This window comes from Lysobacter niastensis, from assembly GCF_031457115.1.
GTDB classification, from domain to species: domain Bacteria; phylum Pseudomonadota; class Gammaproteobacteria; order Xanthomonadales; family Xanthomonadaceae; genus Lysobacter_J; species Lysobacter_J niastensis_A.
This window is the reverse complement of record NZ_JAVDVY010000004.1, coordinates 111,899-199,059: the sequence shown is the minus strand read 5'-3', so window position 1 is coordinate 199,059 and position 87,161 is coordinate 111,899. Positions and strand designations below refer to the sequence as shown.

Sequence of the window (87,161 nt, the reverse complement as noted above, 5' to 3'; positions counted from 1 at the left end):
GCGACCGGCAGCAAGGAAGCCGTCAATGGCGGCCAGCTGTCGGCCACCAACGACCGCGTGGCCACGGCCGAGGGCAACATCACGACGCTGCAGGGTGACGTGACGACGCTCGACGGTCGCGTGACCACGGCCGAGGGCGACATCACCAATCTCGACCAGCGCGTGACGACCAACGAAGGCGACATCAGCACGCTCAACACCAACGTCACCAACATCGACAACCGCGTGACCACTGCCGAGGGCGACATCACCAACCTCGACCAGCGCGTCACCACCAACGAAGGCGACATCAGCACCCTCAAGACCGACGTCACCAACATCGACGGCCGTGTGACGACCGTGGAAGGCAGCGTCACCAACCTCACCACGCAGCTCAACAACGGCGAGGTGGGCCTGGTGAAGTACGACGACGCCAACGGCATCGTCAGCGTGGCCGCCGACAAGGCCGGCACGACCGTCGACTTCCGCAACAACGCGGGCGTCTCGCGTCGCCTGAAGGGCGTGGCCGCAGGTGCGGATGACGAGGACGCGGTGAACGTGTCGCAACTCAAGACCGTCGTCGACGGCCTGGGTGGCGGTGCGTCGATCGATCCGACCACGGGTGTCGTCACCGGTCCGACCTACTACGTGACCAACACCGACGGTTCCAAGTCGGAGGTGCACAACGTGGGCGATGCCGTCACCAACATCGACGGCCGCACCTACAGCAACACCCAGCAGATCACCACCATCAACAACCAGCTGGCCAACGGCGAGATCGGCCTGGTCCGGCAGGATGCGACCACGAAGGTGGTGACGGTGGCGCAGGACAAGGGCGGCACGGAGATGAACATCGCCGGCACCGACGGCGAGCGCAAGCTCACCGGCGTGGCCGACGGCACGGTCGCGGCGGACAGCAAGGACGCCGTCAACGGCGGTCAGCTGCACGCGGTGAGCACCTCGGTGGCGCAGGCCCTGGGTGGCGGTTCGACGGTGGACGCCAACGGCAACGTGACGGCGCCGCAGTACACCGTGACGGATGCCAATGGCAACACCTCGAAGGTCACCGGCGTGGAAGGCGCGATCACCAACCTCGACGGTCGCGTCTACCAGAACACCCAGGCCATCGCCAACAACACCACGCAGATCACCAACCTGAACACGCAGATCAACAGCGGCGAGGTGGGCATGGTGAAGCAGGGGGGCAAGGGCGAGCAGCTGACGGTGGGCAAGGACACCGACGGTACGGCGGTGAACTTCGCCGGCACGGCGGGCGACCGCACGCTGAGCGGCGTGGCCGCGGCGAAGGCCGACAACGATGCAGTGAACCTGGGCCAGCTGAAGGCCGCCGGCGTGGTCGGCGCCAACGGCGAGTCCAAGAGCGTGGTCACCTACGACAACGCGTCCAAGACCAGCATCACGATGGGCGACACGGTCACCGGTCCCGTGACGATCCACAACGTTGCCGCGGGCACCACCGACACCGACGCGGTCAATGTAGCGCAGCTCAACGAGCGTCTGCAGAGCAGCAGTTCGGAGACGCTGGGCCAGGCCAATGCCTACACCGACAAGCGCCTGGACGATGTGTGGGGCGGCATGGGCAAGATCGTCGACGAGCTGGGCCGCCAGGACCGCCGCATCAACGACGTGGGTGCGATGTCGATGGCCGAGGCGCAGATGACCTCGAACGCGGCCGCGGCCAGCGTAGGCCACCCCGACGGCGCGTGGGGCGTGGGCATGGGCTTCATGGGCGGCCGCGCTGCCCTGTCGGCCGGCTATGCCAAGCCGGTTGGCAAGAAGAGCCGCATCAGCCTGGGCGCTTCGTTCAACGGCCAGGAGCAGTCGGTGGGCATCGGCTTCGGCCAGGCGCTGTAAGCGGCCCCTGGTAGCGGTACCGGCCGCAAGGCCGACGCAGGGCCGGGTCACGCATCGCGTGGCCCGGCCTTCGCCGTTCTTGCGGCCGTCATATCGGTGTGAACGTGTCATTCCATCGATGCGCGCATCCGGGCTGCGTGGCCTGGCGGTATCCTGTCGCTCCCCCAAGCGGGACATCCCGATGCGAGCACCACCGTTCCAGCTGTTGCAGATCGACCATGTCGTGCTGCGCGTGCGCGACATCGCTGCGATGGAAGCGTTCTATTGCGACGTACTCGGCTGCAACGTCGAGCGCCGGCAGGAACAGATCGGTCTGGTGCAGCTGCGTGCCGGCAATTCGCTGATCGACCTGGTCGACGTCGCGGGCAAGATCGGCCGCATGGGTGGAGCCGCGCCGGCGGCCGAAGGTCGCAACATGGATCATCTGTGCCTGCGGGCCGATCCGTTCGACCGCGACGCGATCGTCGCGCACCTGCAGGCCCACGGCGTGCGCATCAGCGAGTTCGGCGTGCGCTATGGCGCCGAAGGTGAAGGGCCGTCGCAGTACCTGTTCGACCTGGAGGGCAACATGGTCGAACTGAAGGGGCCGCCCGACGAGGTGCCCATCGACACTGCCTCTTCGACGGGCGGTACCTGATTGATCGCCTTGTACTGCGGCGTCGTTCCATCGTTTTTCCGGCTCGTCATTCCCGCGGAGGCGGGAATCCAAGCTGGTGGCCCGGAGCGATGGATTCCCGACTTCGGGAAGGCCCTCTGAAGAATGACGTTCCCAAGGATTCTGGATTGCCCACCTGATGAATGACGCCTCCGCCAAATCCATGCTGTCCATCTCCGTGCGCACGCTGGCCGTGCTGCTGGGCGGACTGGCGATGTTCGGGCCGTTCTCGATCGACACGATCTTCCCGGCGTTCCCGGCGATCGGCGCGCAGTTCGGCGCCGACAAGGTGGCCATGCAGCAGACCATCAGCGTCTACCTGGTCGCCTACGCTGCGATGAGCATCGTGCACGGCCCGCTGTCGGATGCGATCGGGCGGCGCCGGGTCATTCTCGGCGGCCTGGTGGTGTTCGCCATCGCCTCGGCGGGTTGCGCCCTGTCCAAGGACCTCACCACGCTGCTTGCATTCCGCGCGCTGCAGGGCCTGTCGTCCGGTGTCGGCCTGATCGTCGGTCGCGCCGTGATCCGCGACGTGCTGCATGGCCATGACGCCCAGCGCCTGATGAGCCAGGTGTCGATGATCTTCGGCGTCGCGCCGGCGGTGGCGCCGGTGATCGGCGGATGGATCCTGGGCTGGAGCCATTGGCCGGCGATCTTCTGGTTCCTGGTGGTGTTCGCCGTGGTGCTGCTGGTGGCCACCTGGCGCACGCTGCCGGAGACGCACCTGCCCGAGGCGCGCCTGCCGATGGTGCCGCGTCGCCTGCTGCGCGATTACGTCGCCATCGTGATGAACCCGCGTTTCCAGCGCCTGGCCGCCGCGAGTGCGTTCAACTTCGCGGCGCTGTGGATGTATATCGCGTCGGCGCCTGCCTTCGTGCTGGACATCCTCAAGCTCAGCGAACGCGAGTTCGGCTGGTTCTTCGTGCCGATGATCAGCGGCATGGTGCTGGGCGCGTTCGTTTCCGGGCGCACTGCTGGCAAGGTCAGCGGCGAAAGGCTGGTGGCGATCGGGTTCGCCTGCTCGGCGGTGGCCATGGCGCTCAACCTGGGCTACAACCTGTGGACCGATGCGCCGCAGTTGCCGTGGGCCGTGCTGCCGATGATGCTCAATGCGTTCGGCATCGCCCTGGTGTTCCCGATCGTGACGCTGGCGATCCTGGACATGTACCCGCGCCAGCGCGGCTCGGCCTCGTCGCTGCAGGCCTTCACCAGCCTGGTGCTCAATGCGCTGATAGCCGGCGTGCTGTCGCCGTGGATCAGCGATCACGCGCTGTGGCTGGTCGGCGCGGCGATCGTGTTCCTGGTGATCGCCTGGGGCTTCTGGCGCTGGGAGGCGCGCGTGTCGCGCACCGCCTGCGCCGGCGAGGCGGAAGCCAAGTTGCCGGGTGAAACGCTGTAGGCGGGCCTGGGCCCGCCTGCACTTGATGTTGAGCGTGATGGCGGGCCAAAGCCCGCCTTACGTCACTCGCCGGCTTCGCGATAAACCTTGCGCAGCATTTCGTGGAAGTGGTGCACGGCGTTCTCGCGCAGCGGGTTGAGGCGGCCGGGTTGGTACGAGCCCGAGGCCATGCCGCGCTGCACGTCCTCGCAGATGGTGAGGTCCTCGAACTGCACCTCGTCGCTGAAGTTCAGGTCGGCCAGGCGGCGCGTGGCGGCCTCGTCCGACTCGTCCATCGAGTAGTAGAAATCGAACTCGACGCGGCACTTGTCCGCACCCTTGGCAATCACGCGATTGGTCTGCAGCCGGCCGGGCACGATGTTGAGCATCGTGTTGGGCCACATCCAGTAGTACAGCGCGTCGCCGCTGCCGTAGAGGTCGTCGCCGCTTTCCAGGGGGCTCCACTGCAGCGAGTACCAGTCGTGGGTCTCGGTGACGTAGTTGCGATAGTCGAGCAGGCGGTTCAACCCCGGGTGCACGTGGGGGACGTGGTAGCCCTCGAGGTAGTTGTCGATGTAGATCTTCCAGTTGCAGTTGATGTCGTAGCCCACGCGCCGGTGGTGGCCGTAGCGTTCGAGATGGCGATTGGCGCCCAGGCGCTCGTCGATGCCGGAGACGAAGGCATCGAAGTCGATCGCGTTGGCTTCGTCGACGGCGGCGAACACCAGTCCCTGCCACACGCGCACGGCCAGTTGCGGCAGCTTGACGTCGCCGACGTTGAAGTCCGGGGCGGTGCCCATTTCCGGCGCCGAACGCAGCGTGCCTTCCAGCGTGTAGGTCCAGCCGTGGTAGCGGCAGCGCAGCGACTTGGCGGCCAGGCCGTCGCAGCTGGCCAGCGGACCGGCGCGATGGCGACAGACGTTATGGAACACGCGGATCTCACCGTCGGCGCCACGCACCGCGATCACCGGCAGGCCGGAAAAATCGCCGACGACGTGGTCGCCGGGATTCTGCAGCTGGCAGACATGGGCGAGGATCTGCCAGCCGCGATCGAAAATCGCGCGGCGGTCGAGCGCGACCGTCGCAGGGTCGACGTAGTACCGCGCCGGCAACGAAGTGGCGTGGTCCAGCGGCTGGGGGGCGAGCAGGGCGATGTCGATGTTGGTGCGGTTCATGGGCCGAAGTATGACTCGTCCGGGATCGGGTGGAAGCACTGTCGATCCGCCCTTGGCCCCCTCCGGGAGAAGGGCTCAAGCACGCGAGACTCGCGTGCGCGCCGCCCTACGGCTGCTTCGACGCCGCCTGCTGCGCAGCGACACGAGCCGCCACGTCGGCCAGCATCGCATCAAGGCGCGTACGGTCAAAAGGCTGCCCCTTGAGAACCACGGTGTCGATGCGGCGCGTGGCGGCGATGTCCCGCAGCGGATCGGCATCCAGCAGGACCAGGTCGGCGGCCTTGCCGGCTTCCAGCGTGCCATAAGTGTCGTCATGGCCCAGGAAGCGGGCGCCGTTGATCGTGGCGGCCTGCAACGCCTGCAGCGGGGTCAGCCCGTAGCGCACCAGCAGCCCGAGTTCCTGGTGCAGGCCGATGCCGGGATAGTTGTACGAATTGAGGAAGCCCGCATCGGTGCCGGCAAGGATGGTCACGCCGGATTGCTGCAGCAGCGGCAGCAGCGAGGCGCTTTTCTCGAAGCGCTCGTGCCTGCGGCGGATCGCTTCGGCATCGTCCTTGGCCGCCCGCTCCACGCGCCAGGTATAGGTCGCCTGCAAACCAGGCCCGATGTACTTGAGGTAGGCGTCGTCGCGATGATCGTCCTGGTCGAGGTAGGCGACGACCTGGCTGCCATTGAGCGTTGGCGTGATGGCGGTGCCGCGTTGCGCCAGCCGGGCGTAGGCGGACTTCGCCCGGCCCACGTCGAATGTCGCCTCCCACTGCGTCCACGCGTCGCGGCTGCTGATCTCGCCGCGGCCGATGGCTTCTCCAAGCGATTTCTCCTGAGGGGAGCCGGCCTTGAAGGCGTAGTCGATGTGCTCGATCGAATCCAGGCCGGCACTGCTGACCTCGTCGAGCGTCAGCGGATACGGCACGTGCGCCGAGGTCTTCAGGCCACGCTTGCCGGCGGCCTGCACCGCCGCCAGGAACAGCTCGGGCGACAGCGTGTTGTCGGTGATCTTGACGAAGTCGACCTTCCATCCCTGCAACTGGTCGAGCGCGCCCTCGAGCTCTTGCCTTGAGCCGATTTCAAGATCGCCGGGCCAGATCGACTTGGGGCCTTCGATCTTCGGACCGGAAGTAAAGATGGTCGGCCCAAGCAGTTCACCCGACGCGGTCTTGGCGCGCCACTCGAAGACGCTCGGGCTGAGGTCGCCAGCGGCATCGCGCACGGCGGTGATGCCGTGCGCCAGATACAGAGGCAGCAGGTTGCGGTTCTCCTCGATCAGCGCCTCGCCTCCACCGAAGTGGACGTGCATGTCCCACAGCCCGGGAATGGCGTATTTGCCCTTCGCGTCGACTGTCCTGGTTGCCTCGTACTGCCGCGCCTTGCGCGCGTCGACGATGGTCACGATGCGTCCATCGCGCACGACGATGGTGCGATGCGGCCGAAGCTCGCCGCTCACGACATCCACCACCGTGGCGTCGCGTACCAGCAGGTCGACATGCTCGGCGGCTTGCGCCTGAGCGCTGCACAGCAGTGCGAGCAGGGTGATGGGCAGCAGTGTCTTGTTCATCTGGCGGGACTCGTCCGGTGTGCCGATGACGATACGGTCTGCACGCGGCAACAGCCAATCCGGTGAATGGGCCGCCACCTTTGGCAAAACGGCCGAGGGCTGAATGGACCTGCGCAGACCGCACGGGTTTCACCGCGCTGCGACAGTTTGCATCAGACAGTTGTGGCCGTGCTTGTGCGCGACGACACATCATGCCTGCCAAGGGAACATCAGCCACAAAGACCACCAGCAAGACCGCCCGCAAGGCGGCCGTCACGACGGCCTCGACCCGCGGGACTGGCACCCGGCTGACCAGCGCCGACCGCGTCGTATATCCCGACTCCGGCATCACCAAGGGCGAGATCGCCGCCTACTACGAGGGTGTCGCGTCATGGCTGCTGCCGGAGCTGGTCAAGCGCCCGCTGTCCCTGCTGCGCTGCCCTGAAGGCACGGACGGTACGTGCTTCTTCCAGAAGCATCACGCGCAATCGCTGGGCAAGGGCGTGCACGCCATCGAACTGCGCGAAGTCGAGGGCAGCGACCAGTACCTGTACGTTCGCGACATCCGCGGCGTGCTTGACCTGGTACAGATGAACACGATCGAGTTCCATCCCTGGGGCGTCCGCATCGACGATACCGAGCATCCGGATCGCATCGTCTTCGATCTCGACCCGGGCGATGACGTCGCCTGGAGCGAGGTGAAGGCGGCGGCCAAGGACGTCCGTGACCGCCTGGCCAGCATCGGCCTTGGGAGTTGGGTGCGGCTCTCCGGCGGCAAGGGCGTGCACGTGGTGGTGCCGATCAGGCGCGGCCCGGGCTGGGACGAGGTCAAGGATTTTTGTGGCGCATTCGCCGATGTCATGGCCGAGCATGCACCGCATCGCTATATCGCCAAGGCGAACAAGCAGGCGCGCACGGGGCGCATCTTCATCGACTGGCTGCGCAATGCGCGCGGTGCCACCAGCGTGACCAACTGGTCGTTGCGCGCGCGCGTCGGAGCGCCGGTAGTGATGCCGCTGAGCTGGGCGGAACTGGGGCGTACGCGCGGCGCCGCCGACTATGACCTGCGCAAGGCGCTGCGCCGCGCACGCACGCTGGCGAGCGACCCTTGGGAGGGCTTCCATAAGGCAGGCCAGCGCCTGCCGCGCACCTGATGACGCGACTGCTGGTGAATGGAAAAGGGCCGGCTTGCGCCGGCCCTTTCGTGTTGCGTGAGGCGATGATCAGCCCCTGGGGTTTCAGCCCTTCTTCGGCGCTTCCGGCTTGGCCGGCGCGACCGCGGTCGTGCCCGGGCTCTGCCAGCCGCAGGCCTTGCCTTCGTTCTGCTGCTTCAGCCAGTCCTGCAGCGGGGCGAAGTACTCCAGCACCGCCGAGGCGTCCATCTTCTCGCCGCCGGTCAGCTCCTTGAGCGTCTTCTGCCACGGCTGGCTGGCGCCCTTGTCCAGCATCGCCTGGAACTTCGCGCCGGCTTCCTTGTTGCCGTAGAAGCTGCACTCGTACAGCGGGCCCTTGTAGCCGGCGGCATCGCACAGCGACTTGTAGAACTGGAACTGCAGCACGTGCGAGAGGAAGTAGCGCGTGTACGGCGTGTTGCCAGGCACGTGGTACTTGGCGCCGGCGTCGAAGAACTCCTCGCCGCGCGCGCTGACCGGCGCCACGCCCTGGTACTTGGCCTTCAGGTCCCACCACGCCTTGTTGTAGTCGCCCGGCTTGATCGAGCCGTCGAACACGCCCCAGCGCCAGCGGTCGATCATCAGGCCGAACGGCAGGAACGCCACCTTGGCCAGCGCCATGCGCATCTGCGCGTTGATCAACGCTTCCTGGCTCTGCTGCTGCTCGCCGACCAGGCCGATCGACTGCAGGTACTTGGGCGTCATCGCCAGCACGATCGTGTCGCCGATGGCCTCGTGGAAGCCGTCGTGCGCGCCGTTCTGGAACAGCGGCGGCTGCTTGTTGTAGGCCAGGTCGTAATAGATGTGGCCCAGCTCGTGGTAGATCGTGGTGAAGTCTTCCTCGTTCGGCTTGATGCACATCTTGGTGCGCACGTCGCCGGCCATGTTCATGTCCCACGCGCTGGCGTGGCAGACCACGTCGCGGTCGCGCGGCTTGATGAACTGGGTCTTGGTCCAGTAGCTCTCCGGCAGCTTCTGCATGCCCAGCGAGCTGTAGAAGTCCTGGGCGCGCTCGGTCATCTGCTTGGCGACGGCGAGTTGCGCGTCGTGCTCGATCTGCGCCATCTGCGAGGTCGAACGCTCGCCAGGATGCTTGGCCAGTTCGGCGTCGAGGTCCTGCTGGTATTGCGCCTGCAGCGCGCTGGTGATGTCGAGGTTGCCGGCGCCCTGATACGGCTGCAGCATGTCCCACAGGTTGCCCCAGTCCTGCTGCCACATGTTGCCCATCAGGTGCGCGGGCAGCATGTTGCCGGCGACGTGGCCCTTGTCGGGGCCGTACTTGGCGTCGAGCTTGGTGCGCGCGTAGCAGTGCAACTGCTCGTACAGCGGCTTGACCTGGCCCCACAGGCGGTCGGTCTCGGCGGCGATCTCGGCCGGCGTCATGTCGTAGCCCGAACGCCACATCTCGCCGGTATCGGCGAAGCCCATCTCGCGCGAGCCTTCGTTGACCAGTTCGACGAAACGCGTGTAGTCCTTGCGCATCGGCTGGGCGATGGTGTGCCAGCCCTGCCATGCGTCGAGCTGGGCGTCGTAGTCGCGGTTGCTGCGCAGCACGTCTTCGAGGTCGCCGAGCTGGCGGCACTTCTTGGCGTCGCCATCACCCGTGCAGTAGCTGCCCGAACCGTACATGCCTTCCATGCCGGTGGCGATTTTGGTCAGTTCGGCGAGCTTGGCCGGATCCTTCGGCGCCGGCATCGCGGTCGCCAGCTTGAGCAGCTGGATCGCGCGCGCGGTCTGCGGCGACATCTGCTGGCCTTCGTACTTGCCGGCCTGCTCGATCCAGGAATTGAGCTGGGCCAGGTAGCGCTCGTTGCTCTTGGCGGCGATCAACTGACTGTCGTCGTTGATGTAGGTCGACGACAGCCACTGCGCGGCGGTCATCTCCGGGAACATCTTGCGGTATTCGTCGTTGACGCGAGCGATGAACTGGTCGGCGGTTTCGCCTTCCGGTGCCGCGGTCTCGGCGGTGCCGGAGGCCGGGGTGGGCTCCTTCTTGCAGGCCGAGAGCGAGAGCAGACTCGCGGCGACCGCCAGCGAGAGCAGGAGGTGACGGTGGTTCACAGGGACTTCCTCAGCGGGCGCCGGGGCCGGCGCGTTGAGTGCGCAGGCTATTAGGGCCGGGCGGGGCTGGCAAGTTCCGGACCAATCCCTGCAAAGTCCCGCGGCGCGCCGCCGCCGGGCAGCGCGTCGCACTCAGGCAGACTGGCTCACTTGAGGTACCGGATGGTGCCCCGCAGGGCCGCGCGGGATCCATCGCAGCGGTACTCGAAGTCGGCATGCAGGCCCACGACGTTGCCGGCCGGGTCCGTGTTCAGGTCGCGCACGCGCAGCGTGCCGATGGACTCGTTGCATCCCTGGAAGCCCAGACCGCGCAACACCAGCAGGCCCGCATGCGGGCCGGTGGCGAAATTGCGCGTCGTGTAGGTCTTGCCCGCTTCCAACACCTGGCCCTCCGGTGGCGCGAGCGAGATCGCCCAGTGGTCCTTGATGACCGAGGCGGTGTAATCGAGTCCGGCCGTGGTGCCGGTCAGCGAGAACACGCTGGTGTCGCCGAAGTGCCGTTGCGAGATACGACCCAGCGCGAAACGCGCATCGCTATCCAGCACCAGCGACAGCGGTTCCGCATCCAGCCGCAACAGGCCGGTCAGCGGTGGCGCATCGGGTGAATCCGCGTGCTGCCTGAAAGTAAGTTCGATGGAAGCCACTTTGCCAGCGCCGTCGTACGCGATCTGCCTGATCTCGAAGCTGCCCCAGATCGAATCCACGTCCGGTCTGCAGATCGGGTTGTCTTCGGTCACCTGCATCGAGGGCACGCGACCGGTTCGCAACTGGAACGGGCAACCGGCGTTGACGTAGCGGCCGGGCTGCAAGGTGCCACCCGGCGGCGCTTCGAAGCGCATGAACCAGTTGGCGCCGGAGACGAAGGCCGGGCCCAGTTTTTTCAGGCTCTGCGCGTTGACGTCGATGTTGACGGCATTGCTGTCGCCATCGATCGTGAATCCGGCGTTTTCACCGGTCAATGTGACGGTCTGTCCCGTCGCGTGATCGCGGACGGTCAACAGTCGTTCCGCCGATGCGTCATCGATGCCGGCCATCAGGCCGACGGCTGTGAAGAGTGTGCATGCGCCGATACGCACTTCCATGGTGCCTCCTGAATGGGCTTTGCTGTGAAACCAGGTAGTCCCCGGTAATCACAGGAAACGCACGCGTTCGTCGGTGGCGGCCAGCGTAAGTTGCGCTTACCGATGCGCTGAATGATTCAGCAGCTCACGGCAGCACGATGGCGCGTTGGTGCTGATCGGCAAGACCGCGCGCATGCAGCCATTGCCACGCGCTGTCGGCATCGTGCTCGAAGTAGTTGTGCGCGGAGCCCAACCGGAAGGTGTAGCCCCATGTGTCCATGTCGGCGAGCACGCGCTCGCGGCCGACGCCGGGCAGGGCATCGCCGAGCAGGGCTTGCAGCACGCAAACAGCGTCTTCTTCCTCCACCGAATCGGTGGCGTCGGTGTGCACCGCGGCGCGACGATCGGGAGGCAGCACGATCAGATGCGAGGCTTCGTGCAGCAGCGAGTGCAGCGGCGTATCTCCGCGCGCGTAGACGGTGCTTCCGATCAGGCCGGCCTCGCACTCGCCCCAGTAGCTGCCGGGAATCGGCTGTCCGTCGTCGACGCGCTGAAGCAGCAGTCCATAGCGGGCGAGCAGGGCGTCGACGTCGTCGAACGGGACGTCGGCAAGAGTCAACATGGTCATGAAGTCTTTCCGTCGTCATTCCAGCGCAAGCTGGAATCCATCTTGATCTTGCTGTTGCTTGCGACGAGTAACAGCAATGGACCAGTGCAACGGCAAAATGGACTCCAGCTTGCGCTGGAATGACGGGCTTTCGGATCAGGCCTGGGCGGGCGACTCGGGCAGCGCGACCGAAATGTCGAGCACCTTGTTGTCGCCTTCGCCGAGCAGGTCGACCTTGACCGCTTCGGCGTCCACGTTGATGTACTTGCGGATCACTTCCAGCAGTTCGCGCTGCAGCATCGGCAGGTAGTCGGGGCCGGAGCCGCCGCCGCGGCCGGCGCGCTCGTGCGCGACGATGATCCGCAGGCGGTCCTTGGCGATGGAAGCGGTTTGCTTCTTCTGTAACAGGAAATCGAACAGGCCCATCCTCAACCTCCGAAGATCTTGCTGAAGAAGCCCTTCTTCTCCACCGTGGTGAATCGCATGACGCGGGTGTCGCCAAGCAGGCGCGCCACCGCGTCGTCGTAGGCCTGTGCCGCGTCGGATTCGGTATCCAGGATCACCGGCTCGCCCTTGTTGGACGCGTTGAGCACGTCGCCGGACTCCGGGATCACGCCGACCGACTTGAGGCCGAGGATCTCCTCGACGTCGCCGATGCTGAGCATTTCCCCGGTTTCCACACGCTTGGGGCTGTAGCGGGTCAGCAGCAGGTGTTCCTTGACGCGCTCGCCGTTCTCGGCGCGGCGGGTCTTGGACGCGAGCAGGCCGAGGATGCGGTCGGAGTCGCGCACCGAGGAGACCTCGGGATTGACCACGACTACCGCCTGGTCGGCGAAGTACATCGCCAGGAACGCGCCTTTCTCGATGCCAGCCGGCGAGTCGCAGACGATGTAATCGAAGCCGTCGGCAGCCAGGTCGTCGAGCACCTTCTGCACGCCTTCCTTGGTCAGCGCGTCCTTGTCGCGCGTCTGCGAGGCGGCCAGCACGTGCAGGTTTTCAAAGCGCTTGTCCTTGATCAGCGCCTGCTTGAGTGCTGCTTCGCCGTTGACGACATTGACGAAGTCGTACACGACGCGACGCTCGCATCCCATGATCAGGTCGAGGTTGCGCAGGCCAACGTCGAAGTCGATGACGGCAACCTTGTGGCCACGACGAGCGAGGCCGCAGGCGAGACTGGCGCTGGTCGTGGTCTTGCCGACGCCGCCCTTGCCCGAGGTGACTACGATGATTTCCGCCAAGTTCAAATCCTCCGAAAGGTAATGCCGGGCGGCCTCAGGTCAGCGCCGCGATTTTCAGTTGTTCGTCTTCAAGCCAGACCTGCACGGCCTTGCCGCGCAGATCCTTGGGAATGTCTTCCAGCACTTTGTAGTGCCCGGCGATCGCCACGAGTTCCGCATGGAACTCGCGGCAGAAGATCCGGGCCTGTTCGTTGCCCTGGGCGCCCGCAAGCGCACGTCCCCGCAATGCACCGTAAATGTGCACAGAGCCATCTGCAATCACTTCCGCACCGGCGCCGACCGTTGTGAGTACGGTCAGGTCGCGATTGTCGGCGTAGACCTGCTGGCCCGAGCGTACCGGTGTGGCCTGGATCAGGCCGGGCGATGGGGCAGATGCGGCCGGCGTCGGGGCGGCGACGACCTGGGCGGCTGCCGGTTCACGACGGGGCTGCGGCGCAGGCTCCGGTTCGGGCATCGCACCGTCCGCGCGCTCGTAGGAAGCGCGGAACTTGGCCAGCAGCGGCAGGCCCAGCGCTTCGGACAGGCGTTCGGTCTCGCTGGTGCCGTAGGCGAGCGCGACCGGCAATACGCCGGCCTCGCGCAGTCCTTCGATCAGGGCTCGCGCGGTGTCGGCGTCGGGCGTGCGGGCCAGGCCGCCGAAATCGACCACGACTGCGGCGCGGGCGAACAGCTTGGGCGCGCGTTGCACGCGACTGCGCATTTCCTCGATCAGTCGGGGGACGTCGAGGGTGCGAATGCGCAGATTGGCGATGCCGACCTGGCCGATCTTGAGTTCGCCGGCCTGTTCGTAATCCACCGCCACGCTCACGGGCACGTCCCGGTCGGGCGGTGCATCACGGCGGCCTGGTTCGTGCGCGGCTGGGTGATCCACGGCACGTCGGGCAATGCCTGGCCGTAGGTCTCGCGCACCCACGGATAGCTGCACAGCTGCTTCATCAGCATCGCGGCGCGAAGGCCGGTCTCGTCCATCATGTGCTGACCCACCTCGCGGAAGCCGAAGCTGCCGTGGAACAGCAGCACCGGATCGTTGGTGCCCTCGAGGAAGACTTCGCAGGCCAGTTGCGGATAACGCAGCTCGGCATAGCTTTGCGCGTCGGCGTAGAACGCGCGACCGACGCCACCGCCGCGACGACGACTGGCGACGACGATGCGGTCGATGTAGAAGAAATCCGGATAGCGCTCGCGGAACCAGCGGAAGTTGCTGCTGTCGTGATCCGCGCGCGCACCCATGCCGATCAGGAAGCCGGCGAGCGTGCCGTCGCGTTCGGCGACACGGAAGTATTCCGCGGTGTCGAAGAAGTGACGCAGTCTGGCCGCATCGAGCGGCAGGATCGCAGGTCCGGCGGCATTGTTCAGGGCTAGGACGGAATCCAGCTCGTGCTCTCGCACGTCGCGGACGACGATCGACATTCCAGGACTCCAAAGTTCAGTGGCCGCAGAAACGGTCGGCCCTAAAATGATTATTGCATGGCCGTCCGGCGGCGGCGACCGCCCGCCCGTGCCTTAGGCATGACTTTCGGATGGCTCGGCAGACCCTTGATACCGCTAGCATGCTGACATGTTGGCCCGACTCAACCATTCGCGACTGCTGCGCTACGCCGGCCTGTTCACCTGGGCCGCGGTAGGGCTGTGGCTGCTGAACATCTGGTTCGACCCGACCATCCTCCAGCCCGAGTCCGGCGGCCCGCCGTTCCTGCTGGTCATGCGCTGGCTGGCGGCCTACCTGGCGTTCGGGGTGGTGTATTGGTGGATCACCCACCAGCTCGGCCAGCGCCAGCCGGGGCTGGTGGACCACATCCTGCTGCTGCTGCTGACCACCTGCGCCATCGGGGTGGGGTATTTCTCCGGCACCGGCCTGAGCAGCATCCTGCTGATGGTCGTCGCCGGCCTGCTGCCCTGGCTGATGCCGGTCCGCTTCGGCTTGGCCTGGCTGGTGGGCGGCAACATCGCCACCATCCCGGTCTTCGTGATGGCGCTGGACTTCCCGCCGACGCTGGCGGTTCTGCAGGCGATGGCCTACATGGGGTTCTCCAGCCTGGTGTTCGTGACCGCCCTGGTCGCCCGGCAGCAGGCCGAGGCCCGGGAAGAGCAGCGCCGCCTGAATGCGGAGCTGAGGGCCACCCGGGCCCTGCTGGGCGAGAGCGTGCGGGTCAACGAGCGCACGCGCATCTCGCGCGAGCTGCACGACCTGCTGGGTCACCACCTGACCGCGCTGAGCCTGAACCTGGAGGTGGCCGGCCACCTGTCCGAGGGGCGGGCCAAGGAGCACGTGCAGCAGGCGCACACGCTGGCGCGCCTGCTGCTGACCGACGTGCGCGAGGTGGTCAGCCAGTTGCGCGAGGACGGTGCGATCGACTTGTCGACGGCACTGCTGCCGTTGGCGGAGAACGTACCCTCGCTGGACATCCACATGGACATCGAGGCGCCTCTGACCGTCGACGACCCGGAGCGCGCCCACGTGATGCTGCGCTGCACCCAGGAAATCATCACCAACGCGGTGCGCCACGCCGGCGCGCAGAACCTGTGGATCTGCGCCCGCCGCGAGAAGGAATGCATCACGATGAGCGCGCGCGACGACGGCCGCGGCGCCGACAATTTCGTCAGCGGCAACGGCCTGCGCGGCATGCGCGAGCGTCTGATGCAGCATGGCGGCAACCTGAAAATCGAAACCCGGCCGGAGGAGGGGTTCTGCCTCTACCTCACGTTGCCGGCCTCGGCGGCCGCGGCCGCCGCCTGTGAAGGAGTGATCGCATGATCCGTGTGTTGTTAGTGGACGATCAGACCCTGGTTCGGCAGGGCGTGCGCTCGCTGCTGGCCTTGGCCGAGGGTATCGAGGTCGTTGCCGAGGCCGGGGACGGCCGCCAGGCGGTGGAGATCATTCCGCAGATCAAGCCGGACGTGGTCCTGATGGACATGCGCATGCCGGTCATGTCGGGGCTGGAGGCCCTGCAGGCACTGGCCAGGACCAACAACCTGCCGCCGACCATCATCCTGACCACCTTCGACGACGACCAACTCGTGCTGGCCGGGCTCAAGGCAGGCGCCAAGGGCTACCTGCTGAAGGACGTGTCGCTGGAGCAACTGGTGGGCGCCATCCAGACCGTGTCCGAAGGCGGCTCGCTGGTGCAGCCGGCGGTGACCCAGCGGTTGCTGTCCGGGCTTGAGCACATGCGCAACGAATTCGTCAGCCTGGATCGTCCGGACCCGCTGACCGAGCGCGAAACCGAGATCCTGCGGCTGATGGCTGGCGGCTTTTCCAACAAGGAAATCGCCAACTCGCTGGGCGTGGCCGAGGGCACGATCAAGAACCACGTGTCCAACATCCTGTCCAAGCTCGGCGTGCGCGACCGCACGCGGGCTGTCCTCAAGGCGTTCGAGCTGCAGTTGGTCTGACCGACAGGATGCCCGGCCCGGCGCAGTGCGCCGGGCGTTCGCGGGCGCGCGAGCCGGTGGCTCGCAAGCGGCGCCCGCTCACCCTGTCCAAGCTCGGCGTGCGCGACCGCACCCGGGCTGTACTCAAGGTTCGAGCTGCAGTTGGTCTGACCGACAGGATGCCCGGCCCGGTGCAGTGCCGCGCGCCGGGCGTTTGCGGGCGCGAGCCGGTTGAAGCGCCTTTGTGCCGGACTTGGCTGCTTGCCCTCACCCGGCCCTCTCCCGCAAGCGGGAATGGGAAAAAGACCGGCCCTTCGACGTCCCCTGACCCACCCTGATCGGTTTCGGTGAACAGACGGCTACGCTCCGCAAAGCTTCCTTGCTACGATTGCCGGTCTGCGCCCCGGCCCGAGCCGGATCACGGCCCTGGAGAACCCTGAATGACCCGTCTGATCGAAATTTTGATTTCCCTGGCGATCGTCGCCGCGCTGTTCCTGATTGTGGGCGTGCTGCTGCCTGACAACCGCCACCTGTCGCATTCGGTTGAGACCAACCGCAAGCTGACGATCGTGTACGACACCTTGAACAGCCTGCGCCGCTTCCCGGACTGGAACCCGCTGGTGCTCAAGGACCCGAAGATGCAGCTGAAGCTGTCGGGCCCGGAAGCCGGCGTGGGCGCACGCCTGGACTACGATTCGCAGGAGCGTGGCCTGCGTCAGGGTAGCTGGGAGATCACCAAGACCGAGCCGGGCAAGCGCGTGGAATATGCGCTGACCGACATCGAGCCGGGCAAGAACAAGCGCACGGCGTTCATCCTGAAGCCGACCGGCCGCATGGGCCGTAACGTCGAGATCACCCAGACCTACGACGTCGACTACGGCTGGAACCTGATTGGCCGCTACGCCGGCATGTACGTCAGCAGCAGCGTCGGCGAGGACATCAAGATGGGCCTGTCCCGTCTGTCCAACATGCTCGCCACCGTGCCGAACTACGACTACGCCGAGATGAGCAAGGACGATCCGTCGCTGGCGCCGAAGACCGTCGAGCGTCCGGCCGAGAACCTGCTGATCGTGACTGCTGCCGTCGAGCGCAACAACGAGAAAGTTCAGCAGACGATGAACAACAACATGCAGTGGATCAACAAGGTCATGGCCGCCAACGGCCTGGAAGCCGCGGGTCCGGTGCGCATCGTCACCAACGAGTTCGGTTCGGAAACCTATTCGTTCGACGTGACCCAGCCGGTCCGCAAGATCGGTGCGACGGGTCCGGCGACGAAGCTGGATATCAAGCTGGAAGGCCCGGTCACGGCCGAGTTCAAGGAGCCTGCCAAGGTGGCGATGGTGCCGTTCCGCGGCCACATGGCTAACCTGTCGAAGATCCGCGACGCCCTGCGCGCCTGGTCGTTGACCCGCGGCTACGAGACCATCGAGCGTCCGTACGAGTCGTGGAACAACGGCATCGACAAGGGCTTCACCGAGGAAGGCGAGTACGACGTGTACTGGGTTCTGAAGTAACCCACCGTCCATCGCTGTTGAAATACGAACGCGCCGCGGACTCCGCGGCGCGTTTTTTTTGATCGCGCTGCATGCGCAGGCGCCTGCTAAGGTGTCGCCGGTCCGCTACTTCGGTGCCAACGCATGGTCCAGGTTTCATCCGCTTTCGTTGTTCGCCTTCTCGCTGCCGCCGGCGCCGTGCTGGCCGCCGCGGCCGTCGCATTGTTCGCCTACGCCGCGCACGCCGCGTCGGGGCCTGAGCAGGGGCGCCTGCTGCACGCCGCGCTGTTCGGATTCGGCCATGGCATTGCCTTGACTGCTCTCGCGCCTCAGGCATCGCGCCGGTTGGGACGCGTTGCCCTGATGCTGATGCTGGCCGGTGTGCTGCTGTTTTCGGGCAGCCTGGTTGCAGCAGTATTCCTCGGCACCTCGACAGGACTGGCGCCGAGCGGCGGTAGCCTGATGATCCTGGCCTGGCTGCTGTATGCGACCGATGCCCTGAGGCGCTGACCATGCCGCGCCACGCCCGCGGATTCGATACCGAGGCCGCGCATGCGCATCTGGCCAGGCGCGACCGCAAGCTCGCCGCGTGGATGAAGAAGATCGGGCCGATCGCGGCCGATCCGCGCTGGCGCAGATCTTTCGATCCGGTCGATGCGCTGGCGCGGGCCATCCTCTACCAGCAGCTCAGCGGAAAGGCCGCGGCTACGATCGTTGCGCGGGTCCAGGCGGCGATCGACAGCGACCGGTTCCATTGCGACACGCTCGGACGCTGCGACGACGCCACGATCCGCGCCTGCGGCGTGTCCGGCAACAAACTGCTGGCCCTACGCGACCTGGCGCTGCGCGAATCGCGTGGCGAGATTCCCGACCTGCGCCGCATGAGCACGATGGACAACGACGCGATCATCGCCGCGCTGGTGCCGGTGCGCGGCATCGGCCGCTGGACGGTGGAGATGATGCTGATGTTCCGCCTGGGCCGGCCGGACGTGCTGCCCGTGGACGACCTGGGTATACGCAAGGGCGCGCAGATCGTCGACAAGCTCGAGGCGATGCCCACGCCCAAGGAACTGGCCGCCAGCGGCGAGCGCTGGGGGCCATACCGCACCTACGCCAGCATGTATCTGTGGCGAGTTTCGGACTTTGCCGTAAAGGCCAAGGAGCCGACGAAGCGTTCACAGGACTGATCCGACGATGTCGGGGTACCGGGCCTGCCGGCCTGGACCGACTTCAGGAGGCCCCCCATGGCAGTGCTCGAATCCCGCTGGATCAAGAACCTCAAGGCCGTTGTCTGGCTGCTGGTGCTGGTGGCCGGCGCCGCCATCGCGACCCCATCGAACAAATGGCGTATCCAGGTCAGCAGCGATGCCGACAGCGATGGCGTCGTGGTGTTTCGCATCGCGCCGGTTGACGGCGAGGCCGTCGACGTCAGCGTCGCCATTCCGAAGGGTGCCGGCGAGAACCGCGTCGCCAGCCTCATTCGCGACCAGTTGCGCGCGAAGCTCGGTGACAGCTACCGAGTCGAGGTCGACGATGGCGAGGACGTGCTGATCAAGAAACACCTCGGCGACAAGAACTTCGATCTGACCATCGCCCAGCAGACGGCCAAGGGCGTGCGCATTACGCTGGACAAGGAATAGGTCCTCTGTTTCAGCGTGGCGGCTTCATTGATCGAGGCCCGAGTACACCAGGCGTCAGCCTGTCCGGTAGCACCAGTGCCACGGTTCGTAGACGATGCCGTGAGGGTTGTCGCGCGGATAGCTCATGACGAAGCCGAAGCCTTCGGCCTGCTCACGCAGCCAGGCGAAGGCGCTGGTGTGCTCGAACGACTCCTCGGCCGGTGGTTCGTCGGGCGCGCCGATGTCGATGGCGAGCCCGGAGTGGTGCTCGCTGTAACCCGGCGCGGCATTGACCGTGAGGATCTCCTCCACGCTTAGTCCGCGCGCCAGTTTTCGCTCCAAGATGCCGAGCTGGTAATCGTGGCTGCGATAGCCCGAGATCGCTTCCAGCACGACGTCGTCGCGCAGCGCGGCCTCCCGCATGTGCGACCAGCCGCGGGCAGCGTCGACGTGCAGCCATAGCGGGCGGCGATAGCGGTCGAATCCGGCCAGGGCGAGCCAGTCGGGTTCGGGGACGAGCGGCAGTCCGGTGCGCTCACCGTATGCGCCATCCAGGCCGAGCGCGTGCAAGCGTTCTTCCAGACGGTCCAGCGGCAATTCGGCGACGTGCTCGATGCCCGAACGGGTGTGCGGGTGCAGCGACTCGAGGGCGTCCAGCGCCTGGTCCAATCCAGGTTCGCGCCGCAGGTGGGTCACCAGGGCCAGCAGCCCTTCGGGCAGGTCGACCGCCAGGAAACGACCGTCGCGCTTGCGCCGCAACACGTAGCGGGCGCGTGCGATTGCGCGGGCATCGAAGTTGCTGCGCGCACGCAGTAGTCCGCCGGGCCAGAGCTCGATCTCCGGCGTATTGATCAGGATTCTGGGCTGGCCGCGCATGGGCGCAGGTTAGCGGGCTACGCCGGGCGCTGCCACATGGCGCGCCCGGCGAGCGTGTTCAGCCGATGCCATCGGGATTCCCGCACTGGGAGCGGCTTCAGGCCGGCCTCTTCAACACCGCGCGCAGATGGTCGAACGGCGTGATCGGCACTACCGATACGAGCTCCCAGCCTTCGGCGCCGAGCATGTTCAGCGTTTCGGTGAGGCGTTCGGTGACCGATGGGCCGAGCATGCTCGGGGTGATCTCCACTACGTGATAGGTCCAGTGTTGGCTCATGACGGGTCCTCGTCTGAATCGGGAATCTTGTCGGGTACCGGCAGGCGTCCAGCCTTGCGCAGTGCATCGCGAAGCACATATTCGATCTGCGCGTTGAGGCTGCGTAGTTCGTCGTCGGCCCACTGTTGCGCCGCGGCCAGCACGTGCGCATTGATGCGCAGCGGATAGGCCTTCTTCTCGCTCATGGGCGGCGATTCCGCTTTCGGCCGAGGCTGAAGATCAGCACCAGTCCCAGGCCGTTGACCGCCAGCACCATCGCGACGATGACCACGAGCCGGCGGGTTTCGTTGTCGCCGGCCCAGAGCAGCCCCGCAGCGCCGGCCAGGATGGCGACGCCGACGAGCAGCATCAGCCGTGCCAGCGCAGGCGTGTCGTCGCGGACGTTGTCCTGACGACCCGCGCGTCCGCTGCGGCCGATCATCGCTGCGGCAATGAAGGCCGGCAGGCTGCTGATGGCCAGGACCAGGGGCACGACATAGGCATTCATCGACATCGTGCTCATCGACACCGCGTCAGTACAGCGTGCCAGCGTTGACGATCGGCTGCGTGGCGCGCTCGCCGCAGAGCACCACCAGCAGGTTGCTGACCATGTGCGCCTTGCGCTCCTCGTCGAGGTTGACCACGCCGTTCTTCTGCAACTCGGCCAGCGCCATCTCGACCATGCCGACCGCGCCCGCGACGATCCGCGTGCGTGCGGCGATGATCGCGTTGGCCTGCTGCCGCTGCAACATCGCCTGGGCGATTTCCGGCGCGTAGGCGAGGTGGCTGATGCGCGCATCGCGCACCTGCACGCCGGCATCGGCCAGGCGCTCGGCCAGCTCCTGCTGCAGGTGCTGGCTTATCTCGGCGGCGTGGCTGCGCAGGGCGAGCTGGCCTTCCTCGTGCTGGTCGTAGGGGTAGCTGGTGGCCATCGCGCGCAGCGCCGATTCGGATTGGATATGGACGAAACTTTCGTAGTCGTCGACGTTGTACACCGCCTCGGCGCTGTCGACGACCTGCCAGACGATGACCGCGGCGATCTCGATCGGGCTGCCGTCGAGCTCGTTGACCTTGAGCTTGCCGCTTTCGAAGTTGCGCACGCGCTGGCTGACCTTGCGCTTGGCGAAGAAGGGGTTGTTCCAGCGCAGGCCGTTGTCCTTGACGGTGCCGACGTACTTGCCGAACAGGCTCAGCACTGCGGCCTGGTTGGGTTCGACCATGTACAGGCCGGCCAGGCAGAACGAGGCCAGTACCGCGACGACGGCGCCGCCGATCAGCATCACCGGCGAGTCGCTGCCGGCCGAGGCGACTATCAGGCGGATCGCGAACCCGATCGCGGCCAGCAGGACCAGCAGCATCGGAATGCCGGGCAGGGAGCGGATGGGGTTTTCCTTCATGGCGCGACCTCCTTGGTTGTGATATCAAAAAGATATCATGTCATGGAGGTGCGCAACATCACCGGTCAAGGGCGGATGCGATACATCGGGGCGGGGACGAACTCGCCCGTGACATAGAGGCTGCCCCCGTCGGCCGCCCATCCCAGCGCCTCGGCCTGGGGCAGCCAGGGCAGCAGCCGGACCTTGGGCGGGCGCGAGACGGCACCTGCCCACGACTGGCGCGCGCCGCGCGGGTACAGCAGCAGGTAGCGATAGGTCATCACCGCCAACGTGCGGCCGTCCGGCGACACGTCGGCGGCCGTGACCTGTCCTTGTTGCCGGGCGCGCTGCGGGTTGCGCTCGAGGGTCTCGGCGTCCGGCTGCGGAATGCCGGCGAGGTGTCCTACTCGCCGGGCGGTCAACAGCGACGTGCCGGCCTGCCGCAGCGGCAGCGTGAACAGTTCCGGCGGCTGGCGCTTTTTCGAGATCAGCAGGACCTGGCCGCGCGCCGCATCCACCGCGACCGCTTCGCAGTCGCGGGCGCCGTCGGGCCAGCGGAACGCGATCGACCAGGCCGGCCGGATCCGCGCGTTCTCCAGCCGGGCGGGTTCCTCGACGACGTGCAGTTGCAGGGTCCGACGCAGGCCGCCGTTGTCGCCGGTATCGGCAATCAGCAGGTAATGGCGGCCGTCGAGATCGAACGCGGCGATGTCTTCCCAGTCGGTCTTGGTGACGCCTTCCAGTCGGAAGGTCGCAAGCCGGTCGCCGTCGGTATCGACCGCGAACAGGCGTTCGGGGTTGCCGCCGTCGTCGTGCATCCACAGCACGTCGCGATGGCGACGCGAGGCGGCCAGGCCGCTGATCTCGCCCATCTGCGGATCGAACAGCATGCCCGCCAGTTCGACGTCGCGTTGCGGGACGGGTTCCTCGCGACGGCAACCGCCCAGCGCGATGACGCCCATCAGCATGGCCATCATGGCGGCGCGGGGCAGGGCGGTCCGAGGCGAGGGCATCGCGAAAGCATCGCACGCGTGCCGGCTCCGTCCATAGTCCCGGGACGGCGTGATCCGTTCCGTGAGCCGCCCAGTGAACCGTTCAAAGCGCGGAAGGCCCTAAACTAGCCGTTCCCCACCCGGTACGGATTGCGCATGGTCACGCTCGGAACGCCCTTGTCCCCGCACGCCTTTCGCGTGCTGCTGCTCGGCTCGGGCGAGCTCGGCAAGGAGGTGGCCATCGAACTGCAGCGCTTCGGCGTGGAAGTGATCGCCGCCGACCGCTACGCCGATGCGCCAGCGATGCAGGTCGCCCACCGCAGCCATGTGCTGGACATGCTCGATGGCAACGCCGTGCGCGCGCTGATCGCGCTCGAACGGCCGAACCTGATCGTTCCGGAGATCGAGGCGATCCACACGCAGACGCTGGTCGAGCTGGAGCGCGAGTTCGCCGAGCGCGGCACCAACACCCGGGTGATCCCGACCGCACGCGCGGCGCGCCTGACGATGGATCGCGAGGGCATCCGCCGCCTGGCCGCGGAGACACTCGGCCTGCCGACCTCGCCCTACCGCTTCGTCGACACGCTCGAGGACTATCGCGCGGCGGTCGCCGAGATCGGCGTGCCGTGCGTGGTCAAGCCGGTGATGTCGTCTTCGGGCAAGGGCCAGAGCCTGGTGCGCAGCGCCGACGACATCGACCCGGCCTGGGACTACGCGCAGACCGGCGGCCGCGCCGGCGCCGGCCGTGTGATCGTGGAAGGGTTCATCGACTTCGATTACGAGATCACGCTGCTGACCGTGCGGCATGTCGGCGGCACCACCTTCTGCCCGCCGATCGGTCACCTGCAGCGCGACGGCGACTACCGCGAAAGCTGGCAGCCTCAGCCGATGTCGACGCGCGCGCTGGCACGCGCGCAGGGCATCGCCCGCAGCATCACCGATGACCTGGGTGGCTGGGGCGTGTTCGGCGTGGAGCTGTTCGTGAAAGGCGACGAGGTGTGGTTCAGCGAGGTCTCGCCGCGCCCGCACGACACCGGCCTGGTGACGCTGGCGTCGCAGGACCTGAGCGAGTTCGCCCTGCATGCGCGCGCGATCCTGGGCCTGCCGATTCCGTCGATCCGCGAATACGGTCCGTCCGCATCGTGCGCGGTACTGGCGCACGGCAACGGCGTACCGGTGTTCACCGGGGTCAATGCCGCGTTGGCGCAGGCCGACACGCAGTTGCGACTGTTCGGCAAGCCGCGCGTGGAAGGCCATCGCCGTGTCGCGGTCACGCTGGCCCTGGGCGACAGCATCGACCAGGCGCGCGAGCGTGCGCGCAAGGCCGCCTCCGAGTTGCACATCGAACTGCGCTGATCGAGTTTGAAAGAAGCACCACGAGGATGCGATGAACGACAGCAATGGCTACGCCGTGTTTTTCTTCCCGCAGGCGCTGGAGATACTTGGTACCGCGATCAGGCCTTACCTGCAGGATGGTCCGGCGGGCGTGCATGTGCTCTGCCATGAGATCGACACCGGTGGTGCGCTGATCGAGATGACGATCGAAGGTCGCAGCGCCGAAGGCAAAGTCGTATCGCTGGAGTTGATGGTGCCGACCAGCATGGTGCGCATGGTCGTGTCGTTGCACAGCGACGGCACCACGTTCGGGTTCAGCCCGCGCGATGGACAGCCGGTCACGGCGTTGCCCACGGTCGGTCCCACCGCGATGCCGGCCCAGGCCGAGCCGCAGGCGGTGCCGGCGGCAGCGTCCGTACCGGGCGCGCCGGATGAAAAGCTGACGCGGACTCCGCCGAAGCCTTGAGGGGCTTTTACCGAAATTGGTTGTTCTCACGACGGCGGGAACGGCGTTGGATTTTTCGAAGCCTGACGGAATCCCCGCCTGCGCGGGATGATCGATCCGAAGCATGAATTCCCGGCGGCGCTGGCTGAGGGATCTTCGCCTTCAGCGCGCCTGGCTGCCCAAATCCACCCAGACCAGATGGTGGTCGCTGCCATCGGCTATGGCGGCCTCCGGTTGGCTGGCGGACGGCCAGAACACGCCGCTGCCTTCGATGTCGAAGCCCACCGACGGCAGCACGTAATCCAGTCGCATCGTACCGGCCTTGGGGCCGAAGTCGCCGGTGGCGTGCTCCGGAGCGCCACGGTGCACGATCCCCGACTGCGCGTACTTGTGCGCCACTTCGGCCGCGCCTTCGCTTTGCGGCATCGCGTATCGCGCCACGCGCGGATGCTCGAGCAGTTCGATGATCGCCTCGTGCGCGCCATCGCCGTCGACCGGGTCGTTGTTCAGGTCGCCCGCGATGACGAAACGCGCGTCCGCGGCGAGGCCGCCGCAATGTCCGCGGTCGTCGCACAGCCAGGGCTTGTCCCCGGGGGTGAGGTATTCGCGCCACAGCCGCAATTCGTCGGCGTTGCGTGCACCGTTGCGATCCTCGGGGCCGTCGAAGACTGGCGGCGTCGGATGCGAGGCCAGCAGATGGACCGTGCCGCCCGGCGTGCGGACCGGCACGTCCCAGTGCGATTTCGACGACAGCCGCAGTTGTGACCAGATCGCCGGTGCATACCAGGGCTGGCCGCTGGCGGGATCGCGCGGCTGGCGTGCATCGGGCATCGCGCTCCACTTCAGCAACTGGAACGTGCGCACCTGCGCCGCATCGATCGGATAACGCGACAACACCAGCATGCCGTACTGGCCGGGATGCAGGCCGAAGCCCCAGGCGTCGTTGCCGCCGTTGCGGGACATGCTGGGGCCGCCCACCTCGCCGTTGCGGTCCAGGTCCAGTCCGCTGGGCACGCCAGTGTTCACCGGGGCGAGATAGCGGTAGGCGTAGCGCAACGGTTCGCCGCCGCCGGGCTGGGCGACCTCCAGGTAGCGGCGCTGGAACAGTTCGGCCGCACGCTGGCCTTCGTCGTAGTCGAATTCGTTGAGCAGCACCAGATCGGGACGCGCGCGCTGCAGAACTGCCGCAATCTTGCGCGCGTTGTCGTCGCCGTTTTCCAGGCGCCGGATCAGGCCGCCCGTTGCCTCGTCGTAGAGCGAGGTGTTGTAGGTCGCCACCCGCAGCGTCGACTGGTCGCGCATCTGCTCAGCCCAGGCGTCCGGATCGCCCTTGACGTTCACCTTCACGCAGCCGGCAAGCGTGGCGGCGAGCAGGGCGCAGACGGCGAGGGCGGAACGCAGTGGCAGGGGCATGCAGGATCTCCGGCGCGATGGTCGGTTGCGGATGGTCGGGGTTGAGTGGGGCGGCGCTCAGGCCGTCAGGTCGTGCCAGCCGCGGCCGTCGAAGGCTTCGAGCGGATGGAAGCGGCGCTTGTAGTCCATCTTCGGATGCCCGGCGATCCAGTAGCCCAGATACAGATGCGAGCGGTGTTCGCGTCGTGCCCATTCGATCTGCCGCAGGATGGCCAGGGTGCCGAGTCCGCGCGAGCCGGCCTCGGGTTCGTAGAAGGTATATACCGCCGACAACGCCGCCTGCGTGACATCGGTGACCGCGACCGCCAGCAGCCGGCCATTCTCCCTGAATTCCAGGAAGCGGCCTTCGCTCCAGCTGCCAATCAGGAACTGGTCGAACTCGGTCGCGCCATGGTCGTCCATGCCGCCGCCGGCATGGCGCGCGGCGAGGTAGCGGCGATACAGCGCGAGTTGCTCTTCGGTGCGTTGAGCCGCGCAGACCCGCATCTCGACCCGGCGGTTGCGGGCCAGGCAACGGCGCTGGCTGCGGTCGGGCCTGAAGCGGCCGACCGGGATGCGCACGGCGACGCAGGCGCGGCAGCCGTTGCAGTGCGGCCGGTAGACGATGTCGCCGGAGCGTCGGAAGCCCCAGCCCAGCGCATGCGGATACCAGTCGACCAGCCGCGGGTCGCGCGGGTCCAGCACCAGGTCGCGCGCGGCGCGGTCCGGCCAATACCCGCAGGCGTGTTCTCCCGTGTGGAACAGGCGCAGATCGTCGTCGTCTTGTCGTGGGCTACGGTCGGTCGACATGGCTCGGTGCGGTGACGGCAGAGCCGCGCCACCAGGGGGGGGATGAAAGGAACAACGTCAAGCGCCGCGCGAACAGGCGACGGTGCACGCGCCGGCATCCCTGTCGGTCAGGGACGCGACCCGCTCCGCATGGGACTGCCCTGACTGTCCATGCCGCCAGCATAGCGCCGCCGCACGCCCGTGCGCCGGCTGAATGTGGACGACTTCATGTCAACCCGCGGCGGCGGCAGGCGTTGATCACGACACTGGCGCCGGCTCGGCGCCGTCTGCCGGAGTCCTGACATGAACCACCGCAAGCTCTTCCGCCCGTTGCTGCTCGCTGCGGCCGTCGCGGCCATCGCCGGTGCCGCCGTCGCGGCACCGCAGGCGCAGCCCTCGGATGCGCAGCCGCAGGAACACTCGCGCCACGCCAGAATCGACGTGAACGGCGATGGCGTCATCGATCGGACGGAAGCCGCCGCGAACCCGCGCCTGGCCGCGAAGTTCGACGAGCTCGACAAGAACCGCGACGGCAAGATCGACGCGTCCGAGCGTCCCGACAAGGGGCGGCACGGCCGGGGGGGCCATGGCATCCAGCCGCTGATCGAAGCAGACAAGGACCAGGACGGCCGCATCAGCCGCACCGAGGCCGGGCAGGTGCTGTGGCTGGAGAAGATCTTCGCCGAGGTCGACGGCAACCGTGACGGATACGTGGTGCGCAGCGAGCTGCGCAGCTACCACGAGAAGTTGCGGCCGCAACGCGAAGCCGAACGCGCCAAGCGCTTCGACGAGCATTTCGCGCAGGCCGATCTCAACCACGACGGCAAGCTCAGCCGGCTCGAGGTCAGCGAGAAGATGCCGCAGCTCAGCGAGTCGTTCGCTTTCATGGACGAAGACCGCGACGGGTTCCTGACCCGCGACGACCTGCGTCATTCGCGCCATTGAACCTTTGCCGCCACGCGCGGTCCAAAGCTTCGAATTCCCCCTGGACCCGTGTCGCTGTCTCCGCGCACGGGTCTTTTTTTACTCAGGTCGCCACGTGCTTGATCACCCGGGTGACCTGCCAGGTGCCATTGATGCGCTTGACCTCCAGCGTCTTGTAGCGCGCGAACATGCGGTGGTGGTAGGCGCTGTATTCGATCTGACCGGCGTCGGGCGCGGAAGGGCGGAACGCATTGACGTCCAGCATCATCGCCGGCTGGCCGGTGGGCATGTGGAAGCTGCCGGTGTCGCTGTCGGCCACGCGCCTGCATTGCGAGGCTGGCACCAGCGTTCGGCCGGGCACCTTCAACGCATGGATCATCGACGCCGGCGCGTCCTTGCCGTCGACCGCCAGGCACAGCACGGGCACGTTGGCTTCGGCCAGTTGCGAGGCGAACACCGCCTGCGCGATGGGAGCCAGGGTCGGTGCGACCGAGCCGTCGAACGCCCCCGTCGCCAATGCCGGCGGAGCCGGCGCTGGTGCCGGCTTGTCGCTGATGGTGCGCACCATCGTCATCGCCAGCACGATCACGATGCCGACGAGCAGTCCCATCTTGATGCGGAACATGCGCTTCTGCTGCGGAGTCTTGCTGCGCGTCTGCTCCTCCGTGCGGAACACCGGCAGCGTGTAGGCGCTTTCGCCGCGCGTGGTGTCGATCAGCCCGTTCTCGCGCAGCAACTCGCGTGCCTTGAGCTGGTCTTCGGACCTGATCACCCACACCGCGGGGCGCTTCTGGCTGTCGTCGCTGTAACGGAAGTTGCCGCGCAGCGCGCCTTTGTAAGTGCGGCCGTCGGTAATGCGAACTTCGATGCCGGCGTCGGTGAGCATCTGGGCGACGGCTTCGACGTTTTCCAGGCGGGGACTGCTGAAAATCTGGCGCATGGTTCCGGACAGGTCGTGGGGCGCGCGGCCGCGATCGGCCCGCGCGCTGGTGTGGATATTTTATGCCGTGGGGCTGAAGGCGACCTGGGGGCCGCGTTTCAGGCCTTCGCCGGCACGAGCTTGGCGGCTTCGGCGTTGCCGACCACGCGGATCAGGCCTTCCTGTGCCGTGCTGGCCACCAGACGGCCCTCGCGGTCGAAGATCTGGCCGCGTGCGAGCCCACGGGCATCCTGCGCGCTGGGGCTGTCGATCGAGTACAGCAGCCACTCGTCGGCGCGGAACGGACGATGGAACCACAGCGCGTGGTCGAGCGAGGCCATCTGCACGTTCGGCTGGTAGTAGCTGATGCCGTGCGGGAATGTTGCGGTGCCGAGCAGATGGAAGTCCGAGGCGTAGGCGAGCAGGGCGCGATGCAGTTCCGGCGCATCGCCGACACGCTCGCTCAGGCGGAACCAGACCTGCTGGTAGGGCGGGCGCTTGGGCGGGTTGAGTTCGTCGCGCGGATAGACGTGGCGGAACTCGAACGGCCCCTTGCGCGACAGCCAGCGCTGGATCTTGGTCGGCAGCGTCGCCATCACGTGCTCGGGCACCGGCGGCGCGGGCTCGATGTCCTCCGGCTTGGGGACCTCGGGCATCGACAACTGGTGCTCGCCGCCGCCCTCATCCTGCTGGAACGAGGCGGCCATGAAGAAGATCACCTGGCCATGCTGGATGGCGCTGATCCGGCGCACCGAGAAACTGCCGCCGTCGCGGGTGCGATCGATCTGGTAGACGATCGGCGCGGTGATGTCGCCGGCACGCAGGAAATAGGCATGCAGCGAATGCGCGCTGCGCGGCGCCTCCATCGTCGCCTGCGCGGCCGACAACGCCTGGCCGAGCACCTGACCACCGAACACGTACTTGGTGCCGATGTCGCGGCTCTGGCCGCGGAACAGGTTGTCTTCGAGGCGTTCGAGCGAGAGCAGCTCGACCAGCTCGGAAACGACAGGCTCGGAAGCGTGTGAGGTCATGCGGGGGAGCCAGGGAACGCGGTGCGCAAGTATAACCGCCGGGTGTCGAGAGCCTGCGGCGCGCGCTTCAGGGCACGCGGTGCAGCGTGATCGCGTCCAGTACCTGTTGCCACGGGAAGCGCGGACCCGGGTCGCGCTTGCGCGGGACCAGCACGTCCGGGTCGTCGGTGGCCGGCACCGTCGTGGTATCGAGGTCCTCGTGCCCGGCGATCTGGCGCAGCGACGGGACTTCGAGCGAAAGCCACCGCAGCAGCGCCACCAGGGCGTCGACCTGCGCGTCGGTGTAGGGCTGGTCCATCGCCTGGTGGTGCGCCGCCAGCCAATCGGGATAACGACCGCGGTTGACCAGTTCGACGCCGATGGCGCGGGCGTTGTGGCCGCGCACGTGATGGGCGATGCGGTCGATGGACGCGTACTGGTGCACGCTGCCGTCGCGGTCGATGTAGAAGTGGCCGCAATTGCCCGTCTGCGAGCCTTCGTAGAGCACTTCCTCGCCGAACCGCCGCGCCATCGCCAGGTCCGGAAGCTCGGTGCAATGGATCACGACCAGGTCGATCTGCGCCCGTTCGCGCAGGTCCAGCCGGACCTCGTAGGGCAGGGGTTCGTAGGCGATCGGCAGATCAGGCCGGTCAGGCGAAGGCAGGTCGGGCGACATGGGGCCGGATGCTACCATTCGCCTCCGCAGCCGCGAATCGACCGCGAATGCCCCGGCCGACGCAGGTTTCCGGCCCCTTCCGGATCGCGCTTGCCATCCTTAGCCTGTCCGGTACGCCAGGAGCCCGTCATGACACTGCCTCCCGCCGACTCCGAACTCGGCAAGCTGATGGCCACGCTTCCGCGTGCCGGCCGCGTCGAGTGGATCGGCCTGCGGCCGCAGCGCGACGTGCCGATGGACGAGGTCGATCACGCGATCGCCGAAACCGGCGCGGGATTGGTGGGCGACCGCTACTGCGGTGGCAGCGGCAAGCGTGGCATCACGCTGATCCAGGCCGAACACCTGCCGGCGATCGCGGCGTTGTCGGGTCACGCCGCCGTGGCGCCGGCAACCCTGCGCCGAAACGTGGTGGTGTCCGGGCTGCCGCTGGTGGCACTGAAGGGGCGTCGCTTCCGCATCGGCGAGGTGTTGCTGGAAGGCACCGACGAATGCGATCCGTGCTCGCGCATGGAGGCGGCGCTCGGCCCCGGCGGTTTCAACGCGATGCGCGGCCATGGTGGCCTGTGCGCGCGCATCGTCGAAGGCGGCACGATCCACCGCGGCGACACGGTCGTCGCGCTGGCGGATACGACAACGGAATCCTGAGTACAGATGAGCATCAAGGGACATTGCATCCTTTCCCACGGCTTCGAGAGCGGCCCGGACGCCACCAAGGTCACCGCGCTGGCCGACGTCGCGAAGCGGCTGGGCTGGAGCCACGAGCGGCCCGACTACACCGATCTGGACGCCCGGCGCGACGTCAGCGAGCTGGGCGATGTGCCCGCGCGCCTGCAGCGCCTGCTCGAACTGGCGCGGGCGGCGGCCGCGCGTGGCCCGGTGGTGCTGGCCGGCTCCAGCCTGGGCGCGTACATCTCCGGGCTGGTGTCGTTGCAGGTGCCGACCAAGGGGCTGTTCCTGATGGCGCCGCCGGTGCGCATGGGCGCGGCACCGGTTCTGGACGCGGCGCGCGTGCCGACCTCGATCATCCATGGCTGGAGCGACGAACTGATCCCGGCTTCGGAAGTGGTGGATTGGGCGCGGCCGCGCGGCTCGCGACTGCTGCTGGTGGATGACGGCCATCGCCTGTCCGACAACGTCGAGGCCAGCGCGGAAGCCTTTGCCGCGCTGCTGGTGGCGATCTGACATGAAATTCTTCGCCAGTTGCGGCAAGGGCCTGGAATACCTGCTCGCCGACGAGTTGGTCGCGCTGGGCTGCGCGCGGGCTACCGCCGCCATCGCCGGCGCCAACGTCGAAGGTTCGTTGGCCGACGCGCAGCGCGCCGTGATGTGGTCGCGATTGGCCAGCCGCGTGCTGTGGCCGATCGCCGAGTTCGACTGCGCCGACGAGCACGCGCTGTACGCCGGTGTCGCCGCCGTGCCCTGGCCCGAGCACCTGTCGCCGGGCGACACGCTGGCCGTCGATGCACACGTGTCGGGCGATGCGATCACCCATGCCCGTTATGCCGCGCAGCGCGTCAAGGATGCGGTCGTCGACGTCATGCGGGCCAAAACCGGCGGTCGTCCGGATGTCGATGTCGAGGCGCCGGACCTGCGCCTGAACCTGGTCGTGCGCAAGGGTCGCGCGATCCTGTCGATCGATCTTGGCGGCGGGCCGTTGCATCGTCGCGGCTGGCGGCAGAAGCAGGGCGAGGCGCCGCTGAAGGAAAACCTGGCCGCGGCCGTATTGATGCGCGGGCAGTGGCCGAAACTGTACGCCGAAGGCGGTGCGCTGCTCGACCCGATGTGCGGCAGCGGCACGTTGCTGATCGAAGGCGCGCTGATGGCGGCCGATGTCGCGCCCGGCCTGATGCGTCACGGTTCCGGAACGCCCACGCGCTGGCGTGGATTCGATGCGGCGGCCTGGACTTTGCTGGTCGATGAGGCCCGCTCGCGCGAAGCGGCGGGCATGAACTCGCTGCGTCCGGCGTTCTTCGGTCGCGACCTCGATCCGCATGCGATCCGCGCCGCCAGCGACAACGCCGCGCTGGCCGGATTGACCGGGCTGATCGACTGGCAGGTCGCCGACGTCCGCGCGCTTGGCGCGTTGGCCGATGATGCATCGCGTGGCCTGGTGGTCTGCAACCCGCCCTACGACGCGCGCCTGGCGGCCGACCCTGCGCTGTATCGCGCGCTCGGCGATGCACTCAAGCGCGTGGCTCCTGATTGGCGTGCCAGCGTGTTATGCGGTGATGCCGAGCTGGCCTTCGCCACCGGCCTGCGTGCCGGCAAGAAGTACCAGCTGTTCAACGGCGCAATCGAGTGCACCCTGATCGTCTGCGATCCGGTCGCGCCGCCGCAACGCGAGCGCAGCGAAGGCGAGACGCTGTCGGAAGGCGCGCAGATGGTCGCCAACCGGCTGCGCAAGAACCTGCGCAAGCTCAAGAACTGGCGCGAGCGCGAGGACATCAGCTGTTTCCGCGCCTACGACGCCGACCTCCCCGAGTACGCCGCGGCCATCGACGTCTACACGACCGATGAAGCTGCTCCTCGTACTTTCCTGCACGTGCAGGAATACGCCGCCCCGGCGGAGATCCCGGAAGCCGTGCAGCGCCGTCGCCTGAACGAACTGCTGGCCGCGGTGCGCGAGGTGTTCGCCGTCCCGCGAGAGAACGTCGCTCTGAAGACGCGGAAGCGCGGCAAGGGCGGCAGCAAATATGCCGATGTAAGAGCAGGCCACTTCGATACACGCGGTGAACTGCTGACCGTGCGCGAGGGCGATGCGCGCCTGCGCGTGAACCTGTTCGACTACCTCGACACCGGCCTGTTCCTGGACCATCGGCCGATGCGCCTGCGCATCGCCGACGAGGCCGAAGACACCCGCTTCCTCAATCTGTTCGGCTACACCGGCGCGGCCACCGTGCATGCGGCGGTCGGCGGCGCGCGCCTGACCACCACGGTCGATCTGTCCGCGACCTACCTGGAGTGGTGCGCCGACAACCTGCGCGAGAACAATGCCGGCGGCACCCGCCACCGGCTGGTGCAGGCCGATGCGCTGAGCTGGCTCGAGGCCGACACGCAGTACTACGACCTGATCTTCTGCGACCCGCCGACGTTCTCCAACTCCAAGCGCGCCGAGGACTTCGACGTGCAGGCCGAACACGTGCGCCTGCTGCGGGCCGCGGTGGCGCGCCTGGCCGACGACGGCGTGCTGTACTTCTCCAATAACTTCCGCCGGTTCAAGATGGACGACGCCGCGGTCGCGCAGTTCGCCCGCTGCGAGGAGATCAGCGCGCAGACCATCCCCCCGGATTTCTCGCGCGACGCTCGCATCCACCGCTGCTGGAGGTTGCAGCGTTTGCCGCAATGAAAAAGCAGACCTGATAGGGGACAAGCGACCGGCATGAAGCAACGAATCCTCCGCCGCCATGGCATGTGGACCTTCTTCCGCCAGTGGCTGAAGAACCCGCTGCGCACCGCCGCCCTGGCCCCGTCCGGCCAGGAGCTGGCCTCGGCGATGCTGGCCGAGTTGCCTGCTGGCGCCAGGCGCGTCATCGAGCTGGGCGGCGGCACCGGAGCGCTGACGCGGGCATTGCTGTCGCATGGCATCAACGGCGGGGGCTTGCTGGTGGTGGAGCTCAACCAAGCGCTGCACGCGCATCTGCATAAGCGCTTCCCACTGGTCCACATCGAGTTGGGGGATGCACGCGGACTGCGCGAGATTGCCTCCCGCCAGGGATACCTCGGACGCGGGCAGGCCGATGCGGTCGTGTCCGGGCTGGGGCTGCTGACCATGCCGCGTGAGCACCAGCGCGATATCCTCGACGCCGCTTTTGGCTGCCTGCGCGAAGGTGGCCGCTTCATCCAGTTCACCTACGGACCGCAGGCGCCGGTCGCGGCCGAAGTGGTCGAACAGCTCGGCCTGCAGGTGCGCCGTGGCGCCTTCGTATTGCGCAACGTGCCGCCCGCGACGGTGTACGTCTACGAGCGCTGACGCCGCGGCGGATGCCGGACGGATCGTTCCATTGACAGGGCTGGCCTGAACGCCCTGCAGCCCCGAAATTGCGGGCAGGCACAAGCCCGGGAGGGCGAACCATGAGCAACGACACCCAGGACTTCACCCGCGTCGGCCGCGTGATCCGCGGCATGCCCGCGTCCGACGGCGCCGGCGTGCGGCTGACGCGCGTGATCGGCACGCCGCAACTGGACATGCTCGATCCGTTCCTGATGCTGGACGAATTCGGCACCGACAAGCCCGAGGATTACATCGCCGGCTTCCCCGATCATCCGCATCGCGGCTTCGAGACCGTCACCTACATGCTCGACGGGCGCATGCGCCATCGCGACAACCACGGCAACGAGGGCGTTCTGGTCCCCGGCAGCGTGCAGTGGATGACCGCCGGCCGCGGCCTGGTGCATTCGGAAATGCCCGAGCAGCAGGCCGGCCGCATGCGCGGATTCCAGCTGTGGGTGAACCTGCCCGCCAGCGAGAAGATGACGCAACCGCGCTACCAGGAATTCGCGCCGGACCGGATTCCGCAGGTGCAGCCGGCGCAGGGTGTCAGCGTGAAGGTCATCGCCGGCCGCGTGGGCGAGGTGGCCGGTCCGATCGTGCAACCGGCGACCGAGCCGGTGTACCTGGACATCGAACTGGCCCCCGGAGCCAGCTGGCGTCACGCGCTGCCGGAAGGGCACAACGCCTTCACCTATATGTTCGAAGGCGACGGCACGGTGGGCGAGGGCGAGGATGCGCGCGCGCTGGACTCGCAGGAGCTGGGCGTGCTGATCGGAGGGCCGGTGTTCCAGTTGCGTGCTGGCGAATCGGGCGCGAGGGCGATCCTGGTGGCCGGCGCGCCATTGCGCGAGCCGGTCGCGCGCTACGGCCCGTTCGTGATGAACACCAAGCAGGAAATCATGCAGGCGTTCGTCGATTTCCAGGAAGGACGGTTCTGACGGGTTCCCGGCGCATCGCAAGCGATTAAAGGCCACGTCATGCAGCGTGGCCTTTTTTTGAGATCGGATCGGGCATCGTGATGGTCGTCCGGTGGTCGCCCTGGCGCAAACGGCATGGGCGAGCGGAAAGGCGATCGGGGCCGCTGGGATCGGGTTCGTACGTTTCCTGTTTGGCCGTGTCGGCTGATCAGGAGGTGGTCATGAACATCGGCGTTTGCAGCCGGTTCCTAGTGCTGGCGGTGGCGCTTGCCGGCTTCCCTGCGCTGGCGCAGGAACTTGGCAAGGCGGGCCTTGGCGAGGGCGATGCGTTCGAAGGCAAGCCCTATCCGGCGTGCCTGGACGCCAGCCAGTACGGGCATGCGGCCTTCATGTCCCGGTACCAGGCCGTTCCGCTGAGCGAGCTGCTGGAGGAAAACCATCGACGGCATGAACCGGTGGTCGCCGCCGTCATGGACAGGATAGCGACGCGCGCCTACAAGATCCGGACGGTTCCGGCTTCGGACGCCCCCAGAATCGCGGCCGTGTACCGCGACACGCTGTACCTTTCATGTGTTGAAAGGATGCAGCAATTGCAAAAACCGAAGTGATCCGTCGAACCACATCCAAAAAAAAGCCCGCCAATGAGGCGGGCTTTTTGTTTTTTTTGGGTTCAGTCCTCGCCCAGCCAGCGGTAGATCACGCCGCCAAGCAGTCCGCCGACGATGGGCGCCAGCCAGAACAGCCATAGCTGCGAGATCGCCGTCGCGCCGGCGAATACGCCGACGGCGGTCGAGCGCGCCGGATTCACCGAGGTGTTGGTGACCGGAATGCTGATCAGGTGGATCAGCGTCAGCGCCAGGCCGATCGCGAGCGGCGCGAAGCCGGCCGGTGCGCGCGGATGGGTGGCGCCGAGAATGACGACCAGGAACATCGCCGTCATCACCACCTCGGTCAGGAAGCCGGCGGCAACCGAATACCCGCCTGGAGAGTGCGAACCGTAGCCGTTGCTGGCGAAGGCGCCCGCGGCATTGGGGTCGATGCTGAAAGAGCCGGTGCCACTGGCGATGTGCAGCAGGATGAAGCCCGCCAGCAGGCCGCCCAGAACTTGGGCCACGATGTAAGGCAGAAGATCGCGTGCGGGGAAGCGTCCACCGGCCCACAGGCCGAAGCTCACCGCAGGATTGAAGTGGCCACCGGAGATGTGCCCGAGCGCGTAGGCGCCGGTCAACACGGTCAGGCCGAACGCCAGCGAGACGCCGAGCAGGCCGATGCCGAGCGGATTGCCTTCACCGCCGAAGTTGGCGGCCAGCACGGCGCTGCCGCAACCGCCCAATACCAGCCAGAACGTGCCGATGAACTCGGCCCCGAGTCGTTTGATCATGCTGCCTCTCCTTCCGATGAAGTGGTTTGATCAGCACCCGGAGCGAAAACTGCCATCCCGCCCGAGCGGTGCTGTCGCAGTCTTGCAGGCCCCGCTGGAGCGGGGCCCGTTCATCCTATAGTCCAAGCTGTCGGTCGGTCGAGGCGGCGGCCCGCTTACTTGCTGCTCAGGCGCGTGGCCGGGAATTGCATCGTCTCGGCCTGGCGTATCACCTCTCCCAACTCCTGCGCGTTCGAGGCCTGCATCCATATGTGCGCGACCCGTCCATCGGCCAGCGGCAGCAATGTTTCGCGAACCTGGATGTCCGGCTTGCCGGCCAGTTCGCCCCGGTACCAGGTCACTTCCTGCCCGTCGATATGCCCGGTTTCAGCGCGCTTGCCGCTCTTGGGCGTAAACGGCGTCTTCTGGGCGATATAGAGTCCGAAAGCCTCGCTGCCGTCGTTGCGCAGCGCCCGGCAGAAGTCCATTTCGCCGTTACCGCGATACTCCCAGGTCAGGCCGCTGTCGGCCGGAATGTTCGGGCATCCACCCGCGTCCTGGGCCCATGCGGCGCCGGTCGAAAACAGACCCAGCCCCAGTCCCGCCGCGACGATCGCCCGCAGCGCCGACCTGCCCGTCATCGGCATACCCCATGCCGTCTTCTTCACGCGACACCCCCTGAGGCAACGTCAAAAAGCGTATGTGCTATCCCCTGCGACTCACGCGAAACGTGACCGCGATACGAACATAGTCCAGAACCAGACCCTTGACAAATTACGATTATTAATAGGCGACCCCGGGGCCGGATGTCACCGATCCGGCAGGGGAATGAACTCGTCGTCGCCGATGACCTGGCCGAAACGGCCATCGACCCAGTCCTGCTTGGCCTGCTCGATGCGCTCCTTCGAACTGGCCACGAAGTTCCACCACAGGTGGCGGGGACCGTCCAGCGGCTCGCCCCCCAGCAGCATCGCCTTGAGCGGTGTCCTGGCGCGCAGCCGCGGCCGGGTGCCAGGGTCGAGGACCACCAGGTGTTTGTCCGGAATGTCGGCGCCGTCGAGCTGGGCGTCGCCTTCCAGCACGTACAGGGCCCGCTCGGGGTGGCCGTCGTCGAGGAGCAGCTCGGCGCCGGGCTCCAGGTCGATGGCCACGTACAGGGTGTCGGCGAACACCCGCACCGGCGACTCCTCGCCATAGGCGCGGCCGGCGACGACCCGCAACCAGGCGCCTTCGCGACGCTGCTGAGGCAGGTATGCGGCGCCGTGATGGTGAAATTCCGGGGCCACCTCTTCCTGTGAGCGGGGCAGCGCCACCCAGGTCTGCATGCCATGCAGGGCGTGCTCGCCGCCGCGCAGCGACTGGGGCGAACGCTCGGAGTGGGCGATGCCGCGCCCTGCGGTCATCCAGTTGACGTCGCCTGGATTGATGTCCTGCACGCTGCCCAGCGTGTCGCGGTGCGTGATGGTGCCCGACCAGAGGAAAGTCACGGTGGCCAGTCCGATATGCGGATGCGGGCGCACGTCGATGCCGCGGCCGGGCTCGAACAACGCCGGGCCCATGTGATCGACGAAGACGAACGGACCGACCGAACGCGCCTGGAGGCTCGGAACGGCGCGTCGTACCTGGAAGCCGCCGAGATCGTGCACGCGCGGCGAGATGATCGTGGTCATGTCCGGTGCCTCCGTGGAAAGTGGGTATTCAACACGACGATGCCGTTGCGGCACGGCTGGTGCGAGGTTGCGGTGCCCGCGACATCAACGCCCGGGCGCAGCAGGCGCGTCATCGATCCGGATCGTCGCGGCCGGCGCAGCGCCACGTTCCAATGCGATCAGGTGGATCCAGCGCGCGCCCAGCGGCATCGTGGGCTGGGTGAAAGTGAGCGTGAGCGGCTGCGGTGTTTTCCGCTCTACGGTGAACTCGAACAGCACCTCAGCGTCGCCGGCCCAGACGCACTGCACATCGACCGGGCAGCGCGAGTCGTTGACCGTGCGCACATAACGCAGCGCGCCCTGGTCGCCCAGCGGCACCTTGTCGCCGGGCCGAAGCGTCAGCGCCTGTGCCTGTGCCTGTTCCGGTTCATCGTGACTGGTGGCGCCGGCGCAGGCCGTCAGCAGCGACAGGCCGAGTACCAGCCAGCAAACCCTGGATCGCAGATGCGGAATGTCCGTGCGCATGACGACAGTCTAACGCCGACGTGTGTCAGCGTTTTCATGATGTAGACGGAACTCTTAATTCTGCCGGGACCGTTCCATCACCGCGCTGCCGTCGGCGGCGATGCGCACGGTGATCGTCCGGTCGTATTCGGTGTCGGGCATGGCCTCCACCGCGCAACCGCACAAGGCCGACGCGATGTCGGGAACGGTATTGCTGTGGCCAACCACGAGCACGCCCCCGTCGGGGTAGCGCTGCCGCAGCAGGGCGGCGAACTCGGATGCGGGCTGCTTCGCATCGTAGGTCGTGACCGCCAGGCCGTGGCTTTGCGCGGTCGGGGCCGCCGTCTGTTGCGTGCGCCGATATGCGGTCGCATAGACGGCGGACAGACTGGTATCACGCAACGACTCGGCCAATCGTTGCGCCCGGGCCATGCCGTCAGGCGTCAGCACCGGGTCGCGCGGATCATCGGTGGCTTTTTCGGCGTGGCGCACCAGTACGAATGTCGCGCCGGGTGCAGGGTCCGGGGCGTGCGTCTTGCAGGCGGCCAGGGCAATACACAGCAATGCCGGTGCAAGCAGGGAAAAACGGTTCGGGATCATTCGGGCAGGCTCTGCAGCAAGGGCAATACGCTCGACGCGATACGCGATTCGGCCGAGCGCAGATTGGCGGGGTCGTTGGTCGACGGGCGGGTTTCGCTGTTCAATGCCAGCAGGCTGGCAGCCCCGGTTTGCGGGCAGATGCTCACGTACGCGCGGAACCCGTTCTGGTCGCCGTTGTGGCCGACATAGCGACGGCCGTCGATGTCATCGATGAAGAAGCCCAGGCCCACCGCCGTCTGCGGACGCATCCAGCCCTGCGTGTAGTCGCCGGCGACGCGCTGCGGCTGCCACATCTCTTCCAGCGAGGCACGCCTGAGCACGACATCGTAGCGGGAAGCGCGTTGCTTATCGCCGCTCCGATCGCCGATCAGGAACGCAACATACCGGGCCATGTCCGGGAGCGGTGCGTTGAGGCCGCCGTTGGAAACGGTGATGCCGGTGTCCGCGTCGAACGGGGCCGCCGTGCGCTTGCCTCCCTCGATGTAGTAGCTGTGCGAACGGAACGGCAGCAGATGGGGCGGCGTCGCATCGAAGTAGCTGCGGTGCATCTCCAGGGGCTTGAAGACGTGCTTGTCGATATAGGTTTCGTAATTTTCGCCGCTCACGGTCTCGATGACGCGGCCCAGATAGAGGACGCCTGGATTGGAATAGCTGTAGCGGCTGCCCGGGGCGAACAGCAGTTCGGTGTAGGGCATCATCGCCACGAGCTGCTCCCAGCGCTGCGGCTCGAACGGCTGCCAGGGCTTGTCGTCGTCCCGCCAGGTCCAAGTCGGATTGCGGAAACCGGCACTGTGGCTGAGCAGTTGGCGGATGGTGACGGCGCGCATGTCGCCGTACGGGTTGTGCACGGCTTTCAGCTCCGGCACGTAATCGACGGCCGCATCGTCCAGCTTCAGCAGCCCGCGGTCGCGCAATTGCATGATCGCGATGGCGGTAAAGGTCTTGGTGACCGAGGCCCAGTGGAAGATCGTGTCGTCGTCGACCGGCTGCTGCCTCTTCGCATCCATTTGACCGTGGAACTCGCGGGCGATGACCTGGTCGCCGCGCACCAGATAGAGGCTGCCGCCGACGATGCCGCTGCGCTGCATTTCGTCGTGGAAATTCCGGGAGAAGTCGCGATAAGCCCGGTCGAACGCGTCGTTTGCACCCGGTACGGAAGTCGCGCATCGGGCATTGCCCGTGCCCATCAGGGCGCCTGCGGCGAATACGGCCGACATCAGCCAACGTGGCATTGCGATCTCCGCGACCGGGGTGCCACATCATGCAGTCGCCTGACGGCCCTGTCATGCCCGCATCGCAGGAAGGCCAGATCTAGGGAACGGGCGCGGCCGTGGACTGCGGTGTGCCCGCCGTGGCGATGGGCGCGGTGGGTTCGTCGGGCGCGGGCAGGTGCAATCCGGCCAGTGACTGCTGCGTATCGAGCACCAGGCTTCGCACGCCCGAGCCGTCGTCGTACGCCAACTCGAGTTGCGCGGGGGAGGGCGATATCGGAAAGAACACATCGAGCGAGGCTTCCGCACCGGCGGGGACATCCAATGGCAGAGGCGAGTGACGCGCCTGGATGCGGTTGTCGACCTTGGCGTTACGCACGATGCGGACGACGCCGAGGCCTACGAGCACCGGTCCGCCGATCAGCAATCCGCCCGCGACGGCCCCGGCGCCGCTGGAGGCGCTGCCTCCCATGAGGGCGCCTGCCGCTTCGGCATAGGCCGCTCCCACGCCCAGCGTGGTGGCGCCCACACCGGAGGCGATCAGAGTGCCTCCGCCGCGGCCTGCCTTTACCTTGATGTCCGAGTCGCGGTAACGGCGCACGGTCTGCTTGCTGGCCTTGACCAGCGTCTTTCGCTTGCTGAGCGGTTCTGCGCGATGGCCGAGGGAGTCGGTCACGGTGACCGCGGTTATGTGCAACGGACGATCCGACGTGTTGCGCACATGCAGCAGGTATTCGTCCCAGTCGGCATTCCTGGCCCAAGTACCGGGACCGTTGCGCACGATCACCCAGTCGAGATTGGCGGCCAGCGGTCCGTCTGCGGAAGCGGCGAGCATCTGGTTCGACGGCGGCGGTGGAGCGTTCTTGACCAGCTTGGTTCCGCCGCAGGCGGCCAGGCACAGGGCGATCGAGCAGACCGCGACGTGGCGGAAAGACATGATGGGGCTCCGGTGGTGGCCGCTCCCCAGCGGCCATGTCGAGCCCAACGATGCCACATCGACGAAGCGGCCAGATCGCCTCTTCGCTCTGCCCGGACGGAAGGGGCGTTATGAGGGGCGAAGGGCGGTCAGCATCCCGCGAGCGGCCAGCAACCGGGAGGATGCGTCCGGCAGGTCCAGCGTCATGCGCAGCTTGTCGGGCCCATCCATGCGATAGAGCTTGGGCTGCCCCTGGATCATCTTGATGATGGCCATCGGATCGACATTGGGTTTCTCGACGAACTGCACGCGGCCGCCCTTTTCGCCCAGGTCGAGCTTGCGCACGCCCAGATCCGTCGCCTGCAGCTTGAGTTCGGCGATCGCGAACAGGTGCTTGGCCGCGTCGGGCAGCAGACCGAAGCGGTCGATCATCTCCACCTGCAGCTCGCGCAGTTCTTCGACATTGCGCGCGCTGCTGATGCGTTTATAGAGCGTCAGACGCGTGTGCACATCGGGCAGGTAGTCATCGGGAATCAGCGCCGGCACATGCAGCTCGACATCGGCGCCACGGGCTTCGTGGCCGTCCACGTCCGGCAGCTTGCCCTGGCGGATCGAGCGCACCGCGCGTTCGAGCAGTTCGGTGTAAAGGCTGAAACCGACCTCGGCCATCTGGCCGCTCTGCTCCTCGCCGAGCAGCTCGCCGGCGCCGCGGATTTCCAGGTCGTGCGTGGCCAGCGTGAAGCCGGCGCCGAGTTCGTCCATCGCCGCGATCGCGTCCAGTCGCTTGCGCGCATCGGCGGTGATCGACTTCTTGTCGGGCACGACCAGGTAGGCGTAGGCGCGGTGATGCGAACGGCCGACGCGGCCGCGCAACTGGTGCATCTGCGCCAGGCCGAACTTGTCGGCGCGGTTCATGATGATCGTGTTGGCGTTGGGGATGTCGATGCCCGATTCGATGATCGTCGTCGCCAGCAGGACGTTGAAGCGCTGCTTGTGGAAGTCGAGCATCACCCGTTCGAGTTCGCGTTCGGGCATCTGGCCGTGGGCCACGCCGATGCGCGCCTCCGGTACCAGTTCCTCGAGCTGGCGCTGCATGCGGCCGATGCTCTCCACGTCGTTGTGCAGGAAGTAGACCTGGCCGCCACGCGAAAGCTCGCGCTGGAACGCCTCGCGCAGTTGCATGTCGTCCCACGGCACGACGAAGGTCTGCACCGCCAGGCGGTGCGCCGGGGGCGTGGCGATGATGGACAGGTCGCGCAGGCCGGCCATGGCCATGTTGAGCGTGCGCGGGATGGGCGTGGCGGTCAGCGTCAGCAGATGCACGTTGGCGCGAAGCGCTTTCAGTGCCTCCTTCTGGCGCACGCCGAAGCGCTGTTCCTCGTCGACGATCACCGCGCCCAGGTCCTTGAAACGCACGTCCGGCTGCAACAGGCGGTGGGTACCGACGATCACGTCGATCTTGCCTTCGGCCACGTTGGCCAGCTCTTCCTTGATTTCCTTGGCGGTCTTGAAGCGCGACAGCACTTCGACCTTGATCGGCCAGTCGGCAAAGCGGTCGCGGAAGTTGCGATAGTGCTGCTCCGCCAGCAGCGTGGTCGGCACCAGCACAGCGACCTGCTTGCCGCTCATCGCGCTGACGAAGGCCGCGCGCACGGCGACCTCGGTCTTGCCGAAGCCGACGTCGCCGCATACCACACGGTCCATCGGCTGGCTGGACGCCAAATCGCGGATCACCGCTTCGATCGCCGAATGCTGGTCGGGCGTTTCCTCGAACGGGAACGTCGCCGCGAACGGTTCGTAGGTGATGCGATCGACGTCGATGGCCAGGCCGGCGCGCGCCTGGCGCTTGGCCTGGATCTCCAGCAGTTCGGCAGCCACGTCGCGGACCTTCTCGGCGGCCTTGCGTTTTGCCTTGGTCCATTGCTCGCCGCCGAGCGAATGCAGCGGTGCGGTTTCCTCGGAGGCACCCGAGTAGCGGTTGATCAGGTGCAGTTGCGCGACCGGCACGTACAGGCGGTCGCCCTTGGCGTACTCGATCTCCAGGTACTCGCCCGGCAGGCCGCCGGCTTCGAGCGTGATCAGGCCGCGGTAGCGGCCGACACCGTGGTCTTCGTGCACGATCGGCGCGCCTTCGGACAACTCGCCCAGGTCGCGGATGATCGCTTCCGGCTCACGCCCGACCCGGCGCCTGCGTCGTGGCTGGCTGGCGCGCTCGGGGAACAACTGGCGCTCGGTCAGTACGGCCAGCGCAGGCTGCGTGACCGCGAAACCGTCGTCCAGCGGCGCGACGGCCAGCGCGAAGCGTGTATCGCCGGCCACGAACTCCGGCCAGCCTGTCAGCACGTTGGGCTGCAGCCCGGCGGAGGCAAGCATTTCGCCGAGGGCTTCGCGACGCCCCGGCGAATCGGCCGCGATCAGCACGCGTCCCGGATAGCTCGTCAGGAACGAGCGCAACGCGTCGCCCGGAACCTGGTCTTTCGCCGCGATCGGCAGTTCCGGCGCGGGCTGGTCGCCCAGCGCCGCAGCGCGCTCGCGCTGCGGATGGCCTTCGCCGCAGATCTCGACGCGCTGGCCTTCGTTGAGCCGCTCGCGCAGTGCACTGGGCGAAAGATAGAGCGCGTCGGGTGGCAGCAGCGGGCGTTCGAGATCGTGGCGCCGTTGTTCGTAGCGCTCGCCGGTGTGCGTCCAGAACTGGTCGGCAGCGTCCAGCGCGCCGTCGGCCAGCACCGGCAGCGTGTGCTCCGACAGGTAATCGAACAGCGTCGCGGTCTTGTCGAAGAACAGCGGCAGGTAATACTCGATGCCGGGAGGTGCCAGGCCCGCCTTGAGGTCCTGGTACAGCGCGCTGCGCCGGGTATCCAGGTCGAAACGCTCGCGCAGCGCATCGAGTGCACGCTTGAGCGAAGCGTCGTCCAGCGGCACCTCGCGGCCAGGCAGCAGATGCACGGCGTCGATCTTGTCCAGCGAGCGCTGCGACTCCGGATCGAAGGCGCGGATCGTTTCGACTTCATCGTCGAGCAGTTCGACGCGGAACGGCTGGTCGGCGCCCATCGGATAGACATCGAGCAGGCCGCCGCGCACGGCGAAATCGCCGGGGTCGAGCACCTGTGGCACGTGGCGGTAGCCGGCCGATTCCAGACGGCGCTTCTCGGCATCCAGGTCCAGGCGTTGGCCGACCTGGACGTCGAAGCTGCCGCCGACCACATGGCGGAGCGGCGCCAGCCGCTGCAGCAGCGTCTGTACCGGGACGACGACGATGCCGCGCTTGAGCGCAGGCAGGCGGTGCAATGCCGCCAGGCGCTGGCTGACGATGTCCGGGTGCGGGCTGAAGATGTCGTAGGGCAGGGTTTCCCAGTCCGGAAACACCAGTACCGGCACCTCGGCCTGCTGGCCGAGCAGGGTACGCAGGTCCGTCTCGAGCTGGTGGGCACCCTGGTTGTCGCGCGTGATCGCCAACAGCGGCCCCTCGTGCGCCGTGGCCGCGGCGGCGATGTGGAACGCCAGCGCCGACGACGAAGCGGGCGCACGCCACCAGGCGCGCTGCTGGCCGGTCTTGGGCAGGGGCGGGGTCGGGGTCGTGCTCGGGGTCGTGCTCGGGAATTGGGACTTCGACATCGGTCTGGCGTCTCGCACGGAAAACGAATGCAGCGCCGGAGGCCCGTGGGGCCCCAGCGCAAAGAGGCTGCATTTTACGTGAGGGCTGGGGTGGCCCGATCACGGGGCCTGGCACGGAGTAGGGCGGGCCCTGCACATCGCAGTGTTCCATTGAGCACGATAATAATCGGTTGCAAATAAATAGTGCGCTATGTAAATTGCACCCCATGAGCAGCGACACCTCCAACAAGCCGTCGAAGGTCAAGGCATCGCAGATGCTGGACGAGCAGCTGTGCTTCGCCCTGTACTCGACCGGGCTGTCGCTGAACAAGGTCTACCGCAAGCTGCTGTCGCGCCTGGGTCTGACCTATCCGCAGTACCTGGTGATGTTGGTGCTGTGGGAGCGCGACAAGGTCACCGTCTCCGAGATCGGCGAGCGCCTGTTCTTGGATTCGGCGACGCTCACGCCGCTGCTAAAGCGGCTGGAGAGCGCCGGTTTCATAACCCGCACCCGCGCCAAGGGCGACGAGCGCCAGGTCATCATCGAACTGACATCGCAGGGTCGCGCGCTGAAGGCGGAAGCCAAGTCGGTACCGTCGGACCTGTTCTGCGCGTCGGAGTGTTCCCCCGAGGAACTGGCTGCGCTCAAGAGGCAGCTTGAAGCACTGCGCAGAAACCTGATGAAGCACGGCTGAGAAATAGATCCGCTTCGTCGGTGCTGCATACATATAGCACGCTATTTGATAACGCATTATCAAACGGCCTGACCGGCCTTAACCCCCAAAGGAGTCATCCCATGCCCGTCCAGCAGATCCTCTACACCGCTCAAGCCACAGCCACCGGCGGCCGTGACGGCCGCGCCGTCTCGTCCGACCACTCGTTCGACCTCAAGCTCACCACGCCGCGAGAACTCGGCGGCGCCGGCGGTGAAGGTGCCAATCCGGAACAGCTGTTCGCGGCGGGCTACTCGGCGTGCTTCATCGGTGCGATCCGGTTCGTCGGTGCCAAGGAAAAGATCGTGGTCCCGGCCGATGCCAGCATCGAAGGCCACGTCGGCATCGGTCCGATCCCGACCGGCTTCGGCCTGCGGGTCGAGCTGAAGATCTCGCTGCCGGGCGTGCCGCGCGAACAGGCGCAGGCGCTGGTCGAGAAGGCGCATCAGGTGTGCCCGTACTCCAACGCCACCCGCGGCAACATCGACGTCACCCTGACGCTGGTCTGAGTCCCATCGTTTTCATCGCGGCGTCCACGGCCGCCGCCATCCGACAGGAAATCCCCCATGAAACTCGTTCGTAACGCCATCGCCGCCTCGTTGCTTCTTGCCGGCTCCGTCGGCAACTCCTTCGCGGCCGAAACCTCCGCGCAGGCCGCCCAGACGCAAGCGTCGATGCCAACCGTCGTCCTGGTGCATGGCGCCTTCGCCGACGGTTCGTCCTGGAACTCCGTCATTCCGTTGCTGCAGGCCAAGGGCCTGAAGGTGGTGGCGGTGCAGAACCCGCTCACCTCGCTGGCCGATGACGTCGCCTTCGCCAACCGTGCCATCGATGCGCAGGAGGGCCCGGTGGTGCTGGTCGGGCATTCGTGGGGTGGCAGCGTGATCACCCAGGCGGGCGTCAACGACAAGGTCAAGTCGCTGGTCTACGTGGCCGCGTTCGCGCCCTCGGTCGGGCAGACGAGCCTGGACGGCGTCAAGAAGTTCAAGCCCGCGCCGGGATTGGCGCACCCCATCGCCGATGCGCAGGGCTTCCTCACGCTATCGCCCGAAACGGTGGCCAACGATTTCGCCCAGGACCTGTCGCCGCAGCAGACCAACCTCATCGCCACCACCCAGGGCGCGGTGCGCGCAGCCAATTTCTCCGAGACGCTGACGGCCGCCGCGTGGCAGAGCAAGCCGAGCCACTACATCGTGGCCGAGCAGGACCGCATGATCCAACCCGATGCTCAGCGCGCGTTCGCGAAGAAGATCAAGGCCCACGTGACGACGCTGGCGACCAGTCACGTGCCGATGTTGTCCAAGCCGCGGGAAGTGGCGGAAGTGATTGCAGCGGTCGCCTTCGCGGCGAAGTGACGCGGCCGATGCTCCCGGCGCAGTTTCGCCGGGAGTCGCCGTGCGCGGCTCAGGGCCGCGCTTCGATGACCAGGTTGAATGGCGTCTGCGTGGCGCGGCGGAAGCGGGTGAAGCCCGCTTCTTCCATGACGGCGCGCAGGCGCGCTTCGCCCGCTTGCGCACCGAGCGCAGGGCCGTTGCGCGCCAGCGACACCGGCACGCAGATCTGCGAGGAAGCGCCGTAGTACACGCGGCCGACCGGATTGAGATTGTCTTCGACCTTGTCGTTGGCGAACGGCTCCACCAGCATGCAATGACCGTCCGGTTTGAGCGCCAGCAACGCATGGCGCGCCGCGCCCACCGGATCGCCCATGTCGTGCAGGCAGTCGAAGAACGTGATCAGGTCGAAGTGGTGGCCGCTGTAGCCGGTGGCATCGGCCACTTCGAAATAGGCGTTGTCGATGCCGGCCTGCTTGGCGCGATCGCGCGCTACTTCTATTGACGGCGGATGGTAGTCGTAGCCGATGAACGACGATTTCGGAAACGCCTTGGCCATCAGCGTGGTACTGGCGCCGTGTCCGCACCCGACATCGGCCGCCTTGCCGCCGGCCTTGAGCTTCTCCAGCGCGCCGTCCAGGGCGGGCAGCCAATTGCTCAGCAGGTTGGCGTTGTAGCCGGCGCGGAAGAATCGCTCGGTGCCGTGGAACAGGCAGGGATGATGCTCGCCCCATTCCATGCCCTTGCCGGTGCGGAAGTTCTCCTTGGTGCGCTCCAGCGCGTGGAAGGTGGCTTCGACCACCGAGTAGGCGCCAGGCAGGTCGACCGGGCCACCGGGATCGGCCAGGCACAGCGCCTGTTCCTCGCTGAGCGAGTAGCTGTCGCTGCCAGGGTCGTACTGCACGTAACCGCCCGCCGCCTGGTTGCACAGCCATTCGCGGATGTAGCGTTCGTTCGTGCCGGTCTGGTGGGCGAGCTCGGCAGGCGACATCGGGCGCTTCGACAGCGCGCGGTACAGGCCCAACTGGTCGCCAACCAGCATCAGCGTGGCGCTGATCGCCGCGCCCAGGTCGCCGACGGCATGGCCGAGGAACTGGTTGAGTCGCTCTTCGTTGATGCTCATGGTGTCGCCCCGAAAGATGGTGTCCTTCCGTGGACATGCGGCAGTGCCAGCCGCTGGCCTGTGGGCATCCGGGCCCGACGCGCGGCGGGACCGCGCGATCCATCGAATGAATTTCGCCTATCGAGTCAGGCTGCCTCGGCGGGCTTGAGGTTCAGCACCACCCGTACCAGCCCGGGGGCGTCGTGCTGGAATTCGCGCTCGAACCCCAGCGACTGCGCCAGCGAGAGCATGGCGTGGTTGTGCTCGAACACATCGCCGTAGACCCGGTCGAGCTTCTTGCCGCGGGCCCACTTGACCAGCCGCGTCATCAGATAGCGACCCAGGCCCATACCAGCGACGTAATGGCTCACCAGGATGGCGAATTCGGCATCGTGGCCGTTGTCGTCCATGACGATCCGGGCCACGGCGCCGACCAGCGCCTCGCCGGGCGGCAACGGTTCGGCGGCGACCAGCGCGAATTCGGTCTTCGGATTGACCCGGGTCAGGCGCTCGGCCGTGTCCTGCGAGAGTTCCTTCACGGCGTGGAGGAAGCGCTGTCGAACCTCCTCGGGCTCCAGCAATCCGAAGGCGGCGCGAATCGGTTCGGCGTCTTCGGGCCGGATAGGGCGAATCAACACCTCACGCCCATTGGGGAGACGCTGGCGTTCGTGCCAGGGCGGGAGTCGTTCGCGCGCGGCCATGGCGGGATATTGGCACAACGCAAATTCAAAGTTCTTCATTCGGCTTTTACATCCAAGTCGCCTCGGCCATGCATCCCGCGGCCTGATAGCCGCCCTGGGAGCAAGCAGGAGCCTGGTGGTGGACGCTGCAGCCCAAGGCTTGGCGGTAAGGAGCAATGGGCCCAATGCTAGACTCGCGGGCCAATTCCCTACACGAATCAAGCAAGGAAGACAGCATGGCCGGTGGTGGTGACTCGACCCGGGCGATCGTATTCGCGCTTGGCGCCAATTTTGCTATTGCGGTGGCCAAGGGCGTCGCCGCGTTCTTCACCGGTTCCAGTGCGATGCTGGCCGAGACCGTGCATTCGCTGGCCGACTGCGGCAACCAGCTGCTCCTGCTGTTCGGCATGCGCCAGGCCAAGCGTCCCGTGTCGCCGGATTACCCGCTGGGCTACGGCAAGGCCATCTACTTCTGGTCGTTCCTGGTGGCGGTGATGCTCTTCACCATCGGCGGCATGTTTTCGCTGTACGAGGGCATCCACAAGCTGCAGCATCCCGAGCCCCTGAAGCAGTGGTGGTGGGCGGCCGGCGTGCTGGTGTTCGGCATCATCGCCGAGTCCATCTCGATGCGCGCCTGCCTGCTCGAGGTCAGCAAATCCCGAGGCTCGCGTTCGATCTGGCAGTGGTTCCGCGAGAGCCGCCAGGCCGAACTGGTCGTGATCTTCGGCGAAGACCTCGCCGCGCTGCTGGGCCTGGTGCTGGCGCTGGCAGCGATCATGCTGGCCGCCGTCACCGGAAACCCGGTGTGGGATGCCATCGGCACCATCGCGATCGGCGCGCTGCTGGTGGTCGTTGCGGTGCTGGTCGCGGTCGAGATCAAGGCGTTGCTGATCGGCCAGAGCGTGGACCCGGAGCGTCAGCGCCAGATCCGCGAATTCCTCGATGCGCGCCCGGAGATTTCGCGCGTCATCAGCCTGATCACGCTGCAACTGGGCAACGAGGTGATGGTCTCGGTGCAGGCGCACATGCGCGAGGAAGGCAGCGTGCGCGCGCTGTCGGACCAGATCAATGCGGTCGAGCGGGCGATGAAGCAGGCGTTCCCCGAGGTGCGCTGGAGCTTCTTCGAGCCAGACTTCAAGCCGGTCGCGTGATCGGTGGTTTCACCCGTCGCGCGTAAGGCGCGGCGGGCGACCAGGTCAGGCCGGGGCCTGTAGCCACTCCACCCGCGCGCTGTTGCCGGGTTCGCCCAACGCCACGCGCAACGCCTCCACCGCGGGCGCGAGCCGCGTGTCGAGCTGCCAGGGCGCGTTGAGCACCAGCATGCCGCTGCCGTTCATGCGCAGCGGAGAGTTGTCGGGATAGACCTGCAGTTCGGCCAGCAGTGCCGACTTGGCCGGCACGGCGGCGGCGCGACGGAAGAACGGCTGCAGCGATCGCCGCAACTTGATCGGGTACCAGACTGCGTAAGTGGCGTGCGGCCAGCGCGTCACCGCGTCGCGCAGCGCGGCGATGATCGCGTCGAATTCCTCCAGCTGCGCTTCGTACGGCGGATCGATCAGCACCAGCCCGCGGTTGTAGCGGGTGGCGCCGATCTTCGGCGGCAGCAGGGCCTTCATGCCCGCATAGCCGTCGCGTTCGTGCACCGCCACGCGCGGGTCGCCGGCCAGGTTGGCCTGCAGTTGTCCGGCTTCCTCCGGGTGCAGCTCGCACACCGCGATGCGGTCGTCCGGCCGCAGGGCATGGGCCAGCAGCCAGGGCGAGCCGGGGTAGGCGGCGCGGCCGTGTTCGACGCGGCAGGCGCGGATGGCGCGCAGGTAGCGCTCGATCAGCGGGTCGCGCGGCGGTTCGGCCAGCAACCGGCCGATGCCGCCCTCGGCTTCGCCGGTGCGCTGCGCGGAGTTGCTGTCGAGCGCGTACAGGCCGCGGCCGGCATGGGTGTCGAGTGCGAACAATGGCGCCGGCTTGGCGGTCAGGGCGTCGCACAGGGCCAGCAGGACGACGTGTTTGAGCACATCGGCATGGTTGCCGGCATGGAAGGCGTGTCGGTAATTCATGGGCATAGGGTAGCCCGGGCCGTTGTCCTATGCTGATGAGGCCCGGACTATTGGCTTGCGCATGCCCTTTATCCTGCTCGTCGAAGACGAAACCGCGATTGCCGAAACGGTGCTGTATGCCTTGCGCGCCGAGGGTTTCGAGGCCGTGCATTGCCTCACCGGCGGGGACGCGCTGCGGCGGGCGCGGGAGCAGGCCTTCGATCTGGCGGTGCTCGACGTCGGGCTGCCGGACATCGGCGGCTTCGCGCTGTGCCGGGAACTGCGACGGGATGCTGACCTGCCGGTGATCTTCCTGACCGCCCAGGGCGCCGAAGCCGACCGCATCCTCGGCCTGGAGATTGGCGCGGACGATTACGTCACCAAGCCTTTCTCGCCCCGCGAGCTGGCCGTGCGCGTGCGCGTGGTGCTGCGGCGCCGAGGCCGCGTGCCGGCCGGGACGGCCGAGGAGGGCGGATTTCTGCATGACGCGGACGGCAGGCGGGTGCGCTACCGCGGGCATGCACTGGACCTGACCCGTTACGAATACGGCCTGCTGGCCGCGCTGCTGGCGCGGCCGGGGGCGGTGCTGTCGCGCGCGCAGCTGATGGACCGGGTGTGGGGCGATGCACTGGAAAGCGGAGATCGCACCGTCGATACGCACATCAAGACCCTGCGCGCCAAGCTGCGCGAGGTCGCACCCGATGCCGATCCGATACATACGCATCGCGGGCTGGGATATTCGCTGGACATCGAATGACATGACGACCGCCGCCGTGAAAACTCGCCCATGAGGCCCCGCCTGTGAAGACTCGCCCTTGAAAATAGGCCTGCGCATATTCCTCGGATACTTCGTGATCGTCGCGTTGGCGGCGTTGCTGCTGGCGCGGGTGTTCGTGGCCGAGGTCAAGCCCGGCGTACGCCAGGCGATGGAGGACACGCTGATCGACAGCGCCAACGTCCTGGCCGAACTCGCCACCGACGACCTGCTGGCCGGGCGCATCAACGATGGCAATTTCGCGAGGCGGGTGCGTGCCTTGCGCGGCCGCGACATCGGCGCGGATATCTGGGGCTTCGACAAGCGCGCCGCCAACTACCGGCTGTACGTAACCGACGCGCGCGGAATCGTCGTTTTCGACAGTGCCGGGAACGATGTCGGCAAGGACTATTCGCGCTGGAACGATGTCTACCTGACCCTGCGCGGCCGCTACGGCGCGCGTTCGACGCGCAGCGATCCCGCCGACCCGAACTCGACTGTGATGCACGTGGCCGCGCCGATCCGCGACGGCGACCGCATCATCGGCGTGCTGACCATTGCCAAGCCCAACAGCACCATCGCGCCCTTCATCGAGCGCAGCCAGGCGGTGGTGATGCGCTGGGGCATCGTGCTGATGGGCGTGGCGCTGCTGGTCGGGCTGGTGGCGGCGTGGTGGTTGTCGCGCCAGTTGGGCAACCTGCGGCGCTACGCCAATGCGGTGACTGCCGGCGAGCGCGCCACCGTGCCCGATGCTGCCGGCGAGTTCGGCGAACTCGGCAGCGCGCTGGAGACCATGCGCGGTCGCCTGGAGGGCAAGCAGTACGTCGAACAGTACGTGCACACGCTGACCCACGAGATGAAAAGTCCGCTGGCCGCTATCCGCGGCAGCGCCGAATTGCTGGACCCGGCAACGGGTGATCCACCAATGGCCGAAGCCGACCGAGCGCGCTTCGTTGCCAGCATCCGCGCGCAGAGCGAGCGGCTGGCGCAGATGATCGACAAGATGCTGGCGTTGGCCGCGGTCGAGCACCGCCAGCGCCTGGAGAGTCCTGGGGCGGTCGACCTGGCCGACGTGGCGCGCGAAGCGGCGGAACAATGCGCGCATCGGCTGTCGCAGCGAGGACTGCAACTGCAACTGGAGGTTGGGGAAGCACCGTTGACGGTTTCGGGCGATGCGTTCCTGCTGCGCCAGGCCGTGATCAACCTGATCGACAACGCCGCCGACTTTTCGCGAGCGCATGGCATCGTCGAGTTGCGGCTGCGTTCGCAGGGGGACGCGGTGCAAGTGGAGGTGTCGGACCGAGGGGCAGGCATTCCCGACTTCGCCCTGCCGCGCGTGTTCGAACGGTTCTACTCGCTGGCCCGTCCGGACAACGGCAGCCGCAGCAGCGGGTTGGGGTTGTGCTTCGTGGCCGAAGTCGCGCAACTGCACGGCGGCACGGCGTCGCTGGACAACCGCGAAGGCGGCGGCGCGGTGGCCAGCGTGCGGTTGCCGCTACGCTGAGCACTTCACCCTCGCTTCACCGTCGCGCCATCATCCCTCCATCATCGCTGCCGATCCTGTCGTCAGGACAAACGGCAGGAGGCGCACATGCGTCTGGGACTGAAGATCTTGATGGTGCTGGCACTGAGTCTGGCGATTCTGGTGCCGTTGACGATGATCCGCGGCGTTATCGCCGAGCGCCAGGCATACCGCATGCAGGCGGTGCAGGGCATCGCGCGCAGCTACGCCGGTGAGCAGGCCTTCGCCGGGCCGGTGCTGGTGGTGCCGTATACGCGGACGGTGGAGGTCGAGGAGAAGGACGACCGCGGCGTTGCCCGCAGGGTGAAGCGCGAGGTATCGGGACAGTGGACGTTCTTTCCGGCAACGCTCGACATCGCCGGGCAACTGCGGCCCGGGGTGCGCCGACTGGGCCTGCACGAGGTGCGCGTCTACGAATGGCAGGCGCATGCGCAGGCCCGTTTCGATGTACAGATTCCACAAGATGGGAGCCCGCAAGATGGGAGCCCGCAGGACGGTGTCGGCCAGGCGCCGCGCCGGATCGGCAAGCCCTGGCTGAGCTACTCGGTCGCCGACGTGCGCGGACTGATCGGCTCCCCGCGTCTGCGCGTCAACGGTGCCGACATGGCGCTGGAAGAGGGCATGGGCAGCCAGCAAGGCGCCGGTGTGCATGTGCGCCTCGGCGAGCCTGTCGCCGGCCAGGTGCTCGCCCTCGACACGCGCCTGGATTTCGTCCTTGGCGGAACCGAATCGCTGGCGTTGGTGCCGCTGGGCAAGAGCAACCGTTTCGCGGTCGAATCGACCTGGCGGCATCCGCGCTTCGGCGGCAGCTTCCTGCCACGGGTGCGCGAAGTCGGGCCCAAGGGTTTCAACGCGCAATGGGAAGTGTCGTCGCTGGCAACCAATGCGCAAGCGCAGTACCTGGCCGGCAAGCATCTGCCCGTGCTGGACGGCGATGCCGGGACGGACGACGCCATGCAGGTGGTCGGCATCGACGCGGTCGGGCTGTCGCTGGTCGATCCGGTCAACGTCTACTCGCAGGCCGACCGCGCCAGCAAGTACGGCATGCTGTTCGTGCTGCTGACCTTCGTCGGGTTCTTCATGTTCGAGCTGATCAAGCAGCTTCGCATCCATCCGATCCAGTACGTGCTGGTGGGGCTGGCGCTGGCGATCTTCTTCCTGCTGCTGGTCAGCCTGAGCGAGCACATCGCCTTCGGCTTGGCGTACCTGGCGGCGAGCGTGGCCTGCATCGGACTGCTCGGCTTCTACCTCAGCGCGGTATTGCGCAGCGTTGTGCGCGGGCTGGGGTTCGCGGCCATGCTGGCCACGCTTTACGGCGCGCTGTACGGACTGCTGGTATCGGAGGACAACGCGCTGGTGCTGGGCTCGGCGCTGCTGTTCGTGATCCTGGCGGCGATCATGCTGGTGACCCGCAAGGTCGACTGGTATCAACTGGCCGGCGCGCGTGCGGCGACCGCCGTGTGAGCCCGATCCGCCGGCGTGGCCCATGCGACCACGCCGGCGACCCTGCACTGAGAAAAGCACCTACTAGAATTGCATCCATGAACGCCCCCGCCCTGACGATCCGCCGCTGTTCGGGCGCCGCGATCGAACCCCATCTCGACGACATCGCCAGACTGCGTATCGCGGTGTTTCGCGAATGGCCGTATCTCTACGACGGCGATGCGGCGTACGAAGCCGTGTACCTGAAGACCTACGTGGCCTCGCCGCGCAGCGTGGTGGTGCTCGCCTTCGACGGCGATGCGGTGGTCGGCGCTTCGACCGGGCTGCCGATGGCCGACGAATCGCCGGCGTTTCGCGAACCGCTGGAACGTGCAGGCCACGACGTGGACAGCGTGTTCTACTGCGGAGAGTCGGTGCTGTTGCCGCAGTACCGCGGACTGGGCCTGGGCCATCGCTTCTTCGATGAGCGCGAAGCGCATGCGCGTTCGCTGGGCGGATTCCGCTGGAGCGCGTTCTGCGCGGTGGATCGCAGCGACCAGGATCCACGCTGTCCGATCGGGCATCGTGGCAACGAGGCGTTCTGGCGCAAGCGCGGCTATCGCCCTGCGGGCGGCCTGCGCGCGTCGCTGCCCTGGAGCGAGATCGGCGACGGCGAGGTGATGCACACCTTGAGCTTCTGGCTGCGGCCACTGGAGGACGCGCGATGAACGGCATGACAGACGGAACGATGAAAGTCGCGGTGGCCAAGTACACGATCGATGCGCCGCGCGACTTCGATGCATTCGCGCTCAAGCAGGCGCACTGGCTGGACGAGGCGCACCAACAGGGCGCCGAGCTGGCGGTCCTTCCGGAATACCTGTCCCTCGAATTGGGCGCGACATTCGACGATGCCACGCGCGGCGACCTGCACGCCTCGCTGGCCGCCCTACAGACCTATCACGGCCGCTGGCTGGACCTGTTCGCGCAACTGGCGCGGGAGAGGCGGATGCACGTGGTCGCGGGAACCTTCCTGCTCGATCTTGGACACGGTCGTTACCGCAACCGCAGCTATGCCTTCGCTCCCGACGGCAGCCACGTCTGGCAGGACAAGCTGCGCCTGACCGGATTCGAGAAGCGCGCCGGGGTGATCGAGCCCGGCGATGCGTTGAAGGTGTTCGAGACCGGCGCCGTGCGCAGCGCCATCTCGGTCTGCTACGACAGCGAATTTCCGCTGCCGGTGCGCGCGCAGTGCGAGGCCGGCGCGCGCCTGCTGGTCGTGCCGAGCTGCACCGATACGCAGGCCGGCGCCACGCGCGTGCGGGTGGGCTGCCTGGCGCGCGCGCTCGAGAACCGCTGCTTCGTCGCACAGGCGGTCACTGCCGGCCAAGCGCCGTGGAGCCCGGCGCTCGACGTCAACACCGGCGAGGCGGCCCTGATCGCCCCGATGGACGTCGGCCTGCCGCACGACGGCATGATCGTGCAGACGCGCGGCCAACAGCACTGGGCGGTGGCGACGCTCGATTTCGGGGCACTGGAGGCCAGCCGCGCGCAGGCGCAGGTCGCCAACGATCGCGACTGGGCCAGCCAGTACTTTCCGAGCGTGGCGCGGGCGAAGGTGGCGGCGTTCGCGCGCTGAGGCTCGCCGACTCAGGCGAACAGCGACACGCCCGGCACCAGCCACAGCGACAACCCGGCCAGGCCGCTGCCGATCGCGGTCGCGGCCAGCACGTCGCTGGGATAGTGCAGTCCCAGCACCACGCGCGAAGCGGCGACACTGGCGGTGAACGGCACCAGCACCCAGGCCAGCAGCGGGTAGTGCGCCATCGCCACCAGGCTGAAGGCGACCGCGTGCAGGGTGTGGCCCGACGGGAAACTGAACTCATCCAGCGGTGCCACCCAGGCCTGGATGCGTGCATCGGAAGCGAACGGCCTGGGCCGTCGCGTCCAACGCTTGAGCAGTTTGTACAGCGTCAGCGCGATCACGCCGGTGGCGGCCAGATGAGCGGATGCGGCCAGGCCCGTCATGCCGTCGACGAGGATCAGTGCCGCCATCAGGACGTACCAGAACACGCCATCGCCCAACCGGCTGATCGTGGCGAAGTAGGAGCGCGAATGACCTCCGCCGCCCCAGCGGTTGGCGCGCAGGCACCATCCGGAGTCGCCGGCGATCAGACGCTTGCGCAAGGGCATGCGATTCATGGGGCCTCCTGTTCCGGGGATTGGGCCGTGGCGGGAGAAGCCGTGGCGGCGCGCGCCTGTGCCAGGCCGTGCAGCAACGCGTCGAAGTCGGCCGCGACCCGTTCCGGACGCAGCGCGGCCACGGCTTGCCGCGTGGCCATGCGCATCGCGCCGCGGGTCAGGTTGTCGGCGCCGATGCGGGCGCAGGCCGCAATGAAGCCGGTCTCGTCGCCCGCGCCGATCGCGGCACCATGCACGCCGTCGACCAGGTGTTCGCGCGCGGCGCCATAGTCGAACGCCACGGTCGGCACGCCGCTGGCCAGTGCCTCCAGGGTGACGTTGCCGAAGGTCTCGCTCAGGCTGGGGAACACGAACAGGTCGCCGCTGGCGAAGTGCTGCGCCAGCGACTCGCCGCGCTGCACGCCGCAGAAGATGAAGTCCGGGTTGTCCTGCTGCAGTCGCTCGCGCGCGGGGCCGTCGCCGACCCAGACGAAGCGCGCATCCGGGCGGGACTTGCGCAGTTCGCGGAAGGCCCGCACCGCCAGGCCCAGGTTCTTCTCGGCCGCGATGCGGCCGACATGGATCGCGGCGAAGCCGTTGTCGTCCAGTCCCCATTGCTGCCGCAGCGCGGGGTCGCGGCGTTGCGGATCGAACAGGGCGGTATCCACTGCGCGCGGCAGCCGCACCACGTTGTCGAACCGCTGCGACCGCAGGAACTGCGCCAGTTCGAGCGTAGGCACCAGCGTGGCGTCGGCGCCATTGTGGAACCGCCGCATCCACCGCAGCGCGGTGTGGGCCAGGAACGCGGCGCCGTAATCGCGCATGTATTCGTCGAAACGGGTGTGGAAGCCGGTGGCGGCGGGAATTCCCAGGCGGCGGGCCGCGCGCAGGGCCGACCAGCCCAATGGACCTTCGGTGGCCACGTAGATCGCATCCGGCCGCGTCGCCTTCCAGGCGGTCATCAGCCGGCGCGTAGAGGGCAGTCCCAGGCGAAGCCCCGGATAGCGAGGCAGTGGTGCACCCGGCACCAGCATCTGCAGGTCGTCCGCGTCGCGCACCGGGTCGTCCGGCTGGCGTGGCCGTATCAGCTGGACGTCGTGGCCCCGGGACTGCAATCCCCGCTCCAGCCCCTGCACGGTCAGGGCAACGCCGTTGATCTCCGGCGGATAGGTCTCGGTGATGATCGCGTAGCGCATGCGCTGCTCCCGGTTTTTGCAAGGCTGCCCGGCAGCGGTGAAACGGCGATGGCAAGCGGATGACGCTGGGATGACGGTGATCGTGGAAGCGCTTACACGACCGGCGCGGGCTGCCCTGGTGTTCGGGATGGGCCGCGCGTCGCGACGCCGTTAACGATGCTGTTCATACAATGTGCGGCTACTCGATGCCCCGAGACTTAGGAGAGCGCGTGCAAAGACGCGAAGTGCTGTTGGCCGGACTGTGCTGGCCGTTGGTCTCGCTGGCGCCGGGCGGGAATGCGCTGGCGCGCGCGACGACATCGGCGGGGCAGACGAAGGCGGGCTCCCCAACCGCAGGTCCAGTGCCGTTCGGCGAAAACACCGTCGCCGATCTTGCGCGGGAGCTTGCCGCCGCGCCGTTCCGTCCGCAGGACCAGGTACTGCCCGGCTCGCTGGCGAAGATCGGTTACGACCAGTTCCGCGGCATCCGCTTCAATCCCGCCAAGGCGCTGTGGCGGGAACAGGGGCTGCCGTTCCAGGCCCAGTTCTTTCATCGGGCCTTTCTGTTCCGCGACCGCGTGGACGTGTACACGGTGGCCGGCGGAATGGCGCAGCCGCTGGTTTACCGCCCCGAGCAGTTCACGTTCCAGGGCACGCCCGCGCCCACGGAGAACGATCTGGGCTTCGCCGGATTCCGCCTGCATTCGCCGATCAACAGGCCCGACTATTTCGACGAGGTCTGCGCGTTCCTCGGAGCGAGTTACTTCCGTGCCGTCGCCAAGGGGCAGGCCTATGGCCTGTCCGCGCGCGGCCTGGCCCTCAGGACCGGCGAAAAGGCCGAGGAATTCCCGGTGTTCCGCACGTTCTGGCTGGAGCAGCCGGCGCGTGGGGCCGACCGCGTGGTCGTGCATGCGCTGATGGATTCTCCCAGCGCCGCCGCCGCGTTCCGCTTCGTGATCCGGCCGGGCGTGGAGACGGTGTTCGATGTCTCCATGCGACTGTATCCGCGGGTCGAACTGGACAAGGCAGGCATCGCACCGCTGACCAGCATGTTCCAGTTCGATGCCAACGATCGCGCCGGCATCGACGACTACCGTCCGGCGGTACACGATTCCGACGGCCTGGCGATGATCAACGGTCGTGGCGAGCAGATCTGGCGCCCGCTGCAGAACCCGTCCGTGCTGCAGGAAAGCGGCTTCCAGGATGCCAATCCGCGCGGTTTCGGCCTGATGCAGCGCAAGCGCGCCTTCGCCGACTATGCTGACAGCGAAGCCCACTACGAAAAGCGTCCGAGCCTGTGGGTCGAGCCCGTTGGCGACTGGGGCGCGGGTGATGTGCATCTGCTGGAGCTGCCGACCGACGACGAGTTCCACGACAACATCGTGGCGTTCTGGCGACCGAAGCAGCCGCTGGTCGCGGGAAGCGAACATCGTTTCGATTACCGCCTGCACTGGTGCAACGACCACACCTGGCTGCCGCAACTGGCGGTGGTGACGGGTACCAGCATCGGTGCCGGACCCAAGGGATCGCGGCGGGTGGTGATCGACGTTGCCGGCGGCAAGCTCAAGGCATTGCGCGAGGACGCCGACGTGCGTGCACAGGTCGTGGCCGCCAAGGGGCGGGTCGACAACATCGTGGCGCACGCCAACCCTGGTACGGGTGGGTGGCGCATCGCGTTCGAGCTGCACCCGGGCGCCGAACGCAGCATCGAGCTGCGCGCCTTGCTGCGCGACGATGCCGGCCCGTTGTCGGAAACCTGGTTGTACCGGTGGACGCTGTGACCGGTATTACGACCGTGCCGATGTCAGGTGCCCCCATCGATGACTCGTTCCCGCCTTTGCCGGGCGAGGCGCCCCTGGACATGCCGGTGCAGTCGCTGCGCGAGGGTCGCCTGAATGTCCAGACCCTGCCGAGCACGCCGCGCGCCATGGCCTGGCGGCGCGCCTATGTGATCGGAGGCGCTGGCGCACTGACGCTGTTGGCTGCCTACCAGATCTGGTGGGTGTTGCGCGGCGGCGGCATCAACGTGCTGGAACTGCTGCTGGTGCTGCTGTTCATCGCCCTGTTCGCCTGGATCGCCATGGCGTGTGCCAGCGCGTTCGCCGGCTTCGTGCTGATCGCATCGCGCAGGCCCGGCCGGCTGGGGTTGTCGCAGCATTCGCCAGCGCCCGAACTGCATTCGCGCACGGCATTGCTGATGCCGACCTACAACGAGGATCCCGAACGCCTGATGGCGGGATTGCAGGCGATCTACGAATCGGTGCAGGCCACCGGACAGCTCGATCGCTTCGATTTCTTCGTGCTCAGCGACACCACGCGGCCGGAAATACGTATCGCCGAGGAGAGCTCCTTCGCGGCATTGCGCCAGCGCACCGGCGGTCATCGGAACCTGTTCTACCGCCGCCGCGACGACAACCACGAGCGCAAGGCCGGCAACATCGCCGAGTGGGTGCGCCGGTTCGGCGCTGCGTATCCGCAGATGCTGATCCTCGACGCCGACAGCCTGATGACCGGCGAAGTCATCGTGCGCCTGGCCGGCGCGATGGAAGGCAATCCCGATGTCGCGCTGATCCAGACCCTGCCGATGATCGTCAACGGCAACACGCTGTTCGCGCGCATGCAGCAGTTTGCCGGTCGCGTGTACGGGCCGGTGATCGCGCACGGCGTTGCCTGGTGGCACGGCTCCGAGAGCAATTACTGGGGCCACAACGCGATCATCCGCACGCGCGCGTTCGCCGAGCATGCCGGCCTTCCGGAACTGGGCGGCTTCAAGCCATTCGGCGGCACCGTGCTGAGCCACGATTTCGTCGAAGCGGCGCTGCTGCGGCGTGGTGGATGGGCGCTGCACATGGTGCCCGGACTGGCCGGAAGCTACGAGGAAGGCCCGCCTTCGCTGACCGATATGCTGATCCGCGATCGCCGCTGGTGCCAGGGCAACCTGCAGCACGGCGCGGTGTTGCCGGCGCGGGGGCTGCACTGGGTCAGCCGCTGGCATCTGCTGATGGGTATCGGTCATTACTTCACTTCGCCGATGTGGGCGATGCTGATGCTGGTCGGCCTGGCGATCCCGCTGGAGAGCGCCGGCTTCAGCTGGAGCAGCCTGTCGATACCGGGCTTCTCACCGACGGAATACTGGCGCCAGCAGGATCCCGAGCGCTTCCTCTGGGTATTCATGCTGACGATGTCGGTGTTGCTGGCGCCCAAGTTCATGGGCTACCTCACGCTGTTTTTCGATCGCGACACGCGACGTGGTTGCGGCGGCATGCTCCGCGCCGGTTCCAGCATGCTGCTGGAGACGCTGCTGGCGGCGCTGATGGCCCCGATCACCATGTATGTGCAGTCGCGCGGCGTGGCCGAGGTGCTGGCAGGCAGGGATTCGGGCTGGGACGCGCAGCGGCGCGACGACGGAAGCGTGCCGCTTTCGAGCCTGGTGCGCAGCTACGGCGGGCTGAGCGTGCTCGGCGTGTTGGCCGGCGTGATGGCCTACTTCATATCCCCGTCGCTGGCGGCGTGGATGGCACCGGTGATCCTGGGGCTGGTGCTGTCGATTCCGATCGTGATGATGACCTCATCGCGAATCGCGGGGGCATGGCTGCGACGGATCCGGATCTTCGCCATTCCCGAAGAAACCGCACCGCCGCAGGTCCTGGTGCGGGCGGCGCAGTTGCGGCGTGCAGTGAAGCAGTGATTCCTTTCCCGGCCGCCAGCGGCGGTCCGGGATGGCGCGTCAGGCAGCTTCCAGCTTCAGCGCGATACCCAGCCCCGCCATGTCCTCGGGTTCGCCCTCGAGGTCCGCGCGAATCAGCGGACGCGAATCCAGCCAGCGCCTGGAAACGGTCAGCGTCAGCTGGTTGCCTTCGGCGCGCGCGCTGAGTTGTGGAATCGGATCGGCTTCGTGGGCACGGTGCACCAGCACCGCCAGGCGCAGCAGCGCCGCGCTTCGGCGCGCGTTGGCGAGCAGGCGATCGGGCAGGGCGTCGAAGGCCGATTTGGGAATGCCGCGGCGATGGGTGCGCACCAGCGCGGCGAGGAACTGCTGCTGCTGGCGTGAGAAGCCGGCGATATCGGAGTTCTCGACCACGTAGGCGCCGTGCACGTGGTACTGGCTGTGCGCGATGGCCAGGCCCAGTTCGTGCAGGCGTGCAGCGCGGGCCAGCATCAGGCGGTCGTCCTCGTCGAGCTGCCAGGCCGGCGCCACCTGGTCGAACAACTGCAGCGCGGTGCCGACGACGCGGCGTGCCTGGCCGTCGTCGATGCCGTACCGCTGCATCAGTGCAGCCACCGCGGCGTCGCGCGGATCGTCGGCGCCACCGCGACCGAGCATGTCGTAGAGCACGCCTTCGCGCATCGCCGCCTTGCTGACCAGCATGCGCTTGATCCCCAGCGCGTCGAAGGCCGCCTCCAGGATCAGCACGCCGCCGGCGATGACCGGCCGCCGCTCATTGGAAAGCCCGGGCAGGTCGATCGCCTCGATGCGGTCGGCCTGCAGCAGGCGATCGCGCAACACTGGCAGCGCTTCGGCGGTGACCGCGCCCTTGGTCAATTTCATTGCCGCGCAGATTTCACCGATGGCCTTGTTGGTGCCGGACGCGCCCAGCGCATCGTTCCAGCCCAGCGCCCGATAGGTGCCGGAAAACTGCTGGAATTCGGCGGTGACCTCGGTCAGCGCCTCGCGCCATTTCTTTTTCGACAGCTTGCCGTTCTCGAAGAAGCGCCGCGTGGTGGCCACGCAGCCCAACTGCAGGCTCTCGCGCTCGATCGCCTCGAAGCCGGTGCCGATGATGCATTCCGTGGAGCCGCCGCCGATGTCGATCACCATGCGCAGTTCGCCCGGCTTGGACGGTTGCGCATGGGCGACGCCGAGGTAGATCAGGCGCGCCTCCTCGCGGCCGGCGACGACTTCGATGGCGTGGCCTAGCGCGTTTTCGGCCGGCATCAGGAACGCTTGCGGCGCCGCCAGGCGCCGCACCGTGTTGGTGGCGATGGCGCGCACGCGCTGCGGCGGTATGTCGCGCACGCGCTGGCCGAACCGGGACAGGCAATCCAATGCGCGCTGGCGGACTTCAGGAGTCAGGCCGCCCTTGCGATCCAGGCCCTCGGCCATACGCACCGTCTCGCGCAGGCGATCGACGATGCGCAGTTGCCCCAGCACGTAGCGGGCGACCACCATGTGGAAGCTGTTGGACCCCATGTCCACGGCGGCGAGCAGGTCGCCGTCCGCGAGAGGCAGCCTGGAGGTCGGATACGCGTTGTTCATCCGCAGATTTTCGCCAATAACCTGGCCTGTGCGGAATGGGGCGCCGCGTTTTCTTCGGGCACGACGCGCTTGTAGTCGCCGTCGCTGTCCAACTGCCAGGCATTGACATTGTCTGCCAGGTAGTTGACCAGTGCCTCGTCGAACACGCGCGCGGCGAGGTCAGGATCGAGAACGGGGAAGCCCGTTTCCACGCGACGCAGCAGGTTGCGCTCGAGCCAGTCGGCGCTGGAGCAGAACAGGTCGGGCGCGCCGTCGTTGGCGAACCAGTACACCCGGTGATGCTCGAGGAAGCGGCCGACGATCGAGCGCACGCGGATGTTGTCGGAGATGCCCGCGACGCCCGGCCGCAACGTGCACGCGCCGCGCACGATCAAATCGATCTGCACGCCGGCCTGGGAAGCCTGGTAGAGCGCGCGGATCACCTGCGGCTCGTTCAAGGCATTCATCTTGGCGATGATGCGCGCGGGCTTGCCGGCCTTGGCGTGCCTGGTCTCGCGGTCGATCCGCTTGAGCACCCCGGCATGCAGCGTGAAGGGCGACTGCAGCAGGCGCTTGAGCTTGATCAGCGGCGCCAGACCGGACAGTTGCTGGAAGATCAGGTGGACATCGTTGCCGATGTCGGGATCGGCGGTGATCAGGCCGAAATCGGTGTATCCGCGCGCCGTGCCGCTATGGTAGTTGCCGGTGCCCAGGTGGACGTAGCGGCGCAGCTTGCGGCCTTCGCGGCGCACGATCAGCAGCATCTTGGCGTGCGTCTTGTAACCGACGACGCCGTACACCACCTGTACGCCAGCCTCCTGCAGGCGATCGGCCAGGCCGAGGTTGGCCTCCTCGTCGAAGCGTGCGCGCAGCTCGACCACCACCGTGACGTCCTTGCCGTTGCGCGCCGCCTGCACCAGGTGCTCGACGATCGACGAGTCCTTGCCGGTGCGGTAGAGCGTCTGCTTGATGGCCAGCACGTTCGGGTCTTCGGCTGCCTGGCGGATCACTTCCAGCACCGGCGTGAACGCATCGAAGGGATGGTGCAGCAGCACGTCGCCGTCGGCGATCTTGTCGAACATCGACTCGACGCCGGGCAGCACGCGTTGCTGGAACAACGGGAACTTCAGTTCCGGGCGCTGCACCAGGTCGTAGACCTGGATGACGCGGTTGAGGTTGACCGGGCCGTTGATGCGGTAGACCGCGTTCTCGGTCAGATCGAAATTCTCCAGCAGCGGGCGCACGATGTCGTCCGGGCACTGCTCGGCGATCTCCAGCCGCACCGCTCGCAGGTAGCCGCGGCCGACCAGTTCGTCGCGCAGTGCCAGGGCGATGTTGTCGACCTCTTCCTCGTCCACCAGCAGTTCGGAGTTGCGGGTGACGCGGAACTGGTAGGCGCCCTTGACCTGCATGCCCGGGAACAGTTCATCGACGAAGGCCGACAGCACGGCGGACAGGAACACGAAGTCGTGCTTGCCGCCGGATACTTCCTCCGGGATCTGGATGATGCGCGGCAGCGAGCGTGGTGCGCGCACGATCGCCAGGTGTCCCTCTCGGCCGAACGCGTCCTTGCCCTTTAGCACGACGACGATGTTGAGCGACTTGTTGAGTATCTTCGGGAACGGGTGCGCCGGATCGAGTCCCAGCGGCGACAGCACCGGCATGATCTCGTCCTGGAAGTACTGGCGCAGCCACTGCGTCTGCGGGTCGGTCCAGGCATCGCGGGCGAGCACCCGCACGCCGGCTTCGCCCAGCGCAGGCCGCAGCACCTGGTTCCAGCATTCGTACTGCGCTTGCACCAGTTCGGCGGCGCGGTCGTGGATGCGCGCCAGCACCGTCGCCGGCGAAAGCCCGTCGGGGCCCGCGGCCAGGCCCAGGTCCTGGGCGTGGCGCATCGTGCCGGCGCGGATCTCGAAGAATTCGTCGAGGTTGGTGCAGGAGATGCACAGATACCGCAGGCGCTCCAGCAATGGCACCTGCGGATCCTGCGCCTGCGCCAGCACGCGGAAGTTGAAGTCGAGCTGGCCCAGTTCCCGATTGAAATAGAGCGCGCTGTCGCGCAGCGGGTCGGTGTCGGTGAGCGCCTCGATCTGGGCGTTCATCGGGGACACGTTCTGGGGAAGCGCGTTCTTGGAGAGCACGTTCTTGGATAGCGCGGTCATGGCAGTGCTTCGAGAGTATCGGCAAAGCCGTGATCGCGCTGGCGTACGCGCTCGGCGCCGAAATGGCAGGAGAACGTGCTGCCGCGGCCGACTTCGCTGGCGATCTCCAGCCGGGCCTGGTGCAGGTGCAGCACATGTTTGACGATGGACAGGCCCAGGCCGGTGCCCCCGCTTTCACGGGAGCGGCTGGTGGATACCCGGTAAAAGCGTTCGGTCACGCGCGGCAGATGCGCGGCGGGAATTCCGTAACCGCTGTCGATCACCTCCAGCGCGACGCCCTTGTGGTCGGGGCGGAAGCGGATGCGGATCCTGCCGCCGGCGGGCGTGTAGCGCACGGCGTTGCCGACGAGGTTGGAGAAGGCGCTGTGCAGTTCCTTGTTCGAGCCCCACAGGTCGACGCCGGCCTTGTCCTCGATGGTGATGTCGTGGCGTCCCTGGCTCAGCGCTTGGGCCTCGCGGCGCAGGGTAGCGAGCATCGGCGCCATCGCCACGGTCTCCTCGGCGGGCAGGCTGTCCTGCGATTCCAGGCGCGACAGCATCAGCAGGTCCTCGACCAGCTGGGTCATGCGCTGCGACTGCCGCTGCATCTCGGCCAGCATCGGCGCCCAGTCCGGGTGTTCCTGGGGGTCGAGCATGTCGAGATAACCGTGCACGACCGTCAGCGGCGTACGCAGCTCGTGCGAGACGTTGGCGACGAAATCGCGACGCATCTGTTCGAGCTGCAGCAGCCGGCTGACGTCGCGTGCCACCAGCAGCCACAGGTCTTCGGAGTAGGGAATCAGGCGAAGGCTGAGGGTCGCGCCCGGTTGCCACGGCGAAGACACTTCCAGCGGTTCGGCGTTGCGGCCGGTGGCCAGCCAGTGCGCCAGCGTCAGCGGCTGCAACGTCTGCACCAGGGGATGGCCTATATCGCGTGGGTGGTGCAGCCCGAGCAGACCGGTGGCGGCTTCGTTGAACCACTGGATACGCTGGCTGTTGCGCTCGACCACCACGATGGCGTCGGGAAGGGCCGCGGCGGCGGCCCGGTAGGCGCGCAGCATGACGATCAGGCGCTTCTTGCGGCTGCGCATCTCACTCTGGCCGCGATAGAGAAGGCGGTCGAGTTCGTTCCAGATGCCTTCGCCCAGCGGCGGAGACAGCCGCTGGCGAGCGGTCAGGCGGATCAATACGCGGCGCAGCCGCCAGTAATGCCAGGCGACCACGCCGAGCGCGGCCAGCGTGATCACCGGCCAGGGATGACCAACCAGGAAGCCGCCCGCGGCGGCCACGGCCAGGATCATGGCGAGCTGGCCGAGCGTGCGGAACCAGGCGGAACGGGCGCGGGGGGGCATGGGCGAAGTCTATTGAATTGTCATGGGCCGAGGCGGGTTGTGGTGCCCGATTCGGGTTCTGGCTGGCAGGGAGGTGTCCATGGCGCGGGCCGGACGCCGGAAACGTCGGTGCCACGGCCGGTTTGCCGCAGTGGGCAGCCCGCAGCTCCGGCCTCGCGTCACTTGGACTGGCCTCGCCGGAAGAGGGGGCGGGCGACCGGTAGTGCCGTCGCCCGTGAGGCCACTCAGGCCTCGACCGCTGCGGAAAACCGGTAGCCGGCGCCGCGGACCGTCTGGACCATGCCGTCGAGCTGGTGCGGTTCCAGCGTCTTGCGCAGGCGGCGGATATGGACGTCGACGGTGCGTTCTTCGACGTAGACGCTGCCGCCCCAGACGTGGTCGAGCAACTGCGTGCGCGAATAGACGCGATCGGGGTGGGTCATGAAGAAGTGCAACAGCCGGTATTCGGTCGGACCGATCTGCACGGCCTGGTCGCCTGCGGAATATTGGGCGAACACGCGGTGCGCGGCGCCGTCGATCCGCAGCGGGCCCACGCCGACGCTGCCGTCCTCGTCGTCCTCGCGCGAGCGTCGCAGCACGGCGCGGATCCGCGCCAGCAGCTCGCGCGCGGAGAACGGCTTGACCACGTAGTCGTCGACGCCGGCCTCCAGGCCGCCGACGCGGTCGTTCTCTTCGCCGCGCGCGGTCAGCATGATGATCGGGATCTCGCGCGTGAGTTGTTCCTTGCGCCAACGCCGGGCCAGCTCCAGTCCGCTGGTGCCGGGCAGCATCCAGTCGAGCAGGATCAGGTCGGGCACGCGGTCGGCGATGGCCGCCTGCGCTTCCCGCGCGTCGCCGGCATGCACCGGGTCGTACTCGCCCTTGCGCAGCGCAAAGGACACCATGTCGCGGATGGCGGGTTCGTCTTCGACTATGAGAATGCGCTTCTGCACGCGGTCACCGGGGGAGGAAAACAGGAGGGAGCCTGGAAGCCGCGCCAGTACACTACCGTTTTATGACAGGGTCGTTACACGCCCTTCGTGGTCGCATATGCGGCCTCCAGGTGACCAACTTCACTCCCGGCGCAGGTCCTCGTCGCGGATGCCCTGGCGCCTGAGCTCCAGGACCGTCGGCGTGATCGCGTCGATGCGGGCCTCGATGCGGGCGCGTGCGTAGTAGTCCAGATCCGAGCGCTTCTTCAGTGTGTTCAGCTGGACCAGGGCCTGTTCGGGCCTGCCATTCAGGTAGGCCGCCTCGGCGAAGGCCTCGCCGGCCCGGACCGGGTCGCCACCGATCTCGCAGGCGCGTGCGAACAACTGCTGGAATTCCGGATCACCGGTCGACCGGCTTGCCAGAGGGCGCAGCACCGCCTGAGCGCGCTTGCCGGCGGCGGCGCTGTCGCGTTCGACCAGGGCACGCGCATAGGTCAGCACCACCGCGCGATTGCTAGGCATCTGCCGAACCAGGGCTTCGAAGCGGCTGTCGGCCGAGGCGGCCTTGCCGCTCCGGGATTCCGCCTCCGCCAGCGCCAGCGTCAGCCACATATCGCCCGGACGCTTGGCCAGCAGTTCCGAGAACGTGCCGGCGGCGACCGTCGCCTCGCCGGTCAGCAGGCGCGCCACGGCCTGCCCGTAGCGCTGTGCGTCGTCGAGCTTGCCATTGCCGGCGAGGCGTTCGTATTCGCGCAGCGCATCGCGCGGACTGTCGGCGCTGAGCACGCGCAGGCGCTCACGGGCCAGGTCGAACTGGCCGGTGCCTCCGGTGTCGATGGTCGAGGCAAGACTCGCCGCCAGATTGCCGGGGATGAGTGGGTTCTGCGTGTTTTCGCTCGCCGAGTATTGGGGTTTGGCCGAGGACTCGCGCCGACACTGGGCCGGACCGTCGGGATCGCGCACGCACACTTCGCTGGTGCCTGACTCGCGCCGCAGCTGCTCGGCGCGCTCCTTGGCTTCGGTGATGCGCGTGATGGTGACCGGGTGGGTCATCAGCCAGTCGGGCGCCTCGCCCCAGTAGTTGGCGGCATTGGCGCGCGAGCGACCCTGCATCAGGATGAAAAAGTCCGCCATGGCGGTCGGGTCGTAATGGCTGCGCGCCAGCGTCTGGATGCCGAGGCGGTCGGCTTCGGACTCGTTGGAGCGCGTGTAATTGATCTGGCGCTGCTGCATCAGGCCCATCGCCGATACCATCGCAGCCTGCGAGGCGTTGTCGCCCGAATCGCCGCCGGCCGCCTGCGCGGCGACGATCGCGCCGAGCATCGCCAGAAGGATAGGCAACTGGTCGCGCTGGGCGCGCTCGACGCCGCGCAGCACGTGATCCTGGGTGACGTGCGCGATTTCGTGCGACAGCACGCCGGCGACCTCGTCCTCGCGTTCCGCGGCCAGCACCAGCCCGGAGTTCACGCCGACATAGCCGCCCAGCGTGGCGAAGGCGTTGATCTGCCGCTCGCGCAGCATGAAGAAAGTGAAAGGCTGGCGCGGCCGGTCGCTGTTGGTCGCCAGGCGCGTACCGAGCGTGTCCAGCCAACTGTCGATCAGCGGGTCTTCGAGGATGTAGTTGTAGTGGCGCAACTGCGCCAGCATCATCCCGCCGTACTCTGCCTGCTGGGCCGGCGTCAGCAGTTCGTTGGCGGAGGAGCCGATGTCCGGCAGCCGGGTGTCCTGCGCAGGTGCACAGACGCTGGCAACGGCCAGGGTGATGGCGGTAGTGAGCAGGGCGATGCGTCGCAAGTGGAGCGTCCTCGTTTGGACTCGTTTGGACTCTTGGTCTGGTTCGCCAGTCCGGACGCAACCGATTGCAGAATGCGGCCGGGTGATGCCGTCCGGGTGAATCGACGGTTAATCCTGCCCCCTTTTGGCGCCCAAGTCGCGTCCCAGGCATCCCAGTGTTCTGCAGATGGAGTGGAAATGGTCGCAGCCTGGTCCCATATTTCGAGCACTGCCGGGTTCGACCGCGGCACCGTCCATGAGTTTCCTGTCGGAGAGAGCGTTTTGAGCGAGCCAACCCCGGCGGTCCCCGGGATCGTCATATACACCACCGCGATCTGCCCTTATTGCGTCGCGGCCAAGAATTTCCTCAAGAGCAAGGGCCAGGCGTGGACCGAGGTGCGCATCGACCTAGACCCGGTCGAGCGCGAGAAGATGGTGGCGCGTGCCAGGCGCACGAGCGTGCCGCAGATCTTCATTGGCGACACCCATGTCGGCGGCTACGACGACATGATCGCGCTGCATCGGCAGGGCGGGCTTGATCCGCTGCTTTCCGGCGCGTAAGTGAGGCCCGCGCGCTTATCCCAATACCTTCCGCGGATAGCGGTTCGGTTTCTTCCCATATCGATCGGCGGAGCCGGCTCCGCCCCCGGAGTTTGCAAATGAGTGATGAAAGCGGCGACGACCGAATCAAGCAGTTCACCGATTTCCGCAAGCGCATGAACGAACGCATCCTGGCCGAGCCGAATCAGGTCGTGCGCCGCTTCTTCGCGCTCGACACGCAGACCTACCAGGCCGGCGCGCTCGACGTGAAGACCAAGGAACTGCTGGGGCTGGTCGCGTCGATGGTGCTGCGCTGCGACGACTGCATCAGCTACCACGTCGCCCAGTGCAAGGAAGCCGGCGTCAACCGCGACGAGATGTTCGAGGCGTTCTCGGTGGGCCTGGTGGTCGGCGGTTCCATCGTGATTCCCCACCTTCGTCGCGCGGTCGACTTCCTGGACAAGCTGGAGCAGGGCGAGGTCGCCACGCCCGATGCGCACGACCACGGTTGAGGCGAGCATCCAGGGTGAAACCGAAGGGCGCGACGATGTCGCGCCCTTTGCTTTTTTAGTCGGCTCAATGGTTTACGGCCCAAGAATGAGTCGCCGGTGAACCTGATCGCCTGCAGGCTGTGACCGGTTCCGGCATAATTCGCCGGTTAACCATCCGGCGCCGTACTCACGATCTGGCGCCCATCAGCTGGAAGAATCTTTAATGACGCAGACGATTACGGTCATCCGTGGCGACGGCATCGGCCCGGAAATCATGGACGCCACCTTGCACGTGCTCGACTCGATGAACCTCGGGTTGCAGTACGAATTCGCCGATGCCGGCCTGGCAGCCCTGGAAAAACAGGGCGAACTGCTGCCGCAGGCCACGATGGACTCGATCCGCAAGAACCGTATCGCGCTCAAGAGCCCGCTGACCACGCCGGTGGGCGAGGGCTTCAGCTCGATCAACGTCGAACTGCGCAAGCGCTTCGACCTGTACGCCAACGTGCGTCCGGCCAAATCGTTCCCCAACACCAAGTCGCGCTTCCCGTCGGGCGTGGATCTGATCACGGTCCGCGAAAACACCGAAGGCGCCTACATCGGCGAGGGCCAGGCATTGTCGGCCGATGGCGAAGTCGCCACGCTGACGCAGAGGGTCACCCGCCGCGGTTCCGAGCGCATCGTCCGTTATGCCTTCGACCTGGCCCGCCGAATCGGTCGCAAGAAGGTCACCATCGTCCACAAGGCGAACATCCTGAAGTCCACGTCGGGCCTGTTCCTGAAGACCGCGCGCGCGGTGGCGGCCGAGTATCCGGACATCGAGTGCAACGAGATGATCGTGGACAACACCTGCATGCAGTTGGTGATGCGTCCGGAGCAGTTCGACGTCATCGTCACCACCAACCTGTTCGGCGACATCATCTCCGACCTGTGTGCCGGCCTGGTCGGCGGCCTCGGCCTGGCGCCGGGCGCCAACATCGGCACCGACGCGGCGATCTTCGAGGCCGTGCACGGTACCGCGCCGGACATCGCCGGACAGGGCAAGGCCAACCCCTGCGCGCTGCTGCTCGGCGCCGCGCAGATGCTCGATCATCTGGGCATGCCGGAGAAGGCGGCCAAGCTCCGCGCGGCGATCATCGCCACGCTGGAAGCCAAGGACTCGCTGACCCCGGATCTGGGCGGTACCGGCAACACGATGTCGTTCGCCAAGGCAATCGCCAGCCGCATCTGACGGGTTCGCCCGGGATAACGAACGGAGTCGGGGCGCCTGCGGGCGCCCCGTTTCGTTTAGCCCGGCATTGACTGGGCAGCCGGGGACCCGCTGAATTGGCGGCAACGATGCGGCCACAGAGTTCCGGCGATGGCGCTCGACAAGGTCGATGCTGCACTGCAAAATCGGCGTAATTATTTCTTCATGCGGATGGAAGGATGAATGAGTCGCCGGCCGCCGGTGTCGGCATCAGGCCGAGCGCACTGGCGCTGACCCCGTTGCTGCTCTTCCTGGCCCTGTTCTTCGGGGCAGGGATGTATTTCACCTACGTCCTGGGCCATGACGACGGCTTCTATCAGCTGAAGGCGCCCGTCGCGATCCTGCCTGCGCTGGCGCTGGCGGCGTACATCGCCTGGCGTCGCGGACTGAAGCCGCTGGAGACGCTGCTGTCCGGCATGGGCGATCACAACGTGGTGCTGATGTGCCTGATCTTCCTGCTGGCCGGCGGTTTCGTGGAGGTCTCCAAGGCCATCGGCGCGGTCGACGCGATCGTCGTGCTGGGCGTGGGCAATGTGCACCCAGCATTGCTGCTGCCGGGGTTGTTCGTCGTCGCCGGTTTCATCTCCCTGTCGCTGGGCACCTCGATGGGCACGATCGCCGCGGTCGCGCCGATCGCGCTCGGTGTATCGGATGCATCGGGACTGGATCGCGCGCTGGTGCTGGGCGCGGTGATCGGCGGCGCGACCTTCGGCGACAACCTGTCGGTCATCTCCGACACCGCCATCGTTGCCAGCCGGTCCTTCGGCTGCACGATGCGCGAGAAATTCCGCGAGAACCTCAAGCTGGCGCTGCCGGCCGCGTTGCTGACCCTGGTCGTACTCGGCTTCGTCGGCGACACCGAACCGGTGCAGGCACTCGAACCGGTATCCCCGTGGCTGATCCTGCCGTACCTGATCGTGCTCGGCCTGGCCTTGGCCGGCGTCGACGTGATCATCGTGCTGGGCATTGGCCTGGTGATGGCAGGCGTGTTCGGCGCGATCTTCGCCGATGGCTACAGCATCGCCGCGTACGCCGACCAGGTGTGGCTAGGCTTCGAGAGCATGGTCGAGATCACCCTGCTGTCGCTGCTGGTGGGCGGCCTCGGTGCGCTGATGAAAGCCACCGGCGGCCTGGCCTGGCTGGCGGCGGTCATCGATCGCTTCGCCCGCGGCCACAAGAGCCGCCGCGCCGGCGAAGTGAGTATCGCAACGCTGTCGGCGGCAACGGATGTATTTACCGCCAACAACACGGTGGCGATCCTGATCAGCGGCGGACTGGCCCGCGACATTGCCCAGCAGCACGGCGTGCCGCCGGCGCGGGCGGCGAGCGTGATGGACATCTTCGCGTGCGTTACCCAAGGCGTACTGCCGTACGGCGCTCAGATACTGCTGGCCGCTTCGCTGGGCAAGGTGTCTGCGTTCGCGCTGGTGGGGCAGGTGCACTACAGCTGGCTGCTGGGTGCGGTCACCATCGTTGCCATGTTGTGGTCGGCGCGCGGCCAGCGCGCGCGGACGGCGGTGCCGGAAGCGGTCTGAACGCCACATCCGCAAATACGAAGGGCGCGGATCGCTCCGCGCCCTTCGCTTATCCGGAGCCAGGACAGCTCAGTCGCGCGACTGCAGCTTGGCCAGCAGGCGCAGGAATTCGACGTACAGCCACACCAGCGTGACCATCAGGCCGAACGCGCCGTACCACTCCATGTACTTGGGAGCGTTCTGCTCGACGCCGCTCTCGATGAAGTCGAAGTCCAGCACCAGGTTCAATGCCGCGATCACCACGACGAACAAGCTGAAGCCGATGCCGATCAGACCGGATTCGTGGATGTAGGGGATGCGGATGCCGAACATCCCCAGGCCCATCGTGACCAGGTAGAGCAGGGCGATTCCGCCGGTGGCGGCGACCACGCCCAGCTTGAAGTTTTCGGTCGCGCGGATCAGGCCCGATCGATAGGCGAACAGCAGCGCGAACATCGTGCCGAACGTCAGCATCACTGCCTGCAGCACGATGCCTTCGTAGAGGTGGTTGTACATGGCCGAGATGGCGCCGAGGAAAAAACCTTCGACCAGCGCATACAGCGGCGCGGTAACTGGAGCCCATGCTGGCTTGAACGTGGTGATCAACGCCAATACCAGTCCACCGATCGCGCCGCCCCACACATAGGGGCCGGCGCCCACGGCGCCGTCGGCGGTGAACTGGATCTGGCTCCAGGCGAAGGTGGCGGTGATCACGCACAGCAACAGCAACAGACCGGTCTTGTTGACCGTGCCGGTGAGCGTCATGGCATCGCCGTCGCGGCGGACTACCGTTCCGCTACCCAGATCCAGAAACGTCGTCTCCTTCAATGCCGGATTACCGCTGCGCATGACTTCTCCTTGGCCGGTGGTGGGTGCTTGGGACGCTCCGAGCATACACAGCCGGCCACCAGAGCCCGAGCGGCGGCCAGCGAAAACCACGGAGCAGGTGGGGCAAGGGGAGCGGACGGTGGACAGGCGGAGGGTGGATAGGTGGCCGCGGAGAGGGTTTGCCCCTGTTCTGCACGCATTCCATTCACTTCCGCATTGACAGGCGTGCGCCCGCCAACCAAACTATCCGACCTTTCGCGGCGTTGGCGCGCAACGAAAGTCCCGGAAAGTTTCAAATCGGGGTATAGCTCAGCCTGGTAGAGCGCCAGCTTTGGGAGCTGGATGTCGTGGGTTCGAATCCCTCTGCCCCGACCATGTCGACTCCAGGCGACGGTAGTCAGCGGTGTCTCGGTTAAGATGAACGCTGGCGCCCGTAGCTCAACCGGATAGAGCACCGGCCTTCTAAGCCGGTGGTTGTGGGTTCGAGTCCCGCCGGGCGCGCCACAGCTTTTGCGATACTAGTTTTGCGTTTTATGGTGGCTGTAGCTCAGTTGGTTAGAGTACTGGATTGTGATTCCAGATGTCGGGGGTTCGAGTCCCCTCAGCCACCCCAGATTGTTGGCGAAGTTATTTTTTATTGTTATAGTTTCGCTTCTAGTTGTTCCGGGCCGTTAGCTCAGTTGGTAGAGCAGTTGACTCTTAATCAATAGGTCCAAGGTTCGAATCCTTGACGGCCCACCAATCCGGAAAAGCACCTGGTCCGCCAGGTGCTTTTTTCTTTTCCGGAGCCGGCTCTAGAATGCCGGCGCAACGATGTCTCGACGCTTGCGAAAGTGGCGGAATTGGTAGACGCACTGGATTTAGGTTCCAGCGGGTAACCCCGTGAGGGTTCGAGTCCCTCCTTTCGCACCACCGGCCGCGCCGCGGCCCGGTTTTCCTCGCCCCGGACGCTGGCGGCCCGGGCCGTAATCGGCGAAACTATTGCGTTCCGCTGGCCGGCGGCGATGCGTCGTGCCCGGCCTGCGGTCTGACAGGTCAATCAAACATCGTGCCGCGGCCGAATGCCGTGGTGGCAGGAGTGGATATGCAAGTTTCGGTCGAATCGCTCGGTAACCTCGAACGCCGTATGACCTTCAGCCTCCCGGCGGATCGCCTGGAAGCCGTCGTCGGCGGCCGCCTGCGCGAGATCGCGCGCGGCGCCAAGATCAAGGGCTTCCGTCCTGGCAAGGTGCCGGCCAAGGTCATCGAGCAGCGCTTCGGCCCGCAGGTCCGCGCCGAAGTGCTGGACGGCCTGCTGCGCGAAGGCTTCACCAATGCCGTGCGCCAGGAATCGCTGCACATTGCCGGCAGCCCGCAGATCGAGCCGGTGTCGGCATCGGAAGGCGAGCTGGCGTACGTGGCCACCTTCGAGGTGGTACCGGACTTCGGCGACATCGACGTCGCCAAGCTCAACGTGATCCGTAACACCGCCGAGGTCGGCGATGCCGACATCGACGCGATGATCGACAACCTGCGCCTGCAGCGCCGCACCTGGAACCCGGTGGAGCGTGAGGCGGCCACGGGCGATGCGGTCGAGATCGAGACCTGGTCGCAGGTCGGTGAAGAGCGCCTGCCGGCGGAAGGTGTCGAGCGCGGTGCCACCGCGATCGGTTCCGGCGCGATGTTCCCGGCGATCGAGTCGGCGCTGGTCGGCATGAAGTCCGGCGACGATAAGCAGGTCGAGATCGAATTCCCGGCCGATTGGCGCGTGCCGCAGTTCGCCGGCCGCAAGGTGCAGGTGCACCTGAAGGCCAACAAGGTGTCCGAGCCGGTCCTGCCGGAGGTCGACGCCGCCTTCATCAAGAGCTTCGGCGTGCGCAGCGGCGATGCCGAGCAGTTCCGCGCAGACATCCGCAGCAACCTCGAGCGCGAGCTGAAGGGTGCGCTGATGACGCGTCTGCGTCGCGAGGTCGGCGAGCAACTGATCGCCTCTTACTCGAACGTGGAAATGCCGCCCCGGCTGGTCGAGAACGAGGCCCGCGACATGGCCCGCCAGACCATCGAGCAGGCCCGTCGCCAGGGTCGCGCGATCGGCGAGATCCCGGCCGACGCACACCAGGGCTTCATGGACCCGGCCCGCAAGCGCGTGTTGGTCGGCCTGCTGGTTGGCGAGATCGCGCGTCGCAACCAGCTGACGCTGGACCCGCGCCGCGTCACCGAGACCCTCAACCTGATCGCTTCGACCTACGAAGAGCCGCAGCAGGTAATCGAGCTGTATCGCAACGACCAGCAGCTGATGTCCGGCCTGCAGGCCCGGGTGATGGAAGAGCAGGTGATCGACTGGATCGCCGAGCGCGCCCAGCACACCGAGCAGCCGCTGTCGTTCAACGAGGCGATTCGCCAGTAAGCGTCGCCAGCAGAGGCCTCGCCAGATGCACCGCCGGCAACCGGCGGTGCATGACTAGCCGTCCGCCCCTTGCGCTCCGGCGCGGATGGCCCCAATTTGAGCGGACCGCGCTGCCAGCCAGCGCCCAGATAGTTTCCCAGGTGCCGCCCGATGGATAACCGAACCCAAGCCCTGAATCTCGTGCCGATGGTGGTCGAACAGACCAGCCGTGGCGAGCGCGCCTATGACATCTATTCGCGCCTGTTGAAGGAGCGGGTGATCTTCCTGGTGGGGCCGATCGACGACCACGTCGCCAACGTGATCGTGGCGCAGATGCTGTTCCTGGAGGCCGAGAACCCCGAGAAGGACATCAGCCTGTACATCAACTCGCCGGGTGGCATCGTCACCGCCGGCATGGCGATCTACGACACCATGCAGTACATCAAGCCGGATGTGAGCACGATCTGCGTCGGCCAGGCCGCCTCGATGGGCGCCCTGCTGCTGGCCGCCGGCGCCAAGGGCAAGCGCTACGCGCTGCCGAACTCGCGCGTGATGATCCACCAGCCGCTGGGCGGCTTCCAGGGCCAGGCCACGGACATCGACATCCATGCCCGCGAGATCCTGACCCTGCGCCAGCGCCTCAACGAAGTGCTGTCCAAGCACACCGGCCAGGCGCTGGAGACGATCGCCCGCGACACCGAGCGCGACAACTTCAAGAGCGCCGAGGCGGCACGCGAATACGGCCTGGTTGACCAGGTCTTGGAACGCCGCCCGGAAGATTCCATCCAGTCGGTCTGAACTGATCTGACTAACTCATTGAAAATAAATAAAGTATTGCTCAGCATCCGGTCTGCAGGACAGGCCGGATCGCTGTGTTATTCTCGGGCCGTAGCACCTGAACGCGATTTTTCACGCGTTCGCGACACCAGCACCATTTGGGCACAAGCATGAGCGACGACCGACAGGGCCGCAGTACCGGCGACAGCAACAAGATTCTCTACTGCTCGTTCTGCGGGAAGAGCCAGCACGAGGTCCGCAAGCTGATCGCGGGCCCCAGCGTCTTCATCTGCGACGAGTGCGTCGAGCTGTGCAACGACATCATCCGCGAGGAGCTCGAGGAGAAGGCGCAGTCGGCCCGTAGCCACCTGCCCAAGCCGCGCGAGATCCTCGAGGTGCTGGATCAGTACGTGATCGGCCAGCAGCGCGCCAAGCGCACGCTTGCGGTCGCCGTGTACAACCATTACAAGCGCATCGAGAGCCGGCAGAAGAACGACGACGTCGAACTGGCGAAGTCGAACATCCTGCTGGTCGGCCCGACCGGTTCGGGCAAGACGCTGCTGGCCGAGACGCTGGCGCGCCTGCTCAACGTGCCCTTCACGATGGCCGATGCCACCACGCTGACCGAAGCCGGCTATGTCGGCGAGGACGTGGAAAACATCATCCAGAAGCTGCTGCAGAAGTGCGACTACGACGTCGAGAAGGCGCAGCAAGGCATCGTCTACATCGACGAGATCGACAAGATCTCGCGCAAGAGCGACAACCCGTCGATCACCCGCGACGTATCCGGCGAAGGCGTGCAGCAGGCGCTGCTGAAGCTGATCGAAGGCACCGTCGCCAGCGTGCCGCCGCAGGGCGGTCGCAAGCACCCGCAGCAGGAGTTCCTGCAGGTCGATACCCGCAACATCCTGTTCATCGTCGGCGGCGCGTTCGCAGGCCTGGAGAAGATCATCCAGCAGCGCAGCACCGAGGCCGGCGGGATTGGTTTTGGCGCCAAGGTCAAGAGCAGCGAGCGCAAGAGCGACGTGGGCAAGGTGCTGGCGGAAGTCGAGCCGGAGGACCTGATCAAGTTCGGCCTGATCCCCGAGTTCGTCGGTCGCCTGCCGGTGGTCGCCACGCTCGAGGAACTCGACGAGCCCGCCCTGATCAGGATCCTCACCGAGCCGAAGAACGCCATCACCAAGCAGTTCAAGAAGCTGTTCGAGATGGAGGGTGTCGAGCTGGAGTTCCGCCAGGACGCGCTGGCCGCCATCGCCCGCAAGGCGCTCAAGCGCAAGACCGGCGCGCGCGGCCTGCGCACGATCGTCGAGGCCGTGCTGCTGGACACGATGTACGAGCTGCCCTCGCTGGAGAACGTCAGCAAGGTGGTCGTCGATGAGTCGGTGATCGACCACAAGACCGAGCCTTACCTGATCTATCAGACGCCCCCGGCGACGCCGAAGGTCGCTTCCGCGGAGTGATCCGCGCGCAACCTGAACAGCCCCTCACGGGCCACCTGCGAAGGTGGCCCGTTTTTGTTTCAAGTGGCTGATTTCGTTGGTCGGAAAGGGCTGCGCCGCGCACTTTGCGTGACTGTCGCTTGCATCCTTTCGCGCCGGACCCCATAACCGACGCCATGGGTCCAGCGCCCACGCCTTCCGGGCCTCGGGGCCCGACCACCGTTTTCCGGAGCATCCCCCATGACCGATCCCACCGAAACGCTCGACCTGCCGGTGCTGCCGCTGCGTGACGTCGTCGTATTCCCGCACATGGTCATCCCGCTGTTCGTCGGCCGCGACAAGTCGATCCGCGCCCTGGACCTGGCCATGGAATCCGACAAGCGCATCCTGCTGGTCGCCCAGCGTTCGGCCGAGACCGACGATCCGGGCGCCGACGACCTGTATGACGTCGGCACGCTGGCGCAGGTGCTGCAGCTGCTCAAGCTCCCCGACGGAACCATCAAGGTCCTGGTGGAGGGCGTGGCGCGCGTGCAGGTCGATAAGGTGACCGAACGCGACGGCGTGCTGGCAGGGCAGGCCAACGTGGTCGAGCCGGTGGTCGACCGCGAGCAGCGCGAGATCGAGGCGATCATGCGCTCGCTGATGAGCCTGTTCGAGCAGTACGTCAAGACCAACCGCAAGCTGCCGCCCGAGCTGATGCAGACTTTGTCCGGCATCGACGAGCCGGGGCGCCTGGCCGACACCATCGCCGCGCACCTGGGCGTGCGCATCGGCGACAAGCAGAAGCTGCTGGAGACGCACGCCATCGGTGCGCGCCTGGAGCAGTTGGTCGGTCTGGTCGATGGCGAGATCGACGTGCAGCAGTTGGAGAAGCGCATCCGCGGCCGAGTGAAGTCGCAGATGGAGAAGAGCCAGCGCGAGTACTACCTCAACGAACAGATGAAGGCGATCCAGAAGGAGCTGGGCGAGATCGACGATGCGCCGAACGACATCGACGAGCTGGCCCGCAAGATCGCCGAGGCCGGCATGCCCAAGCCGGTGGAGACCAAGGCCCGCTCCGAGCTCAACAAGCTCAAGCAGATGTCGCCGATGTCGGCCGAAGCTGCGGTCGTGCGCAATTACCTCGACTGGCTGCTGGGCGTGCCGTGGAAGAAGCGCACGAAGGTGCGCAAGGACCTCAAGGCCGCGCAGGACGTGCTCGATGCCGACCATTTCGGCCTGGAGAAGGTCAAGGAACGCATCCTTGAATACCTCGCCGTGCAATCGCGCGTGAAGCAGATGAAGGGCCCGATCCTGTGCCTGGTCGGACCGCCGGGCGTGGGCAAGACCTCGCTGGGCCAGTCGATCGCAAAGGCGACCAACCGCAAGTTCGTGCGCATGTCGCTGGGCGGCGTGCGCGACGAGGCCGAGATCCGTGGGCATCGTCGCACCTATGTCGGTTCGATGCCGGGCCGCATCGTGCAGAACCTCAACAAGGTCGGCAGCAAGAACGCGTTGTTCATGCTCGACGAGATCGACAAGATGTCGATGGACTTCCGCGGCGACCCGTCATCGGCGCTGCTGGAAGTGCTGGATCCCGAGCAGAACAACTCCTTCAACGACCATTATCTCGAAGTCGATCTCGACTTGAGCGAAGTGATGTTCGTGGCGACCTCAAATTCGCTGAACATTCCGGGTCCGCTGCTGGATCGAATGGAAGTCATCCGCCTCCCGGGATACACCGAGGAGGAGAAGCTCAACATCGCCATGCGTTATCTGCTGCCCAAGCAGATCAAGGCCAACGGCCTGAAGCCGGAAGAGCTGAAGGTGGCCGAGGGCGCGGTGCGCGACATCGTGCGCTACTACACCCGCGAGTCGGGCGTGCGCAGCCTGGAGCGCGAGATCTCCAAGATCTGCCGCAAGGTCGTCAAGGAACTCGCACTGGCCGGCCCGAAGAAGAAGGGCAAGGAAGGCATGGTCAACGTCACGTCGAAGAATCTCGACAAGTACCTGGGCGTGCGTCGTTTTGATTTCGGTCGCGCCGAGGAGCAGAGCGAGATCGGCCTGGTCACGGGCCTTGCGTGGACCGAGGTAGGCGGCGATCTGTTGCAGATCGAATCGACGCTGGTGCCGGGCAAGGGACAATTGCTGCTGACCGGTCAGCTCGGCGACGTGATGAAGGAGTCCGCTTCGGCGGCGTTGTCGGTAGTGCGTGCGCGTACCGAATCGTTGGGCATCGATCTGGACTTCCTGACCAAGCACGACGTGCATGTGCACGTGCCCGAAGGCGCGACGCCCAAGGACGGTCCCAGCGCCGGCATCGCGATGGCCACTGCACTGGTTTCGATGCTGACGAAGAATCCGGTCAAAGCCGATGTGGCCATGACCGGTGAAATCACGCTGCGCGGCCGCGTACTGCCTATCGGCGGTTTGAAGGAGAAACTGCTGGCGGCGCTGCGTGGCGGCATCCGCACGGTCATCATTCCCGAGGAAAACCGCAAGGACCTGACCGATCTTCCCAAGAGCGTGACGCAGGGATTGAAGATCGTGCCGGCCAAGTGGATCGACGAAGTGCTTGATATCGCGCTGGAACGCCCGCTCACGCCGTTGCCGTCACCAGCACAGGGTGGGGATCGTCCGGTGCGGGAAGACGGCCAGACAGCCACTGAGGCCGGCTTCAAGCACTGACCACAACCACGTCTGAAGTTGACTCGCAAAGTCACGCAAGCGGCTGAAAGGCCCGTCATTACTAGCTTTCCGGCTTGCGCCTAAAAAATGCGACTGGTATAACGACCGCGACCGCGCTGCCGAATCATGATTCGTGCCAGCGCGGCAAGGTCGATCGGAACGCCATGCGAACGCGCAGGTGCGTCCGATTCTCAGAACCGCGGTAACCATCCGCACATGGAGTCAATACGAATGAATAAGGCCGATTTTGTTGCTGCCGTCGCCGAAGCCGCAGAGCTGTCGAAGACCGACGCTGCCAATGCGGTGGATGCCGTGATCAGCACGATCACCAAGGCGCTGAAGAAGGGCGACACCGTCACGCTGGTGGGCTTCGGTACGTTCCAGGTCCGCAAGCGCGCCGCGCGCCAGGGTCGCAACCCGAAGACCGGCGACACCATCAAGATCAAGGCCTCGAAGAATCCGGCGTTCAAGGCTGGCAAGGCGCTGAAGGATGCCGTAAACTAAGCGACTCGCCGCCGAGGCCTTGGGGTTCAGACCTTCGGGGAATCGGCAGAGGCACCGCAACAAACGGGTGCTTAGCTCAGCGGTAGAGCGTCTCCTTTACACGGAGAGGGTCGGGGGTTCGAAACCCTCAGCACCCACCATCAGGCACCCAGTGGGTTGTTTGAAAAGTTTCAAAGCGCGGAGTGGTAGTTCAGTCGGTTAGAATGCTGGCCTGTCACGCCGGAGGTCGCGGGTTCGAGTCCCGTCCACTCCGCCAGTTTCGCCAAAGGCGCCGGAAACGGCGCCTTTGTTTTACAATAGATGAGGGTGCCGAATTGGCCACAAGGCCGGGTTCGATGCCAACAGTTGAAAGCGCGGAGTGGTAGTTCAGTCGGTTAGAATGCTGGCCTGTCACGCCGGAGGTCGCGGGTTCGAGTCCCGTCCACTCCGCCACTTTTTTCGAAGGCGCCGGCAACGGCGCCTTTCTTTTTGCCGGCTCCCCCACGGCTCTCTTTTCAGGGTGGCCAAGCCAGTTCACTGGCCCTGTTTTCCGCCACCCTCCCGGCGACAACGGTCCCGCGGAAGCGCGTACACTGTCCGGCTTCAAATCGACGCGTCTTTCGGACATGCTGCAGAAACTTCGCGACAAGACCTCGGGCTGGATCGCCACGGTGATCCTGGGCCTGCTGATCGTTCCCTTTGCCTTTGTCGGCATCGAGCAGTATCTCGGTCAGCGAACCGACACCTCGGTGGCGAGCATCACGGCGCCCCCGTCGTGGTGGTCGTCGGCACCCGCCTGGTGGCCGGTGTCGGTGTTCTGGTCGCACGACAAGATCGAGACCGACGAATTCCGCGCCCGCTTCGAACAGGAGCGCCAGCGCGCCCGCGCGCAGCAGGGTGAGGCGTTCGACGCCCGCGCGTTCGAAAACGTGGAGAACAAGCGCGCGATCCTGGATCTCCTGATCGACCAGCGCATCCAGCAGATGGCGGCCCGGAGCGGTGGTCTGCGTGTCAGCGATGCGATGGTGATCCGGACCATCCAGGACATTCCCGCATTCCAGGTGGATGGCAAGTTCGATCCCCAGCGCTACCAGTTGGCCCTGGCCTCGCAGGTGCCGGCGCAGTCGCCACGGAACTTCGAAAGGCTGGTGCGTGAAGGCTTGCAGCAGGCGCTGGTGCCCACCGGTATCGCATCGAGCAACTTCGTCACGGCCGGCGAGATGGACCGCCTCATCAGGCTGATGGGCGAGCAGCGCGACGTCACCATGCTGACCCTGCCTGCGACCGCAGTCGACACCGCGCCGGTCAGCGACGCACAGATCAAGCAGTGGTACGACAGCCATGTGGCGGACTATCGCGCACCCGAGACGGTGTCGATCGAGTACGTCGAGCTCAACAGCGCCGCCATGCCGCCTCCTCCGCCCGCCGACGAGGCGACGCTGCGCCAGCGCTACGAGAAGGAACAGGCCCGCTTCATCGCACAGGAAGAGCGGCTGGCGTCGCACATCCTCGTGCGTGTCGAGGAAGGCGCCGACGCCGCCGCACAGAAGGCCGCCGAGCAGAAAGCCGCGCAGCTGGCCGCGCAGGCCAAGGCGCCGGGCGCCGATTTTGCGGCGCTTGCCAAGACCAACAGCGACGACACCGGCTCCAAGGCCGCCGGTGGCGACCTGGGCTGGGTCAGCAAGGGCATGATGGTCGGACCGTTCGAGACCGCCCTGTTCGCAATGAAGGCGGGCGAGATCAGTGCGCCGGTCAAGTCCGATTTCGGCTGGCACGTCATCCAGTTGCGCGAGGTGAAGAGCGGCAGCCAGCAGACTTTCGAGCAGGCCCGCGAAGCGCTGGCCCGCGAGCAGGCCGAGGCCGATCGCGAGCGCGCCTTCAATGACCTGTCGAGCCGTCTGGTCGATCTGGTCTACAAGAACCCGTCGTCGCTGGTTCCGGCCGCGCGCGAAGTGAACCTTCCCGTGCAGAAGCTGGGACCGTTCGCCCGCGCCGGCGCGTCCGGCATCGCCGCCACTCCGGCGGTGTTGCGCGCGGCATTCTCCGACTCGCTGATCCAGGACGGCACCGTCAGCGATCCCATCGAGATCGCGCCTGGCCACAGCGTCATGATCCGCGTCGTCGCGCATGCTGCCGAACGCGCATTGCCGCTGGCCCAGGTGCGCGAGAAGGTGACGGCTGCGATCCATGCCGACCGCACCCGCAAGGCCGCGACCAAGGAAGCCGAAACGCTGCTGGCCCGTCTGCGCAGCGGCGAGACGCTGGAAGTCCTGGCGGCTTCGAAGCAGTTGCCGCCGCCGCAGGCGTTGGGCAACGTGCCGCGTGGCGCCCCGGTGCCGGAACCCTCGCAGCCGGATGCGTTCTTCTCCGTGCCCGCGCCGGCCGCAGGCAAGGCGTCGCCGGGCATGGCCGTGCTCAGCCGCGGCGATATCGTGCTGTTCACGGTGAACAAGGTCACTCCGGGCGACGTCAACACGATGCCGCCGGGCCAACGTCAGATGCTGATGCAGCAGGTCGCGCAGATCGGTGGCTCGGACGACGCGGACGCCTTCGTCAAGGCCATGCGCAAGCGCGTCAGGATCAACGTGGTCGAGCGCAACCTCTGACCATCGCGCGGCAGCGCAACGAAAAAGGCCCGGCGGATGCCGGGCCTTTTTTTTGTTTCAGTGATCGAATCCGGATCGACCGGATGCGTTCGGCAACGTTTGCGCTGCGCGCAGCGATTCCGGACGCGCCGGAATCACTCCACGTCGATGCCGGTCATGCCAAGGATGTTGTAGCCGGAGTCGACATAGGTGATCTCACCCGTCACGCCCGCTGCCAGATCCGAGCACAGGAACGCAGCGACATTGCCGACTTGTTCGATGCTGACGGTGCGGCGCAGCGGCGCGTTCTCCTCGACATGGCCGAGGATCTTGCGGAAGCCGGCGATGCCCGCAGCCGCCAGGGTCTTGATCGGGCCGGCGGAAACCGCGTTGACGCGGGTGCCTTCCGGTCCGAGGTTGTAGGCCAGGTAACGCACGGTCGCTTCCAGGCTGGCTTTGGCCACGCCCATGACGTTGTAGCCGGCCAGCGCGCGTTCGGCGCCCAGGTAGCTGAGCGTCAGGATCGAGCCGTTGCGGCCCTTCATCTGCGGACGGGCGGCCTTGGCCATCGCGGCGAGCGAATAGGCGGAGATGTCGTGGGCGACGCCGAAATTCTCGCGGGTCAAGCCATCGAGGAACTGACCGGCGATCGCTTCGCGCGGAGCGTAGGCAATGGCATGGACGAGGATGTCGAAGCCGTCGGTCCAGTGCTTGCCCAGTTCGTCGAAGCAAGCGGCAATCTGATCGTCGCTGGTGACATCCAGCGGGATCACGATGTTGCTGCCGTACTCGGCGGCTGCCTTCTCAACGCGCGACTTGAGCTTCTCGTTCTGGTAGGTGAACGCCAGTTGCGCGCCCTCGCGGTGCATGGCCTCGGCGATGCCGCTGGCGATCGAACGCTCGCTGGCGATACCGGTGATCAGTGCACGCTTGCCTTGCAGAAAACCCATGAGCTCTTCCTCTGATGATGTCGTGACCGCGGCGCGGTCGAGCAAAGGATCTAGTTTAGCCGCCGACAGCGGCTGGATGCTGCGATGCGGCAGCGTAGGGTCAGGGCGTTCCGGTCTTGCCGGGAACGCTGTCGGCCAGGATGTCGAGCGGATCGATCAGCAGGGCCTGGCCAGGACGCAGCACGCTTCCGGCGCGCAGGCCGTTGCGCTGAAGCAATTCGTTGACGCGCAGGCCATAGCGCTGGGCGATGGTCGATGCGGTATCGCCCTGGACCACCGTATGACGTCGTCGCGAGCCGGGTACCTCCACCACCGTACCGGCTGCGGCCGAATCGGTCGCCGTTGCCGTATCGGCCGATCCCATCGCGTCCGCGCGCACCGCCAGCAGCCGCGGCGGCTGGCTGCCGGCCCTGCGGATCCGGCCATCGACGAACACGGGATTGAAGCGCTGAAGCTGTGCCGCGTCCTGGCCGGTGCGACTGGCCCACTCGCCGATGCTGTCGATGCCGACCGGGACGGGCAGGGCCTCCAGGCGTGGCACCGGTCGATCAAGCGCCTGCAGCCATTCTTCCTTGTCGTCCGCCTGCTCCAGCAGGCACGACAAGGCATGCAGCTTGCGTACGTAGGCGTGGGTGATGTCGGACAAGCCGGTCAGCTGCTCGGGCCTGGCCGAGCGGGCGACCTGGCCGTTGCGTTTGAGCGCGCCGAGCACGCGATACTCGCCCGCGTTGTACGCCATCACCGCCAGCCGCCAGTCGCCGGCGAACATGCCGTGCAGGGTCTTGAGGTAACGCACCGCTGCCCGGGTCGAATCGATCGGCGAAAGCCGGCCGTCGTATCCGTTGCGGATCGGTACGTCGTGGTTGCGCGCGGTGATCGCGATCAGCTGCCAAAGTCCGGCGGTGCCGTCAGGGCTGCGCGCACCGGGGCGGTAGCCGCTCTCGATGAACGGAATCAGCGCGTACTCGCTGGGCAGGTGGGATTCGCGCACGGCGGCGACGACATAGCCGAACAGAGGCAGCAGGTCGTCGTCCTCGGAGGCCAGGCGCTTGGGCGCGGTGGAGAAGTGCTGCCGCCAGCGTGGGCTGCTCGCGCCGGGCTCGCACTCCGGATTGGCGAGGCCCTTGCGAAACTCCTCGTAGATCTCGCGGCCGTTGCGGGTCGGCGAGGGGGGCGCGGGCGACTCAGGTTCGACGGAGGCAGCAGGTTCTGCGGCCATGCAGGTCGCGGCCAAGGCCAGCCACAGCCCGGTTACGGCTAAACAGCGCCACCGGCCGGTCATGCGACAAACCCGTCTTTCCAGCGCCGCAGTTCGGCGAAGGCTTCAACGCGGTCTGCCGGCGCGCGCCCGAGGCGTTCGCGGAGCGTGCGCAATACCCCGGAGGCTTCGGTTCGCAGGAACGGATTGGCTGCCTTCTCTTCGCCGAGCGTGGTCGGAAGCGTTGGACGTCCATCGCCTCGAAGCGCCCGCGCCTGTTCGGCCCGTCGCTGCAGTGCCGGATTGTCCGGTTCGACAACCTTGGCGAAGGTCGCGTTGGCCACGGTGTACTCGTGTCCGCAGCACAGCCGGGTGTCGTCGGGCAGGGCCGCCAGCCGCGTCAGGGAGTCCAGCATCTGCTCCGGGCTGCCCTCGAACAGCCGCCCACAGCCCAGGCTGAACAGCGTGTCGCCGCTGAACAGGATCCGGTCGTGCCCGTCGTCCAGCGTATAGGCGATGTGGCTGAGCGTATGGCCGGGGACTTCCATGACGTCGAATCCGTGACCGGCTATTTCGACGTGCTCGCCCTCGCCGACCCGCTGAGTGGCGGTGGTGATGCGATCGTCGTAAGGGGCCACCACCGGCAGGTCCGGCCAGCGTTCGCGCAGCGCGGTGACGCCACCGACGTGATCATGGTGATGATGGGTCAGCAGGATGGCGCCGAGCTCCAGGCCTTCGCCTGCCGCCGCCAGCACCGGTCCGGCCTCGCCGGGATCGACGATGATCGCGCGGCCGCCGTCG

General features: G+C 66.7%; 81 protein-coding genes, 8 tRNA genes and 1 pseudogene (1 of these 90 cut by a window edge). 48 read left to right on the top strand and 42 right to left on the bottom strand.

Going from position 1 to position 87,161, the window contains the following annotated elements; genetic code table 11:
* The 3 genes and pseudogenes from J2X06_RS17950 to J2X06_RS17940 all read left to right on the top strand — a co-directional run.
* Nucleotides 1-1,854: pseudogene (locus tag J2X06_RS17950) on the top strand (hypothetical protein); the annotation flags it as partial.
* Nucleotides 1,855-2,035: 181 nt separating this feature from the next.
* The gene (locus J2X06_RS17945; protein ID WP_310064764.1) at nucleotides 2,036-2,491 is read left to right on the top strand and encodes a VOC family protein; all 456 of its coding nucleotides are present in this window, start codon (nucleotides 2,036-2,038) and stop codon (nucleotides 2,489-2,491) included.
* Between the two features lie 157 nt (nucleotides 2,492-2,648).
* Nucleotides 2,649-3,908, top strand: coding sequence for a multidrug effflux MFS transporter (locus J2X06_RS17940; protein ID WP_310064762.1), 1,260 nt, complete (start codon nucleotides 2,649-2,651; stop codon nucleotides 3,906-3,908).
* 62 nt (nucleotides 3,909-3,970) lie between these two features.
* On the opposite strand, the gene J2X06_RS17935 is transcribed toward J2X06_RS17940, so the two are convergent.
* Both J2X06_RS17935 and J2X06_RS17930 read right to left on the bottom strand, forming a co-directional pair.
* Complete coding sequence (locus tag J2X06_RS17935) at nucleotides 3,971-5,062, bottom strand: aromatic ring-hydroxylating oxygenase subunit alpha (protein ID WP_310064760.1); 1,092 nt, start codon at nucleotides 5,060-5,062, stop codon at nucleotides 3,971-3,973.
* A 106-nt stretch (nucleotides 5,063-5,168) separates the two neighbouring features.
* Nucleotides 5,169-6,617 carry an amidohydrolase family protein gene (locus J2X06_RS17930; protein ID WP_310064759.1) on the bottom strand — a complete coding sequence of 483 codons (1,449 nt, stop codon included), beginning with the start codon at nucleotides 6,615-6,617 and terminating at the stop codon, nucleotides 5,169-5,171.
* Nucleotides 6,618-6,808: 191 nt separating this feature from the next.
* On the opposite strand from J2X06_RS17930, the gene ligD reads away from it, so the two are divergent.
* Nucleotides 6,809-7,750 carry a non-homologous end-joining DNA ligase gene (gene ligD / locus J2X06_RS17925; RefSeq protein ID WP_310064757.1) on the top strand — a complete coding sequence of 314 codons (942 nt, stop codon included), beginning with the start codon at nucleotides 6,809-6,811 and terminating at the stop codon, nucleotides 7,748-7,750.
* Nucleotides 7,751-7,834: 84 nt separating this feature from the next.
* Here the strand turns inward: ligD and J2X06_RS17920 are convergent, their stop codons facing one another.
* From J2X06_RS17920 to J2X06_RS17890, 7 genes are all read right to left on the bottom strand, one after another.
* Nucleotides 7,835-9,829 carry a M2 family metallopeptidase gene (locus J2X06_RS17920; protein WP_310064755.1) on the bottom strand — a complete coding sequence of 665 codons (1,995 nt, stop codon included), beginning with the start codon at nucleotides 9,827-9,829 and terminating at the stop codon, nucleotides 7,835-7,837.
* A gap of 146 nt (nucleotides 9,830-9,975) precedes the next feature.
* On the bottom strand, nucleotides 9,976-10,911 hold the full coding sequence (locus tag J2X06_RS17915; protein WP_310064754.1) for a hypothetical protein: 936 nt from the start codon (nucleotides 10,909-10,911) through the stop codon (nucleotides 9,976-9,978).
* A gap of 124 nt (nucleotides 10,912-11,035) precedes the next feature.
* The gene (locus J2X06_RS17910; protein ID WP_310064787.1) at nucleotides 11,036-11,512 is read right to left on the bottom strand and encodes a hypothetical protein; all 477 of its coding nucleotides are present in this window, start codon (nucleotides 11,510-11,512) and stop codon (nucleotides 11,036-11,038) included.
* Between the two features lie 141 nt (nucleotides 11,513-11,653).
* On the bottom strand, nucleotides 11,654-11,923 hold the full coding sequence (gene minE, locus J2X06_RS17905; protein WP_310064753.1) for a cell division topological specificity factor MinE: 270 nt from the start codon (nucleotides 11,921-11,923) through the stop codon (nucleotides 11,654-11,656).
* Between the two features lie 2 nt (nucleotides 11,924-11,925).
* On the bottom strand, nucleotides 11,926-12,735 hold the full coding sequence (gene minD, locus J2X06_RS17900) for a septum site-determining protein MinD (protein WP_310064752.1): 810 nt from the start codon (nucleotides 12,733-12,735) through the stop codon (nucleotides 11,926-11,928).
* Nucleotides 12,736-12,769: 34 nt separating this feature from the next.
* Complete coding sequence (gene minC / locus J2X06_RS17895; protein ID WP_310064751.1) at nucleotides 12,770-13,543, bottom strand: septum site-determining protein MinC; 774 nt, start codon at nucleotides 13,541-13,543, stop codon at nucleotides 12,770-12,772.
* Nucleotides 13,540-14,145: a GNAT family N-acetyltransferase gene (locus tag J2X06_RS17890; protein WP_310064750.1), complete on the bottom strand. Its 606-nt coding sequence runs from the start codon at nucleotides 14,143-14,145 to the stop codon at nucleotides 13,540-13,542. Before J2X06_RS17890 ends, minC begins: the two co-directional genes overlap by 4 nt.
* Nucleotides 14,146-14,293: 148 nt before the next feature.
* Between J2X06_RS17890 and J2X06_RS17885 the strand changes: the two genes are divergently transcribed.
* The 6 genes from J2X06_RS17885 to J2X06_RS17860 all read left to right on the top strand — a co-directional run bounded on the left by J2X06_RS17885 (nucleotide 14,294) and on the right by J2X06_RS17860 (nucleotide 19,240).
* Nucleotides 14,294-15,490 carry a sensor histidine kinase gene (locus J2X06_RS17885; RefSeq protein WP_310064749.1) on the top strand — a complete coding sequence of 399 codons (1,197 nt, stop codon included), beginning with the start codon at nucleotides 14,294-14,296 and terminating at the stop codon, nucleotides 15,488-15,490.
* Complete coding sequence (locus J2X06_RS17880) at nucleotides 15,487-16,128, top strand: response regulator transcription factor (RefSeq protein WP_310064748.1); 642 nt, start codon at nucleotides 15,487-15,489, stop codon at nucleotides 16,126-16,128. The genes J2X06_RS17885 and J2X06_RS17880 overlap by 4 nt, the downstream gene beginning before the upstream one ends.
* Nucleotides 16,129-16,547: 419 nt before the next feature.
* Complete coding sequence (locus J2X06_RS17875; RefSeq protein ID WP_310064747.1) at nucleotides 16,548-17,621, top strand: SRPBCC family protein; 1,074 nt, start codon at nucleotides 16,548-16,550, stop codon at nucleotides 17,619-17,621.
* 123 nt (nucleotides 17,622-17,744) lie between these two features.
* Nucleotides 17,745-18,110: a DUF423 domain-containing protein gene (locus tag J2X06_RS17870; RefSeq protein ID WP_310064745.1), complete on the top strand. Its 366-nt coding sequence runs from the start codon at nucleotides 17,745-17,747 to the stop codon at nucleotides 18,108-18,110.
* Nucleotides 18,111-18,112: 2 nt separating this feature from the next.
* Entirely contained in the window at nucleotides 18,113-18,787 is a 675-nt protein-coding gene (locus J2X06_RS17865) for a DNA-3-methyladenine glycosylase family protein (RefSeq protein ID WP_310064744.1), read from the top strand.
* A 57-nt stretch (nucleotides 18,788-18,844) separates the two neighbouring features.
* The gene (locus J2X06_RS17860) at nucleotides 18,845-19,240 is read left to right on the top strand and encodes a hypothetical protein (protein WP_310064742.1); all 396 of its coding nucleotides are present in this window, start codon (nucleotides 18,845-18,847) and stop codon (nucleotides 19,238-19,240) included.
* Between the two features lie 54 nt (nucleotides 19,241-19,294).
* On the opposite strand, the gene J2X06_RS17855 is transcribed toward J2X06_RS17860, so the two are convergent.
* From J2X06_RS17855 to J2X06_RS17830, 6 genes are all read right to left on the bottom strand, one after another.
* Nucleotides 19,295-20,095 (bottom strand): M15 family metallopeptidase, encoded by an 801-nt coding sequence (locus J2X06_RS17855; protein ID WP_310064741.1) that lies wholly within the window; start codon nucleotides 20,093-20,095, stop codon nucleotides 19,295-19,297.
* A gap of 97 nt (nucleotides 20,096-20,192) precedes the next feature.
* Complete coding sequence (locus J2X06_RS17850) at nucleotides 20,193-20,372, bottom strand: DUF4177 domain-containing protein (RefSeq protein ID WP_310064740.1); 180 nt, start codon at nucleotides 20,370-20,372, stop codon at nucleotides 20,193-20,195.
* On the bottom strand, nucleotides 20,369-20,557 hold the full coding sequence (locus J2X06_RS17845; RefSeq protein ID WP_310064738.1) for an Arc family DNA binding domain-containing protein: 189 nt from the start codon (nucleotides 20,555-20,557) through the stop codon (nucleotides 20,369-20,371). Before J2X06_RS17845 ends, J2X06_RS17850 begins: the two co-directional genes overlap by 4 nt.
* Nucleotides 20,554-20,874, bottom strand: a complete 321-nt coding sequence (locus tag J2X06_RS17840; RefSeq protein ID WP_310064737.1) for a hypothetical protein — start codon at nucleotides 20,872-20,874, stop codon at nucleotides 20,554-20,556. Before J2X06_RS17840 ends, J2X06_RS17845 begins: the two co-directional genes overlap by 4 nt.
* 10 nt (nucleotides 20,875-20,884) lie before the next feature.
* Entirely contained in the window at nucleotides 20,885-21,748 is an 864-nt protein-coding gene (locus J2X06_RS17835) for an SPFH domain-containing protein (protein WP_310064735.1), read from the bottom strand.
* 65 nt (nucleotides 21,749-21,813) lie between these two features.
* On the bottom strand, nucleotides 21,814-22,740 hold the full coding sequence (locus J2X06_RS17830) for a hypothetical protein (RefSeq protein WP_310064733.1): 927 nt from the start codon (nucleotides 22,738-22,740) through the stop codon (nucleotides 21,814-21,816).
* A gap of 135 nt (nucleotides 22,741-22,875) precedes the next feature.
* Between J2X06_RS17830 and purT the strand changes: the two genes are divergently transcribed.
* Nucleotides 22,876-24,075: a formate-dependent phosphoribosylglycinamide formyltransferase gene (purT, locus tag J2X06_RS17825; RefSeq protein WP_310064731.1), complete on the top strand. Its 1,200-nt coding sequence runs from the start codon at nucleotides 22,876-22,878 to the stop codon at nucleotides 24,073-24,075.
* A gap of 31 nt (nucleotides 24,076-24,106) precedes the next feature.
* Nucleotides 24,107-24,520, top strand: coding sequence for a hypothetical protein (locus J2X06_RS17820; protein ID WP_310064729.1), 414 nt, complete (start codon nucleotides 24,107-24,109; stop codon nucleotides 24,518-24,520).
* Between the two features lie 141 nt (nucleotides 24,521-24,661).
* On the opposite strand, the gene J2X06_RS17815 is transcribed toward J2X06_RS17820, so the two are convergent.
* Together J2X06_RS17815 and J2X06_RS17810 are read right to left on the bottom strand one after the other, a co-directional pair.
* On the bottom strand, nucleotides 24,662-25,912 hold the full coding sequence (locus J2X06_RS17815) for an endonuclease/exonuclease/phosphatase family protein (protein WP_310064727.1): 1,251 nt from the start codon (nucleotides 25,910-25,912) through the stop codon (nucleotides 24,662-24,664).
* A gap of 57 nt (nucleotides 25,913-25,969) precedes the next feature.
* Nucleotides 25,970-26,701 (bottom strand): arginyltransferase, encoded by a 732-nt coding sequence (locus tag J2X06_RS17810; RefSeq protein ID WP_310064726.1) that lies wholly within the window; start codon nucleotides 26,699-26,701, stop codon nucleotides 25,970-25,972.
* Nucleotides 26,702-26,983: 282 nt separating this feature from the next.
* Between J2X06_RS17810 and J2X06_RS17805 the strand changes: the two genes are divergently transcribed.
* A complete protein-coding gene (locus J2X06_RS17805) occupies nucleotides 26,984-27,625 on the top strand; it encodes an EF-hand domain-containing protein (protein WP_310064724.1) in 642 nt (213 codons plus the stop codon).
* Between the two features lie 82 nt (nucleotides 27,626-27,707).
* Here the strand turns inward: J2X06_RS17805 and J2X06_RS17800 are convergent, their stop codons facing one another.
* The 3 genes from J2X06_RS17800 to J2X06_RS17790 all read right to left on the bottom strand — a co-directional run bounded on the left by J2X06_RS17800 (nucleotide 27,708) and on the right by J2X06_RS17790 (nucleotide 30,209).
* Nucleotides 27,708-28,544 (bottom strand): hypothetical protein, encoded by an 837-nt coding sequence (locus tag J2X06_RS17800; RefSeq protein WP_310064722.1) that lies wholly within the window; start codon nucleotides 28,542-28,544, stop codon nucleotides 27,708-27,710.
* A 98-nt stretch (nucleotides 28,545-28,642) separates the two neighbouring features.
* Entirely contained in the window at nucleotides 28,643-29,554 is a 912-nt protein-coding gene (tesB, locus tag J2X06_RS17795; protein WP_310064721.1) for an acyl-CoA thioesterase II, read from the bottom strand.
* Nucleotides 29,555-29,621: 67 nt separating this feature from the next.
* Complete coding sequence (locus J2X06_RS17790; RefSeq protein WP_310064719.1) at nucleotides 29,622-30,209, bottom strand: N-acetylmuramoyl-L-alanine amidase; 588 nt, start codon at nucleotides 30,207-30,209, stop codon at nucleotides 29,622-29,624.
* Nucleotides 30,210-30,338: 129 nt separating this feature from the next.
* Here J2X06_RS17790 and J2X06_RS17785 point away from each other — a divergent pair, with 129 nt between their 5' ends.
* From J2X06_RS17785 to J2X06_RS17760, 6 genes are all read left to right on the top strand, one after another.
* Nucleotides 30,339-30,854: an MOSC domain-containing protein gene (locus tag J2X06_RS17785; RefSeq protein ID WP_310064717.1), complete on the top strand. Its 516-nt coding sequence runs from the start codon at nucleotides 30,339-30,341 to the stop codon at nucleotides 30,852-30,854.
* A gap of 6 nt (nucleotides 30,855-30,860) precedes the next feature.
* The gene (locus tag J2X06_RS17780) at nucleotides 30,861-31,391 is read left to right on the top strand and encodes a hypothetical protein (RefSeq protein WP_310064715.1); all 531 of its coding nucleotides are present in this window, start codon (nucleotides 30,861-30,863) and stop codon (nucleotides 31,389-31,391) included.
* Nucleotide 31,392: 1 nt separating this feature from the next.
* Nucleotides 31,393-33,555: a bifunctional 23S rRNA (guanine(2069)-N(7))-methyltransferase RlmK/23S rRNA (guanine(2445)-N(2))-methyltransferase RlmL gene (rlmKL, locus tag J2X06_RS17775; RefSeq protein ID WP_310064713.1), complete on the top strand. Its 2,163-nt coding sequence runs from the start codon at nucleotides 31,393-31,395 to the stop codon at nucleotides 33,553-33,555.
* A gap of 33 nt (nucleotides 33,556-33,588) precedes the next feature.
* Nucleotides 33,589-34,179: a class I SAM-dependent methyltransferase gene (locus tag J2X06_RS17770; RefSeq protein WP_310064711.1), complete on the top strand. Its 591-nt coding sequence runs from the start codon at nucleotides 33,589-33,591 to the stop codon at nucleotides 34,177-34,179.
* Between the two features lie 101 nt (nucleotides 34,180-34,280).
* Nucleotides 34,281-35,138: a pirin family protein gene (locus J2X06_RS17765; RefSeq protein ID WP_310064709.1), complete on the top strand. Its 858-nt coding sequence runs from the start codon at nucleotides 34,281-34,283 to the stop codon at nucleotides 35,136-35,138.
* A 200-nt stretch (nucleotides 35,139-35,338) separates the two neighbouring features.
* Entirely contained in the window at nucleotides 35,339-35,725 is a 387-nt protein-coding gene (locus J2X06_RS17760; RefSeq protein ID WP_310064707.1) for a hypothetical protein, read from the top strand.
* Between the two features lie 62 nt (nucleotides 35,726-35,787).
* On the opposite strand, the gene aqpZ is transcribed toward J2X06_RS17760, so the two are convergent.
* From aqpZ to mfd, 8 genes are all read right to left on the bottom strand, one after another.
* On the bottom strand, nucleotides 35,788-36,498 hold the full coding sequence (gene aqpZ / locus J2X06_RS17755) for an aquaporin Z (RefSeq protein WP_310064705.1): 711 nt from the start codon (nucleotides 36,496-36,498) through the stop codon (nucleotides 35,788-35,790).
* Between the two features lie 155 nt (nucleotides 36,499-36,653).
* Nucleotides 36,654-37,118, bottom strand: coding sequence for a hypothetical protein (locus J2X06_RS17750; protein WP_310064704.1), 465 nt, complete (start codon nucleotides 37,116-37,118; stop codon nucleotides 36,654-36,656).
* A 168-nt stretch (nucleotides 37,119-37,286) separates the two neighbouring features.
* Nucleotides 37,287-38,147 carry a pirin family protein gene (locus J2X06_RS17745; protein ID WP_310064702.1) on the bottom strand — a complete coding sequence of 287 codons (861 nt, stop codon included), beginning with the start codon at nucleotides 38,145-38,147 and terminating at the stop codon, nucleotides 37,287-37,289.
* 84 nt (nucleotides 38,148-38,231) lie between these two features.
* Nucleotides 38,232-38,651, bottom strand: a complete 420-nt coding sequence (locus tag J2X06_RS17740; RefSeq protein ID WP_310064700.1) for a hypothetical protein — start codon at nucleotides 38,649-38,651, stop codon at nucleotides 38,232-38,234.
* A 54-nt stretch (nucleotides 38,652-38,705) separates the two neighbouring features.
* A complete protein-coding gene (locus J2X06_RS17735) occupies nucleotides 38,706-39,230 on the bottom strand; it encodes a SixA phosphatase family protein (RefSeq protein WP_310064699.1) in 525 nt (174 codons plus the stop codon).
* On the bottom strand, nucleotides 39,227-40,462 hold the full coding sequence (locus J2X06_RS17730; protein WP_310064697.1) for a serine hydrolase domain-containing protein: 1,236 nt from the start codon (nucleotides 40,460-40,462) through the stop codon (nucleotides 39,227-39,229). Before J2X06_RS17730 ends, J2X06_RS17735 begins: the two co-directional genes overlap by 4 nt.
* 79 nt (nucleotides 40,463-40,541) lie before the next feature.
* The gene (locus tag J2X06_RS17725) at nucleotides 40,542-41,378 is read right to left on the bottom strand and encodes a hypothetical protein (protein ID WP_310064696.1); all 837 of its coding nucleotides are present in this window, start codon (nucleotides 41,376-41,378) and stop codon (nucleotides 40,542-40,544) included.
* Between the two features lie 108 nt (nucleotides 41,379-41,486).
* The gene (gene mfd, locus J2X06_RS17720) at nucleotides 41,487-44,972 is read right to left on the bottom strand and encodes a transcription-repair coupling factor (protein ID WP_310064695.1); all 3,486 of its coding nucleotides are present in this window, start codon (nucleotides 44,970-44,972) and stop codon (nucleotides 41,487-41,489) included.
* 206 nt (nucleotides 44,973-45,178) lie between these two features.
* Here mfd and J2X06_RS17715 point away from each other — a divergent pair, with 206 nt between their 5' ends.
* The 3 genes from J2X06_RS17715 (at nucleotide 45,179) to J2X06_RS17705 (ending at nucleotide 47,019) form a co-directional block, all read left to right on the top strand.
* Nucleotides 45,179-45,646: a MarR family winged helix-turn-helix transcriptional regulator gene (locus tag J2X06_RS17715; protein ID WP_310064694.1), complete on the top strand. Its 468-nt coding sequence runs from the start codon at nucleotides 45,179-45,181 to the stop codon at nucleotides 45,644-45,646.
* Between the two features lie 101 nt (nucleotides 45,647-45,747).
* A complete protein-coding gene (locus tag J2X06_RS17710) occupies nucleotides 45,748-46,173 on the top strand; it encodes an organic hydroperoxide resistance protein (RefSeq protein WP_310064693.1) in 426 nt (141 codons plus the stop codon).
* A 57-nt stretch (nucleotides 46,174-46,230) separates the two neighbouring features.
* Nucleotides 46,231-47,019 (top strand): alpha/beta fold hydrolase, encoded by a 789-nt coding sequence (locus J2X06_RS17705; protein WP_310064692.1) that lies wholly within the window; start codon nucleotides 46,231-46,233, stop codon nucleotides 47,017-47,019.
* A gap of 49 nt (nucleotides 47,020-47,068) precedes the next feature.
* Here J2X06_RS17705 and J2X06_RS17700 read toward each other — a convergent pair whose 3' ends face one another.
* Together J2X06_RS17700 and J2X06_RS17695 are read right to left on the bottom strand one after the other, a co-directional pair.
* On the bottom strand, nucleotides 47,069-48,118 hold the full coding sequence (locus J2X06_RS17700; RefSeq protein ID WP_310064691.1) for a class I SAM-dependent methyltransferase: 1,050 nt from the start codon (nucleotides 48,116-48,118) through the stop codon (nucleotides 47,069-47,071).
* A 125-nt stretch (nucleotides 48,119-48,243) separates the two neighbouring features.
* Nucleotides 48,244-48,798: a GNAT family N-acetyltransferase gene (locus J2X06_RS17695; protein WP_310064785.1), complete on the bottom strand. Its 555-nt coding sequence runs from the start codon at nucleotides 48,796-48,798 to the stop codon at nucleotides 48,244-48,246.
* A 215-nt stretch (nucleotides 48,799-49,013) separates the two neighbouring features.
* Between J2X06_RS17695 and J2X06_RS17690 the strand changes: the two genes are divergently transcribed.
* Nucleotides 49,014-49,928 carry a cation diffusion facilitator family transporter gene (locus tag J2X06_RS17690; protein ID WP_310064690.1) on the top strand — a complete coding sequence of 305 codons (915 nt, stop codon included), beginning with the start codon at nucleotides 49,014-49,016 and terminating at the stop codon, nucleotides 49,926-49,928.
* A gap of 45 nt (nucleotides 49,929-49,973) precedes the next feature.
* Here J2X06_RS17690 and J2X06_RS17685 read toward each other — a convergent pair whose 3' ends face one another.
* Complete coding sequence (locus tag J2X06_RS17685; RefSeq protein WP_310064689.1) at nucleotides 49,974-50,831, bottom strand: 23S rRNA (adenine(2030)-N(6))-methyltransferase RlmJ; 858 nt, start codon at nucleotides 50,829-50,831, stop codon at nucleotides 49,974-49,976.
* A 61-nt stretch (nucleotides 50,832-50,892) separates the two neighbouring features.
* Between J2X06_RS17685 and creB the strand changes: the two genes are divergently transcribed.
* The 5 genes from creB (at nucleotide 50,893) to J2X06_RS17660 (ending at nucleotide 56,144) form a co-directional block, all read left to right on the top strand.
* A complete protein-coding gene (creB, locus tag J2X06_RS17680; RefSeq protein ID WP_310064784.1) occupies nucleotides 50,893-51,567 on the top strand; it encodes a two-component system response regulator CreB in 675 nt (224 codons plus the stop codon).
* 58 nt (nucleotides 51,568-51,625) lie between these two features.
* Nucleotides 51,626-53,068 (top strand): two-component system sensor histidine kinase CreC, encoded by a 1,443-nt coding sequence (creC, locus tag J2X06_RS17675; RefSeq protein WP_310064688.1) that lies wholly within the window; start codon nucleotides 51,626-51,628, stop codon nucleotides 53,066-53,068.
* A gap of 87 nt (nucleotides 53,069-53,155) precedes the next feature.
* Nucleotides 53,156-54,550 (top strand): cell envelope integrity protein CreD, encoded by a 1,395-nt coding sequence (gene creD, locus J2X06_RS17670; RefSeq protein ID WP_310064687.1) that lies wholly within the window; start codon nucleotides 53,156-53,158, stop codon nucleotides 54,548-54,550.
* Between the two features lie 77 nt (nucleotides 54,551-54,627).
* Entirely contained in the window at nucleotides 54,628-55,236 is a 609-nt protein-coding gene (locus tag J2X06_RS17665; RefSeq protein WP_310064686.1) for a GNAT family N-acetyltransferase, read from the top strand.
* 20 nt (nucleotides 55,237-55,256) lie between these two features.
* On the top strand, nucleotides 55,257-56,144 hold the full coding sequence (locus J2X06_RS17660) for a carbon-nitrogen hydrolase family protein (protein WP_310064781.1): 888 nt from the start codon (nucleotides 55,257-55,259) through the stop codon (nucleotides 56,142-56,144).
* A gap of 11 nt (nucleotides 56,145-56,155) precedes the next feature.
* Here the strand turns inward: J2X06_RS17660 and J2X06_RS17655 are convergent, their stop codons facing one another.
* Both J2X06_RS17655 and J2X06_RS17650 read right to left on the bottom strand, forming a co-directional pair.
* A complete protein-coding gene (locus J2X06_RS17655; protein WP_310064779.1) occupies nucleotides 56,156-56,698 on the bottom strand; it encodes a phosphatase PAP2 family protein in 543 nt (180 codons plus the stop codon).
* Between the two features lie 5 nt (nucleotides 56,699-56,703).
* Nucleotides 56,704-57,882, bottom strand: a complete 1,179-nt coding sequence (locus tag J2X06_RS17650; RefSeq protein ID WP_310064685.1) for a glycosyltransferase family 4 protein — start codon at nucleotides 57,880-57,882, stop codon at nucleotides 56,704-56,706.
* 209 nt (nucleotides 57,883-58,091) lie between these two features.
* On the opposite strand from J2X06_RS17650, the gene J2X06_RS17645 reads away from it, so the two are divergent.
* A complete protein-coding gene (locus J2X06_RS17645) occupies nucleotides 58,092-59,642 on the top strand; it encodes a glucan biosynthesis protein (RefSeq protein WP_310064684.1) in 1,551 nt (516 codons plus the stop codon).
* Between the two features lie 20 nt (nucleotides 59,643-59,662).
* On the top strand, nucleotides 59,663-61,549 hold the full coding sequence (mdoH, locus tag J2X06_RS17640) for a glucans biosynthesis glucosyltransferase MdoH (RefSeq protein ID WP_310064683.1): 1,887 nt from the start codon (nucleotides 59,663-59,665) through the stop codon (nucleotides 61,547-61,549).
* Between the two features lie 39 nt (nucleotides 61,550-61,588).
* On the opposite strand, the gene ppx is transcribed toward mdoH, so the two are convergent.
* The 5 genes from ppx to J2X06_RS17615 all read right to left on the bottom strand — a co-directional run bounded on the left by ppx (nucleotide 61,589) and on the right by J2X06_RS17615 (nucleotide 69,295).
* Nucleotides 61,589-63,118 (bottom strand): exopolyphosphatase, encoded by a 1,530-nt coding sequence (gene ppx / locus J2X06_RS17635; RefSeq protein WP_310064682.1) that lies wholly within the window; start codon nucleotides 63,116-63,118, stop codon nucleotides 61,589-61,591.
* Nucleotides 63,115-65,199 carry a polyphosphate kinase 1 gene (gene ppk1 / locus J2X06_RS17630; protein WP_310064778.1) on the bottom strand — a complete coding sequence of 695 codons (2,085 nt, stop codon included), beginning with the start codon at nucleotides 65,197-65,199 and terminating at the stop codon, nucleotides 63,115-63,117. The genes ppx and ppk1 overlap by 4 nt, the downstream gene beginning before the upstream one ends.
* Nucleotides 65,200-65,255: 56 nt before the next feature.
* Complete coding sequence (phoR, locus tag J2X06_RS17625) at nucleotides 65,256-66,590, bottom strand: phosphate regulon sensor histidine kinase PhoR (RefSeq protein ID WP_310064681.1); 1,335 nt, start codon at nucleotides 66,588-66,590, stop codon at nucleotides 65,256-65,258.
* Between the two features lie 224 nt (nucleotides 66,591-66,814).
* Complete coding sequence (gene phoB / locus J2X06_RS17620; RefSeq protein ID WP_310064680.1) at nucleotides 66,815-67,522, bottom strand: phosphate regulon transcriptional regulator PhoB; 708 nt, start codon at nucleotides 67,520-67,522, stop codon at nucleotides 66,815-66,817.
* Between the two features lie 120 nt (nucleotides 67,523-67,642).
* The gene (locus tag J2X06_RS17615) at nucleotides 67,643-69,295 is read right to left on the bottom strand and encodes a M48 family metalloprotease (RefSeq protein WP_310064679.1); all 1,653 of its coding nucleotides are present in this window, start codon (nucleotides 69,293-69,295) and stop codon (nucleotides 67,643-67,645) included.
* A 177-nt stretch (nucleotides 69,296-69,472) separates the two neighbouring features.
* Between J2X06_RS17615 and grxC the strand changes: the two genes are divergently transcribed.
* The 4 genes from grxC (at nucleotide 69,473) to J2X06_RS17595 (ending at nucleotide 73,089) form a co-directional block, all read left to right on the top strand.
* Nucleotides 69,473-69,835 (top strand): glutaredoxin 3, encoded by a 363-nt coding sequence (grxC, locus tag J2X06_RS17610; RefSeq protein WP_430539624.1) that lies wholly within the window; start codon nucleotides 69,473-69,475, stop codon nucleotides 69,833-69,835.
* 92 nt (nucleotides 69,836-69,927) lie between these two features.
* A complete protein-coding gene (locus tag J2X06_RS17605) occupies nucleotides 69,928-70,326 on the top strand; it encodes a carboxymuconolactone decarboxylase family protein (protein ID WP_430539623.1) in 399 nt (132 codons plus the stop codon).
* Between the two features lie 202 nt (nucleotides 70,327-70,528).
* A complete protein-coding gene (locus J2X06_RS17600; protein ID WP_310064677.1) occupies nucleotides 70,529-71,536 on the top strand; it encodes an isocitrate dehydrogenase in 1,008 nt (335 codons plus the stop codon).
* 197 nt (nucleotides 71,537-71,733) lie between these two features.
* Entirely contained in the window at nucleotides 71,734-73,089 is a 1,356-nt protein-coding gene (locus J2X06_RS17595) for a Na+/H+ antiporter NhaC family protein (protein WP_310064676.1), read from the top strand.
* Nucleotides 73,090-73,158: 69 nt separating this feature from the next.
* Here the strand turns inward: J2X06_RS17595 and J2X06_RS17590 are convergent, their stop codons facing one another.
* Nucleotides 73,159-73,917, bottom strand: a complete 759-nt coding sequence (locus J2X06_RS17590) for a Bax inhibitor-1/YccA family protein (protein ID WP_310064675.1) — start codon at nucleotides 73,915-73,917, stop codon at nucleotides 73,159-73,161.
* Nucleotides 73,918-74,194: 277 nt separating this feature from the next.
* Here J2X06_RS17590 and J2X06_RS17585 point away from each other — a divergent pair.
* From J2X06_RS17585 to J2X06_RS17520, 14 genes are all read left to right on the top strand, one after another.
* Nucleotides 74,195-74,271 (top strand) — tRNA-Pro (locus J2X06_RS17585).
* A gap of 52 nt (nucleotides 74,272-74,323) precedes the next feature.
* Nucleotides 74,324-74,400, top strand: a tRNA-Arg gene (locus J2X06_RS17580).
* Nucleotides 74,401-74,432: 32 nt separating this feature from the next.
* Nucleotides 74,433-74,509, top strand: a tRNA-His gene (locus J2X06_RS17575).
* A gap of 52 nt (nucleotides 74,510-74,561) precedes the next feature.
* A tRNA-Lys gene (locus J2X06_RS17570) sits at nucleotides 74,562-74,637 on the top strand.
* Between the two features lie 86 nt (nucleotides 74,638-74,723).
* Nucleotides 74,724-74,808: transfer RNA gene (locus J2X06_RS17565), tRNA-Leu, on the top strand.
* A gap of 172 nt (nucleotides 74,809-74,980) precedes the next feature.
* Entirely contained in the window at nucleotides 74,981-76,282 is a 1,302-nt protein-coding gene (gene tig / locus J2X06_RS17560) for a trigger factor (RefSeq protein ID WP_310064674.1), read from the top strand.
* Nucleotides 76,283-76,432: 150 nt separating this feature from the next.
* Nucleotides 76,433-77,059 (top strand): ATP-dependent Clp endopeptidase proteolytic subunit ClpP, encoded by a 627-nt coding sequence (clpP, locus tag J2X06_RS17555; RefSeq protein ID WP_310064673.1) that lies wholly within the window; start codon nucleotides 76,433-76,435, stop codon nucleotides 77,057-77,059.
* A gap of 149 nt (nucleotides 77,060-77,208) precedes the next feature.
* Entirely contained in the window at nucleotides 77,209-78,498 is a 1,290-nt protein-coding gene (gene clpX / locus J2X06_RS17550; protein ID WP_310064672.1) for an ATP-dependent Clp protease ATP-binding subunit ClpX, read from the top strand.
* A gap of 219 nt (nucleotides 78,499-78,717) precedes the next feature.
* Complete coding sequence (gene lon, locus J2X06_RS17545) at nucleotides 78,718-81,144, top strand: endopeptidase La (RefSeq protein ID WP_310064671.1); 2,427 nt, start codon at nucleotides 78,718-78,720, stop codon at nucleotides 81,142-81,144.
* A gap of 231 nt (nucleotides 81,145-81,375) precedes the next feature.
* Complete coding sequence (locus J2X06_RS17540) at nucleotides 81,376-81,648, top strand: HU family DNA-binding protein (RefSeq protein ID WP_310064670.1); 273 nt, start codon at nucleotides 81,376-81,378, stop codon at nucleotides 81,646-81,648.
* A 65-nt stretch (nucleotides 81,649-81,713) separates the two neighbouring features.
* A tRNA-Val gene (locus tag J2X06_RS17535) sits at nucleotides 81,714-81,788 on the top strand.
* Between the two features lie 39 nt (nucleotides 81,789-81,827).
* Nucleotides 81,828-81,904 (top strand) — tRNA-Asp (locus J2X06_RS17530).
* 99 nt (nucleotides 81,905-82,003) lie between these two features.
* Nucleotides 82,004-82,080: transfer RNA gene (locus tag J2X06_RS17525), tRNA-Asp, on the top strand.
* A 173-nt stretch (nucleotides 82,081-82,253) separates the two neighbouring features.
* Nucleotides 82,254-84,233, top strand: a complete 1,980-nt coding sequence (locus tag J2X06_RS17520) for a peptidylprolyl isomerase (RefSeq protein WP_310064669.1) — start codon at nucleotides 82,254-82,256, stop codon at nucleotides 84,231-84,233.
* Nucleotides 84,234-84,367: 134 nt separating this feature from the next.
* Here J2X06_RS17520 and J2X06_RS17515 read toward each other — a convergent pair whose 3' ends face one another.
* From J2X06_RS17515 to gloB, 3 genes are all read right to left on the bottom strand, one after another.
* The gene (locus tag J2X06_RS17515; RefSeq protein WP_310064668.1) at nucleotides 84,368-85,162 is read right to left on the bottom strand and encodes an enoyl-ACP reductase FabI; all 795 of its coding nucleotides are present in this window, start codon (nucleotides 85,160-85,162) and stop codon (nucleotides 84,368-84,370) included.
* A gap of 100 nt (nucleotides 85,163-85,262) precedes the next feature.
* On the bottom strand, nucleotides 85,263-86,444 hold the full coding sequence (locus J2X06_RS17510; protein ID WP_430539622.1) for a transglycosylase SLT domain-containing protein: 1,182 nt from the start codon (nucleotides 86,442-86,444) through the stop codon (nucleotides 85,263-85,265).
* A protein-coding gene (gloB, locus tag J2X06_RS17505) for a hydroxyacylglutathione hydrolase (RefSeq protein WP_310064666.1) crosses the window boundary here: on the bottom strand, nucleotides 86,441-87,161 show its 3' portion. Its footprint extends 56 nt past the window's final position; 721 of the gene's 777 nt are visible here — the last part of the coding sequence; its start codon lies off the right edge, out of view; its stop codon occupies nucleotides 86,441-86,443. Before gloB ends, J2X06_RS17510 begins: the two co-directional genes overlap by 4 nt.

What these genes read in the sequence shown, in the direction of transcription:
- J2X06_RS17705 (WP_310064692.1), top strand. Translation starts at nt 46,231, where the DNA reads ATGAAACTCGTTCGTAACGCCATCGCCGCCTCGTTGCTTCTTGCCGGC.
- minE (WP_310064753.1), bottom strand. Translation starts at nt 11,923, where the DNA reads ATGGGCCTGTTCGATTTCCTGTTACAGAAGAAGCAAACCGCTTCCATC.
- J2X06_RS17935 (WP_310064760.1), bottom strand. Translation starts at nt 5,062, where the DNA reads ATGAACCGCACCAACATCGACATCGCCCTGCTCGCCCCCCAGCCGCTG.
- J2X06_RS17725 (WP_310064696.1), bottom strand. Translation starts at nt 41,378, where the DNA reads ATGTCTTTCCGCCACGTCGCGGTCTGCTCGATCGCCCTGTGCCTGGCC.
- J2X06_RS17810 (WP_310064726.1), bottom strand. Translation starts at nt 26,701, where the DNA reads ATGTCGACCGACCGTAGCCCACGACAAGACGACGACGATCTGCGCCTG.
- J2X06_RS17665 (WP_310064686.1), top strand. Translation starts at nt 54,628, where the DNA reads ATGAACGCCCCCGCCCTGACGATCCGCCGCTGTTCGGGCGCCGCGATC.
- J2X06_RS17835 (WP_310064735.1), bottom strand. Translation starts at nt 21,748, where the DNA reads ATGAAGGAAAACCCCATCCGCTCCCTGCCCGGCATTCCGATGCTGCTG.
- J2X06_RS17690 (WP_310064690.1), top strand. Translation starts at nt 49,014, where the DNA reads ATGGCCGGTGGTGGTGACTCGACCCGGGCGATCGTATTCGCGCTTGGC.
- J2X06_RS17870 (WP_310064745.1), top strand. Translation starts at nt 17,745, where the DNA reads ATGGTCCAGGTTTCATCCGCTTTCGTTGTTCGCCTTCTCGCTGCCGCC.
- J2X06_RS17685 (WP_310064689.1), bottom strand. Translation starts at nt 50,831, where the DNA reads ATGAATTACCGACACGCCTTCCATGCCGGCAACCATGCCGATGTGCTC.
- J2X06_RS17940 (WP_310064762.1), top strand. Translation starts at nt 2,649, where the DNA reads ATGAATGACGCCTCCGCCAAATCCATGCTGTCCATCTCCGTGCGCACG.
- rlmKL (WP_310064713.1), top strand. Translation starts at nt 31,393, where the DNA reads ATGAAATTCTTCGCCAGTTGCGGCAAGGGCCTGGAATACCTGCTCGCC.
- J2X06_RS17800 (WP_310064722.1), bottom strand. Translation starts at nt 28,544, where the DNA reads ATGCGCCAGATTTTCAGCAGTCCCCGCCTGGAAAACGTCGAAGCCGTC.
- grxC (WP_430539624.1), top strand. Translation starts at nt 69,473, where the DNA reads ATGGTCGCAGCCTGGTCCCATATTTCGAGCACTGCCGGGTTCGACCGC.
- J2X06_RS17540 (WP_310064670.1), top strand. Translation starts at nt 81,376, where the DNA reads ATGAATAAGGCCGATTTTGTTGCTGCCGTCGCCGAAGCCGCAGAGCTG.
- J2X06_RS17830 (WP_310064733.1), bottom strand. Translation starts at nt 22,740, where the DNA reads ATGCCCTCGCCTCGGACCGCCCTGCCCCGCGCCGCCATGATGGCCATG.
- mdoH (WP_310064683.1), top strand. Translation starts at nt 59,663, where the DNA reads ATGTCAGGTGCCCCCATCGATGACTCGTTCCCGCCTTTGCCGGGCGAG.
- J2X06_RS17700 (WP_310064691.1), bottom strand. Translation starts at nt 48,118, where the DNA reads ATGAGCATCAACGAAGAGCGACTCAACCAGTTCCTCGGCCATGCCGTC.
- J2X06_RS17785 (WP_310064717.1), top strand. Translation starts at nt 30,339, where the DNA reads ATGACACTGCCTCCCGCCGACTCCGAACTCGGCAAGCTGATGGCCACG.
- J2X06_RS17510 (WP_430539622.1), bottom strand. Translation starts at nt 86,444, where the DNA reads ATGACCGGCCGGTGGCGCTGTTTAGCCGTAACCGGGCTGTGGCTGGCC.
- J2X06_RS17840 (WP_310064737.1), bottom strand. Translation starts at nt 20,874, where the DNA reads ATGAGCACGATGTCGATGAATGCCTATGTCGTGCCCCTGGTCCTGGCC.
- purT (WP_310064731.1), top strand. Translation starts at nt 22,876, where the DNA reads ATGGTCACGCTCGGAACGCCCTTGTCCCCGCACGCCTTTCGCGTGCTG.
- J2X06_RS17760 (WP_310064707.1), top strand. Translation starts at nt 35,339, where the DNA reads ATGAACATCGGCGTTTGCAGCCGGTTCCTAGTGCTGGCGGTGGCGCTT.
- J2X06_RS17590 (WP_310064675.1), bottom strand. Translation starts at nt 73,917, where the DNA reads ATGCGCAGCGGTAATCCGGCATTGAAGGAGACGACGTTTCTGGATCTG.
- J2X06_RS17745 (WP_310064702.1), bottom strand. Translation starts at nt 38,147, where the DNA reads ATGACCACGATCATCTCGCCGCGCGTGCACGATCTCGGCGGCTTCCAG.
- ppk1 (WP_310064778.1), bottom strand. Translation starts at nt 65,199, where the DNA reads ATGAACGCCCAGATCGAGGCGCTCACCGACACCGACCCGCTGCGCGAC.
- tesB (WP_310064721.1), bottom strand. Translation starts at nt 29,554, where the DNA reads ATGACCTCACACGCTTCCGAGCCTGTCGTTTCCGAGCTGGTCGAGCTG.
- lon (WP_310064671.1), top strand. Translation starts at nt 78,718, where the DNA reads ATGACCGATCCCACCGAAACGCTCGACCTGCCGGTGCTGCCGCTGCGT.
- J2X06_RS17650 (WP_310064685.1), bottom strand. Translation starts at nt 57,882, where the DNA reads ATGCGCTACGCGATCATCACCGAGACCTATCCGCCGGAGATCAACGGC.
- J2X06_RS17890 (WP_310064750.1), bottom strand. Translation starts at nt 14,145, where the DNA reads ATGTCGATCGTCGTCCGCGACGTGCGAGAGCACGAGCTGGATTCCGTC.
- J2X06_RS17520 (WP_310064669.1), top strand. Translation starts at nt 82,254, where the DNA reads ATGCTGCAGAAACTTCGCGACAAGACCTCGGGCTGGATCGCCACGGTG.
- J2X06_RS17865 (WP_310064744.1), top strand. Translation starts at nt 18,113, where the DNA reads ATGCCGCGCCACGCCCGCGGATTCGATACCGAGGCCGCGCATGCGCAT.
- aqpZ (WP_310064705.1), bottom strand. Translation starts at nt 36,498, where the DNA reads ATGATCAAACGACTCGGGGCCGAGTTCATCGGCACGTTCTGGCTGGTA.
- J2X06_RS17515 (WP_310064668.1), bottom strand. Translation starts at nt 85,162, where the DNA reads ATGGGTTTTCTGCAAGGCAAGCGTGCACTGATCACCGGTATCGCCAGC.
- J2X06_RS17910 (WP_310064787.1), bottom strand. Translation starts at nt 11,512, where the DNA reads ATGTTGACTCTTGCCGACGTCCCGTTCGACGACGTCGACGCCCTGCTC.
- J2X06_RS17595 (WP_310064676.1), top strand. Translation starts at nt 71,734, where the DNA reads ATGAATGAGTCGCCGGCCGCCGGTGTCGGCATCAGGCCGAGCGCACTG.
- J2X06_RS17740 (WP_310064700.1), bottom strand. Translation starts at nt 38,651, where the DNA reads ATGCGCACGGACATTCCGCATCTGCGATCCAGGGTTTGCTGGCTGGTA.
- J2X06_RS17790 (WP_310064719.1), bottom strand. Translation starts at nt 30,209, where the DNA reads ATGTCGCCCGACCTGCCTTCGCCTGACCGGCCTGATCTGCCGATCGCC.
- J2X06_RS17695 (WP_310064785.1), bottom strand. Translation starts at nt 48,798, where the DNA reads ATGGCCGCGCGCGAACGACTCCCGCCCTGGCACGAACGCCAGCGTCTC.
- clpP (WP_310064673.1), top strand. Translation starts at nt 76,433, where the DNA reads ATGGATAACCGAACCCAAGCCCTGAATCTCGTGCCGATGGTGGTCGAA.
- J2X06_RS17815 (WP_310064727.1), bottom strand. Translation starts at nt 25,912, where the DNA reads ATGCCCCTGCCACTGCGTTCCGCCCTCGCCGTCTGCGCCCTGCTCGCC.
- J2X06_RS17660 (WP_310064781.1), top strand. Translation starts at nt 55,257, where the DNA reads ATGAAAGTCGCGGTGGCCAAGTACACGATCGATGCGCCGCGCGACTTC.
- J2X06_RS17710 (WP_310064693.1), top strand. Translation starts at nt 45,748, where the DNA reads ATGCCCGTCCAGCAGATCCTCTACACCGCTCAAGCCACAGCCACCGGC.
- J2X06_RS17880 (WP_310064748.1), top strand. Translation starts at nt 15,487, where the DNA reads ATGATCCGTGTGTTGTTAGTGGACGATCAGACCCTGGTTCGGCAGGGC.
- J2X06_RS17765 (WP_310064709.1), top strand. Translation starts at nt 34,281, where the DNA reads ATGAGCAACGACACCCAGGACTTCACCCGCGTCGGCCGCGTGATCCGC.
- ppx (WP_310064682.1), bottom strand. Translation starts at nt 63,118, where the DNA reads ATGAACAACGCGTATCCGACCTCCAGGCTGCCTCTCGCGGACGGCGAC.
- J2X06_RS17780 (WP_310064715.1), top strand. Translation starts at nt 30,861, where the DNA reads ATGAGCATCAAGGGACATTGCATCCTTTCCCACGGCTTCGAGAGCGGC.
- J2X06_RS17750 (WP_310064704.1), bottom strand. Translation starts at nt 37,118, where the DNA reads ATGACGGGCAGGTCGGCGCTGCGGGCGATCGTCGCGGCGGGACTGGGG.
- J2X06_RS17850 (WP_310064740.1), bottom strand. Translation starts at nt 20,372, where the DNA reads ATGAGCCAACACTGGACCTATCACGTAGTGGAGATCACCCCGAGCATG.
- J2X06_RS17945 (WP_310064764.1), top strand. Translation starts at nt 2,036, where the DNA reads ATGCGAGCACCACCGTTCCAGCTGTTGCAGATCGACCATGTCGTGCTG.
- J2X06_RS17855 (WP_310064741.1), bottom strand. Translation starts at nt 20,095, where the DNA reads ATGCGCGGCCAGCCCAGAATCCTGATCAATACGCCGGAGATCGAGCTC.
- ligD (WP_310064757.1), top strand. Translation starts at nt 6,809, where the DNA reads ATGCCTGCCAAGGGAACATCAGCCACAAAGACCACCAGCAAGACCGCC.
- J2X06_RS17730 (WP_310064697.1), bottom strand. Translation starts at nt 40,462, where the DNA reads ATGCCACGTTGGCTGATGTCGGCCGTATTCGCCGCAGGCGCCCTGATG.
- J2X06_RS17930 (WP_310064759.1), bottom strand. Translation starts at nt 6,617, where the DNA reads ATGAACAAGACACTGCTGCCCATCACCCTGCTCGCACTGCTGTGCAGC.
- clpX (WP_310064672.1), top strand. Translation starts at nt 77,209, where the DNA reads ATGAGCGACGACCGACAGGGCCGCAGTACCGGCGACAGCAACAAGATT.
- J2X06_RS17885 (WP_310064749.1), top strand. Translation starts at nt 14,294, where the DNA reads ATGTTGGCCCGACTCAACCATTCGCGACTGCTGCGCTACGCCGGCCTG.
- J2X06_RS17600 (WP_310064677.1), top strand. Translation starts at nt 70,529, where the DNA reads ATGACGCAGACGATTACGGTCATCCGTGGCGACGGCATCGGCCCGGAA.
- phoR (WP_310064681.1), bottom strand. Translation starts at nt 66,590, where the DNA reads ATGCCCCCCCGCGCCCGTTCCGCCTGGTTCCGCACGCTCGGCCAGCTC.
- J2X06_RS17820 (WP_310064729.1), top strand. Translation starts at nt 24,107, where the DNA reads ATGAACGACAGCAATGGCTACGCCGTGTTTTTCTTCCCGCAGGCGCTG.
- mfd (WP_310064695.1), bottom strand. Translation starts at nt 44,972, where the DNA reads ATGTCGAAGTCCCAATTCCCGAGCACGACCCCGAGCACGACCCCGACC.
- J2X06_RS17735 (WP_310064699.1), bottom strand. Translation starts at nt 39,230, where the DNA reads ATGATCCCGAACCGTTTTTCCCTGCTTGCACCGGCATTGCTGTGTATT.
- creB (WP_310064784.1), top strand. Translation starts at nt 50,893, where the DNA reads ATGCCCTTTATCCTGCTCGTCGAAGACGAAACCGCGATTGCCGAAACG.
- J2X06_RS17770 (WP_310064711.1), top strand. Translation starts at nt 33,589, where the DNA reads ATGAAGCAACGAATCCTCCGCCGCCATGGCATGTGGACCTTCTTCCGC.
- J2X06_RS17915 (WP_310064754.1), bottom strand. Translation starts at nt 10,911, where the DNA reads ATGGAAGTGCGTATCGGCGCATGCACACTCTTCACAGCCGTCGGCCTG.
- J2X06_RS17805 (WP_310064724.1), top strand. Translation starts at nt 26,984, where the DNA reads ATGAACCACCGCAAGCTCTTCCGCCCGTTGCTGCTCGCTGCGGCCGTC.
- J2X06_RS17860 (WP_310064742.1), top strand. Translation starts at nt 18,845, where the DNA reads ATGGCAGTGCTCGAATCCCGCTGGATCAAGAACCTCAAGGCCGTTGTC.
- J2X06_RS17845 (WP_310064738.1), bottom strand. Translation starts at nt 20,557, where the DNA reads ATGAGCGAGAAGAAGGCCTATCCGCTGCGCATCAATGCGCACGTGCTG.
- creD (WP_310064687.1), top strand. Translation starts at nt 53,156, where the DNA reads ATGCGTCTGGGACTGAAGATCTTGATGGTGCTGGCACTGAGTCTGGCG.
- J2X06_RS17715 (WP_310064694.1), top strand. Translation starts at nt 45,179, where the DNA reads ATGAGCAGCGACACCTCCAACAAGCCGTCGAAGGTCAAGGCATCGCAG.
- tig (WP_310064674.1), top strand. Translation starts at nt 74,981, where the DNA reads ATGCAAGTTTCGGTCGAATCGCTCGGTAACCTCGAACGCCGTATGACC.
- J2X06_RS17875 (WP_310064747.1), top strand. Translation starts at nt 16,548, where the DNA reads ATGACCCGTCTGATCGAAATTTTGATTTCCCTGGCGATCGTCGCCGCG.
- J2X06_RS17655 (WP_310064779.1), bottom strand. Translation starts at nt 56,698, where the DNA reads ATGCCCTTGCGCAAGCGTCTGATCGCCGGCGACTCCGGATGGTGCCTG.